Origin of the sequence: Streptomyces sp. NPDC087901 (assembly GCF_044742205.1) — a bacterium.
Classification (GTDB): domain Bacteria; phylum Actinomycetota; class Actinomycetes; order Streptomycetales; family Streptomycetaceae; genus Streptomyces.
Genome location: NZ_JBIUUC010000004.1, coordinates 662,284 through 773,663, shown reverse-complemented (window position 1 = coordinate 773,663; position 111,380 = coordinate 662,284). Strand labels below are relative to the sequence as shown.

Genomic DNA, 111,380 nt, shown 5'->3' with positions numbered 1-111,380 from the left:
ACTCACCCTCAGAACATTTTCTGGGGCTTTCCTCCGGGCGCTTCCCTTCGGTCTTGCGTTTCCGACTCTATCAGACTCTTTCGTGTCCGATTCCCGGTCGAAGCGGGCCTCGCATTTCCGCTTTCCAGTTCTTCGCTTTCGCGCTTTCCCTTTCCGGCGAGTCCGACTCTATCAGATCCTCTCGGGCCTGATTCCCAGTCAGCGGGGCTTGTCCTCCCGGCTGTTGGGCCGTTCCGACGAGTGAGACATTAGCGGAATCCAGGGCCTCGACGCTAATCGGGGTCACGTTCCTTCGAACGCGGATTCCTCATTTCGCAAATGCGCACGCAGAGACAGACGACATGTGTCGCTCACTCGTTGTGGTTACTGCGGAATGGCTGTCCGGGGACCGACCGGGGTCGGCGCTCACGTCGGACAACTCGGAGCACACTACGGATGCGCAGGGGGTGTGTCAACCCCGGTCCCCGCCGAGGTGCGGTGGAAGGCGCGGCGGTAGTCGCGGGGGCTGGTGCCCAGATGGGTGGCGAAGTGCTGGCGCATGGTGATCTCGCTGCCGAAGCCCGTGCGGCGGGCCACCTCGGGCAGGGGCAGATCGGTGCGCTCCAGCAGCTTCTGAGCTGCGGCGATGCGCTGGGCGATCAGCCAGCGCAGCGGAGTGGTGCCGGTACTCGCCTGGAAGTGACGGGCGAAGGAACGCGGCGACATGCCGGCCCGGGCGGCCAGCTCCGCCACCGTATGCGGATCCGCCAGACGGGTCAGGGCGAAGGCGCGTACGGCCGCGAGCGTGTCGGCGTCTCGGTCGGCGTGCGGTGTGGGGTGCTCGATGAACTGGGCCTGTGTGCCGGTACGGAAAGGGGCCGTGACCATCGAGCGCGCGATCGTCGCCGCGGCCTCGGCGCCATGGGTCGTCCGTACGAGATGGAGGCAGAGGTCGATGCCGGCTGCCGTGCCTGCCGATGTCCAGAGGTTGTCGTCGTGGACGAACAGGGCGTCCGGGACAACGGTCACTGCGGGGTGGCGGGTGCGCAGGAGGTCCGTGAGGTTCCAGTGGGTGACTGCCTGACGGCCGTCGAGGAGGCCCGCCTGGGCCAGGGTGAAGGCGCCTCCGCAGAGGGCGGCGATCGGCGTGCCATGGGCGTGGGCGCGGCGCAGCGCGTCCAGGACCGCTTCGGGCGCCGGTGTCACGTGGTCGTCGAGGCCCGGGACGACGATCAGGTCGGCTCGGGCCAGCCAGCTGAGCCTGCGGTCCGGGGTGAGGGAGAGGCCGCCGCGCAGCGGGATGGGTGCGTCGGTGGCCGCGGTGCGGCGCAGGACGAAGGGCGGGACTCCACGGTCCGTACGGTCCACGCCCCAGACCTCCGTGATGACCGAGACGTCGAACGCGCGGACGCCGGGAAAGGAGACGAGGGCGATCCGGGTCGGTGCGGGGGGCGGTGTCTCGGTCGCGGGCATGATGGCAGTAAAGCATCGGTCGATGACTTTTTGACCTCTGGGCGGCCAGGGTGCGGGGCGGCAGGATCGGAGCCATGGATATCGCAGAGAACGCAGCGCTGGTCGTGGTGGACGTGCAGCAGGGGTTCGAGGAAGAGGCCTATTGGGGGCCGCGGAACAATCCCGCGGCGGACGAGAACATTGCCGGGCTGATCGATGCCTGGCAGTCGAGCGGGCGGCCCGTCGCCTTCGTACGGCATGACTCGCCCAAGCCCGATTCGCCGTTGCGGGTGGGATATCCCGGGAACGACTTCAAGCCGTACGTGGAGGAGCGGCGGGGGAAGGGCGGCGGGGAGGAGCTGTTTCTGACGAAGAGCGTGAACTCGGCGTTCTACGGGACACCGGATCTGGGTGCGTGGCTGCGCGCCGCCGGCGTGGAGCAGATCGTGGTGGCCGGGATCCAGACCAATATGTGCGTCGAGACGACCGCGCGAATGGCGGGGAACCTCGGTTACGAGGTGTTCGTACCGCTCGACGCGACCTACACCTTCGACCTGGTCGGGCCCTGGGGCTGGTCACTGGACGCGGAGGAGGTGGCGCGGGCCACCGCCGTGTCACTGCACGGCGGTGGATTCGCGAAGGTCGTGCGCAGTGCGGAGCTGATCGCTGCCGCGAAGTAGGTCAGCCGTTGCCGGAGGCGAGCTCGCGGCTGCGGTCGCGGGCTGCTTCGAGTGCCGCGATGAGGGCGGCGCGTACGCCGTGGTTCTCCAGTTCGCGGATGGCGCTGATGGTGGTGCCCGCGGGGCTGGTGACGGCTTCGCGGAGCTTGACCGGGTGCTCTCCGCTGTCGCGGAGCATCACCGCGGCGCCGATGGCGGCCTGGACGATGAGGTCGTGGGCCTGGGCGCGGGGCAGGCCGAGCAGGATGCCGGCGTCCGTCATCGCCTCTACGAGGAAGTAGAAGTAGGCCGGGCCGGAGCCGGAGAGGGCGGTGGCCGCGTCCTGCTGGGACTCGGGGACGCGCAGGGTCTTGCCGACGCCTCCGAAGATCGCCTCGGTGGTGGCGAGGTGGTCGGTGGTGGCGTGGCTGCCCGCGGAGATGACGGACATGCCCTCGTCGACCAGGACGGGGGTGTTCGGCATGACCCTCACCACCGGGGTGCCCGTGGTGAGGCGCTCCTCGATGAAGGCGGTCGTGATGCCGGCGGCGGCGCTGATGACCAGGCGGTCGGCGGTGATGTGTGCGGAGAGCTCGTCCAGGAGGCGGCCCATGTCCTGGGGTTTGACCGCCAGGATGAGGATGTCGGCGCGCTTGGCCGCCTCGGCGTTGCTGACCGCGTCGACTCCGTAGCGGTCGTGGAGCTCCGCGGCACGCTCGGAGCGGCGGGTGGTGACCAGCAGGTTCGCCGGGCGCCAGCCGGCCCGGATCATGCCGCTGAGCAGGGCCTCGCCGATCTTGCCGGTGCCGAGGACTGCAACTGTCTGGGTCATGCGCTTCACCCTCCGGGCTGTGCTCACTGTTCTCGTGGCGCCATCCTCGCACCGGGCCGTCAGGCGGTGCGGCGGCGGAGGGTGGCGGCACCGAGGGCGAGGACGAGGAGGGCGCAGCCGGCCACGATCGCGATGTCGCGGACGAAGTTGCCGGTGACGGCGGTGTGATGGAGGACCTCGTTCATTCCGTCGACGGCGTACGACATGGGCAGTACGTCCGAGATCGCTTCGAGCGCGGGTGCCATCCGGTCGCGGGCGACGAAGAGTCCGCAGAGCAGGAGCTGCGGGAAGATCACGGCCGGCATGAACTGGACGGCCTGGAACTCCGATGCCGCGAAGGCGGAGACGAACAGGCCGAGCGCCGTGCCGAGGAGTGCGTCGAGCAGGGCGACCAGGAGCAGCAGCCACGGCGATCCGGTGACGTCCAGGCCGAGGGCCCAGACCGAGAGGCCCGTGGCCAGGAGCGACTGGACGATGGCGACGGCCCCGAAGGCGAGGGCGTAGCCGGCGATCAGGTCGCCCTTGCCGAGCGGCATGGCGAGGAGGCGCTCCAGGGTGCCCGACGTGCGTTCGCGCAGGGTGGCGATCGAGGTCACCAGGAACATCGTGATCAGCGGGAAGATGCCGAGGAGCGAGGCGCCGATGGCGTCGAAGGTCTGCGGGGCCCCGTCGAAGACGTATCGCAGCAGCGTGATCATCACGACCGGGATGAGCAGGAGGAGTGCGATCGTGCGCGGGTCGTGCGTCAGCTGGCGCAGGACCCGGGCGGCGGTGGAAAGGGTGCGGGCAGCCGTCAGCGGGGATGCGCCCTTTGCCGCCGGGGGTGTGGGTGCGTGTGTGCTCATCGGGCGTTCTCCTGACGGGTGGCGGCCGCGTCGACCAGGTGGAGGAAGGCTTCTTCGACGGTTTCGGTGCCGGAGCCGGCGCGAAGGGCCTCGGGGGTGTCGTCGGCGAGGATCTCGCCCTCGCGCATCAGAAGCAGCCGGTGGCAGCGCTCGGCCTCGTCCATGACGTGGGAGGAGACGAGCAGGGTGGTGCCGCGGTCGACGGCGAGGCGGTGGAAGAGGTTCCAGAGGTCGCGCCGGAGTACCGGGTCGAGGCCGACGGTGGGTTCGTCGAGGACGAGGAGCTCGGGAGTGCCGAGCAGCGCCACTGCGAGGGAGACCCGGGTGCGCTGGCCGCCCGAGAGGGTGCCGGCGAGATCGTCGGCGTGGCTGGTCAGGTCGACCTCGGTGACGGCGCGGGTGACGGCCTCGCGGCGGGCGTCCCGGTGGCGGCGGCCCGGCCGGAGGATCGCCGCGAAGTAGTCGAGGTTCTGCCGGACGGTGAGGTCGGTGTAGACGGAGGGGGCCTGGGTGACGTACCCGATGCGCGGGCGCAGGGTGGGGTGGCCCGCGGGGCTGCCCAGGACGTCGAGGGTGCCGGTGACCTTGGCCTGGGTGCCGACTACGGCCCGCATCAGGGTGGATTTGCCGCAGCCGGACGGGCCGAGGAGGCCGGTGATCCTGCCGGGTTCGACGGTGAAGTCGAGTCCTTTCAGGACGGTGCGGCTGCCTCGTACGACGGTGAGGCCACGGGCCTCGATGGCGGCGCCCGAAGAATTCATCATGTGATGAATTTTGGGGCGGCAGGGCGCCGCCGTCAAGGGACCGCGCGTCGGCGGGCCCGGGTTCGGTCCGGGTCTGTCAGAGGTTCGGTCCGGGGCCCTCACCGGTACCGTCCGGGGCCGTCAGGCGATGGCCACACTCAGGTCGACGACGTACGCCTCCTCGACCGTGCCGTCCGGGAACAGCGGTGCGAGGTGCTCGCGCTCCTCGTCGAGGAAGCGCCGGGTGGGGGCCTCGCCAAGGACCAGGAACGCGGAGTGGCTGCCGAGGTTGGCCAGGTGCGTGGCCAGGGGGATCCGGCGGGTCCACGGGACGCGGCGGTGTACGAAGTCGAGCCCGGGCGGCAGATCGCCGTGGCGGACGGGCGAGCCGTGGGCACTGGTGTCCTCGGTGCCCGCCTCGGCCCCGAAGAAGCGGCGCAGCCGGGCGTCCTGGGCGGCGACCCACGGGGCGTCGCGGTCGGCGACGTTCCACCAGAGGGCGAGTGCGCCGCCGGGCCGCAGGACGCGCCGGGCCTCGGGGGCGGAGCGGAACGGGTCGGTCCAGTGCCAGGACTGGGCGTAGGTGATCAGGTCGGCCGAGGCCGTGGTGAACGGGAGATGGTTGCCGTCGCCCCGCACCAGCGGGACACCCGGCAGGCTGCGGTGCAGTTCGGCCGCCATGCCCGGCCCCGGCTCCACGGCGACGACGCGGGCGCCGCGGTCGTGGAGGTGGCGGGTGGAGATGCCGGTGCCCGCGCCCACGTCGATCGTGCGGGTGCCGGACAGGGGGCGGCCGGAGAGCTCCTCGACGGCGTCGAACAGGGCAGCCGGGTAGCCGGGGCGGGCGGCCGCGTACTGGGCGGCAGCCCGGTCGAAGGACAGGGCGCGCGAGGGGGCGGCGGGCGAGGGGCTCGGGGTGTGGTCCGGAGTGGCTTCCGGGGAGTCCGTTGCGGTCATGGGGCCATCGTGGCCCTCGGGGCCCGGACCGGGCCCCGAGTCCCGCCTACTTGCGGCGGGCCTTCTTCGCCTTGGCCGTCCTGCGGGCCGCCGGGTTCCCGGTCCGGGCCGAGCGGCGCTTCGCGAACCGGGCCTGGGCCGCCTCGTACTCCGTACGCCGCAGCTTCTCGCCCGGCGCTTCGGAGAACGTACGGAAGAAGTACGCGAGCAGCGAGCCGATGAAGCCGATCGTCTTGAGGCCGCGGAGCGTGTCCTCGCGGCCCGGGTCGGCCGGGCGGCGGCTGAAGCCCTCCCATGTCTTGCGGAAGGCGACGGCGCTGCAGATGGCGAACATCAGGACGACCAGCAGGCCGACGAAGCTGCCTACGTCGGCGATCTCCAGGCCCTGGTAGGCGAACCTCAGCACGAAGCAGGAGGCGACCGCGGCGGCGAGCGAGCCGACGGCCGCCCCGGCGCGGCGGAGCCCGTAGTTGCCGTCGTGGCTGACCCAGGTCGTACCGAAGAAGCGGATGGGCTCGGGCTGCGGGCCGGGGGCGGTCGCGGGGGCTCCGGCGGACGCCGTGCCGGACGCTGTGCCGGACTCGGTGGCGTCGGGGGCCGTGCCGTCGGGGGTGTCGCTGTTCTCGCTCACGAGGTCGATTATCCCAGGGGCGGGGCGGAGCACGGGGCTGCTGCGGTGGTCCCGCCACAGGTACGGAGGTGGCGGGACCGCGGGTCCGGCCCCCGCGGGAGGGGCCGGACCCGGTTGGTTCAGCCCAGCTTGGAGACGTCGCGGACGGCGCCGCGGTCCGCGCTCGTCGCCATGGCCGCGTAGGCGCGCAGCGCCGCCGAGACCTTGCGCTCGCGGTTCTTCGGCGCGTACACGCCGTTCAGCGCCTCACGGCGGGTGGCCAGCTCGGCGTCGGGGACGAGGAGCTCGATCGAGCGGTTCGGGATGTCGATCCGGATCCGGTCGCCGTCCTCGACGAGCGCGATCGTGCCGCCGGACGCCGCCTCGGGCGAGGCGTGGCCGATGGACAGGCCCGACGTGCCGCCGGAGAAGCGGCCGTCGGTGATCAGCGCGCAGGTCTTGCCGAGGCCACGGCCCTTGAGGAAGGACGTGGGGTAGAGCATCTCCTGCATGCCGGGACCGCCGCGCGGGCCCTCGTAACGGATGACGACGACGTCTCCGTGCGTGATCTCCTTGCGGAGGATCTTGTCGACGGCCTCGTCCTGCGACTCGCAGACGACCGCCGGGCCCTCGAAGGTCCAGATCGACTCGTCGACACCGGCCGTCTTCACGACGCAGCCGTCCACGGCGATGTTGCCCTTGAGGACCGCGAGGCCGCCGTCCTTGGAGTACGCGTGCTCCACGTCACGGATGCAGCCGCCCGCCGCGTCCATGTCGAGGGTGTCCCAGCGCTCGGACTGCGAGAAGGCGGTCGCGGAACGGACGCAGCCCGGGGCCGCGTGCCACAGCTCGACGGCCTCGGGGGACGGCGAGCCGCCGCGGACGTCCCAGTTCTTGAGCCACTCGGCGAGCGTGTCGGAGTGCACCGAGTGCACGTCCTCGTTGAGATGGCCGCCTCGGTGGAGCTCACCGAGGAGGGCGGGGATGCCGCCGGCCCGGTGGACGTCCTCCATGTAGTACGTACCGCCGGGGGCCACGTTGGGGGCGACCTTGGAGAGGCACGGGACCCGGCGCGAGACCTCGTTGATGTCGTCGAGGTTGTACGCCAGCTCCGCCTCCTCGGCGGCGGCCAGCAGGTGCAGGATCGTGTTGGTCGAGCCGCCCATGGCGATGTCCAGCGCCATGGCGTTGTCGAACGCGGCGCGGGTGCCGATGGCGCGCGGCAGGACCGTCTCGTCGTCCTGCTCGTAGTAGCGCTTGGTGATCTCGACGACCGTGCGGCCGGCGTCCTCGTACAGCGCCTTGCGGGCGGTGTGCGTGGCGAGGACGGAGCCGTTGCCGGGGAGGGAGAGGCCGAGGACCTCGGTCAGGCAGTTCATCGAGTTGGCGGTGAACATGCCGGAACAGCTGCCGCAGGTGGGGCAGGCGTTCTCCTCGATGCGGAGGATGTCCTCGTCGGAGATGCTCTCGTCGACCGCGTCGCTGATCGCGTTGACCAGGTCGAGCTTGCGGACCGTGCCGTCGACGAGGGTGGCCTTGCCGGCCTCCATCGGACCGCCGGAGACGAAGACGGTGGGGATGTTGAGGCGCATCGCGGCCATCAGCATGCCCGGGGTGATCTTGTCGCAGTTCGAGATGCAGATCAGCGCGTCGGCGCAGTGCGCCTCGACCATGTACTCCACGCTGTCGGCGATGAGGTCGCGGGAGGGCAGGCTGTAGAGCATGCCGCCGTGTCCCATGGCGATGCCGTCGTCCACCGCGATCGTGTTGAACTCACGGGGAACCGCGCCCGCCGCCTTGATCGCGTCGGAGACGATCCGGCCGACCGGGGCGAGGTGGGTGTGGCCGGGGACGAACTCGGTGAACGAGTTGGCGACCGCGATGATCGGCTTGCCGATGTCCTCGCTCGCTACGCCCGAGGCGCGCATAAGGGCGCGCGCGCCCGCCATGTTGCGGCCGTGGGTGACAGTGCGGGACCTCAGCTGCGGCATCGTCTCTCGCTCCTTCGACAGAAAAGACTGGCTTCGAGCGTACGCCTCCGGTGCCAGGATCTGGACGGGGTGTCCGGAATGCGGGATTGGGTGCCCAGGGGGTGGGCGGCGGTCAGGCAGGGGTGCGGGGTGGGGACGGCGCGGGCACCGGGGGTGGGACGGGCTCGGGTTGCGGGGGTGGGACGGGCTCGGGTTGCGAGGGTGGGACGGGCGCGGGTAGCGGGGGTGGGACGGGCTCGGGTAGCGGGGGTGGGACGGGCGCGGGTAGCGAGGAGTTTCGGGGCTCTCGCCCGGGCCCCGCTCCTCAATCGCCGGAGGGGCCTGACGCGGATGGGTCCGGGTCGCCCGGCCGGTCCGGGTCGCCGGCCGAGGCCGGATCCGTCAGGTAGCGCTGCAGGGTCGGGGCCACCATCGCGATGATCTTCTCCGGGTCCGCCGATGCCAGGGGTTCCGCCCGGAGCACGTACCGCAGCATCGCGATGCCCACCATGTGCGAGGCGGCCAGTTCCGCGCGGAAGGTGGGGTCGGGTACGTCCAGCTGTTCCGCGATCCGTCCCAGCAGGCGCCGCAGGACGAAGCCGCGCAGCACGTTCGCCGCCGCCTCGTGGGTCAGGGCCGAGCGCATGACCGCCAGCAGCGGGGTCCTGGACGCCGGGCTCTCCCAGACCGCGATGAAGTAACGGGCCAGCCGCTCGCCCAGGCCGTCCTTGTCACTGCCCAGGATGGCCGGGATCACCAGGGCGGGTTCGAAGGAGAGCTCGATCGCGGCCGCGAAGACCTCGTCCTTCGTGCCGAAGTAGTGGTGGACCAGGGCAGCGTCCACGCCCGCCGCCTTGGCGATGCCGCGGACCGACGTCTTGTCGTAGCCGCGTTCGGCGAATTCGGTGCGGGCGGCCTCCAGGATGCGGGTGCGCGCGTCCGGGCCGGTCGTCGCCGTCGTGCGGGAGGGGCGGCCGCGGCGCCTGGGGCCCGGGGCTTCGGCGCCCGGGGTCATGAGCGCGGCACCTGCGCCGAGGAGGCGAGGTGCAGCCGGGTGAAGGCGAGCGCCTCGGCGAGGTCGGCCTCGCGTTCGGCGGTGGACATCGCCCGGCGGGTGTTGACCTCGATGACGACATGGCCGTCGAAGCCGTTCCGGGCCAGCCGCTCCAGCAGTTCGGCGCAGGGCTGGTCGCCCCGGCCGGGCACCAGGTGCTCGTCCTTGCCGGAACCCTTGCCGTCGGCCAGGTGGACGTGGGCCAGCCGGTCGCCCATCCGGTCGACCATGGCCATGCCGTCCGTACGCGCCGTCGAGGTGTGCGACAGGTCGACCGTGAAGTGGCGGTAGTCGTCGTTGGTGACGTCCCAGTCGGGGGCGTACGCGAGCATCTCGCGGTCCCGGTAGCGCCACGGGTACATGTTCTCGACGGCGAACCGCACATCGGTCTCGTCCGCCATCCGCCAGATCCCGGTGACGAAGTCACGCGCGTAACCCCGCTGCCAGCGGAACGGCGGGTGGACGACGACGGCCGACGCGCCGAGCTTCTCCGCCGCGGCGCGCGCCCGCTGGAGCTTGACCCAGGGGTCGGTGGACCAGACCCGCTGTGTGATCAGCAGGCAGGGGGCGTGAACGGCCAGGATCGGCACCTGGTGGTAGTCCGAGAGCCGCCGCAGGGCCTCGATGTCCTGGCTGACGGGGTCGGTCCAGACCATGACCTCGACGCCGTCGTACCCCAGGCGCGCGGCGATCTCGAAGGCCGTCGCCGTCGACTCCGGATAGACCGAGGCCGTCGACAGGGCGACCTTCGCATCCGGGATGCGCACCACTGGTTCTGCCACGCAGACAGCGTACGGGCAGCGGTGCGCGTCGCCGAGGGAGTCCGGTGGAAAGTGAGAAGGGCCATGACGGTGACACGCCGGGGGCCGCCCCGTCAGTTCAGGGCCACGTCCTCGGTGGACGTCAGGTGGTCCAGGCGGCGCAGGATCACTCCCTCGCGCAGCGCCCAGGGGCAGATCTCCAGGTCCTCGACGCCCAGGAGGTCCATCGCGCCCTCCGCGACCAGCGCGCCGGCCAGCAGCTGGGCGGACCGGCCCTCGGAGACGCCGGGGAGGTTCCCCCGCTCCTCGATCGTCATCGCGGCCAGCTTCGGCACCCACTCCTCCAGGGCCTTTCGGCTGAGGGTGCGCTGCACGTACAGCCCCTCCGTGGAGCGTGCGGCGCCCGCGATCCTGGCGAGCTGCTTGAAGGTCTTGGACGTTGCCACGACATGGTCGGGGCGGCCGAAGCGGGTGAACTCTCCGACACTGCGGGCGATCCGCGCCCGTACGTGGCGGCGCAGCTCCTTCACCTCCGCCGGGCCCGGCGGATCGCCGGCCAGCCAGCCGGCCGTGAGCCGGCCGGCGCCCAGCGGGAGCGACACGGCGGCGTCCGGTTCCTCGTCGATCCCGTACGCGATCTCCAGCGAGCCGCCGCCGATGTCCAGGACGAGCAGCTTGCCCGCCGACCAGCCGAACCAGCGCCGGGCAGCGAGGAAGGTGAGGCGGGCCTCCTCCGTGCCGCTGAGGACGGCGAGGTCGACGCCCGTCTCGTCGCGGACCCTGGCCAGCACCTTGTCGGCGTTGCTCGCCTCGCGCACCGCGGAGGTGGCGAACGCCAGCACGTCCTCGCAGCCCTTGTCCTCGGCGGCCTGGAGCGCGCCGGCGATCGTCGTCACCAGCCGGTCCACGCCGAGCGGGCCGATCGCCCCGTCCTCGTCGAGGAGCTCGGCCAGCCGCAGCTCCGCCTTGTGCGAGTGCGCGGGCAGCGGGCGGGCGCCGGGGTGCGCGTCGACCACCAGCAGATGAACCGTGTTCGACCCCACGTCGAGGACTCCGAGTCTCATATGCAGAACGCTACTGCGGCTTCGGGCGGGGACGGACCGGCGCATGGTCCCCGCCCATGCGCCCCTCGGTCTTACTCTGGGCGCGTGCCAAAGACGAAAAAGGCGAAGCCGGGCAAAGTCACGAAGAAGCAGAAGATGAAGCAGGAGATGCAGCAGCCGCAGACAGAGGGACCTCAGGGGTCCGACGAGACGGGGATCGACTTCGCGCGGGCGTGGGTGGAGTTCCCGGACCCCGCCGACGACGAGCAGGTCTTCCGCTGTGACCTGACCTGGCTGACGTCCAGGTGGACCTGCATCTTCGGCAGTGGCTGCCAGGGCATCCAGGCCGGTCGCGCGGACGACGGGTGCTGCACCCTGGGCGCCCACTTCTCGGACGAGGACGACGAGAAGCGGGTGGCCGGTCACGTGGCCAGGCTCACTCCGGACCTGTGGCAGTTCCACGACGTGGGTACGGAGTCGGGCTGGGTCCAGACCGATGACGACGGGGAGCGGCAGACGCGGCGCTGGGAGGGTTCCTGCATCTTCCAGAACCGTCCCGGCTTTGCCGCGGGGGCCGGCTGTTCCCTGCACATCCTCGCGCTGCGGGAGGGCAAGGAGCCCCTGGAGACCAAGCCGGACGTGTGCTGGCAGCTTCCGGTCCGGCGTACGTACGACTGGATCGACCGGCCCGACGACACGCGTGTGCTCCAGGTGACGATCGGCGAGTACGACCGCCGGGGCTGGGGACCGGGCGGCCACGACCTGCACTGGTGGTGCACGTCGGCGACGTCGGCGCACGGGGCCGGGGAGCCGGTGTACGTGTCGTACCGGCCCGAGCTCACGGAGCTGATGGGCAAGGAGGCGTACGACCGGCTGGTCGGGCTCTGCGAGGAGCGGCTCTCCTCGCTGCTGCCGATGGCACCGCACCCGGCGGACCCGGCCTAGGAGCCCGGGCCCGTCACTCCGCCGCCCCGGCAGGGTGCTCGGGCCCGTTCCTCCCGGGACCGGGCCCGTCAGTCCTCCGTCGGCGGACTGACGGGCCCAGGAGCCCCGGGCCCGTCAGTCCGCCGCGGGCGGGGTGCTCGGGCCGCCCTGCCCCGGGTCGTCGGTCGGGGTCGGGGTCGGGGAGTCCGTCGGGTCCGGGGACGGGCTCGGCGAGCCCGGGTCCGTCGGCGTCGGGGTGGTGTCCGTCGGGTCGGGTGTCGGGGTGGGATCGGGGTCCGGGGAGGACGGCGACGGCTCCTCCGGGACGGGCGGGTGCGAGTGGGACGGGCCGCTCGGCACCGGAGGCCGCGGCGAGGCGGAAGGCGCCCGCCCCCCGTACCCGTGCATCGCCACGACCGCCCCCGACGGGGCGACGGCGATCCGTGCGGTCCAGTACCCGGCGGGTTCGCGCGCGTGGTTCACGAGGACGCGGACCGTGATGCTCTCGCCCGCCGCGAGCGTTCCCGAGGTGCTGCTCAGGCGCAGCCAGGACTGGCCCGTGCCGGCCGACCAGGCGACCGGGCCCGCCTTCGAGGCGGTGAGCGTGATCGTCGTCGTGCCGCCGGACGAGCGGGCCTCGACGGTGAGGCGGCCCGCGCCGTCCCCTCCCCCGTCCCGGTCCGGGTCCGCGCCCACACTGATGACCTCGGCCGAGACGTCCGGTAGGCGGTCGCCGTCCGTGAAACCGGCGCCGGGCTCGGGCCGGGCGTTGCCCGCGTTCTCGTAGTGGCCGTACGGGTCGTCGGACCCGTGGCCGTCGCCCGTCTCGGTCGCGGTGACCGCCGAGCCTTCGCGTCCCTCGCCGGTGAGCGGCGCGCCCCGGTAGGCGGACCACAGGGCGATCACGGGGGCGGCGACGACCGTGGCGACGACCGTCGTCGTCATGACCCTGGACCGCAGCCGGTCCCGGCGCGCGGCGTGGTCCTTCGGGTCCATCGGGAAGCCCGTCCGGTCGAACCGGGGTGTGGCGGACCGATTCTTCTGGTGCTTCTGGGCGTGCAGCATCGCCACGTAGGCGGAGGGGCGCGGCGCCTCGACGACCGCCAGCACGGCCACGGGCGTGACCGCGGCCCCCGGCCAGGGGCCCTGCGCACCGGCCCGCTCGGCCGCGCGGCGGCAGCTCGGGCAGTCGTCCACATGCCGTACGAGCTCGCGGCGCAGGGTGGCGGAGAGCAGCACGCGATGGTCACCGGTGAGCCTGCCCACCGCGGGGCAGTTGCCCTTCTCCACGACGGCGAGGGCGGCCCTCGTCCGCTCCACCTCGCAGGCGGCCGCGGCCAGGAGCTCCCGGGCGGTCGCGGGTTCCAGCCCGAGGACGGCGGCGACCGCGCGCGGGGTGAGCCGGTGGCGCACCGCGAGCTCCAGCGCCTCACGCTGTTCGGGGGTGGTGCCCGCCGCCTCGGGCCAGGCCAGCTGGGCCAGTTCGCGGCGGTGCGCCTCGGCGGCCGCGGGACTCTCCGCGGACATGCCGGGGGAGGCGGACGCAAGGGACGCCGACGTGACGGAGCGGGGCGCGGAGGGTGTGAGCGGTGGTGCGCCCGCAGCCTTCGAGGTGTGCGCGGACGCGGACGTGCGCCGTCCCGCGCGGGCTGCCGGCGCGACGCGATGGTCGTCCTGCGCCCTGGCCGACTGTCTGCGCGCCCGGGACCCGTCAGGTCTGCGATGCGCCTGGCGGCCCTGCTTCTGCTCGCCGAGCCTGCGCAGACACATCCATCTGGCCAGTGCGTACAGCCAGGCTCGGCGTTCCTCCTCGTCCGCGGGACACCGACCGCCCTGCCGCTCCGCCAGCGCCAGCACTCCGCCGAGCGCCTCGGTGGCCGAGTCGTGGTCGCAGAGCACGGAGAGGCAGTACGTGAACAGGCCGTCGAGATGCGGTTCGTAACGGGCCGGCGGCTGCTTCGGCGACGAGTGGGGCGCGCGGTGCTGCGCCCGGTGTGCGCCGGGGGTGTTCGTGGGGGTCTCCAGGCTGCTGCTCGTCACCTTGCGACCGTAGGCAGGGCGGGGCATCCCTCTCGCACCCCTTGAGCACATTTAACCCTTACGGGTGAACGTATCGCTCAATAAGGGACAGGAATCCGCGATTCCGCCCACGGTGGCGGTGCGCGACCCCACCGGCGACCTCCGCCCGCGCACCGCGCCGGGCTCCGCTGTCCGACCTCACCTATACGGTGGCGCCATGGCTGCCCGTACGAAATCCGCGAAGGACCGGCCGTCCTATCACTGCACCGAATGCGGCTGGACGACCGCCAAGTGGCTCGGCCGCTGCTTCGAGTGCCAGGCCTGGGGAACGGTCGTGGAGTTCGGCGGCGCCCCTGCGGTCCGGACCACGGCGGCCGGCCGTGTCTCCACCGCCGCCCTCCCCATCGGCCAGGTCGACAGCCGCCAGGCCACCGCCCGCTCGACGGGCGTCGGCGAGCTGGACCGGGTGCTGGGCGGCGGACTGGTGCCGGGCGCCGTCGTGCTGCTCGCGGGCGAGCCGGGCGTCGGGAAGTCCACGCTGCTGCTGGACGTGGCGGCCAAGGCCGCGAGCGAGGAGCACCGCACGCTCTACGTCACGGCCGAGGAGTCCGCCAGCCAGGTCCGCATGCGCGCCGACCGGATCCGGGCGATCAACGACCATCTGTACCTGGCCGCCGAGACCGACCTGTCCGCGGTCCTGGGCCATCTGGACGCGGTCAAGCCGTCCCTGCTCGTCCTGGACTCCGTACAGACCGTCGCCTCCCCCGAGATCGACGGCGCACCCGGCGGCATGGCGCAGGTCCGCGAGGTCGCGGGAGCGCTCATCCGGGCCTCCAAGGAGCGCGGCATGTCGACCCTGCTGGTCGGCCACGTCACCAAGGACGGGGCGATCGCCGGGCCGCGGCTGCTGGAGCACCTGGTCGACGTGGTGCTCTCCTTCGAGGGCGACCGCCATGCCCGGCTGCGGCTCGTGCGCGGCGTCAAGAACCGCTACGGGGCGACCGACGAGGTCGGCTGCTTCGAGCTCCACGACGAGGGCATCACGGGTCTCGCCGACCCCTCCGGCCTCTTCCTGACGCGCCGGGACGAGCCCGTGCCCGGCACCTGCCTGACCGTGACCCTGGAGGGCAAGCGCCCGCTGGTCGCCGAGGTACAGGCGCTCACCGTCGATTCCCAGATCCCTTCGCCCCGGCGCACCACCTCGGGTCTCGAGACGTCCCGGGTGTCGATGATGCTGGCCGTCCTGGAGCAGCGCGGCCGGATCAGCTCGCTGGGCAAGCGGGACATCTACAGCGCCACGGTCGGCGGTGTGAAGCTCTCGGAGCCGGCCGCGGACCTCGCGATCGCGCTCGCCCTGGCCAGCGCGGCAAGCGACACACCGCTGCCGAAGAACCTGGTGGCGATCGGCGAGGTGGGGCTCGCGGGGGAGGTCAGAAGGGTCACCGGGGTCCAGCGCAGACTGGCCGAGGCACACCGTCTGGGCTTCACCCACGCACTCGTTCCGACCGATCCGGGGAAGGTCCCGGCCGGTATGAAGGTCACGGAAGTCGCCAACATGGGCGACGCCCTGAGAGTGCTGCCGGGCCGCTCTCGTACACAGGCCCCACGGGAGGACGGCGCACGCCGGTAGACTTTGCCCTGGTCTCGCCCGTCCGTACGAACGGCATGAGGGACGTAGGGTCTTTCGTTCGGGCGTGCGCGCCGGACCGCGCGAGCCCGGCAAGGTCCGAACGAGAGGCCCTAAGGGCACCGCAAAACCTGTGACCGGAGGAGTGCAGTGGCAGCCAGCGACCGGGCAGCATCGCCCGGAAAGTCCGGCCAAAGCACCGGGAACGAGGCGCTGATGCGCGCCTCGTTGACCGCCGTCGCGCCCGGAATGGCCCTGCGGGACGGCCTGGAGCGCATTCTCCGTGGCAACACCGGCGGGCTGATCGTGCTCGGCATGGACAAGACCGTCGAGTCGATGTGCACCGGCGGTTTCGTGCTGGACGTCGAGTTCACCGCGACCCGGCTGCGCGAGCTCGCCAAGCTGGACGGGGCACTGATCCTCGACAAGGACATGACCAAGATCCTGCGGGCCGGCGTCCAGCTGGTCCCGGACGCCTCGATCCCCACCGAGGAGACGGGCACCCGTCACCGCACGGCGGACCGGGTCTCCAAGCAGTGCAATTTCCCGGTCGTCTCGGTCTCCCAGTCGATGCACCTCATCGCGCTGTACGTGGACGGGGAGCGCCGGGTCCTGGAGGAGTCCGCCGCGATCCTCTCCCGCGCCAACCAGGCCCTCGCCACGCTGGAGCGGTACAAGCTCCGGCTCGACGAGGTGGCGGGCACGCTCTCCGCCCTGGAGATCGAGGACCTCGTGACCGTCCGGGACGTGACCGCCGTCGCCCAGCGCCTGGAGATGGTCCGCCGGATCGCGACCGAGATCGCCGAGTACGTGGTGGAGCTCGGGACCGACGGCCGGCTCCTCTCGCTCCAGCTCGACGAGTTGATCGCGGGCGTGGAGCCGGAGCGCGAGCTGGTCGTGCGCGACTACGTGCCGGAGCCGACCGCGAAGCGTTCGCGCACGGTGGCCGAAGCGCTCACCGAGCTGGACGCGCTGTCCCACACCGAGCTGCTCGAACTCCCGGTCGTGGCACGGGCGCTGGGATACAGCGGCTCTCCGGAGACGCTCGACTCGGCAGTGTCTCCGCGTGGCTTCCGGCTGCTCGCCAAGGTGCCGCGGCTGCCCGGGGCGATCATCGACCGGCTGGTGGAACACTTCGGCGGTCTGCAGAAGCTGCTCGCCGCGAGCGTGGATGATCTCCAGACGGTCGACGGGGTCGGCGAGGCGCGGGCGCGCAGCGTGCGCGAGGGGCTGTCCCGGCTGGCCGAGTCGTCGATTCTCGAACGGTACGTGTAGGCGGTACGTGCAGGCGGCGGTACGTGCAGCCGCGTCCGGCCGCCAGGCCGGACCGCTGTGCCGGTGCCGCCGGGCCGGGCCTCCACAGGCCCTCGGATCCCCTGGCCCTCCGACCCGGCCGCCCTGTCCGGCGTACCGCCGCGTCAGTCCTTCGCGAGGACGAACGAGGCGCGCTGCACGGGCTCACCCGCGGCCTTGGCCTCGACCAGGTACGTACCGGGGCCCACGGACCCCGCAGGCGGCGTCGCGCACTTCGGGGCGCTCTTGCCGCGATCCCACTCCACGGCGTGCTCGACGGTCGCTCCCGCCGGAACCTTCAGCAGCACGGCGGCCGCGTTGCGCGGGCAGTCCTTGGAGGACCACACCTCTTCGTCGTCACCGCCCGCCTCGGTGACGGTGAGGACTGCGGACTTCGGGCCGAAGTCGGCCTTGCACGCGGTGGACGAGGTGTTCGTGGCGATCAGCCGGAACTTCGGCTTCTCGCCGGGTCCGTAGCGGAGATCGGTCTTCAGGGTCAGCCGCAACGCGGCGGGCACGCAGTCGGGAAGCGCGGAGCCGGCCGGGACCTGCTGTCCCGCGGTTCCGCCGCCCGATCCGCCGCTCGCACCGGAACCGGCTTCCGTCTCCGAGCCGTTGCCGTCGTCGCCCGCCCCGTCACCTGCTCCGCCGGAGCCCGCGTCCGAACTTCCGCCGCCGCTCCCGCCGCTGCCGCCGGTGTCGCCGGTGTCGCCCGACTCGTCGCGTCCGCCCGGCTGTTCACTGATCGCCGGGCCGGAACCGGAGGGTCCTGGCGTGATCGAGTCCACGGGACCGGAGCCGGGGGCCCGCGAGTCGTCGTGATTCCCCTTGCCGCCACCGGAGGTGACGGCCCATACGATCAGCAACGCGAGCAGCGCAATCAGCGTCGCCGCTACCGCCCTCCGTCGCCAGTAGATGGTGGAGGGAAGCGGCCCGATCGGATTACGCAGAGATCCCACGGCGCAAACTGTACGAGAGAACAGCGCCAACTCCCGCCCCACCCGCCGCCACAGGCCACCAAGTTTTGCCGATCATCATCCTGGGGCGGCTTGTTCCCGTCCGGAACCACGCCACGGGCACCTCAAGTGATCATTCGGCTACGGCATGCGAGCTTCGGGGGCGATGGGCGCCGCACCGGGCCGCGGGCCCCGGCAGCGGGCACGGCAGCACCGCGTCGCCCGGAGGCGATCCATGGGGCCAGTTGCCGCAACGGCTCGCGGGACGTGCCGCCACTTGCCGGAACGCGGGTCCGTCAGAGCAGGGAAAGACGGGTGTCCCTATCACTCCAAGGGCTCTTTCAAGGGGCGACACCCCCGTCCCCCTGACCCTCGTCTGCCCTTCCGTGCCAGGATCGGCGGTGCGATGACTGCCACGACTGCGACACAGACGCCCCCCACCTCCCTCCACACTCCCGTCATCGGGTGGTTCGACCAGCACGCCCGCGATCTGCCCTGGCGCCGCCCCGAAGCGGGCGCCTGGGGTGTGATGGTGAGTGAGTTCATGCTGCAGCAGACCCCCGTCAACCGGGTCCTCCCGGTGTACGAGCAGTGGCTGGCCCGCTGGCCGCGCCCCGCCGACCTCGCAGCACAACCGCCCGGCGAGGCGGTCCGCGCGTGGGGCCGGCTCGGCTACCCGCGGCGGGCCCTGCGCCTGCACGGCGCCGCCCAGGCCATAACGGAACGGCACGGCGGCGACGTACCGAGCGCGCACGCCCAGCTGCTCGCGCTGCCCGGGATCGGCGAGTACACGGCGGCCGCCGTTGCCTCGTTCGCCTACCGGCAGCGGCATGCCGTCCTCGACACGAACGTCCGCAGGGTGTTCGCCCGGGCCGCGAGCGGCATCCAGTACCCGCCGAACGCGACCACCGCCGCCGAGCGCAAGCTCGCCCGCGCACTGCTCCCGGAGCAGGACGAGCAGGCGGCGCAGTGGGCGGCCGCGACGATGGAGCTCGGCGCCCTCGTCTGCACCGCGAAGAACGAGGACTGCACGCGCTGCCCGATCGCGGGGCAGTGCGCATGGCGGCTGGCCGGGAAGCCCGCGCACCAGGGGCCCCCGCGCCGCGGCCAGACCTACGCCGGTACGGACCGGCAGGTGCGCGGCCGGCTCCTCGCGGTGCTGCGCGAGTCCGTGACCCCGGTGCCTCAGTCGGCGCTCGACGCGGTGTGGGAGGAGCCGGTGCAGCGGGCCCGTGCACTGGACGGCCTGGTCTCCGACGGTCTGGTCGAACCGCTCGCGGGCGGTCAGTACCGGCTGCCGCTGAGCTGACGGGCCGGGCGGGCCCGTTCCGCCTCCCCGGGCCCTTTGTCCCTCTCCTCCTGCGCTGTTACACAACCGATGGGCAGCCGTGCGTCGGCGTACGGCTGCTCCGCACAGCCCCGTGACAACAGCTCCGTAGCGTCACCGACGTCAGCCCGACGACCAGGCGGCTGACAGTGGTTCTACGGGGTTTCACGGGGACGGAGGCGGTTGTCATGGCGCAAGGTGAGGTGCTCGGTTTCGAGGAGTACGTGCGTACCCGGCAGGACGCGCTGCTGCGCAGCGCGCGCCGGCTGGTCCCCGACCCCGTGGACGCACAGGACCTGCTGCAGACCGCCCTGGCCCGCACCTTCGGCCGCTGGGACGGCATCGCCGACAAGTCCCTGGCCGACGCCTACCTGCGCCGCGTCATGATCAACACCCGCACCGAGTGGTGGCGGGCGCGCAAGCTGGACGAGGTCCCCACCGAGCAGCTGCCCGACGCCAGCGTCGAGGACGGCACCGAGCAGCGCGCCGACCGCGCCCTGCTGATGGATGTCCTGGGCGTGCTGGCTCCCAAGCAGCGCAGCGTGGTCGTGCTGCGACACTGGGAGCAGATGAGCACGGAGGAGACGGCCGCGGCACTCGGCATGTCGGCCGGTACGGTGAAGAGCACCCTGCACCGGGCGCTGGCGCGACTGCGCCAGGAGCTGGAGAGCAGGGAAGCGGCGAGCCGTGCGGAACTGATCCATGAGAACGGGGACCGCGGGGCGGACGTCCGCGTCACGGCGCCCCGGAACCCGGTGCGATCGCGGGCACAGGCAGGGGCGCCCCCCGAGGGGTGTCATGACGAGCGGGGGCGGGAGCGGTGCGCGGCCTGACAGGCAGCGGTGAGGGCGGCGGCGGGAGCGGCGGCGATGTCACCGGGGGACCCACGGGGGACGGGACCGGCAGCGGGCGGGGACGCCGGCTGACCGGCTGGGCGGCGAGCAGCACGGTTCTGGCCGGGCTCGCCGTCTTCGGTCTGTTCGCCGTCAGCTGCTCCACCGGCGGCACGGGCACGCGCGACGAGGGCCCGGCAGGCACCCAGCCGGTCGCCCAGGTCACGCCGAGCACCACGACGCCGTCCACGGCGAAGCCGACGCCCCGGGTCGACGCGGTGTCCTTGCTCAAGGCGGATTCCGAGGTGAGCGAGCGGGTCAGGACCGACCTCAGGCCCTGCACCGGTGACGAGTACCCGGTGGACACCTCGTACGGCAGCCTGACCGACGGACCCTCCGCGGACGTGGTGGTCAACGTGATGACCTGCGGCGACTCGGTCGGCGTGGGCACCTATGTGTACCGGCCTCGGTCGGACGGCACGTACGAGAACGTGTTCACCATCGAGCAGCCCGCCGTCTACGGGACCATCGACCGCGGCGATCTGGTGGTGACGACGCAGGTGTACGAGAAGAAGGACGCGGTCGCCTACCCCTCGGGCGAGGAAGTGATCACGTACCAGTGGGCGAGCAGCCGGTTCAGCGAGCAGGACCGGGTGCACAACGACTTCAACAGAGCCGTCGGAACCGGAGAAGGGGACTTCCCCCAGCCCGCGGAACCGACGAGGAACTGAGAGCAGTCCGATGGCCGAGACCCATGTCCTGTTCGTCGAGGACGACGACGTCATCCGCGAGGCCACCCAGCTGGCGCTGGAGCGGGACGGCTTCGTGGTCACCGCTATGCCCGACGGCCTCCTCGGCCTCGAAGCGTTCCGGGCCGACCGGCCCGACATCGCGCTGCTCGACGTGATGGTGCCCGGCCTGGACGGGGTCAGCCTCTGCAGACGCATCCGGGACGAGTCGACGGTTCCCGTGATCATGCTGTCGGCCCGGGCCGACTCGATCGACGTGGTGCTCGGCCTGGAGGCCGGCGCCGACGACTACGTGACGAAGCCGTTCGACGGTGCGGTCCTGGTCGCCAGGATCCGGGCGGTGCTCCGCCGCTTCGGCCATGCCTCGGGGAACGGGGCGGGCAGCGGTGGCGAGGCCGCGGCGCGGTCCGAGGGCGGTGTGCTGGTCTTCGGCGACGTGGAGATCGACACCGAGGGCATGGAGGTCCGCAAGGGCGGCGAGCAGGTGGGTCTGACCCCCACCGAGATGCGGCTGCTGCTGGAGTTCTCATCCGCGCCCGGCACGGTGCTCTCCCGCGACAAGCTGCTGGAGCGGGTCTGGGACTACGGCTGGGGCGGAGACACCCGGGTCGTGGACGTCCATGTGCAGCGGCTGCGCACGAAGATCGGCCAGGACCGGATCGAGACGGTCCGCGGCTTCGGCTACAAACTCAGGGCATGAGGCGCCCGGCCCTGCGGACGGGTGTCCGCTGGAAGATCAGCATCGCGATCGCGGCAGTCGGCGCCCTGATCGCGATCGCGCTGAGCCTGGTCGTCCACAACGCCGCCAGGGTCTCCATGCTGGAGAACGCCCGCGAGGTCCAGCTGGAACGGCTGACGTACGCCCAGCTGCTCTACGAGGCGACGAAGACGAAGAAGGCCGACCCCCGCTTCGGCGCGAAGCTCAACGATCCGACGATGCCGAAGAGCCTGCGCCAGGAGACCCGGCGCAACCGGCGCGCGACGCATGTCGAGGACAGCGGCGGGGTGCCCGACGTCTGGGCGGCCGTACCGCTGCCCGGCGGCGACGTGCTCTCGCTGCACACCCGTTTCGCCGACCGCTCCACCACGATCCTCGGAGATCTCGACCGGGCCCTGATCATCGGCTCGGTCTCGGTGGTCCTCGGCGGCTCCGCGCTGGGTGTCCTGATCGGCGGCCAGCTCTCACGTCGGCTCCGCAAGGCGGCCGCCGCGGCGGGAAGGGTCGCGCAGGGCCATACCGATGTACGGGTCGGGGATGCCGTCGGCGGAGTCGTGCGGGACGAGACCGACGAGCTGGCCGGCGCGGTGGACGCCCTGACGGACGCGCTGAACGAGCGCATCGAGGCCGAGCGCCGGGTCACCGCGGACATCGCGCACGAACTGCGCACGCCCGTGACAGGGCTGCTGACGGCTGCCGAGCTGCTGCCGCCCGGGCGGCCCACGGAGCTCGTACGGGACCGGGCGCAGGCGATGCGCACGCTGGTCGAGGACGTGCTGGAGGTGGCCCGGCTGGACAGCGCCTCCGAGCGGGCCGAGCTGCAGCAGCTCGCGCTGGGCGAGTTCGTCAGCCGCCGGGTGGCGCTGCTGAACCCGGAGGTGCGGATGCGGGTGGTCCACGAGTCGTGGGTCAGCACCGACCCGCGGCGGCTGGAGCGCATCCTGTTCAATCTGCTGGGCAATGCCGCCAGGCACGGCTCCACGCCCGTGGAGGTCACGGTCGAGGGCCGGGTGGTGCGGGTCCGCGATCACGGTCCGGGGTTCCCGGCGGCGCTGCTGCGGGAGGGGCCGAGCCGGTTCCGTACCGGATCGACGGACCGGGCCGGGCAGGGGCACGGGCTGGGGCTGACGATCGCGGCCGGTCAGGCGCGGGTGCTCGGCGCCCGCCTCACCTTTCGCAACGCGGCCCCCGAGGGCGCGGCCGAGGGCGCCGGCGGGGCGATCGCCGTCCTGTGGCTGCCCGAGCACGCGCCGACGGACACCGGCAGCTTCCCCATGCTCCAGCTGGGCGAACAGCGCGGCCCTGCGCCGGGCGGCAGAAAGGCCGCCGGCAGCGGCGCGGACCCGCGCGGCGGGCATCCCGACCGCTGAGCAGCCGGTCCGGACGGGGATGACGGGACACGAGGAAGGCCGCGGGGTGCACGCACCCCGCGGCCTTCCTCGTGCGAAAGCTACGAAAGCCTCAGACGGCGTCGGCCACCGGGGCCTTCTCCGGTCCGGTCCCCCGCAGCGGCACCTCCTTGACGAACAGCGCGGCCACCACCGCGATCAGTCCGACCGAGGCGCCCACCAGGAAGGCGATGTGCGTACCGGACGCCACCGCGTACTCGTACGCCTCGCGCACCGGCACCGGCAGCTTCGCCAGGCTCGCCGCGTCCAGCTGGGCGCCGTGCATGGTGGCGCCCGCACCACCGCGGGCGGCCATCTCGTCACTCACCCGTCCGGTGAACAGCGCGCCCATGATGGCGACACCGAAGGAGCTGCCGAGCGTACGGAACAGGGTGGTGGAGGACGAGGCGACGCCCATGTCCTTCATCTCGACGCTGTTCTGCGCGACAAGCATCGTGATCTGCATCAGGAAGCCCATGCCCGCACCGAGCACCGCCATGTAGATGCCGGAGGTGAAGCGGGTGGTGCCGGTGTCCATCTGCGAGAGCAGGAAGAGACCGGTCACCATCAGGATCGAGCCGATGATCGGGAAGATCTTGTACCGGCCGCTGCTGGTCGTCACGCGTCCGGCGATGAGTGAGACGATCATCATCGCCAGCAGCATCGGCAGGAGCAGCAGTCCGGAGTTGGTCGCGGACGCGCCCTGGACGGACTGCTGGAACAGCGGCAGGTAGAGCACCGCGCCGAACATCACGAAGCCCGCCATGAAGCCGACCACGGACATCAGCGTGAAGTTGGCGTTGCGGAAGATGTGCAGCGGGATGATCGGCTCGGCGGCCTTGGTCTCGACGAACAGGAAACCGGCCAGCGCGGCGACGCCGATCGCGATGAGCTCCATGATGACGGCGGAGTTCCAGTCGTACTCCGAACCGCCCCAGGTGGTCACCAGCACGATCGCGGTGATGCCGACGGTCAGCAGACCGGCGCCGAGGTAGTCGACCTTCGCCTTGGTGCGCTCCCGCTTGGGCAGGTGCAGCACGATGGTGATCATGGCCAGGGCGACGGCGCCCAGCGGCAGGTTGATGTAGAAGCTCCAGCGCCAGCCGAGGTGGTCGGTGATGGTGCCGCCGACCAGCGGTCCGCCGATCATCGCGATCGCCATCACGCCGGCCATCATGCCCTGGTACTTGCCGCGCTCACGGGGCGGCACGAGGTCACCGATGATGGCCATGACGCCGACCATCAGACCGCCGGCGCCCAGGCCCTGCACGGCGCGGAAGCCGATCAGCTGGCTCATGTCCTGAGCCATGCCGCTGAGGACCGAGCCGATCAGGAAGATCACGATGGACGTGAGGAAGATGCCCTTGCGCCCGTACATGTCGCCGAGCTTGCCCCAGATGGGGGTGGAGGCGGCCGTGGCCAGGGTGTAGGCGGTGACGACCCAGGACAGGTGCTCAAGACCGCCGAGGTCACCGACGATGGTCGGCATCGCGGTGCCGACGATCAGGTTGTCGAGCATGGCCAGCAGCATGGCGATCATCAGGGCGAGCACCACCACTCGCACACTGCGCTGCTGCTGTTCGGGCTTCTCCGCCCGTCCGGTCGGGACGTCCGCCTTCCCGTCCGCCGCCTTCATCAGGTCCGCCATGTTCCCCAACTCCCCAGATCCCCTGCACACCGGGCACTTACTTGCCGCCCGGCTAGTTGACTACACTAGGGGAAGGTAGCCCCGTAACTAGCCGGGCGTCAAGTAAGTTTTTGGGAGAGCACCATGGGCAGCACGCCGCAGCCGCGCCGGGGCAACACCCGCCAGCGCATTCAGGACGTCGCCCTGGATCTCTTCGCCGAGCAGGGTTACGAGAAGACCTCACTGCGCGAGATCTCCGAGAAGCTCGACGTCACCAAGGCTGCGCTCTACTACCACTTCAAAACCAAGGAAGACATCCTCGTCAGCATCTTCGAGGACCTCAACCGGCCCGTCGAGGATCTGATCGCCTGGGGCGAGAAGCAGCCGCGCACCCTGGGGACGAAGAAGGAGCTCCTCGTCCGCTACAGCGAGGCGCTGACCTCCGCCGCCCCGCTCTTCCGCTTCATGCAGGAGAACCAGGCGACCGTACGCGACCTGAGCATCGGCGTGACGATCAAGGACCGGGTGCTGGCACTCGTCGACCTGATCAGGGATCCAGAGGCGCCGATCACCGACCAGGTTCGGTGCTTCAGCGCGCTCTTCACGATGCACGCCGGAATGTTCGCGCTGAAAGACATCGACGGCGACCCCGAGGAGAAGCGCAAGGCCGTCCTCGAAGTCGCCGTCGAACTGGTCACCCGGGCGCATGGCCCGGGTTCCGCCCAGTAGCGGGGTGGCGTCCCGGCCGGATCAGACCGAGACGCCCTCCTTGTGCAGGTAGTTGACCGGGTTGACCGCCGAACCGTAGTTCGGGGTGGTCCGGATCTCGAAGTGCAGGTGCGGGCCGCTGGAGTTTCCGGTGTTGCCGGAAAGGGCGATCTTCTCGCCCTTCTTCACGGACTCGCCGATGTGCACGTCGATCTTCGACAGGTGCGCGTACTGCGAGTACGTGCCGTTGCTGTGCTTGATCACGATGGCGTTGCCGTACGCGGGACCGTCGCCGCCGCCGTTCGGGCCGGCCTTCACGACGATGCCCTTGTGCGCGGCCTCGACCTTGGTGCCGATCGGCACGGCGAAGTCCTGACCGGAGTGCTTGTGCGACCAGCGGCTGCCGTCGTTGCCGAAGCTCGCGCTCAGCTGGTAGCGGTGGACCGGGGTCTCCCAGGCGAGCTTCGCGGCGGCCTTCTTCTTGGCGGCCGCCTTCTTCTTCGCCGCGACTGCCTTCTTCTTGGCCGCCTCGGCCTTCTTCGCCGCGGTGTGCTCGGCCGCCTTGCCCTGCGCGGCCGCCTGCTGGGCGACCGATTCGGCGGTGGTCGCGCCGGCGAGGCTCGCGGTGCCGGTGGTACCCGTCGTGCCGGCCGCGAACGCAGCGCCCGCACCGAGAACCATCGACGTCCCCAGGCCGGCTGCCACCACGGCGCCACGGACACGGGAAGCGGACGGGCGGCGGGACTGGAACGTAACGCGCTTCGACATAAGCGGAAAACCTCCGGAGATGACTGGACCCGGCATTGCGCCGGGCTGGCCATACCTTGGTAACCCGCACCCCCGGGTGCACTCAAACCCCCCATCTACGAAGAAAAGCCGTAGCTGGGGGCCCGGGAATTCGCCGCCACCGACCCCGTTCCGCACCCTTTGACCGCTGCCGAAAGTCTTCGCCGGGGCAGGTTTAACCCCAGCTCCAAACCGTCCATACCGGACACAGCCCCGCCATCCAGGCTTTTGCCCCCAAACGCCCGAAAGGCCTGCTGCACACCGGGTCGAAAGTCCCGACCGTGACCATGGCCGTTTCTCCTAAGGTGCCTAGTAGGCCCCGAAAGGGCTGTGCGCCTTGTCACCGGCGGTGGGACCAAGGGCTGTCCGTTTCGGGACCTTCGGCCCGGCGGTCTAGACGGCGGGCAGCCCCGTCACCTTCTTCGCGTGCAGGGCCACGAGCTGCTTGCCACCTGCCGCCAGGTACCACCGCTGGAGGTCGCCGGAGCCGTCGTTGTACGTCCAGCGCAGCTTCCCGCTGCCGGCGTCGTAGGAGTGGATGCCGCCGTGCTCGTCGAACTCCGTCGCCCCGTAGAGGACGTCGCCCACCTTGGCGAACTGCCAGGGGACCGCGACGTCCAGGCTCCCCTTGTCGTGCCAGTGCCTCTTCCCGGTCGCGGGGTCGGCCGCCCAGAGGCCGTGCGCGCTGTCGGAGACGTAGAGGACGCCGTCCAGGACCGCCGGATCGTTGAACCGGCTGAACTCCTCGGTCGCGAAGGACCAGCGTTCCTTGCCGTCGGCCAGGTCGTGGGCGCGCATCTGCTGCCCGTCGGCGAGGATGGCGAGGCCGTCGTGGACCACGAAGCCGCGGTTGTTGGACCGGCCGATCTTCTTCGTCCAGACCTGACGGCCGGTCGCGGTGTCGCGCACCGTGAGGTTCTCCCGGAAGTCCGTGTAGACGAGACGGTTGCCGGCAACCTGCGCGGTGATGCCGTTCTCCTCCGTCCCCTTGTCACGCTTCTCGCGCCAGACGACCTTGCCCGAGGTGGTGTCGATCGCCGCGATCACGTTCTCCGGGGTCCTGAACTCCTTGTCCAGGATTCCCGCGACGACGTAGACGTGGTTCTCGTCCGCGGCGATCGGTCGGGGCTGGGAGTACTGCTTCCCCATCCGGCTGCGCCAGGTGTCCTTGCCCGTGGCGGGGTCCAGGCCGACGATGTCCCCGTTGTACCGGGCGCTCTGGAGGTAGAGCGTCCCGTCGCCGATGAGCATGTTGGCGCCCGGCGTGGTGACCTCGGCGCGGGACCAGATCTCCTTGCCGGTGGATATGTCGCGGGCCACCAGCGGATCGCCCGAGACGAGCACGACGTTGCCCACGACCGCGATCGCGGAGATCCACGCCAGTCCGTCGTACGTCGTGGCGTCCTGCCAGGCGGGCTGCGGCTTGGAGCCCGGCGCCGGGGTGCCTGGCGCCTTCCCCGGCTCGTCCGTCTCCTTGCCGGCCGGGTCGTCCTTCGGACCACAGGCCGCCGTACCGGCGCCCAGAAGCACCAGCCCGGCTCCGGCCAGCTTCATCATCTGCCTGCGTGACACATCGCTTCTGCGCATGATCTGCCCCGTCCCCCTCGCCGTTCGTCCGCGCCCGGACGAAGCGTCCGGAGCCGGGGCCAGACTAACCAGCGATTTTCCGCCCCTGCGCGCCGCAGACCCGACCGGGACACGCCTGTGACGCCACCGTCACTATGTACGCAATAGCAAAGGGACGGCCCCGGACCAGTCGAAACCGGTCCGGGGCCGCCCCTTCGTACGCTCGGGCGCTAGGCGCCGCTCACGCTTCCTTCGTCATGTTCGGGCCGGCGCCGCCTGCCGCCTGCTCGATCGGGGGGACGTCGGGCAGAGCCGACTTCTCCTCGCCGCGGAAGGTGAACTTCTGCTCCTCACCCTCGCCCTCGGTGCCGACGACCACGATGTGACCGGGGCGCAGCTCACCGAAGAGGATCTTCTCGGAGAGGATGTCCTCGATCTCGCGCTGGATCGTCCGGCGCAGCGGCCGGGCGCCCATCACGGGGTCGTAGCCCTTCTTCGCCAGCAGGGACTTGGCGGCCGGGCTCAGCTCGATGCCCATGTCGCGGTCCCTCAGGCGCTCGTCCACCTTGGCGAGCATGAGGTCGACGATCTGGATGATGTCTTCCTCGGTGAGCTGGTGGAAGACGACCGTGTCGTCGACACGGTTGAGGAACTCGGGCCGGAAGTGCTGCTTGAGCTCTTCGTTGACCTTCGTCTTCATCCGCTCGTAGTTCGTCTTCACGTCGCCCTGGGCGGCGAAGCCCAGGTTGAAGCCCTTGGAGATGTCCCGGGTCCCGAGGTTGGTCGTCATGATGATGACCGTGTTCTTGAAGTCCACGACCCGGCCCTGGGAGTCGGTCAGGCGACCGTCCTCCAGGATCTGGAGCAGGGAGTTGAAGATGTCGGGGTGGGCCTTCTCGACCTCGTCGAAGAGGACGACGGAGAACGGCTTGCGGCGCACCTTCTCGGTGAGCTGGCCGCCCTCCTCGTATCCCACGTAACCGGGGGGAGAGCCGAAGAGCCGCGAGACCGTGTGCTTCTCGCTGAACTCCGACATGTCCAGGGCGATCAGCGCGTCCTCGTCGCCGAAGAGGAACTCGGCGAGCGTCTTGGACAGCTCGGTCTTACCGACACCGGACGGACCGGCGAAGATGAACGAGCCACCGGGGCGCTTCGGGTCCTTCAGACCGGCTCGCGTACGGCGGATCGCCTGCGAGAGGGCCTTGATGGCGTCCTTCTGGCCGATGACGCGCTTGTGGAGCTCGTCCTCCATGCGCAGCAGACGGGAGGACTCCTCCTCCGTCAGCTTGAAGACCGGGATACCGGTGGCGGTGGCGAGGACCTCGGCGATGAGCTCGCCGTCGACCTCGGCCACGACGTCCATGTCGCCGGCCTTCCACTCCTTCTCGCGCTTGGCCTTCGCCGCCAGCAGCTGCTTCTCCTTGTCACGGAGAGACGCCGCCTTCTCGAAGTCCTGGGAGTCGATGGCCGACTCCTTGTCGCGACGCACGCCCGCGATCTTCTCGTCGAACTCGCGGAGGTCCGGCGGCGCGGTCATCCGGCGGATGCGCATCCGTGAACCGGCCTCGTCGATCAGGTCGATCGCCTTGTCCGGCAGGAAGCGGTCCGAGATGTAGCGGTCGGCCAGCGTCGCGGCCTGGACCAGCGCCTCGTCCGTGATGGACACGCGGTGGTGGGCCTCGTAGCGGTCGCGCAGACCCTTGAGGATCTCGATGGTGTGCGGCAGCGACGGCTCCGCGACCTGGATGGGCTGGAAGCGGCGCTCGAGAGCGGCGTCCTTCTCCAGGTGCTTGCGGTACTCGTCGAGCGTGGTGGCACCGATGGTCTGGAGCTCGCCTCGCGCCAGCATGGGCTTGAGGATGCTCGCCGCGTCGATCGCGCCCTCGGCGGCACCCGCACCCACCAGGGTGTGGAGCTCGTCGATGAACAGGATGATGTCGCCGCGCGTGCGGATCTCCTTGAGCACCTTCTTCAGGCGCTCCTCGAAGTCACCGCGGTAGCGGGAACCGGCGACCAGCGCACCGAGGTCGAGGGTGTAGAGGTGCTTGTCCTTGAGGGTCTCGGGCACCTCGCCCTTGACGATGGCCTGCGCCAGGCCTTCGACGACCGCCGTCTTGCCGACGCCGGGCTCGCCGATGAGGACCGGGTTGTTCTTCGTACGGCGGGACAGCACCTGCATGACCCGCTCGATCTCCTTCTCGCGCCCGATGACCGGGTCGAGCTTGGATTCACGAGCGGCCTGGGTGAGGTTCCGGCCGAACTGGTCGAGCACCAGCGACGTGGAGGGCGTGCCCTCCGCGGGGCCGCCCGCTGTGGCCGCCTCCTTGCCGCCCGAGTAACCGGACAGCAGCTGGATGACCTGCTGGCGCACCCGGTTGAGGTCGGCGCCCAGCTTCACGAGGACCTGGGCTGCGACGCCCTCGCCCTCGCGGATCAGGCCGAGCAGGATGTGCTCGGTGCCGATGTAGTTGTGGCCGAGCTGAAGGGCCTCGCGGAGCGACAGCTCCAGGACCTTCTTGGCTCGGGGTGTGAAGGGGATGTGCCCGGACGGGGCCTGCTGGCCCTGACCGATGATCTCCTCCACCTGCTGGCGGACCGCCTCGAGCGAAATCCCGAGGCTCTCCAGGGCCTTAGCGGCGACACCCTCACCCTCGTGGATCAGGCCCAGGAGGATGTGCTCGGTGCCGATGTAGTTGTGGTTGAGCATCCGGGCTTCTTCCTGAGCCAGGACGACAACCCGCCGCGCGCGGTCGGTGAACCTCTCGAACATCGTTAATCGCTCCTCAGAGCGGTCAGGCAGTAAGGGGTCGGTCCCCTCCCTGTCCTTCCGCAGCTTAGTCCCGCAAGCGGGGACCGCTCATTTCAACTGCCGACACCCGTCGATGGCCTCCTGCCCCGAACGCCGACAACTGCTCCAACCCGATCCTGCGAGACGATGTTCCCGCAGGCCAGGCAGATACCCCTATCGCCAGTACGCCGATGGCGAACGTGAGACGTCCGGTGGCTGGTGTGTCGCCCTTCCCACTAGGGATGTCTTACCCGCAATTACAGACAGTCCATGCGGCTCACGCGGGTTCCCTCCGCTACGGGCGAACATCTTCGTACTCCCGAATGCGCCCGTACGCCCCCAACCCGGACACACTATGCGTTCGATCAAGGACTCTGCGTAACTCTTGGCGCGGATCGGGAGTTCTTCCGTCATGACCCTCACCGTCCCGCCTCCCCGCACCGCGCTCCCCGCAGAGCGGGGCGGCCGTGCCGATGGTGTGTCACGGGGCGCGTGCGCCCGGTGGTACGAGCAGAAGCTCGGCTGGGCAACGGCCGGCAGCTCACCGGTGCGACTGCTGACCGGGTTGCGGTTCGACGCGCTCGTGGTCCCTGCCGACGCCGGCCACGCGGCGCTGCGGCGAGTGGGCCGTACCGGTCCGGTGGCACTGTCGGGCCGGCGGATGAGTCTGCTGGTGGCGCCGGGAAGCGCAGACGAGCTGCCCGGACTGCTCGACTGGCTGGAGTGGGGCGGGGTCGCCCTCACGCTGACCGCTGTCGGCTCGGGCGGGCGGATCACCGCACCGCCGCCGCCGGGACGGCCGGGTCTGCCGGGGGCCGCCGTATGGCTGCGGCCCCCCTGTCCAACGCACGAGCAGGAGGGGGAACCGGTTTTCCCGGCCCTCTCCGGCTTCGGGAGCAGGGGTGGGGATGCTCCCGATCTCATCCGGCTCGTGGACGCCGTGGCGACGGAATGCCACCGGGCCCGCTTGACGCGCGCCCGGACGGGGATGCCCCCCGATGAAACGGCTGATCAGCCGTTGGCCTTCTCGTAAGCCTCACGGATCTCCGCGGGAACGCGGCCACGGTCATTCACATTGTGGCCGTTCTCGCGCGCCCACTTACGGATCTCGGCGGTGTCCTTGTTGCCGCCGGGAACGGCACGGCCCTTGCCGCGACCGGACGCCGCACGGCCACCGGTACGCCGGCCGCTCTTCGCGTAGGGCTCAAGAAGACTCCGCAGCTTGTCCGCGTTGCCCGTGGTGAGGTCAATCTCGTACGTCTTGCCATCGAGAGCGAACGTCACGGTCTCGTCCGCCTCGCCGCCGTCGAGGTCGTCAACAAGAAGGACCTGAACCTTCTGTGCCACCGGATTTCCTTTCATCGAAAATGGAGTACGCGGAAAGGAAACCGCTTTTCCCCGGAAAACACAAACCCCCGGGAGAGGTTCAGGAGCGCAAGAAGCCGGGAAACGTGCGCGATTCGGACATAGGGATCGCGCTTCTTCCGACGGTCACAGGTGCAGAAGCATCCGGCTGTTGCCCAAGGTGTTCGGCTTCACTCGTTCGAGACCCAGGAACTCCGCGACTCCCTCGTCATAGGAACGCAGCAGCTCACTGTAGACATCTCCGTCGACCGGGGTCTCTCCGATCTCCACGAAGCCGTGCTTCGCGAAGAAGTCGACTTCGAAGGTGAGACAGAAAACCCGACGCACACCCAGCCAGCGGGCCGTCTGCAACAACTTGTCCAGCACTTGATGCCCGACTCCGGCCCCCTTGATGCTGTGGTCGACCGCGAGAGTACGGACTTCGGCCAGGTCTTCCCACATCACGTGCAGTGCACCGCAGCCGATGACCCGGGCATCCTCGTCGCGTTCGGCGATCCAGAACTCCTGGATGTCCTCGTAAAGCGTCACCGTCGCTTTGTCGAGCAGGATGCCTTCTCGCACGTAGCCGTCGAGGAGACGCCGGACCGAGGCCACATCGCTCGTCCTCGCGCGGCGGACGGTGATGGCGACGTTTATAACCGACGGATCGGTCTGGAAATCGGTATGCGGAAGCTCTGAGGACATACCCCGACGCTATCGCCCGGGGTCCGGCTCCGCGTCATCGGCCGCTTCGACGCGTTCCGCACCACCTTCACCGGCCGCTTCACCGGCTTCTTCACCGGCTTCTTCACCGGTCGGCTGCACGATGTCCTCGGGAAGAGTGGGCAGAACGATCCTCATGGCGTCCCGAAGGGCCTCACGCTGCTCGGCCGACATCATGCCGAAGAACGCGACCAGCGCGGCGGCGGGGTTGTCACTCTGTGACCATGCTTCGTTCATCAGTGCGGCCGAGTACGCGGCCCGGGTGGAGACCGCTGTATATCGATATGCGCGGCCGTCCACTTCCCGGCGTACCCAGCCCTTCTGATGGAGATTGTCCATAACCGTCATGACGGTGGTGTAGGCGATGGACCGCTCCTGCTGAAGGTCCTCAAGGACTTCCCGCACGGTGACCGGTCGGTTCCATTGCCAGACCCGTGTCATCACGGCGTCTTCCAGCTCTCCCAATTGGCGGGGCACAGCGTCACCCTAGTGCCAGATGTCTGGAATAGCCGGTTATTTACACAGCAAAAGGGCGTACGGCTCTCGGGAGCCGTACGCCCTTCGTACGTGTGCGGTGCGCGAGAAGCGCGGGGACCGGAGTTCAGACCCCGTCGGCGCGCGGCGTCCGCTGGGCCGATTCCGCGCGGCTGATCGCCGCGTCCACGGCCGCGTCCTCCTTGGCCTTGTTCGGTCCGCCCTGGCTCTTGACGATCGTCACGACCAGGCCGATGAAGAAGGCGGCCATCACCACGGGGGGCACAAGCGCGGATACGTAGTCCATGGCGTCCAGAGTAGCGAGCCCCCACCGGGCCCGGTGAAAGGCCCTACCCCGCGGCGCGCTGCTGCGGCGGGGGAACCGGGCGGCGGCGGGGCGGGAAGACCTCCGAGGGCTTCGGCGCCGGGCGTTCGGACGGCGCCACCGGACGGGCAGGTGCCGCCGGGGCCTTCGGCTTCTCGGGCTCCGCGGCACGGCCGCCGGGCAGCGCGAGCAGCCGGCTGCGGGGCGCGGGCGCCGACGCGGACACCGCGCGTCCGGCGAGGCGGGCACGCACCGAACGCTCCGCGAGCACCTGACAGCGCTCCAGGAGCGCCGCGGCGACCGGTCCGCCACGCAGGGCGCGCAGGGCGGCGAGATCCTCGGGGCGGGGGTCGTACCCGGCGGCCAGGGCGTCCTGGAGGCGCTCCAGGTATCCGCTGAGGGAGCCGGGGAGGGCGTTTCGGTAGCGGACGAGGTCGGCGAGGAGGAAGGCGCGCAGCCGTCCTGCCTCACCGACCGCCTCGTCGACGGAGCCCGCTAGCCGCAGGCAGTCCTGGACGTCCTCGTCGGGCAGGGGCGCGGGGTGGAGGGCGATGGCGAGGGCACGGCGGAGCACTCGCAGCTCGTCCGCGCTGAACGCCATACCGCCGCGTGATCCGTAGGGCGTGGGCATAGCGCGACAATACGTGCTAAATAGACAAAATCCGTTTAACTGGCCGTCGGCGGCGCGGCGGCTCCGTGAGCCACCGCGCCGGGAACCCGCCGGCCGGGGCCGCGTACTCCTGGGAATGTCCGCAGGCGGGACGAGCCCTCTCGGCCACGGCTCAGAGGCGCGACACGTTCCGCTCGTACACCAGGCGCAGCCCGATGAGCGTGAGCCAGGGCTCGTGCTCGTCGATGACGGAGGACTCGTTCAACACCATCGGCGCAAGGCCGCCGGTCGCGATGACGGTGACGTCGTCGGGGTCGGCCGCCAGTTCCTTCTTCATCCGTCCGACGACACCGTCGACCTGGCCTGCGAAGCCGTAGATGATGCCCGCCTGCATGGCCTCGACGGTGTTCTTCCCGATCACGCTGCGCGGCCGCGCCAGCTCGATCTTGCGCAGCTGGGCACCCTTGACGCCGAGCGCCTCGACCGAGATCTCGATGCCGGGAGCGATGACGCCGCCCGTGTACTCGCCCCGGGCGGAGACCGCGTCGAAGGTGGTGGCCGTGCCGAAGTCGACGACGATCGCCGGGCCGCCGTACAGGTCGACGGCGGCGACCGCATTGATGATGCGGTCCGCGCCGACCTCCTTCGGGTTGTCCATGAGGATCGGCACCCCGGTCTTGATGCCCGGTTCGACGAGGACGGCGGGGACGTCGCCGTAGTAGCGGCGGGTCACCTCGCGCAGCTCGTGCAGGACGGCCGGGACGGTGGAGCAGATCGCGATGCCCTCGATGCCGTCGCCCAGCTCCATGCCCAGCAGCGGATGCATGCCCATCAGGCCCTGGAGCAGCACCGCCAGCTCGTCGGCGGTGCGGCGGGCGTCGGTGGAGATGCGCCAGTGCTCGACGATCTCCTCGCCGTCGAACAGCCCGAGGACCGTGTGGGTGTTTCCGACGTCGATGGTGAGCAGCATCAGACGCCGGCCCCGTCGGTGTCGCGGAAGTCCAGACCGATGTCGAGGATCGGCGAGGAGTGGGTCAGCGCGCCGACGGCCAGGTAGTCCACACCGGCTTCGGCGTAGGCGCGGGCGGAGTCGAGGGACAGCCGGCCCGAGGACTCCAGGACAGCGCGGCCGCCGACGAGCGCGACGGCCTCGGCGGTCTGCGACGGGGTGAAGTTGTCCAGCAGGATCAGATCGGCACCGGCGTCCAGGACCTCGGTGACCTGCCGCAGCGTGTCGACCTCGACCTCGATCGCGAGGTCCGGGAACTCCGCCCTGACCCGCTTGAACGCCTCGGCGACCCCGCCCGCCGCGATCACGTGGTTGTCCTTGACCAGGGCGGCGTCGGACAGCGACATGCGGTGGTTGACCCCGCCGCCGCAGCGCACCGCGTACTTCTCCAGGGCGCGCAGGCCCGGGGTCGTCTTGCGGGTGTCGCGGACCTTGGCCTTCGTGCCCTCCAGCACGTCGGCCCAGGCGCGGGTGGCGGTGGCGATGCCGGAGAGCCTGCACAGCAGGTTGAGCGCGCTGCGCTCGCCGGTGAGCAGGTCGCGGGTGCGCGTGGTGACGGTCAGCAGCTTCTGGCCGGGAACGACACGGTCCCCGTCCTCGACGTGCCGCTCGACCTCGAACTCGTCCGTACAGACGATGGAGAGAACGGCCTCGGCGACGCGCAGGCCGGCCACGACGCCCGCCTCACGGGCGGTGAAGTCGCCGGTGGCCACCGCGTCCTCGGACACGGTGGCGACCGTGGTGACGTCCACTCCGCCGTCGAGGTCCTCCTCGATGGCGACGTGCGCGACGTCCTCGACGGTGACCGGGTCCAGGCCCGCGTCGGCGAGGAGCTGGGCGAGCGCGGGGTCCAGACCGCACTCCAGGGCGTCCAGGTCGTAGCCGTCCTCCCCGCCGCAGCCGCAGCCGTCCCCGCAGCCGCCCGCGGCAGGTGCGGGCGCCCCGATCTGGATCAGCGGTACGTCCACGGGTGTGGGGCGCGGATTCTCTTCGGGCGTGCTCACGGTTACGGCTCCTCGGGAGTGGGGTGGGTGGTGCCTGTTGCTGCGCAGTCTGGTGCCCCGGAGGGGCGTACGGGCCCGAATGCCTCGGTATCCGTCCGACGGAGGACGAGCTGCCGGTCGGGGGTGAGCTTCACGACGAGGTGGCGGCGCCAGTTCTCGTCGTCGCGCTCGGGCCGGTCCTCGCGCCAGTGGCAGCCGCGGGTCTCCTCGCGCTGCCGGGCAGCGGCGACCAGGACCCGGGAGACGAGGAGCAGGTTGGTAACCTCCCAGGCCTCGACCCCGGGCACCGCATCCTTGGGCTCGGCCGCCCCGGCCTTCAGGAACGCGCTGCGGTGCAGGTCCTCCAGCTCCTCGGCGGCCCTGGCGAGGCTGTCGGCGGAACGCACGACACCGGCGCCGCGGGTCATGATGCGCTGGATCGTGCTCCGGGCCTCGGGAGGCAGCAGCGGGGAGGGCGCGGGGTGGCCGGCGACGGTGGCGGTGCCGGACCGGGGCCGGTCGGCGACGATGTCGGCCGCGATGCGCTCGGCGAAGACGAGGCCTTCCAGGAGCGAGTTGGACGCCAGCCGGTTCGCGCCGTGCACTCCGGTGCAGGCGACCTCGCCGCAGGCGTACAGGCCGGGCACGGTCGTACGTCCCCGCAGGTCGGTGCGGATGCCGCCGGAGGCGTGGTGCGCGGCCGGGGCGATCGGGATCGGCTCGGTGACCGGGTCGATGCCATGGGTCCGGCAGGCCGCCAGGATGGTGGGGAAGTGCTGCTCCCACATCTCGGCGCCGAAGTGGCGGGCGTCGAGGTACATGTGCTCGGTGCCGTGCAGCTGCATCTGGCGGGTGATGGCCTTGGCGACGATGTCGCGCGGGGCCAGCTCCGCCAGCTCGTGCTGCCCGAGCATGAAGCGCGTGCCGTGTGCGTCGACGAGATGGGCGCCCTCGCCCCGTACCGCTTCCGAGACGAGCGGCTGCTGGCCCTCGGCACCGGCGCCGAGGAAGAGGACCGTGGGGTGGAACTGGACGAATTCGAGGTCCGAGACCTCCGCGCCCGCCCGCAGCGCGAGTGCCACGCCGTCGCCGGTGGCGACCGGCGGGTTGGTGGTGGCGGAGAAGACCTGGCCCATGCCGCCGGTGGCGAGGATGACCGCGGGGGCGTTGACCGCGCCGACCCCGTCGTGCTGACCCTCGCCCATGACGTGCAGGGTGACGCCCGCGGTACGGCCTTCGGCGTCCGTGAGCAGGTCGAGCACGAGGGCGTTCTCGACGGTGTGCAGGGCCGCTTCGCGGACCGCTTCCACCAGGGCGCGGGAGATCTCCGCGCCCGTCGCGTCGCCGCCCGCGTGGGCGATGCGGCGGCGGTGGTGGCCGCCCTCGCGGCCCAGTGCGATGGTGCCGTCGTCCGCGGTGTCGAATTGGGCGCCGGTGCCGATCAGCCGGCGTACGGCGTCGGGCCCCTCGGTGACGAGGGCGCGGACCGCCGCCTCGTCGCACAGGCCTGCGCCGGCGACCAGGGTGTCGTCCAGATGCTGTTCCGGAGTGTCGCCCTCCCCCAGGGCGGCGGCGACGCCGCCCTGCGCCCAGCGGGTGGAGCCGTCGTCGAGGCGGGCCTTGGTGACGACGACGGTGGCGAGCCCCGCGGCGGCGCAGCGCAGCGCGGTGGTGAGGCCGGCCACGCCGGAGCCGACCACCACGACGTCGGCGTCGATGGACCAGCCAGGGGCGGGGGCGGTCAGCCGTATTCCGGTCACGCGGGGGCTCCGAAGGTCAGCGGGATGTTGTCGATCAGGCGGGTGGTGCCCACCCGGGCGGCGACGGCGAGGATCGCGTCACCGGCGGTGCGGTCGTCGGGGATCTCGGTGAAGTCCGCCGGGTCCACGAGCGCCAGGTAGTCGAGGGCGAGCGGGGGCTGCTCGGCCGCCGCGTCGTCCAGGATCGCGCGGGCGGCGGCTCGCACCGCGGCGGGGCCGCCGTCCGGCCGGGCCCGGGCGACCGCCTGGGCGTCGGCCGCCAGTCTGGACTCGCCCAGCCGGGTGAGTCCGGCGGCCCGGCTCTCCGTCGCCCCGGCGGCCTGCGCGCGGGCGTGCAGCGCCTGCTGGGCGGCGAGCCGGTCACGGGCTGCGAACAGCGCCCTGGAAAGGGCGAGCGCGGTGTGGCGCTCGTGGAGGTCGAGGAAGCGGTTGCGGCTGGAGAGCGCGAGACCGTCGGGCTCCCGGGCCGTCTCCACGCCCACGATCTCCACGGGGAAGTTCAGATCGCGCACCATGCGGCGGATCAGCGCCAGCTGCTGGGCGTCCTTCTGTCCGAAGAACGCGACATCGGGGCGGGTGAGGTGGAGCAGCTTGGCGACGACGGTGAGCATGCCGTCGAAGTGCCCGGGGCGCGAGGCGCCTTCGAGGCGCTCGCCCATCGGGCCCGCGGAGATGCGGACCTGCGGTTCGCCGCCGGGGTAGACCTCGTCGACGGACGGTGCGAAGACCACGTCGGCGCCGGCCGCGCCGGCCACCGCGAGATCGGCGTCCAGGGTGCGCGGATAGCGGTCGAGGTCGGCGCTCTCCCCGAACTGGAGCGGGTTGACGAAGACGGTGACGACGACCTGGCCGGCCGGGCCGACAACCGCACGTGCGGTTTGTATCAGGGAGGCGTGGCCCTCGTGCAGAGCGCCCATCGTCATGACGACGGCACGCTCGGCCCGGGTGGCCGGCGCTTCGGAGGGGGCCGGGTCCCGGTCCGGGGCGTGGGCCGCCAGCTCGGCGGCGGTGCGGAGCAGGGTGGCGGCGGATGCGGATGCGGTCATCAGGACTCCTCCGGTCCGTTACCTGCACTGCCGGATGCGGCCGAGCCGTCGGCCAGGACGTCGAGCAGGTCCTCGGCGAGCTCGGGCTTGAGCATGCCGTGGGCGAGCGCGCGGTCGGCGGTGGCGCGGGCCATCGCGACGTAACCGGCCACCGTCTGCGGGGCGTGGGTGCGCAGCTCGCCGATGTGCGCGGCGACCGTGCCCGCGTCGCCCCGGGCGACCGGGCCGGTCAGGGCGGCGTCACCTGAGCGCAGGGCGTTGTCCAGAGCAGCGCCGAGCAGCGGGCCGAGCATCCGGTCGGGGGCGGCGACCCCTGCCGTGCGCAGCAGCTCCATCGACTGGGCGACGAGGGTGACCAGGTGGTTCGCGCCGAGGGCGAGCGCCGCGTGGTAGAGCGGGCGGGACTCCTCGGCGATCCACTCGGGTTCGCCGCCCATCTCGATGACCAGCGCCTCGGCGGCGAGCCGCAGCTGCTCGGGGGCCGTGACCCCGAAGGAGCAGCCTGCCAGCCGCTGGACGTCCACGGAGGTGCCGGTGAACGTCATCGCCGGGTGCAGGGCCAGGGGCAGGGCGCCGGCCCGCAGAGCGGGATCCAGCACCTTCGTCCCGTACCGCCCCGAGGTGTGGACGATCAGCTGTCCGGGGCGGACCGCACCGGTCTCGGCGAGGCCCTCGACGAGCCCCGGCAGGGCGTCGTCGGGCACGGTCAGCAGGACCAGCTCCGCGCGCGCGAGGACCTCGGCGGGCGGCACCAGGGGGACGTCGGGGAGCAGGGTGGCGGCGCGGCGCACCGAGGCGTCGGAGACGCCCGACACGGCGACGGGGCGGTGCCCGGCGAGGGCCAGGGCTGCGGCGAGGGCGGGGCCGACACGGCCCGCGCCCACGACGCCGACGGTGAGCCGGGCGGGGCGGTCCCTCGCGTCGAGGGGCTCCTTGGGCGTTGTTGCATTCACGCGGCGGTGGCCTTCCGTTCCAGTCCGCGGGGGGTACCGGACGCTTTCTCTGCATGCTACGCCAGCGTTTCGTCCGGGCCCCCGGCTGTCCACAGGCTGTGGGAAACTCCCGGCCGCGGCAGCACCGGCGGGCCGGGGGCCTCCTTATCCTGTGGGCAGGGGCGGCGTTCTGCGTGATGATCGTCCCATGGCAGACGGATACGAGCAGGTGCGCGACGAGGCGACGGACGGGCCGCAGGGCCTCAGCGGACACGGGGACGAGGACGCCGATCAGCAGCGGCTGCGCCGCATCGCCGCGTGGCGGCAGGCCCGGAGGCTTCTGTCCCGGTCGTCGGCGGACCGCTCGCTCGGCGAGCAGCTGGCGTCCCTGACCGCGGGCGCGGCCACGGTCACCGATCCCGGCCTGCCCGCCGACATCTACGGCAACGGCATCGTCGCCGAGCTCGAGCAGCGGATCGCCGGACTGCTGGGGACCGAGGCCGCCGCGTTCTTCCCGACCGGGACGATGGCGCAGCAGGTCGCGCTGCGCTGCTGGGCCGGGCGCACCGGCAACCCCACGGTGGCCCTGCATCCGCTCGCCCACCCCGAGGTGCACGAGCGCGGCGCCCTGTCCGCGGTCAGCGGGCTGCGTACGGTTTACCCGACGACCGAGCCGCGGCTGCCCACGGCGGACGAGGTCCGTGACTTCGCGGAACCGTTCGGCACCCTGATGCTGGAGCTGCCGCTGCGCGACGCCGGCTTCGTCCTGCCCACGTGGGAGGAGCTGGAGGCCGTGGTGGCGGCGGCTCGCGAGCGCGATGCGGTGGTGCACTTCGACGGGGCGCGGCTGTGGGAGTGCACCTCCCGCTTCGGGCGTGAACTGCCGGAGATCGCGGCACTCGCGGACAGCGTGTACGTGTCGTTCTACAAGACCCTCGGCGGAATCTCCGGGGCGGCGCTCGCCGGATCCGCCTCGCTGATCGACGAGGCCCGCACCTGGCGGCACCGGTACGGCGGTCAGCTCTTCCAGCAGTTCCCGGCGGCGCTCGCCGCGCTGATCGGCCTGGACCGGGAGCTGCCGAAGCTTCCTTCGTACGTGGCGCAGGCGAAGGTGGTGGCCGCCGCGCTGGCCGAGGGGTTCGCCGAGGCCGGTGCCGGGTGGTTCCGGGTGCATCCGGAACCACCGCACACCCACCAGTTCCAGGTCTGGCTGCCCTACCCGGCGGATGTCCTGGCGGAGGCGTCCCTGCGCCAGGTGGAAGAGACGGGCGTGGCCCTGTTCCGCATGTGGCACCCGGCTGCCGCGGGGCCTCCCGGGATCTCGTTCACGGAGGTCACGGTGTCGGAGGCGGGTCTGGAGTGGACGGCGGCGGACGTGAAGGCGGCCCTGGGCGAGTTCCTGAAGCGGGTGGCTCAGCAGTCGTGAGGCGCGCCGGGCCGGCCGGCGCCCCGGACGTTCCGGCGCGCGCCCCGATTGACGCCGGCCGTCAATCGGGGTTCGGGCCGTCCCGCTCACCCCGCACCATGGACGGGTGAGCGTAACCATCGACATCGCGGGGCTCGACCCCGGCCGCGTCATCTTCGAGACCTCGCCCCTCGTCGAGCTGGGGGTCGCCCTGCACGCGCTGTCCGAGCCGGGACACCACCCCGGGCTGCACGGCTGGACGACGGCCACCACCACGTCCCTGGAACCGGACCTGGCCGACCGGCTGCACGAGGCCGAGTTCCTGTGGCGGAACACGTTCTCGGACATCTTCATGCCGTTCGCCGGCGTCCTCGGCGGCAACGGGAGGACGGGCGCCGACCTCTCCGAGGACCTGGACATCCTGGACCGGCTGGACGACGAGCGGTTCGTCTCCGCAGCCCTGGAGTTCACCTGCGCGAACCTGTACGGGACCGGCGCGGCCTCCCCCCTCCACGATCCCGGCATGCGGGCCCGGGCCCTGGACATGGCGGCGGCGCGCGGACCGCAGCAGGTGGAGTTCACCCAGCGGCTGCTGGCCGATCCCGCCCCCGTACGCCTCTGGATCCGGCGCCTCTTCGAGGACTGCGACCAGGCGTTCTTCGCGGACACCTGGCAGCGGGTGCGGGTCCAGCTGGTGGCCGACGCACGGCACAAGACGGATCTGCTGCGGCACAAGGGGCTCGCCGAAGCCGTGCGGGCCGTCTCTCCCGCGCTCTCGGTCGACGAGGACGGTGAACGGATCAGCGTCGACAAACTGACCGAGGGCTCGACCGACGCCACCGACCCCGCGGTCGGCGCGGGACTCACCCTCATCCCGACCAGCTTCGGCTGGCCGCATCTGATGGTGCTGCACGCCCCGGGCTGGCGACCGGTGATCCACTATCCCGTGCACCGGCCGGAGCTGCCCTCGCCCGCCTCCGTGGAACAGCTCCAGCTCCGGATGGAGGCCCTGGCCCACCCGATGCGGATGCGGCTGTGCCGCAACATCGCCCGCTCGCCGTACACGACCGGGGAACTCGCCGACACGAACGGGATCACCGCCCCCGAGGTCTCCCGCCATCTCACGGTCCTCAAGAAGGCCGGCCTGGTCACGACGCGGCGCCGCGGCCGGTACGTGCTGCACCAGCTGGACCTGACCGTGGTGGCGCGGCTCGGCAGCGACTTCCTGGAGGGGATCCTGCGCTGAGACCGGGGCGGTGCGGCCGGCGGTTCCGACCGACCGGCAAGGGGGCGGCGGCGCGGGGTCTGCCGGTCTCAGTCGAACCGGATGTGCCGGATACCCGTCCAGGCCCGCCGCACCCGGTGCCGCAGCGCACTGTCCGTGTCCGGCAGCAGGGTGAGGCCCGCCGACGCGGCGATCCGACCGGCGACCTGGGGGACCGTCATCCGGTCGGTACGGATGTGCTCGGCGAACTCCGGGGACGCGAGCCGCTCCAGGCAGTGGTCCAGTTTCGCGACGGCGAAGCTCTCACGCTTGAGCCCGCGCCCCAGCCCGCGTTCGCGCAGACGACCCAGCACCGTTTCGCGTTCGGCGAGCAGGGCGAAGTGGTGCACCGCGTACCCGTCCTCGCGGAGCCGCCCGATGATCTCCGCGAAGTAGCCGGCGTCGACCAGGGTCATCGGGGCGATGACCGTGCCGGGGTGTCCGCGCAGGGCGAGAGCGAGCATGTCGTGCACCCCCTGCCGCCAGGCCGGCAGATCCTGGAAGTCCCCGCGGAGCGCGGGCGGAAGCGTCCGGTGCAGCCCGAAGCCGACATGCTCCGGATCGCAGACCGCGCTGCCGGGCAGCCGACGCTGCAGCTCGTACGCCGTCTGTGTCTTGCCGCCGCCGAACGGGCCGTTGACCCACACCAGCGCGCCCATCGCTCAGCCCGCCCCGCCCCCGGCGCGCACCAGCCCGGTCTCGTACGCGAGGACGACGACCTGCACCCGGTCGCGCAGGCCCAGCTTGGTCAGGATGCGGCCGACATGCGTCTTCACGGTCGCCTCGGAGAGCACCAGCCGCCCCGCGATCTCGCCGTTCGACAGCCCCTGGGCCACCAGGAGCATCACCTCGCGTTCGCGTTCGGTGAGCTTGGCGACGTCCTTGTGCTGCGGCTCGGCCGTGCCGCTGGGCAGCATCGACGAGAAGCGGTCGAGCAGCCGGCGGGTGGTGGACGGGGCGACGACGGCGTCGCCGCTGTGCACGGAACGGATCGCGGCGAGCAGTTCGCCCGGCGGCACGTCCTTGAGCATGAAGCCGCTGGCCCCGGCCTTCAGCCCCGAGAACGCGTACTCGTCGAGGTCGAACGTCGTCAGGATGAGCACCTTGGGCGCATCGGGCTGGGCGCAGATGCGACGCGTCGCCTCGACGCCGTCCAGCCTGGGCATGCGCACGTCCATCAGCACCACGTCGACGGCGGTGGAGCGCAGGTTCTCGATCGCCTCCGCGCCGTCGCCGGCCTCGGCGACGACCTCCATGTCCGGCTGCGCGGCGAGCACCATCCGGAAGCCGGTACGCAGCAGCGCCTGGTCGTCGACGAGCATTACGCGGATCGCCATGGGGTCCCTGTCTCCTGTTCGTTCTGCGGTCGGTTTCGGCCTGACGGAAGCCGCCGGGGCCTTTCGTTCGGATCAGGCTGGGGCTCGCCCGGACGGAGACCCTAGTTCGCGGCCTTGAGCGGCAGCAGCGCGCTGATCCGGAATCCGCCGCCGGGACGCGGTCCGGCGTCCAGCGTGCCGCCGACCATGCCGACCCGTTCGCGCATGCCGATCATGCCGTGGCCCGCGCCGTCGGCGCCGCCGTCCTCGTACAGCTCGTGCGCCGCACCCCGGCCGTCGTCCTCCACCAGCAGGCCCAGCCCGTCGTCGAAGTAGACCAGCCGCACGCTGGCCCCGGCGTTCGGACCACCGTGCTTGCGCGTGTTGGTCAGGGCTTCCTGCACGATGCGGTACGCCGTCAGCTCCACTCCGCTGGGCAGCGAGCGCGGGGTGCCCTCGATCTTGAAGTCGACGGCCAGACCGGCGGCCCTGACGTGCTCGATCAAGTCCTCGATCTGGTCGACGTCGGGCTGCGGAACGTACTCCCCGGTCTCCGGGGTGTCGCCCGTGCGCAGCACGCCGAGCAGCCGCCGCATCTCCGCGAGTGCCTGGCGGCCGGTGCTGGAGATGGTCTCCAGCGCCTGCCGGGCCTGGTCGGGGGCCGCGTCCATCACATAGGCGGCGCCGTCCGCCTGCACCACCATCACGGAGACGTTGTGCGCGACGACGTCGTGGAGCTCGCGGGCGATACGGGCCCGCTCGGCCGCCACCGCGACCTTCGACTGCGCCTCGCGCTCCCGCTCCAGCCGGGCGGCGCGCTCTTCCAGCTGATCGAAGTAGGCCCGCCGGGTCCGCATCGAGTCGCCGAGCACCCAGGCCAGGACGAACGGCACCGTCATCACGACGACGATGAACACCGACTCCACCCAGCTGCGCGGCGCCCCCTCCTGCTCCGGCCAGCGGAGCTGGGAGAGACCCGCCGCGCACAGGCTGCAGGCCAGGGCCAGCCGGGACGCCCAGCGTTCGCCGACCGTTGCCACGGTGAAGGTGATCACCAGCATGGCGAAGTTCGCGACGGTCGGTCTGACCCCGAACACCAGCTGGGCCACGCCCATCGCGATGGCGAGCAGCAGCATCTTCTCGGGCGCGCGCCGGCGCAGCGCGACGACGGTGCAGAGACCGATGACGATCGGCACTATGGCGATGCGCTCTCCGCGGCCACCGCGCCCCATGTCGCCGACCACGATCGTCATGCCGGAGATCCCGAGGAGGAAGACGGCCCAGAAGCAGTCGACGCCCGTCGGGTGTCTGCGGATGAAGTCGTAGAGGCGCTGCACGTAACCCAGCGTAGGGAAAGCCAATGGGTGCGTGGGTCAGCCGAAGGGCCGATCCAGGTCCGGAGACCGTACTCCCCAAGGTGGAGACTTGGGAACGTGATGGATGAGTGGCGTGGGTGGCAGGAGGCGGCCGAGACCGCTTTGTACGGGGACGAGGGGTTTTACCGGAGCCCCGAAGGGCCTGCCGGGCATTTCCGTACCTCCGTGCACGCCTCCCCGCTGTTCGCCGCGGCCGTCGCCCGGCTGCTGGTCAGAACGGCAGCGGAACTGGGGGCGCCGGATGTGGACCTGGTGGATCTGGGAGCGGGGCGCGGAGAACTGTTGACGGGCGTGCTCGCGGCGCTGCCTGCCGAGGGCGGCGACGGCCTCACGGTGCGGGCGTACGCCGTCGAGCTCGCCGCCCGCCCGCCCGGTCTGGACCCCCGGGTGGAGTGGTGCGCCGAGCCGCCGCGGGGCGTGCGCGGGCTGCTGTTCGCCAACGAGTGGCTGGACAACGTGCCGGTTCCGGTCGCCGAGACGGATCCGGACGGCGTCCAGCGGTACGTCCTGGTGCGCACGGCGGACGGCGCGGAGCGGCTGGGCGAACCGGTGAGCGGGCCGGACGCGCGCTGGCTGCACCGCTGGTGGCCGTCGGCGGGGCCGGGCAGCAGGGCCGAGATCGGCCGCCCGCGCGACGAGGCGTGGGCGGGCGCGGTGTCCACACTGACCGCTGGACTCGCGGTGGCGGTGGACTACTGCCACGTACGGGAGGAGCGGCCGCCGTTCGGCACGCTGACCGGCTTCCGGGCGGGGCGGGAGGTGCCCCCGGTGCCGGACGGCAGCTGCGACCTCACCACGCACGTGGCCCTGGACGCGTGCGCGGCGGCGGGCGGCCCGGGAGCGGAGATCCGCACCCAGCGCGAGGCGCTGCGGGAGCTGGGCGTGAGCGGTGAACGCCCGCCGCTGTCGCTGGCGTCGGGCGACCCGGCCGGATACGTGCGCGCCCTGGCGTCCGCGGGCCAGGCGGCTGAGCTCACGGCCCGGGGCGGCCTGGGCGACTTCGGCTGGCTGACACAGCGGGTGGGCCCTTTCAGCCCCTCCGGCGACTGAGGAGCGGGGGTCCGGGGGCAGCGCCCCCGGAATCGGGCCCGCAGGCAATACTGTCCCCCATGACGGAGACGACAGTCGGCATCGGCGGCGCGGCGGAGAGCACCGACATGGTGCTCAACATCGGCCCCCAGCACCCCTCCACGCACGGCGTGCTCCGTCTGCGCATCGTCCTGGACGGCGAACGCATCCAGCACGCCGAACCGGTCATCGGCTACATGCACCGCGGCGCGGAGAAGCTCTTCGAGGCCCGCGACTACCGGCAGATCGTGATGCTCGCCAACCGCCACGACTGGCTGTCGGCGTTCTCCAACGAGCTGGGCGTCGTGATGGCCGTCGAGCGGATGCTCGGCATGGAGGTGCCGGAGCGCGCGGTCTGGACCCGCACCCTGCTCGCCGAGCTGAACCGGGTCCTCAACCACCTGATGTTCCTCGGCTCGTACCCGCTGGAGCTCGGCGGGATCACCCCGGTGTTCTACGCGTTCCGGGAGCGCGAGGAGCTCCAGGCCGTGATGGAGGAGGTCTCCGGCGGCCGGATGCACTACATGTTCAACCGGGTCGGCGGCCTCAAGGAGGACCTCCCGGCGGGCTGGCTCGGCCGCGCCCGGGCCGCCGTCGCCTCGGTCCGCTCCCGGATGGACGTCTACGACAAGCTGGTGCTGGGCAACGAGATCTTCCGGGGCCGTACCCGCGGGGTGGGGGTGCTGTCGGCCGAGGCCGTGCACGCCTACGGGGTGTCCGGGCCGATCGCCCGCGCCTCGGGCGTCGACTTCGACCTGCGGCGCGACGAGCCGTACCTCGCCTACGGGGAGCTCCAGGACACCCTGAAGGTCGTCACCCGTACCGAGGGCGACTGCCTGGCCCGGTTCGAATGCCTGCTGGACCAGACGCACAACGCCCTGGACCTGGCGGACGCCTGCCTGGACCGGATGGCCGGTCTGGCGCCCGGTCCGATCAACCAGCGGCTGCCCAAGGTACTGAAGGCCCCCGAGGGCCACACCTACGCCTGGACCGAGAACCCGCTCGGCATCAACGGCTACTACCTGGTGTCCAAGGGCGAGAAGACCCCGTACCGGCTGAAGCTCCGCTCCGCCTCGTTCAACAACATCCAGGCGCTCACGGAACTGCTGCCGGGCACGCTCGTCGCCGACATGGTGGCGATCCTGGGGTCGTTGTTCTTCGTCGTCGGCGACATCGACAAGTAGCCCCGCCCGCCCCGGGTCCCCGGGGCGGCTGCCGCCCGTTCGGTCCTACGAGATCGCGCTGCGCAGCTCCGCCACGTCCAGCTGCTCGGTCTCGTCGTGCGCGGTCAGGTCGATGACCTTGCCGACGGCCCTGTTCTCGGCCGTGCCCGTACGGTGCGCGGCCAGCGCCTCCTCGCCCACGACATCGGCGAGGTCCTCGTTCTGCACGGACTCGATCGCGGCGTGCGCCTTCTGCGTACCGAAGAAGTCGAAGCTGCCCTGCGGCACCAGGTGACGGCGGGACGCCGCGTACGGCACGACCGCGCTGGCGGCCGGCACCTGGCGCGGTGCGGGCAGGGCCTGGGACGGCCGGGTCGCGGGCAGGGCGGCCTGCGGGCGGCGACGCTGCTCGGCGCCCGGGCGGACGTCGGCCGTCTGCCCGTCGGCTGCCCCGGAGCCGGCGGCCGCCGCGTGCTTCCCCTGCGGCTCCTCCGCCTCCCTGGCCCGCTCCGCGAGATCGCGCTTCCTGGCCTGCTCGGCGGTGCGCCGCGCCTCCTGGAGCGCCCCGTTGCGCGTGAGGTCGTCGAGGGCCTGGGCGGCGCGCAGATACGCGGACGGGGTGGGGGTGCTGCGCGCGGCGGGCAGTTCGCGGGGCGGCGCGGCCGCCTCCAGCGCGAGCTGTCGACGGCTCTCCAGCACACTGGCGCGCTCGGTCTCGGCGTTGGCGTACCGCCGCAGCAGCGCGGCGTGCTCGCCCCGCAGCCCGGCGAGCTCCACACGCTTGCGGCGCAGTTTCGTCTCCAGGCGGGCGCGCAGCTCGCGCGACTCCTCCAGATCGGCTTCCAGCTCCGCCACGCGTTCCTCGGCGCGCCATTCGTCACTGGCGCGGGCGCGCGTCAGCTCCGCGACACGACGGCCCGCCTCCCGGTCCCAGCTGCGCATCAGATACGCGCCGGTGACCGCGGCGGCCGCCGCGGCGGCGACCAGTCCGCGCAGGACCAGCGGCTCGGCGAGCAGCCAGGCTCCCGCGGCACAGACGACCGCGGCTCCGGCGACGGCCGAAGGCGGAAGGATTCTGTGCAGAGGTGGCGAATGGCGATGGCGTCCACGTGGCATGGCCCGAAATTTACCGTGCGTACGGGCCGCTTGGGGGGCCGCCCGGCAATCTGTTCCCGGGCAGTTACCTGACGGCCCCTGAATCACTCACTCCACGCCTGCCGGAGAGAGTTCCCGTACGCCTTCCGGGACGCTCCGGAGCTAGCCCCGCACGGCCCTTTCGGGGACTTGTGAGGCGTTCGCTACTTCTTGATCAGACCTTTCGTCTCCAGGTATTCCCTGGCCACATCGGCGGGCTTGGCGCGCTCGGCGTCGACCTTGCGGTTCAGCTCCGCCAGATCCTGAGTGGTGAGTGCGTCGGTGAGCTTGCCGAGGGCGTCGGCGATGTCCTGGGCGCCGGCGTCCTCGGCATTGAGGACGGGCAGCACGTTGTCCGCGTTCTGGAGCTTCTTGTCGTCGTCCAGGAAAACGAGACCGAAGGTGTCCAGCACCGCGTCCGTGGTGGTCGTGAGGACCAGCTGGTCCTTGCCGTCCTTGACCGCCTGCTTGGACTGCGGGGTGCCGACCCCCTTGGGGTCGATGCCGGTGACGTCGATGCCGTACGTCTTCTTCAGCCCGGGTGCGCAGAACGGCCGCACCTCGCACTCGTCACCCGCCGCGATCTTCACTTTGATCTTGGAAGCACCGAGATCCGAAAGACTCTTGAGCTTGTTCTTGTCCGCGAATTCCTTCGTGACCGCGAAGGCGTTCTGGTCGACGGCCTCGCCGGCCGGCAGCACCTTCAGCCCGCGCGGAGTGGCGAGCTTCTCCAGAGCGGCGACCGTGGCCGCGGCGTCGCCCGAGGCGACGGGCTTGGCCTCGGCCGCCTTCGCCCCGTTCACCTTGGCGTTGAGGAATTCCGCGATCGTCGCCGCATATTCCGGGACGACGTCGATCTCCCCCTTCTCCAGCGAGGGTTCGTAGAGTTCACGGTTCTTCACCGTGGTGACCGACGTGCTGTATCCGGCGTCGGACAGAACTCCGGCGTACAGCTCCGCGAGCACCTTGGACTCGGTGAAGGCGGCGGCGCCGACGACCAGCGAGCCCTTCTTCCCCGACTCCTTGTCCCCGGCGGACCCGGCGGACCCGCCCTTGTCCTTCTCCAGGCTGTCGCCACCGCAGGCGGCGAGCGAGCCCGCGAGCGCGACGATGCCGATGACCGCGCCGGCTATGCGCGAGGTCCTGCTCATGATGTTCTCCGTCCACGGCAACGAGGCCATATGCGATAAGCGGTATCGGTTGGTTGAGCCGGCCGGACCCTCATGCCGTCCGGCGGCGGCGCAGCGGTGACAGCAGCCGGTCGATGCAGACCAGGGCCGTCTCCACCAGCAGGGCGAGCACGGCGACCAGCAGGGCGCCCGCGACCACCTGCGGGGTGTTGTACGTGTTGAAGCCGGCGGTGATGATCCGGCCGAGGCCGCCCTGGCCGACCATCGCGGCGATCGTCGCCGTGGCCACGACCTGCACCGAGGCCGAACGCAGCCCAGTCATGATCATCGGGTAGGCCAGCGGGAGTTCGACACGGAGGAAGAGCTGGCCGCCCGACATGCCCATCCCCCGCGCGGCCTCCGCCACCGAACGGTCCACCTCCGTCATCCCGACGTAGGCGTTGGTCAGCAGCGGCGGCACGGCGAACAGCACCAGGGCGATGATCGTCGGTATGTATCCCGCGTTGCGCAGGGGCGAGACCATGAAGAGGGCCAGCACCGCGAAGACCGGGATCGCGCGCCCCACGTTGGAGATGTTGACGGCCAGCGCACCGCCCTTCCCGATGTGTCCCAGGTACAGGGCGATGGGCAGCGCGATGGCACAGGACAGGGCGAGCGCCACCCCGCTGACGTACAGATGCTCGCCGAGCCGGTGGGCCACCCCGCTCTCCCCCGACCAGTTGGCGCCGGTGGTGAGCCAGGTCCAGGCCTCTCCGAGAACTCCCATGGCTTCAGACCGCCTTCGCCGGGCCGGCCGCGCTCACGGCATCGCGGGTGGCCGGTATTCGGGTCCAGGGGGTCAGCAGCCGCTGCACACCGAGCAGCAGCAGATCCGCGACCACCGCGAGCAGCACGCAGAGCACCGAGGCGGCCAGCACCTGGGCCTTGAAGAAGCTCGGCAGGGCGTCCTCGATGAGATTGCCCAGGCCGCCGCGGCCGACGATGGAGCCGACCGTGGTCAGCGCGATCGTGGACACCGTGGCGATCCGTATGCCGGCCATCAACGCGGGCATCGCGAGAGGGAGTTCGACCTCCCACAGCAGTCGCACCGGGCCGTATCCCATGCCCCGGGCGGCTTCCTTCGCCTCCTGCGGAACCGCTTCCAGGCCCGCCAGGATGTTCCGCACGAGAATGGTCAGCGAATACAGCACGAGCCCGGTGACGACGAGCGCCGCGGAGAGCCCGAACAGGGGCAGCAGGAGCGAGAACATCGCCAGCGACGGCACCGTGTAGAGCACCGTCGTCAGCCCGAGAACCGGTCCGGCGAAGTGCCGGCCACGGCGGGCGAGCAGCGCCAGCGGAAAAGCCACAGCGACCCCGATCGCCACCGAGACCGCGGTGATCCAGATGTGCTGAACCGTCGCATCGGTCAACTCCTGGCTGCGGGAACGGAGATACTCCCCGCAGATCCAGTCGTTCGTCACCAGGCAGTTCTGTCCGGCCATCCGTCCCCCACCTCCCGGTCGCCTCTCGTACTGATGTCCGGCGAGCCTATCCTCGACCACTGACAATCGCCGAGGCCGTTGTATTCCAGCAACACGTCCTTCACAGAACACGCGCCACAATGGGGAACCATGATCCGTTTCGAGCACGTCACCAAGCGGTATGCGGACGGCACCACCGCCGTCGACGATCTTTCCTTCGAGGTCGCCGAAGGTGAACTCGTCACGCTCGTCGGACCGTCGGGCTGCGGCAAGACGACCACCATGAAGATGGTGAACCGGTTGATCGAACCGACCGAGGGCCGGATATTCCTCGACGGGGACGACATATCCGCCATCGACCCGGTCCGGCTTCGCCGCCGCATCGGCTATGTCATCCAGCAGGTCGGCCTGTTTCCGCACCGGACGGTGCTGGAGAACACGGCGACCGTCCCCCATCTCCTCGGCTGGAAACGCGGAAAGGGCCGCGCCCGCGCCGCGGAACTCCTCGACCTGGTCGGACTCGATCCCTCCGTTTATGGCGACCGCTATCCGGAACAGTTGTCCGGCGGCCAGCGGCAACGCGTGGGTGTGGCCAGGGCATTGGCCGCGGACCCGCCGGTGCTGCTGATGGACGAACCTTTCGGCGCGGTCGACCCGGTGGTCAGGGAACGGCTGCAGAACGAATTCCTGCGGCTCCAGGCCCAGGTCCGCAAGACGGTGCTGTTCGTCACCCATGACATCGAGGAGGCCGTCCGGCTCGGCGACCGTATCGCCGTCTACGGACAGGGCTCGATCGAGCAGTTCGACTCACCGGCCACCGTGCTCGGCGCCCCCGCAACCGACTACGTCGCCGACTTCGTCGGCGCGGACCGCGGGCTCAAGCGGCTCTCGGTCACCCCCGTCGAGGAGAGCGACCTCGACCGGCCGCCGGTCGTCCACCTCGACGACCCGCTGGCCAAGGCGACAGAGCGGCTGCGCGCGGACGGGGCGCGGTGGGCCGTGGTGCTGGACGGCGACGGCCGGCTGCACGGCTGGATCCCGGCCGGTGACGCACTCACCGGCGCCGGGGGCACGGTCCGCGAGCACGCCCGGCGGATGGAGGCCTGGCTGCCCGTCGGCGCACCGCTCAAGCAGGCGTTCGCCACCATGCTCCAGCACGACGCCGGCTGGATCGCGGTCATCGACGAGGAGGGCGAGGGCCGCTTCCTGGGGGTGCTCACCCCGGCCCGCCTCCACGAGGCGCTGCGTCGCTCGATCAACGCGGACGACCGGGCCGTTCCGCGCGCCGAGGTGGCCGTGGAGAGCGTGGCGGGCGTCACGAAGACCACGGGGGACTGATCCGGCCCGGCGCGACGCCTCCGGTCAGTTCTCGCTGAGCCGGCTGCTCATCCAGTCCAGGGTCGCGGGGATCTCCCGGCGCCAGGTGTTGAAGTTGTGCCCGCCGCTGTCGAGCACGATCGACGAGACGCGAGCCGGCCGCTTCACCTTGGCCAGGAACTTCCGCGTGTCCGCGTAGTTCGACTCGCCCGTGCGGGAGGTCGTCACCAGGAAGGACGAGTCGGGCTGCGGGCGGTGGTCCAGGGACCACAGGAGGTCGGCACGCTCGCGCTCCCCCTGATCGCCGTGGAAGAGGTCACCGGTCGTCGGGTCCTCGGCCGCCTTGTAGTACGCGGAGAGTCCCGCGCTCGCCGTGAAGCGTCCCGGATGGTGCAGGCCGATCTTCAGGGCGCAGTAGCCACCGGTCGAGTTGCCGATGATGCCCCAGTTGCGGGCATGCCTCCCGACCCGGTAGCCGGCCGAGATCGCGGGCGGCAGGTCGTCCGCGAAGAACGTCTCGGTCTTCGGACCACCCTTTATGTCCACGCACTCGGTGTCCCGCGGCGGCGCCAGGGTCGGTCGCAGCATCACCAGGATCATCGGCTGCGAGCGGCCCGCCCGCACCCGTTCGAGTGACGTCTTGGGATAGGCGAGCCCCTTGAAGAGGTTCTCCGAGGTGCCCGGGTACCCGGTGAGCACCACCACCGCGGGGAACTTCCGCCGGGCGTACGCCTCCTGGAAGTACTCCGGCGGCAGGTACACGTACGCCGAGGTCTCTATCCCCGAGTGCCGCCCCGCGATCACGACCTTGTCGATCCGGCCGGCCAGGGCGGGCCGCGATCCTCCCGGTACGTCGGGCCGCTGCGTCCCCACCCGGACGATGTTCTTCTCCGCCAGGGTCCCCTGGGCATGGTCGGTCACCACGCCCAGCTCCTGCTTCTGGCCGAACAGGTCGGCCCAGGAGCCGTAGAAGAGGAACGAGTTGTTGGCCATCAGGCCGACGGAGGCGAAGACCGCCACCTGGGTGGCCAGCAGCAGCCCCACCCTGCCGAAGACCGCGGAGACGCTGCGCCGGGCGAACCTCGGCCAGAACCAGATCGTGACGGCGAACAGCGCGACGGCAAGCACGATCGCCAGGATCAGAACTGCGTTACCGGTAAGGCCCATGACGGTTGAACTTTCTTGTCAGGAAATTTCCGGGTCACGGATGAACCCGCAGCCCGGAAGCCTCGTCCTAGAGGTCGCACATCGTCCGCAGGGCTCCGGCCGACGGACTCCAAGAATCTCTCGCGGAACCACGGGAAGCGATGTCTGTCACGCTAGATGGGGATAAATCGGGATTGGTTCCGAAAGGCGTACGCAAGTTCGCATACGGACCGCGGCCCGAGACCGTGCCGGCACTCGTCGGCACCGCCTGCGCCGCCGTCGGCCTGATCGACGTCGCCGCGGGCGTGTTCCCGCGCTTCCGGCACAGCCGGATGCACACCCTCGCCGAGGTGCTCCCCGGAGCCCTCGGCCCCTTCGCCGCCGCGCTCTCACTGAGCGCCGGCGTCCTGCTGCTGCTCCTGGCCCACGGCCTGAAGCGCCACAAGCGACGGGCCTGGCGGGCCGCCGTCGTCCTGCTCCCGGCCGGTGCGGTGGCCCAGTTCGTCTACCGGCACTCGGTCCTGGGCACCGTCGTCTCACTGGTGCTGTGCTTTCTGCTGGTACGCCACCGGAGTGAATTCGCCGCGCTCCCCGACCCGCGCAGCCGTTGGAGGGCACTGGCCAACTTCGTCCTGCTCGGCGCGGGTTCGCTCGGCCTCGGCCTGGTCATCGTCAGCGTCCACCCGGGCCGTCTGGTCGGGAACCCCAGCATCGCCGACCGGCTCCAGCACGTGCTGTACGGGCTGTTCGGCTTCGAGGGCCCGGTCGACTACGCCGGCGACACCTCCTGGACCGTGGGCTACTCACTGGGCGCCCTCGGACTGCTGACCGCCGTCACCACGATCTACCTCGCGTTCCGGCCCGAGCACCCGGCCGCCCGGCTCACCGAGGACGACGAGGCCCGGCTGCGCGCCCTGCTGGAGCGGCACGGCGGCCGCGACTCGCTGGGCCACTTCGCGCTCCGCCGCGACAAGGCCGTGGTCTTCTCGCCCAGCGGCAAGGCCGCCGTCTGCTACCGCGTGGTGTCCGGGGTGATGCTGGCCAGCGGCGACCCGATCGGCGATGTGGAGGCCTGGCCCGGCGCCATCGAACGCTTCATGGACGAGGCCAGGGCGCACTCCTGGACCCCCGCCGTGATGGGCTGCAGCGAGACCGGCGGCGAGGTCTGGACCCGCGAGACCGGACTCGACGCCCTGGAACTCGGCGACGAGGCGGTGGTGGACGTCGCGGATTTCTCGCTCGCCGGACGCGCGATGCGCAACGTGCGCCAGATGGTGAAACGCATTGAGCGCGGCGGGTACGAGACGCGGGTCCGGCGCGTGGCGGACATCGGCGAGGCCGAACTGGCCCGCATCCGGCGAGCCGCCGCCGACTGGCGGGGCACGGACAACGAGCGCGGCTTCTCCATGGCGCTCGGCCGGATCGGCGACGGCGCCGACCGGGACTGCTTCGTCGCCACCGCCCACAAGGCCGAGGAGCAGGACGCGGACTCCCCGTACGGCGATCTGAAGGCCGTGCTCCACTTCGTCCCGTGGGGCACCGACGGCATGTCCCTGGACCTGATGCGCCGCGACCGCGCCGCGGACCCGGGGATGAACGAGCTGCTGATCGTCGCCTCCCTGCAGGCCGCGCCCCGGCTCGGCATCACACGCGTCTCGCTGAACTTCGCGATGTTCCGCTCCGCCCTGGCCCGCGGCGAGAAGCTGGGGGCCGGACCGGTGCTGCGGGTCTGGCGCGGGCTGCTGGTCTTCCTGTCGCGCTGGTTCCAGATCGAGTCCCTGTACAAGTTCAACGCCAAGTTCCGGCCCCGCTGGGAGCCGCGGTTCGTGGTCTACCGGAACGCCCGCGACCTGCCCCGGATCTCCCTCGCCGCCATGCAGGCCGAGGGCTTCGTGAACTTCGCGCTCCCCCGCCCCCTGGCCCGCCGCCTGCCCGCGGGCGGGCAGCGTCCCTGTGCGCATGTCCGGGCCCACACGGCAGAGCACGGCGTCCACCCGGTGTGAGCTGTCTCCGTACGGGCCCCGGACAGGCTCTAGGCTGGTCGTATGAGTACGTTGCATGGACGAGGCACGGTGCAGGGCCTGCCGGAGTGGGACCGCTGCGCGGTCATGGGTGTCGTCAACGTGACCCCCGACTCCTTCTCCGACGGGGGCCGCTGGTTCGACACCACGGCGGCCGTGAAGCACGGCCTCGACCTGGTCGGCGAGGGTGCCGACCTGGTCGACGTCGGCGGTGAGTCCACCCGTCCCGGCGCGAGCCGGGTGGACGAGGACGAGGAGCTGCGGCGGGTGGTCCCGGTGGTCCGCGGCCTGGCCTCGGAAGGGGTCACGGTCTCCGTGGACACCATGCGGGCCCGGGTCGCCGAGCAGGCCGTCGCCGCGGGAGCGGTCCTGGTCAACGACGTGAGCGGCGGGCTCGCCGACCCGGACATGGTCCCGGTCGTCGCCGCAGCCGCGGTGCCGTTCGTCGTCATGCACTGGCGTGGCTTCAGCGAGTCCATGAACAGCAGGGCGGTGTACGGGGACGTCGTCGCCGAGGTCGTCGAGGAACTGCGGGTCAGGATGGACGCCGTGGTCGCCGGGGGTGTCGCCCCCGAGCGGATCGTGATCGACCCGGGCCTCGGCTTCGCCAAGGACGCCGCCCACGATCTCTCGCTCATCGCCCGCCTCGACGCGCTGCACGGCCTCGGCCGCCCGCTGCTGGTCGCCGCCTCCCGCAAGCGGTTCCTGGGGCATGTCCTGGCCGGGGAGGGCGCGGCCCCACCCCCCGCCCGCGAGCGTGACGCGGCCACCGCCGCGGTCTCCGCGCTCTCCGCCCGGGCCGGTGCCTGGGCCGTCCGGGTCCACGAGGTACGGGCCACCGCCGACGCCGTCCGGGTCGCCCGTGCGGTCGAGGGAGCCGCGTGAACGAGCCGCAGGACGAACAGACCTCCGCCGCCGACGACATCGAGGCGGTCGAGCGGGCCAACACCGCCTTCTACGAGGCCTTGGAGCGCGGCGACCTGGACGAGCTGACCGGGCTCTGGCTGCCCGGGGAGGACCTCACGATCTCCTGCGTCCACCCCGGCTGGCCGGTGCTCACCGGACGCGGCGAGGTGCTGCGCAGTTACGCCCTGATCATGGCGAACACCGAGTACATCCAGTTCTTCCTGACGGATGTCGGGGTCTCCATGACGGGCGACACCGCCCTGGTGACCTGCACCGAGAACATCCTCAGCGGAGGTCCCGCCGAGGAGGGCAGCTCCCTGGGGCCACTCGTCGGCCAACTGGTCGTCGCGACCAATGTGTTCCGCCGCACTCCGGAGGGCTGGAAGCTCTGGTCCCATCACGGCTCGCCCGTCCTGGCCGAAACCGATGAGGACGAGGACGAGGACTCGCCTTCCTGAACGTTCCGGACGTTCCGAGCGGGTATCAGGACGCTCCGAGCCACGAAAGGCCGCCCGGGGGATTGGAACCGGGGACATCGGGGTATCAGCGGCTACCAGTCCCGTGCCGTCGTGTCCATAGCCCCCGCGGGGGAGGACTGTCGGCGCCCGCAGGTAGATTCGGAAAAGGGTACGCAGCCGCCCGCACGCGGTTCCGTGCCCCTTCGACAACAACATCAGGAGTGATTCGCGTGGATCGTGTCGCGCTGCGCGGCCTCAAGGCCCGTGGGCACCATGGCGTCTTTCCCCGGGAACGGGAAGAGGGACAGACGTTCATCGTCGACCTGGTGCTCGGCCTCGACACCCGCCCCGCGGCAGCCGCGGACGACCTCACCAAGACCGTGCACTACGGCGTGGTCGCCGAAGAGGTCGTCGCTGTGGTCCAGGGCGAGCCGGTCGATCTGATCGAGACGCTCGCGGAGCGCATCGCCCAGCAGTGCCTCAAGCACGAAGGCGTCGAGGAGGTGGAGGTCGTGGTCCACAAGCCGGATGCGCCCATCACCGTCCCCTTCGACGACGTCACCGTCACCATCACCCGGAGCCGAGCATGACTGCATTTTCTACCGAGGGGCAGAGCGACCCGACCGTACAGCCGGTTCCCGCCTCCGTGGTCGAGCAGGTGGACGCCGCGGACATCACCCTCTCCAACCCCAAACGCGCCGTGATCTCCCTGGGCTCCAACCTGGGCAACCGCCTGGAGACCCTCCAGGGGGCCATCGACGCCCTGGAGGACACCCCGGGCCTTCGGGTCAAGGCGGTCTCCCCGGTGTACGAGACAGAGCCGTGGGGCGTCGACCCCGGCTCCCAGCCGTCGTACTTCAACGCGGTCGTCGTCGTGAAGACGACACTCCCCCCGTCCTCCCTCCTGGAGCGCGGCCAGGCCATCGAAGAGGCCTTCGACCGGGTACGCGCGGAGCACTGGGGGCCGCGCACCATCGACGTGGACATCGTCGCGTACGCGGACGTCGTCTCCGACGACCCGGAGCTCACCCTCCCCCACCCCCGGGCCCGTGAGCGCGCCTTCGTCCTCGCTCCGTGGCACGACGTGGATCCCGAGGCCCAGCTGCCCGGTGTCGGCCCGGTCTCCGACCTGCTGGCCGGCGTGGGCCGCGGTGGCGTACTGCCCCGGGCCGACCTGGAACTCCGGCTGCCCGAGTAGTCGTTAGGCTCGAAGAAGACAGCAGGACATCCACAGGCGGCGAAGGGCGGCTCACCCGGTGAAGCAACTACGGCTCGGAGTACTGGCCGGCCTCTTCGCCGCCGCCGGGGTGCTGTCCTGGGGCGGCGCCCGCCTCTGGAGCTCCCTCGGCACCCTGCCGAGCGTGCCCCTGGCCGCGCCCATCGTGCTCGCGGTGATCGCCGTGGTCCTGCTGGCGACTGCGCTCTCCATCCGCTCCCGGCTGCGCGCCCAGCGCGAGCGCCGGCCGGGCGCGAAGGGCGTCGAGCCTCTGATGGCTGCCCGTGCCGTGGTCTTCGGCCAGGCCAGCGCCCTCGTCGCCGCCCTGGTCGCCGGGATGTACGGCGGCACGGGCGTCTTCCTGCTCGGCTCCCTCGACAACCCGCCCCGCCGCGATCAGGCCATCTACGCGGGCCTCGCGGTTCTGGCCGGCATCGCGGTGATCGCGGCGGCCCTGTTCCTGGAGCGCGTCTGCAAGCTCCCGGACGACGAGGACGACAACAAGAAAGCGGCGGCAGCGTAGGAGACCGCCGACGGCAACAGGAACGCGGCGGCGCAGGACACCGCCCCTTCCTGTCCGGGCCGGTGCGTCAGCCCTGTCCGGGCCGGTGCGTCAGCGCGCCATGATCAGGCTCATGGCCTCGGCGCGCGTAGCGGGGTCGCGGAGCTGTCCGCGAACCGCCGAGGTCAGCGTCTTCGCCCCGGGCTTGCGGATCCCGCGCATCGACATGCACATGTGCTCGCACTCCACGACGACGATGACGCCGCGCGGCTCCAGGATCTCCATCAGGGACTCGGCGATCTGCGTCGTGAGCCGCTCCTGGACCTGCGGCCGGCGAGCGTAGACGTCGACGAGACGGGCCAGCTTCGACAGACCGGTGATCTTGCCGCTGGTCGCAGGGATGTACCCGACGTGCGCCACTCCGCGGAACGGCACCAGGTGGTGCTCACACGTACTGAAGACTTCGATGTCCTTGACCAGCACCATCTCGTCGTGGCCCAGGTCGAACGTGGTCGTCAGGACGTCCTCGGGCTCCTGGTACAGGCCCGCGAATATCTCCTTGTACGCCCGCGCCACCCGCCCCGGCGTCTCCCGCAGCCCCTCCCGGTCCGGGTCCTCCCCGACGGCAATGAGCAGCTCGCGTACGGCCGCCTCGGCCCGCTTCTCGTCGAACTCGCCTATCGAACCCTCGCCGTCCAGCGTCACCGGGTCGGTCATCTGTGCCTCGTTCCTCTGAGCTGTCACTGCGTGGACATCCGCGCAGGTGTGGGGCCTGTCCGGCGGATCAAGGTCGTTCCGGACGCCGCGACCCCGGCCATGATCCGCCGGACAGGCCCAAGGGAAAAGCCGCGCCCCCACAGGCTAAAACCTGGGGGGCGCGGCATCCATTCCGGGCCCGGTGAAGCCCCCGTGACAGGGGCCACACCGGGGTCGGTGTCTAGCTCTCGGGACGCTCCTCGGGGATCGCCTCGGTCGCCGGAACCGAGTCCGTGACCGAGCCGTTCGCCGTGGTGGCGCCGTTGGTGAGGGCGAGCTCCTTCGGGGAGAGCACCGGCGGCCGGGTGGACGGCGTGCGCCGGGCGGAGCCGGTCCACGCCGGACGTGCCGGGCGCTTGACGATCGGAGCGAAGATCTCGGCGATCTCCGCCTTGCCGAGGGTCTCCTTCTCAAGGAGCTGGAGAACCAGGGCGTCCAGAACGTCGCGGTTCTCGACGAGGATCTCCCACGCATCGTTGTGCGCGGTCTCGATGAGCTTCTTGACCTCTTCGTCGACCAGCGCGGCGACCTCTTCCGAGTAGTCGCGCTGGTGACCCATCTCACGGCCCACGAACGGCTCGGTGTTGTCGCCACCGAACTTGATCGCGCCGAGGCGCTCCGTCATGCCGTACTGCGTGACCATCGCGCGGGCCGTTGTCGTGGCCTTCTCGATGTCGTTCGCAGCGCCGGTCGTCGGGTCGTGGAAGACCAGCTCCTCGGCCGCGCGCCCGCCCAGCATGTAAGCCAGCTGGTCGAGCATCTCGTTGCGCGTCGTGGAGTACTTGTCCTCCTCCGGGAGCACCATCGTGTAACCGAGGGCGCGGCCGCGGGAGAGGATCGTGATCTTGTGGACCGGGTCCGCCTGAGGTGAAGCCGCCGCGACCAGGGCGTGTCCGCCCTCGTGGTACGCGGTGATCTTCTTCTCCTTCTCGGACATGATCCGGGTCCGCTTCTGCGGACCCGCCACGACGCGGTCGATGGCCTCGTCGAGCATGTTGTTGTCGATCAGCTTCAGATTGCCGCGCGCGGTGAGGAGCGCGGCCTCGTTCAGCACGTTCGACAGGTCGGCACCGGTGAAGCCGGGCGTACGACGGGCGACGGCGCCGAGATCGACGTCCGGCGCGACCGGCTTGCCCTTCTGGTGGACCTTGAGGATCTCCAGACGGCCCAGCATGTCCGGCCGGTCGACCGCGATCTGCCGGTCGAAACGGCCCGGACGCAGCAGCGCCGGGTCGAGGATGTCCGGACGGTTCGTGGCGGCGATCAGGATGACGCCGCCCTTCACGTCGAAGCCGTCCATCTCCACGAGCAGCTGGTTCAGCGTCTGCTCGCGCTCGTCGTGACCGCCGCCCATACCGGCACCACGGTGCCGGCCGACAGCGTCGATCTCGTCGACGAAGACGATCGCCGGGGCGTTCGCCTTGGCCTGCTCGAAGAGGTCACGCACACGGGAGGCGCCGACACCGACGAACATCTCGACGAAGTCGGAACCGGAGATCGAGTAGAACGGGACGCCCGCTTCGCCGGCGACGGCGCGTGCGAGCAGCGTCTTGCCCGTACCGGGAGGCCCGTACAGCAGAACACCCTTGGGGATCTTGGCGCCGACGGCCTGGAACTTCGCCGGCTCCTGGAGGAACTCCTTGATCTCGTGGAGCTCCTCGACCGCCTCGTCCGACCCCGCCACATCGGCGAACGTCGTCTTGGGGGTGTCCTTGGTGATCAGCTTGGCCTTGGACTTGCCGAACTGCATGACCTTGGAGCCGCCACCCTGCATCTGGTTCATCAGAAACAGGAAGACGACCACGATGAGGACGAACGGCAGCAGCGAGAAGAGGATCGAGACGAACGGGGACTGCTTCGACGGCGAGACGGTGTAACCCTTCTCGATGTCACCGCTCTCGAACTTCTTCTGCAGCATGTCGGCGAGCTGGACGCCCTGGTCGCCGATGTAGCTCGCCTGGAACTTACTGCCGGACTTGCTGCCGGACTCGCCGGAGAGTTTCTGGTTGTCCTTCAGCTCGATCTTGATGATGTGATCGTCACCGGTGGTCAGCTCGGCCTGCTCCACCTGGTTCTTACTGATCGCCTGGATTACCTCGCCGGTGTCCACTGTCTTGTAGCCGCCGCCAGAACCGACGACATTCATCACCACGACCACGGCGAGGACGGCCAGCACGATCCACATGACCGGCCCACGGAAGTATCGCTTCACGTCCATCCATACGGAGCGAAGTCGCCCCGTTCCTCCTGCCCGTAGGTAAATGCTGCTGTGAGTTAAGACTGTTCTTCGGACGGTACACCGGCATTGTCACCGACGACCGCCCGGCAAGTCTGTCAAACCCGCCTTCGAAGGCTCAACGGCGGGAGAACGATGAGGGTTCCCGGAGTCGGCGCGGGCTGCGCCGCGCCGCGGTCAGCCTCCGTAGACGTGCGGGGCGAGGGTGCCGACGAAGGGGAGGTTGCGGTACTTCTCCGCGTAGTCCAGCCCGTAGCCGACGACGAACTCGTTCGGGATGTCGAAGCCGACCCACTTGCAGTCGAGCGCGACCTTCGCCGCGTCCGGCTTGCGCAGCAGGGTGCAGATCTCCAGCGATGCGGGCTCGCGCGAGCCCAGGTTCGACATCAGCCAGGACAGGGTCAGACCCGAGTCGATGATGTCCTCGACGATCAGGACGTGCTTGCCCTTGATGTCGGTGTCCAGGTCCTTGAGGATCCGGACGACACCGGAGGACTGGGTGCCCGCGCCGTACGACGAGACGGCCATCCAGTCCATGGTGACCGGGGTGGACAGCGCGCGCGCCAGGTCCGCCATGACCATCACCGCGCCCTTGAGGACTCCGACGAGGAGCAGGTCCCTGCCCGCGTACTCCGCGTCGACCTTCGCGGCCAGTTCGACGAGCTTCGCGTCGATCTCTTCCTTGGTGAGGAGCACCGACTGAAGGTCGGTGCCCATGTCCTTCTCGTTCACCCGCGTCTCTTTCTTTGCCTGCCGGGTCCGGGATGGTGTCCCGGACCTGCGCGGCCGCTCGCCTGCATGTCAGCCGCTTGTGCGTCAGCTCTGCCGAATCACCAGTCTGCCACCCTGGCGCAGGGCTTCGACGCGGCCGGGGAGGTTGATGGCCTGCTGGCCGCGCCAGCCGGTGATGAGACGGTCGACTTCCTCGATGTGCCGGGCGAAGAGGGAACCGGCCGGGGAACCCGCCTCTATGGCCGCCCGGCGCAGGACGCGGCGGCGGACGGCGGACGGCAGCGCGTGCAGTTTGGCGCACTCCAGCCGGCCCGCATCGTCGCGAACGTCACGTCCGGCCTCGGCGGCCCAGGTGTCCAGGGCGTCGGCGTCGTCGCGGGAGAGCTGCGCCGTACGGGCCAGCGCCTCGACGACTCCCTTGCCCAGCGCCTTCTCCAGGGCGGGCAGGCCCTCGTGGCGCAGCCGGGAGCGGGTGTAGGCGGGGTCGATGTTGTGCGGGTCGTCCCAGACGGGCAGGGACTGGGCCAGACAGGCCGTGCGGGCGGTCTGCCGGTCGAGCTGGAGGAAGGGCCGGCGGTAGCGGCCCGCCGGCCCGGACGCGGCGGCCATGCCGGAGAGGGAACGGATGCCGGAGCCGCGGGCGAGGCCCAGCAGCACCGTCTCCGCCTGGTCGTCGCGGGTGTGGCCGAGCAGGACGGCTGCGGCGCCGTGACGTTCGGCGGCGGCGTCCAGGGCCGCGTAGCGGGCGTCGCGGGCGGCGGCCTCGGGTCCGCCGTCGTGGCCGACGCGCACCGCGACGGCCTCGACCGGGTCGAGGTCCATGGCGGTGAGGCGGGCGACGACCTCGATGGCGCGGGTGTCGGAGCCGCTCTGGAGGCCGTGGTCGACGGTGATGCCGCCGGCCCGGACGGCGAGTTTGCGGGCCTCGAAGGCGAGGGCGGAGGCGAGCGCCATGGAATCGGCGCCGCCTGAGCATGCGACCAGCACCAGGGGGGTATCGGTGCGTTCGGGAAGCGCGGGACGCCGCCTGCCCGACCCGGCTTCGGCGAGCTCGGGGTGCGGTGCGTGCCCGGTGCGTTCGGTCTGATCGGCGAATTCGGTGAGTACGTCGTGGAGTACGCGGCGGACCGCCAGGCGTATCGCCGCGACCGCAGGATGGGGACCCATGTCCGGTGCCCTTCGTGAAGGTCTGGAGAGGTGCCTCCGAGTGCCGGGACGGAGAAAAGTGCCGTGACTCAGAGTGCGTCGATGGTGACAGAGCAATGCCGTTCATCGAGCATTGCACGCCTTCCCATGCCCCTACGGTCCCTCGGATGGGTGATTACCGGTGCGTTGCCCTCGGGTCCCCGCCCTGCGCACGGGCCGCGATCATGACTCTGCCTTACGGTGCACCCGCGCGATCCAGTCCTCCGGTTTGGCGATTTCCGCCTTGGTCGGGAGGGTGTTGGGCGAGGTCCAGACCCGGTTGAAGCCGTCCATGCCGACCTCGTCGACCACGGCGCGCACGAACCGCTCGCCGTCCCGGTACTGGCGCAGCTTGGCGTCGAGCCCCAGGAGCTTGCGCAGCGCGAGGTCGAGACGGCTCGCGCCGCGCGCCCTGCGCTGCTGGAACTTCTCCCGGATCTCGCCGACGGAGGACACCACCTCGGGGCCGACACCGTCCATCACGTAGTCGGCATGCCCTTCCAGCAGGGACATCACCGCGGTGAGCCGGCCGAGGATCTCCCGCTGGGCGGGCGTCTGAACGATTTCGACGAGGCTGCGGCCGCCGTCCTCGCCCTCCTCGCCCTCGGGCCGGCCACCGGCCAGCGACTGGGCGGCCTCGCGGAGCCGTTCGAGCACCGTCATCGGGTCGACGTCGGTCTCGTCGAGAAATGACTGGATCTCGCCCTGCAGATGGTCGCGGAGCCAGGGCACCGCGGTGAACTGCGTGCGGTGCGTCTCCTCGTGGAGGGCGACCCAGAGACGGAAGTCGTGCGGGTCGACCTCCAGCTCCCGCTCGACGTGGACGATGTTCGGGGCGACCAGCAGGAGCCTGCCGCCTCCGTCGGCCGAGGCCGGGAGCTCGCGGGTGGCGGGGGCGAACGTCTCGTACTGTCCGAGGACCCGGGAGGCCAGGAACGACAGCAGCATCCCCACCTCCACACCGGTGACCTTGGAGCCGACCGCGCCGAGCACCGCGCCGCCCGTACCGCCGCCGCGCCGCTCCTCCATCTTCTCCAGGAGGGGGCGGAGCAGTTCCCGGAACCCCGCGACGTTCGCCTTGATCCAGCCCGCCCGGTCGACGACCAGGACCGGGGTGTCCTCAGGCTCGGTCCCTTCCGGGATCATCCGGGTGAAGGAACGGACGTGCTCCTCCGCCGCCTTGGCATGCCTGCGCAGCTCCGCGACGACCTCGCGAGCCTCCTCGCGGCTGATCTCGGGACCCGGCCGTACAAGCCGGGTCGCAGTCGCGACCGCGAGATTCCAGTCGACCATCCCGGCACCACCGACGCTCGTCATGCGTCAACCGTACGTGCTCGGCCCTTGGAGCGACCGGCAAATGGGGGGCGGTGTTGAGCCTCTCAGCGTCTGCCGGCGGCCAGAGCGGTCGCGAGCGCGTCGAGAGCCGACTGGGCCTCGGACGGGGCGGTGGTGCCCGACGCGAGGAAGGCGAACGCGAGCAGCCGGCCGTGCGGGTCGACGACCGTGCCGGAGAGGCTGTTGACGCCCGTGAGGGTGCCCGTCTTGGCCCGGATCAGCCCGGTCCCGCCGGATTTCGTGGTGTAACGGCCGCTGAGCGTGCCGCTGAAGCCGGCCACCGGAAGCCCCGTGAGGACGGGGCGCAGCTCCGGGTGGTCCTGGTCGGCCGCGCGCGCCAGGAGCCCGGCGAGCAGGGCGGCGGTGACCTTGTCCTTGCGGTTGAGCCCGCTGCCGTCGGCGACGACCACACCCTTCAACGGCAGACCCAGCTTCTTCAGCTGCGTGGTGACGGCCCGTCGGCCGCCCTTGAAGTCGGCCGGTTCACCGGTGGCGAGCGCGGTCTGCCGGGCGAGTGCCTCGGCGATGTCGTTGTCGCTGTTGGTCAGCGCCCGCTCGACGAGGGCGGACAGCGGGACGGAGAGATGCCGGGCCACGAGCCGGGACTTCGCGGCCGCCCGGCCGGGGGCCGGGCTGTCGGCGGTGGCGATCCCGGCCTCGTCCAGCAGTTCACCGAAGGCGTCCGCGGCGTCGCGGGCCGGGTCACCGCTGCGCGGAGCGGGTCCGCTGGAGGTGTCGTCGAGCCGCCCTTCGTCGACCATCAGGGCGCTCACGGGAGCGATGTTCTCGTTGGGGCCGATCGGGTGGAGTGCGGGCCCGGAGTAACCGGAGGTGTCGTACCGCAGCCGCACCGAGCGGACCCCGCCGTCCTTGAGGGCGCGGGCCGTGCCGGCGGCCAGGGTGCGCAGGGCCGCCCGGTCGAGGGTGGGGTCGCCGCCGCCGACCAGCGTCACGGTGCGCAGGTCGCCGGAGGCCCGGACGGTCGTGGGGATGCGGTGGGCGGGGCCGAGCGCCGTCAGGGCCGCGACCGTGGTGGCGATCTTGACGGTGGACGCGGGCGTCATGGGGGCGTCGGCCCCCAGCCCGTAAAGCCGCTTGCCGGTGGCGGTGTCGATGACGACGGCGCTGCGCCGGGTGCCGAGCGCGGGGTCCTTCAGCAGCGGGCCCAGCACGGCACTCAGTGCGTCCGCTGCTCCGTCCGGGGCAACCGCGGCGTCCGGCGCGGAGTGGTCGGCGCCGGTGCCCAGCGCCGCGAGTACGGCCGGTGCGCTGGGCGCCGGGGCCGGCCCCGAGGGTGCGGCGGGCTCGTGATGTGCGCCACCTGTGCGGTCCTGGGAGGCCGCCCGGTCATGCTCGGCCTTACGCTGACCCGAGTCCCAGGGACCGGCGGCAAGGACGGCGCCGGCTGCGAGCGCCAGGCCCAGGACGGCGGAAACGGCCGTGAACTGCCGGTTGCTCAGTCCGTTACGCATGCCCAGGCGGTCCGTGAGGGCCGTCCTGTCAACGCGGGAGAACGGGTTGATCGACGGTCTTTTCACCGGCTCGGCCACCGTTGAACAGCCCCTTTCGCGAGCACACATCTCCGTGGGGGACACTTAACCATCAGTCGTATGTGTTGATCATGGAGGAGCCACCCGTGGAGTTCGACGTCGTTATCGAGATCCCGAAGGGTTCGCGGAACAAGTACGAGGTGGATCACGAGACCGGTCGGATCCGCCTGGACCGTCGACTCTTCACCTCGACCAGCTACCCGGCGGACTACGGTTTCGTCGAGAACACCCTCGGCGAGGACGGCGACCCGCTGGACGCGCTGGTCATCCTGGAGGAGCCGACGTTCCCCGGCTGCCTCATCAAGTGCCGCGCCATCGGCATGTTCCGTATGACGGACGAGGCCGGCGGCGACGACAAGCTGCTGTGCGTGCCGGCCTCCGACCCCCGGGTGGAGCACCTGCGCGACATCCACCACGTGTCGGAGTTCGACCGCCTGGAGATCCAGCACTTCTTCGAGGTCTACAAGGACCTGGAGCCCGGCAAGTCCGTCGAGGGCGCCGACTGGGTCGGCCGCGTCGAGGCCGAGGCCGAGATCGAGAACTCGTACAAGCGCCTCGAGGCGCAGGGCGGCGCGCACTGAGGTTCCGCTTGCGGTTCTGAACAGCTGCCGGGCGGTACACCTTCACGGGTGTGCCGCCCGTTCGCATGACCGCCCATGGGCGCGGCCATACTGGGCAGGAGCGCAGCCGAGGACGCGCAGCCGATGAAGAGCGAGGTCGAGTGGTGGCGGAACCGGGCGGTCCCGATGACCAGAAGCCCCAGTCCGACGAGGCGCGCAGCGCCTTCTCCCAGCCCGCCGGGGTCGGCAAGTCCGCCCCGCCTTCGGACGACGACCATCCGACGTCCGAGTTCTCCCTGCCGTCCGGTCTCGCACCCGAGCCACAGGGGCCCGCGTCCGGCTCGGGAACGGGTTCCGCTTCCGGCTCGGACACGATCGGCTCCGCCTTCGCCCCGCCGCGCACGTACGACGCCCGGAACTCCCCGCCCGCCTTCACGCCCGCGCACGGCATCCCGATGATCCGGCTGACCAAGGAGGCCCCTTGGCAGGACCGGATGCGCACGATGCTGCGGATGCCGGTCGCCGATCGCCCTGCACCGGAACCGGTGCAGAAGCACGACGACGCCGGCCCTGCGGTGCCGCGCGTGCTCGACCTGACCCTGCGTATCGGGGAGCTGCTGCTCGCCGGCGGTGAGGGCGCCGAGGACGTCGAGGCGGCGATGTTCGCGGTGACCCGCAGCTACGGTCTCGACCGCTGCGAGCCGACCGTCACCTTCACGCTGCTGTCGATCTCGCACCAGCCGTCGTTGGTCGAGGACCCTGTGACGGCGAGCCGTACCGTACGCCGCCGCGGCACCGACTACACCCGACTGGCCGCGGTCTTCCGGCTCATCGACGACATCACCACCGAAGAGGGCGAGATCTCGCTGGAGGAGGCCTACCGGCGCCTTGCGGAGATCCGCCGGAACCGGCACCCCTACCCCGGCTGGGTACTCACGCTGGCCGCCGGCGGGCTGGCGGGCGCGGCATCGGTGCTGGTCGGCGGCGGTCCCGTGGTGTTCCTGATCGCGGCGCTCGGCGCCATGCTCGGTGACCGGCTGGCCTGGCTGTGTGCCGGGAGGGGGCTTCCGGAGTTCTACCAGTTCGTCGTGGCGGCGATGCCGCCGGCCGCGATGGGTGTGGCGCTGACCCTCACCCACTGGTCGGACGTACGGCCGTCGGCGGTGATCACGGGTGGACTGTTCGCGCTGCTGCCGGGACGGGCGCTGGTCGCGGGCGTGCAGGACGGCCTGACCGGCTACTACATCACCGCATCGGCGCGGCTGCTGGAGGTCATGTACTTCTTCATCGCCATCGTCGCCGGGGTGTTGCTGGCTCTCTACGGGGGGCTTCAGCTGGGTGCCGAGCTGGACCCGGAGGCACGGTTCATCACCCATGACCGGCCGGTGGTGCAGATCCTGGCGTCGATGGTGCTGACCCTGGCCTTCGCGATCCTGCTCCAGCAGGAGCGGGCCACGGTGCTGGCGGTGACCCTCAACGGGGGCGTGGCCTGGATCATCTACGGGGCGATGGCCCGGACGGGCGGCCTCTCCGCGGTGGCGGCCACCGCTGCCGCGGCCGGTCTCGTCGGGCTGTTCGGGCAGTTGTTCTCGCGCTACCGCTACACCTCGTCGCTGCCGTTCATCACGGCTGCGATCGGCCCGCTGCTGCCCGGCTCCGCCACGTACTTCGGTCTGCTGGGCGTCGCGCAGAACGAGCTGGACCGGGGGCTCGCCTCACTGTCGACCGCCGTGGCGACGGCGCTGGCCATCGCGATCGGGGTGAACCTGGGAAGCGAGATCTCCCGGCTGTTCATGCGGGTGCCGGGGGCGGTCGGCGGCGCGAACCGCCGCGCGGCCAAGCGGACGCGCGGCTTCTGACGCGGGGACCTGCGGCCCCTCGGGACCGGCCTCAGCGCTTGGCGTGACGGCCGCCGCGGCGGCTCGCGGCCGAGCTGCCACCGGCGGCCGGGCCCTGGTCCTCGCCGTCGCCCGACACCGCTTCCTTCTTCGACTTGCTGCGGGCGCGCAGGAACTCGATGCCGATCGGCACGACCGAGATCAGCACGATCAGGACCAGCATGGCCTCGATGTTCTTGTGCACGAACTCGATCCGGCCGAGCCCCGCACCGAGGAGCGTCACCCCGACGCCCCAGAGGACTCCGCCGATGATGTTGAACGTGATGAACGAGCGGTAGTTCATCCGGCTGACACCGGCGATGATCGGCGTGAACGTCCGCACGATGGGCACGAAGCGGGCCAGGATCAGCGACTTCGGCCCGTACTTCTCGAAGAACTCATGGGCCTTCTCGACGTTCTCCTGCTTGAAGAGGCGGGAGTCCGGGCGGTTGAAGAGCGAGGGGCCGACCTTGCGGCCGAAGAGATAGCCCACCTGGTCGCCGATGATCGCCGCCAGGGCGACCAGGACACAGACCAGCCACAGCGGGGTGTCCAGCTTGTCCGTCGTCACCAGCAGACCCGTGGTGAACAGCAGCGAGTCGCCGGGCAGGAAGAACCCGATCAGCAGCCCGGACTCGGCGAAGACGATGACCAGCACACCGATCAGCCCGAACTGCCCGATGAGATGGTCCGGGTCCAGCCAGCTGGGTCCGAGCGCAAGCGTATTCAAGGGTCCGGACTCCAGGATGTGGTCGATGGCGGCTGCGTGGCCGCCCAAAGCTATCAACGCCCTGAAGCGCTTCCGGGTTCCACTGGCCCCCGTGGAGATGCACATGGGATGAACCAGGGCAAAACTCTTCCCCAGGAGGTGCCATCCCATGGGCATTGACGATTACGGCGGCGGTCAGACGGCACAGTCCGATGTGCTGGTCGTCACCACCAATGACGTACCCGGCCATCAGGTGACCCAGGTCATCGGCGAGGTGTTCGGCCTGACCGTCCGCTCCCGCCACCTGGGCAGCCAGATCGGCGCCGGGCTGAAGTCCATGATCGGCGGCGAGCTGAAGGGGCTGACCAAGACGCTCGTCGAGACCCGCAACCAGGCCATGGAACGGCTGGTCGAGCAGGCGAAGGCGCGCGGCGCCAACGCGGTGCTGATGATGCGGTTCGACGTGAGCGAGGCGGCCGACGTGGGCACGGAGGTCTGCGCGTACGGGACCGCCGCGGTGATCAGCCGGAGCTGAGCAGCGCCACGGGGGCGGGGCGTCCCCTGACCGCCCCGCCCCCGTGAGCGCACACCGGCTACTCCTGGCGCTCCGCGTTGGCGTCGATCGCGTCGCGCAGGTGTTCGGCCAGTCCCGGCCGCATGGACTCGTAGAACGCCTTGAACTGCGGATCGGCGACGTACATCTCGCCGAGCCCCCGGTGGATCTCCGTCGTGCAGTCGTAGAACCAGGTCGTGATGTGGAGCCGGTGCGCCTCGGCGAGGTCCATCGCCCGCTCACCGTCGGCCGGCTCACCCGCCTCCATGAGCGCGTTGTAGCGCTCACCCCAGGAGGCGACCTCTGCCTTCATCCGCTGCCAGTCCTCCTTGGTGTAGCGGGCGGCCCGGCGCTGCGACTCGGCATACGTGTCGCTGCCGCCCCAGCGGCGCTCGGCCTCCGCCGCGTACTGCTCCGGGTCCTTGTCCCCGAAGACCTCGAACTTCTCCTCGGGCGTGAGGTTGATGCCCATCTTCCGTGCCTCCATGGCTGTCTCGACGGCTGTGGCCATCCGCTGCAGTTCGGCGATCCGGTGCGACAACAGCGCGTGCCGGCGGCGCAGGTGCTCCTGCGGGTCCGCGTCCGGGTCGTCGAGCAGTGCCGCGATCTCGTCGAGCGGGAAGCCGAGCTCCCGGTAGAACAGGATCTGCTGCAGCCGGTCGAGGTCGGCGTCCTCGTACCGCCGGTGACCCGCGTGACTGCGCCCACCGGGCGAGAGCAGTCCGATGCCGTCGTAGTGGTGCAGGGTGCGCACCGTGACTCCGGCGTATCCGGCGACCTGTCCCACGGAGTGCTCCATGGCTCCCCACTCCTTCCGTGCGGTGGGTACGTGTCCGAGCCTCGGCCCTGACGTGACGTGAGGTGCAAGCTCGAAACACCTCAAGCGCTGCACCATTTGAGGGGTTATAAACCTTTTGCATCACTATGGTGAGCCGATGGCCACCGAACCTGCTGCCGATTCCGCCGCCGTCCCCGCCGAACCGGCCCCCGCACGCCGGCTGCTGCTGCTCATGGTGCCCGCACTGGCCGTGGGTGTGGTCTCCGCCCTGGTTCTGCTCGGCGTCAGCCTGCTCGCGGAGCCACTTCAGGACGTCCTCTGGGAGACGCTGCCCGACGCGCTCTCGGTCGGCCGGTACTCCTCGCTGTGGATGATCGTGATGCTCACCGCGACAGGCCTGGTGACCGGCCTGGTCATCCGGGCGGTGCCCGGCCGGGCCGGACCCGACCCGGCGACCACCGGGCTGGTCGACCCGCCGCTGGCGCCGGGGGTGGTGCCGGGGCTGCTGGCGGTGACGGTGCTGACCCTGGCGGGCGGCGTCAGCCTCGGTCCGGAGAATCCGATCACCGCCGCCAACATCGCGCTGGTCTACTGGGCCGGCCGCCGGTTCGCCCCGGGCGCCCCCGCCGCGCTGTGGGTCGCGCTCGCCGCGGCGGGCACCATCGGCGCGCTCTTCGGCACCCCGGTCGCCGCCGCCCTGATCCTCTCCGAGACGCTCGCCTCCCGGGCCGAACCGGGGGCCCTCTGGGACCGGCTCTTCGGACCGCTCGCCGCGGGGGCCGCGGGCGCGCTCACCATGACGCTGACCGCCCACCCCAGCTTCGACCTGTCGCTGCCCGACTACACCCACACCGACTGGGGCGACCTGCTCTCCGCGTGCGTGATCGCCTCCGCGGGAGCTGTGCTCGGACTGGCGGCGGTGTACGCCTTCCCGTATACGCACCGCGCCTTCCGCGCCCTGCGGCATCCGGTCCTGGCGCTGACCCTGGGCGGGCTGCTGCTCGGCCTGCTCGGGGCCCTCGGCGGGCACCTCACCCTGTTCAAGGGGCTCGACGAGGTGAAGGAGCTCGCCGCCGATCCGGGCGGTTGGTCGGCGGGTGAGTTCGCGGTCATGGCCGTGGTGAAGACCGCCGCCCTGGTGATCGCGGCGACCTGCGGCTTCCGGGGCGGCCGGATCTTCCCCGCGGTGTTCTCCGGCGTCGCGCTCGGCCTGTGCGCCCACGCCCTGGCCGACGGGGTGCCGGTGGCCCTCGCCGTGACGTGCGGGGTGCTGGGCGTCCTGCTGGCCGTCACCCGGCAGGGCTGGCTGAGCCTGTTCACCGCGGCCGTGCTGGCCGCCGACATGAACCTGCTCCCCCTCCTGTGCGTCGCCACGCTGCCGGCCTGGCTGCTGGTGACCGGGCGACCGCAGATGCAACTGCACGCGGACGGTACGCCGCTGCGGTGAAACCCGTGCGGGCGGCACCGCAGCCGACCGTCCGGCGCGCCGAACACCACCCATGACCGTATCGTCTGATTCGTCTGTTTCAGACGGCCTCGCGCCACCGAGAACCGAGAAGGGCAGGTCAGCGATGCCGCTCCACAAGGGCTCCGCACACCGCAGTGAACCGTCCGACGAACGACGCCGGCTCGCGCTCAACCCGTTCTTCGGTGAGGCCGATCCGACCGCCGGGATGGAGTCCGCACCGCCACGGCACAGGCTGCCGGACGGACCGCTGCCGCCCGCCACCGCCTACGGCCTCGTCCATGACGAGCTGATGCTCGACGGCAACTCGCGGCTCAACCTCGCCACCTTCGTCACCACCTGGATGGAACCCCAGGCGGGTGTGCTGATGGGTGAGTGCCGCGACAAGAACATGATCGACAAGGACGAGTACCCGCGCACCGCCGAGCTGGAACGGCGCTGCGTGGCGATGCTCGCCGACCTCTGGAACGCCCCCGACCCCGCCACGGCCGTCGGCTGTTCGACGACCGGGTCCAGCGAGGCCTGCATGCTGGCCGCCATGGCGCTCAAACGCCGCTGGGCGGCCAAGAACGCCGACCGCTATCCGGCGACCGCGCGGCCCAACCTCGTCATGGGCGTCAACGTGCAGGTCTGCTGGGACAAGTTCTGCGCCTTCTGGGAGGTCGAGCCGCGCCTCGTCCCGATGGAGGGCGACCGCTTCCATCTCGACCCGCAGGCCGCCGCAGATCTCTGCGACGAGAACACCATCGGCGTCGTCGGCATCCTCGGCTCCACCTTCGACGGCAGCTACGAACCCATCGCCGAGCTCTGCGCCGCCCTCGACGCCCTGCAGGAGCGCACCGGCCTCGACATCCCCGTCCACGTCGACGGGGCATCGGGTGCGATGGTGGCGCCGTTCCTGGACAAGGACCTGGTGTGGGACTTCCGTCTCCCCCGGGTCTCCTCGATCAACACCTCCGGGCACAAGTACGGCCTGGTCTACCCGGGCGTCGGCTGGGCGCTGTGGCGCTCGCCCGCCGAACTGCCCGAGGAGCTCGTCTTCCGGGTGAACTACCTGGGCGGCGACATGCCGACCTTCGCGCTGAACTTCTCCCGGCCGGGCGCCCAGGTCGTGGCGCAGTACTACACCTTCCTGCGGCTGGGCCGGGAGGGCTACCGGGCCGTCCAGCAGGCCTCGCGGGACGTGGCGACGGGACTGGCGAAGAAGATCGAGGAACTGGGCGACTTCCGCCTGCTCACCCGCGGCGACGAACTGCCCGTCTTCGCCCTGACCACCAAGCCGGAGGTGACGGCGTACGACGTGTTCGACGTGTCACGCCGGCTGCGCGAACGCGGCTGGCTGGTGCCCGCGTACACCTTCCCGGCCAACCGGGAGGACCTCTCCGTGCTCCGGATCGTGTGCCGCAACGGTTTCTCTTCGGACCTGGCAGAGCTGCTGCTGGAGGACCTGCGACTGCTGCTGCCGGAGCTGCGCAGCCAGTCGCACCCGCTGAGCACCGAGCACGGCCCGGCAACCTCGTTCCACCACTAGAAAGGACTCCTTCCACCTCTGGAAGGAAGGGTCCGACAGAAGGAACGGTCAGCCGGAGGGAACGGTCGGCCGGAGGGAACGGTCAGCCGGAGGGAACGGTCAGCGTTCGTCGGCGGCGGAGCCGGTCGCGTACGGGTTCTTCTCGCCCTCGGCCAGCACGCCGACGAACGGATCGCCCTCGCCCGCGAAGGTGTACGCCCCACCCTCGATGCGCTCGATCAGCCCCTGCGTCCACTCCGCACCCGCGTCCGCGGAGTGCACCCACATGTTCATGATCTCGCCGATGTGACCGATCGACTCGGGCCCCGCCTCGGGCGTGTAGTACTCGGTGACCGAGGTCCGCCACCGGGCGAGGCCCGCCACCCGCTCCTTGAGCAGGGCCACCGCCTCGGCCCGTTCCAGGTCGACGATCCCGCCCAGCCCGGCCGACAGCACGTCCAGCTTCTGGTCGTACGAGGTCAGCGCCGCACGCAGCAGCGTGAAGTACTCCTCGTCGCCCTGCTCGGTGATCTCGTACTCGGTGCGCGGCGGACCGCCGACCGTGCTCGGGGCGACCTCGTGAGCGAGCAGGACGCCCTGCTTCGCCATCTGCTTCAGTGCGTGATAGATCGACCCCGGCTTGGCGTGGGACCACTCGTGCGCGCCCCAGTACTCCAGGTCGTTGCGGATCTGATAGCCGTGCGCCCGGCCGTGCTGCCGCACGGCGCAGAGGACCAACAACCGGATCGCGGACATCCCACCCACCTCTCTACTCAACTTTGACGAGAGTAGTGGTGCGCCGGTCAGAGCGGGAAAGGGCTCCGGCCGTGCTGGATCGATATCCATTTCTGGGTGGTGAACGCCTCTACGGTCGCCTCGCCGTTCAGCCGGCCGGTCCCGGACTTCTTCTCGCCGCCGAAGGCGACCAGCGGATCGTCCTGGACGGTGGCGTCGTTGACGTGGAACATGCCGCTGTCGATCCGCTGGGCGAAGCGCACCCCGCGCTCGGCGTCGGCGGTGTGCACGGCGCCGCTGAGCCCGTAGGGGCTGTCGTCGGCGATCCGTACGGCCTCCTCCTCGCCGTCGAACTCCATCAGCAGGGCCACCGGGCCGAAGATCTCCTGGGAGAGCAGCGGAGAGCCCTCCGGGAGCCCGGTGAGCACGGTGGGCTCGACGAGGTTGCCGCGGGTCCGGCCCCGGACCAGCGCCGTGGCTCCCTCCGCGAGCGCCTGGTCGACCAGGGCGGTCAGCGCGTCGGCCTGGAAGGTGTCGATGACCGGGCCGATCTGCGTCTCCGGGTCACGCGGGTCACCGGCCCGGAGCGCGGCCACCCGGGCGACGAACTTCTCGGTGAACTCGGGGGCGATCGCGCGGTCCACCAGGATCCGGTTGGCGGCCATGCAGACCTGGCCCTGGTAGACGAAGCGGCTGAAGACGGCGGAGTCGACGGCGTAGTCGATGTCCGCGTCATCGAGCACCACCAGGGCGCTGTTGCCGCTGAGTTCGAGAATGGTGCGCTTGAAGAGCGCGCCCGCCGTCGCCGCGACATGGCGGCCCACCCGGTCCGACCCCGCGAAGGAGATCACCTTGGGGACGGGGTGCTCGATGAACGCGTCCCCTATCTCGGCTATGTCGGTGATGACGACGTTGAGCAGCCCGGCCGGCAGCCCGGCCTTCTCGAAGATCCGGGCGATCAGCCCGCCGCCGGTGACCGGGGCGTTCTGGTTGGGCTTGACGACGACCGCGTTGCCGAGCGCCAGGGCCGGCGCGACCGACTTCATCGTCACCAGGAAGGGGAAGTTGAAGGGGCTGATGACGCCGATGACGCCGACCGGCAGCCGGTAGAGGCGGTTCTCCTTGCCGTCCACCGGTGAGGGCAGGATCCGGCCCTCGGGGTGCAGCGCCTGGTGGGCCGCCTCGCGCAGGAAGTCCTGGGCGGCGCTCAGCTCGTACAGCGCCTTCGCCCGGGTGCCGCCCAGTTCGTCGATGACCGCCTCGACGATGTCGTCGGCCATTTCCTCCGTGATCCGCACGGCCCGCTCCAGAACGCCTCGGCGCTCGTACGGACTTGTGGCGGCCCAGTCCCGCTGGGCGCGCTCGGCCGCGCGGTAGGCGCGGTCGACCTCGTCCGCGGTGGCGATGGTGATGGCGGCGAGCTTTTCCCCGTTGTAGGGATTGAAATCGATGATGTCCCACGAGCCGGTGCCGGTGCGCCATTCACCGTCGATGTACTGCGCGGCCAGCTCGTGGAAGAAGGACATGCGATCCCTTACTGCAGGTGCAGACTCCTGTCGGCACGTCATCGTACTGAAATATCAGGAGAGTTGGAGAAGCCCACGGAGCAGATCGCGGCTCTCCTCCGGGCCCGGGCTGTCTTCGTGAAGCCGAACCATCGCCTTTTCGTACTGGGCGACTTCTTCGGCCTTGTCCAGATAGAGCGCACTTGTCAGCTGCTCCAAATAGACAATGTCCGACAGATCGGATTCCGGGAATCGCAGCATCGTAAAGGAGCCGCTCTCGCCCGCGTGCCCGCCAAAGCTGAACGGCATCACCTGGAGAGTGATGTTCGGCTGTTCCGACATTTCGATCAGATGCCGCAATTGGGTGCGCATCACTTCGCGCCCGCCGTAGGGGCGGCGCAGTGCCGCCTCGTCCAGTACGGCGTGAAATCGGGGGGCCCGTTCGGAGACGAGGGCCTTCTGCCTCGCCAGGCGCAGCGCGACCCGGCGGTCGATCTCGGCGGCAGGGGCGCCGCGCATGCCCCGCGAGACGACCGCGTGCGCGTAGTCCTCGGTCTGCAACAGGCCGTGGACGAACTGGACTTCGTAGATCCGGATGAGCGAGGCCGCACCCTCCAGACCGATGTACGTCTGGAACCAGCCGGGCAGCACGTCCCCGTAACTGTGCCACCATCCCGCCACGTTGGCCTCACGGGCCAGTCCGAGCAGGGAGTCGCGCTCCGCCTCGTCCGTGACTCCGTAGAGCGTGAGCAGGTCCTCGACGTCCCTGGCCTTGAAGCTCACCCGTCCCAACTCCATGCGGCTGATCTTCGATTCGGAAGCCCGGATGGAGTAGCCGGCCACCTCACGGGTGATGCCACGGGAGTCCCGCAGTCGCCTGAGTTGTGAACCCAGCAGGATGCGCCGCACCACGGATCCACTCGACTCGCCTGCCGCCACCGGTCCAGCCCTCCCCATCGCTTCCTGGACACGGGGTCCCCCGAACCCCAAGAGCCGGATTCTGCCATCAAAATGCTTCAGCCCGTACACATTCGATTACGGAAATGGGAAGACTTCCCCGAGGTCCCGAAACTCCGTACAGGAAGAAATGACCAAGAACCGGCACGGTATCGGACAGGTCAGGCGCGTGCACGTGCATCTGCCCTTGCATCTGCTCTGCGCATTCGGAACCATGGGCCTCGCGCACCTGCGTGCTCGTTCGTGTTGTGCCGCTGTACCCGTGTACCCGCAGTACCGATACAGCCGCGAATCCCGGGAGTGCCTCGCATGGGGACGAATGGATCGACGATGCTCGAGCCCTTACGACAGGGGCTCCCCCCCATCGATCCCTCCGCCGTCTCGGGGTCTGCCACCTGCCCCTTGCCCGCCCGCTACGAAGCCGTGGGCGGAGCAAGGCAGTTCACCCGGGCGACGCTGAGCGGCTGGGGTCTGAGCGAACGCTTCGACGACGTCGCACTCGTCGTCTCCGAACTGGTCACCAACGCCCTGCGGCACGCACTGCCCTCCGAGACCGCGCGCGAGTCCCAGGACCCGCCCGTGCGGCTGCACCTGATGCGCTGGACCTCACGACTGGTGTGCGCCGTGCGCGACCCCAGCCAGGCGAGCCCCGTCGCGTCCGAGGCCGCGGACTGTGCGGAGTCCGGCCGTGGCCTCTTCCTCGTGGATTCCTTCAGTGACTGCTGGGGCTGGCACCCTTCACCCGTACTGACGACGGAGAGCACCGTCGCCGGACCACCGCGCGGAAAGGTCGTCTGGGCGCTGTTCCGGCTGTCCGAACCCGCGTGACGCATGGGCGAACAAGCGGCACACGGACGAGGGTGCACCGCGCCGCCGAAGACCGACGCCCCGGCAGACGGCACTCAGGCCTCCGCGGTAACGGACGCTCAGATCTCCGCGATGACGCTGCTCAGGCCTCCGCTATGAGGTGGTCGAACTCGCCGTCCTTCACGCCGAGCAGCAGGGCCTCTATCTCCGCGGGCGTATAGACCAGTGCCGGCCCGTCGGGGTGACGCGAATTGCGCATCGCCACGTCGCCGCCGGGCAGCTTCGCGAACTCCACGCAGGATCCCTGGGAGTTGCTGTGCCTGCTCTTCTGCCAAACGACTCCGCGAAGCTCTGTGGCCGCCATGCCGTTGTACACGTGGTCCACAGGACGCTCCCCGAGTTGCAAAGTGCAAGTGTCAACTGTCTCGGATCATAGCTGTGTTCAATTTCTTGTGCATGAGCGGATGCATGGGCAGATGCACGTGCACGCGGGGTGTTCCTTCGGTTACAGCTCTCCACAGGAGAAAGACGAGCGAACGGCCTGTTCGGCTCCCGATTCCGGAAGTTGACCGTTCCACCCCCGTTGCGACCCACTGGTAGCTTGGACGGTCATTCGTCATCCAGGGGGAATTCAGCATGTACAAGCTCGTACGTACCGGCGCCGTCGTCGCCACCGGACTGCTGACCGCGCTCGCCCTCACCGGGTGCAGCAGCGACAGCGACAAGGACGGCGCGGACAAGTCCTCCGGCTCCGCCGCCACCCCGGCGCCCGTCGGCAGCGGCAGCAGCGACCCCGGCTCCGGGGCGGACGGAGCCACCGGCGGCCTCAAGGCGCTGGAGGGCGCCTGGGCCGGGCAGACCGACGGCAAGGCCGTCGTGCTCTCCGTCGCATCCGGGAAGGCCGTGGTCGTCGCCGACTCCCACGTCTGCTCGGGCACCGCCAAGGACATGGGCAACAAGCCGATGCTGGCGCTGACATGCGCCGACGGCGACACCGGCCGGACCATGGGGGCCATCGAGTCCAACGACGGCAAGACAGTCGTCGTCTCGTGGGACGGCGGCACCAAGGACACCCTCGCCAAGACCGACGCCGACTCCCTGGAGGGGCTGCCCGACCTGCCGACCCCCTGACCACTCCGTGACCCCGCGGGCGCGGCGTGATCCAGAAGGAGGCCCCAGGTCACCGGCAGCCGGTCAGTCGTCGTCGGACGCACGGGACCGCGAGCCGCTTTCCAGTCCCTGGGAGAACTCCTCCAGCGCTTCGAGCAGGAGTTCGGCCCCGTTCCGCACAACGGGGTCCGCCCCTCCTTCACGCATCCGCTCATCCTCGTCCCACTTCTCCAGCGCCTCCCGCACCGCCGTCCAGTCCGGCACCCGCCGCTCCCGTACCGCTTTCGCACCCCGCTCGGTGGCCCGGCGCAGCGCCTCGGCGAGCGGGGCGGCCGCCGGTACGGGAGTGGCGCCGCCCTCCGGGAGATGCGCCTCCATCAGCATCGCGACCCGGCCGAGCTGGGCGAGCGCGTGCTGGGTGTCGTCGGCGGCGGTGTGCGAGAGGCCGCGGTGGCGCACCGGTTCGTGCTGGGCGGTGGCCACCGCCTCCTGCCAGGCGACGCGGGCGTTCCGGGTGGCGAGCAGGGCCTGGCGGACGTCGTCGTGGCCGCGGTCGGCCGGATCCGCGTACTGGTCGACGACCGAGGCTGCGTAACGGCCGTCCTCCTTCAGCCAGTCGCCGAGCCGACCGCGCAGCCGCGGGGTCTCCCACGCCGGGTAGACGGCGTACGAGATCATGGCCAGGAGACCGCCGAGAAGGGTCAGCAGGACCCGTTCGAGCACGGTCTGCGACAGGTCGTCGCCGGCCATGCCGAGCAGGAAGACCACGTACGCGGCGACGCAGGCCTGGCCGACGGCGTAGCCGGTGCGCATCAGCAGGTACATCAACAGGGCGCAGGCCACGGCGAGCGCGGCGGACAGCCCCGCGCGCGGGTGGGCCGCCTGGACGATCGCGCTGGCGACGAAGACCCCGACGACGGTTCCGCCGAAACGCGCCACGGACCGTTCGTACGTCCGGGAGAACTCCGGCCGCATCACCATGACGGCCGCCATCGGCACCCAGTAGCCGTGCCCGTACGGCAGCGCCAGGCCCAGCAGATAGCCGACCGCGGCGACGACGGAGATCCGGATCGCGTGCCGCAGGATCGGGGAGCCGTGGTGCAGTTCGCTGCGCATCGACCCGAGCACCACCGGCACCAGCCGGAGCAGGGTGGGCCGTCGGTGGTGCTCGGCGGGAACCCGGCCTCCCCGCCCGGCCTCGATGGCGTCGGCGGCCTCCTCGGCCTCGGCCCGCTGCTCCTTCGTGCCGTCGCCCTCGGCGGCCTCGATGACGTCGGAGAGCAGGGCGGCCAGCCGGTCGGCGGCGCGGAGCGGGGGGCCGGTGAGGAGCGCGCCGGTGTCGGGGGTCTTCAGCGCCGCGACGGCGGGCGCGGGGAGCCGGACCGGGTCGCCGTGGCGGATCGCCCGCGCGGCCGCGTCGAGCAGGGAGCCCGCGGCGGCGAGGAGCTCACGGACGCGGTCGCGCTCCGGGCCCTCGGCCGGGACGCCCATCGCCGGGTCCGCGAGTGAGGCGAGCACCGGCCTGATCCGCTCGGCGACCCCGCGTGAGCCGTGCAGTTCGGCGGGGCGGCGGCGGGCCTGGCGAGCGGTGACGGCCGCGGCTCTGCGGGCCTCCATCAGGGGCACCGGGTCGAAGTGGGCGACCGGATCATGGCGCAGCCTGCGGGCGTAGTCGGCCTCGGCGGCCAGCGCGTCGGCCAGGGCGTCGCGCTGGGCGCCCCATCTGCGGACCGGGAACAGCACGATCAGCACCGCCTGGACCACTCCGCCGAACGTGATCATCAGGGCGTGCAGGGCCGCTTCGGCGACGGACGTCGGCAGGGTGACCGTCACCAGCATGATCGCGACGTTGGACGCGGCGATGATGCCGCCCGTCGGACCCGACGCCCAGGCCAGCCCGGCGACGAAGGTCCAGAGAACCAGCAGGATCAGGAAGAGGAGGAGGTGGGAGCCGGTGACGTAGCCGAGGAACGTCGAGACGCCGAGGCTGAAGCCGGAGACCAGGGCGAGTACCGGGCGGGTGCGCCAGCTGCGCTGGAACGTGGCGATCGCCGCCTGGTACGCGCCGAACGCCGAGCTGGCGGCGACCACGGGCCCGAAGAGGGCGAGGCTCACCCCGATCACCAGGGCGAGACCTGCCGCGCCGCGGATGGCGATCAGCGGTTCGAGACGCGTCCTCTCGATCGTCAGCCCCGAGCGGGCGGTCTCCCTCAGCGCCCGGAGCCAGCTCATGCCCAGAGCCTAACCGGATTTACCGATATGCCCGAGTTGTCGGGTGCGACCCTCCGGCCCGCCGGAGGGATCCACAGGCACGGGGGGTGCGGATACCCCCGCACCCCGGGTCGGAGGCGGCGCCCTCAGCCGGAGATCTCCGGCTTGCGCCCGCCCATCCTGGCCCGGTCCGCCGCGGCCGTCCCGTGGGTCCAGCCGTCCAGGTCAGTGGCCCCTCGGACCCGGGTGGTCGTGGTCTCGGGGAACATCTTCTCGGCGGTGTCCGTGACCGCGACATCCCGGGCGGCCAGCACGGGCAGCAGGCCGGCCCCGGCTCCGGCGGACGGCGCACCGGCGGTGGCACCCTCGGCGTCGGCCTCGGCGGTGGCACGGGCGGTCCCGTCGGCCAGCCGGCGCCCCAGCCGCTGGGCGTAGGCCATCAGGAAGGACTGCCGGAAGGTCTTGGTCCGCTTGCGGCCGCCGGCCCGCTGGCCCGCTTCGGCCCGGGTCATCGCCGCCGTGCCCTGCACCAGCAGTGAGGTGTGAAGCAGCTCCACAGCCTCCAGGTCCGACTCGAAGCCGACCACCGTGGAGAAGCCGAGGTCGCTGTTCCACACGGCCCGGCAGCGGTTCGCCGAGGCGACGGCGTCGAGCAGGATCGCCTTGGCCGTCTCGTACGGGGCGTCCACCCCGATCCGGCAGGCGCCCGGCACGCTGCCGCTGTGCGTGCGGGCCGCCAGCAGGGCCTCGTCGATGCTGTGCCGGGCCATCAGCTCCTGCGCCTTGGTGGTGAGCGCCTCCGCCTCCTCGGGAAATCCGGTCGCCTCGGCCTTGGCCAGCAGCGCGCGGATCCGGGTCAGCATGCGCGGTTCGTCGTGCGCGGGCGGCAGGTGCAGGGTGTCGCGCAACGCGCCGGGCGGGGGCCCGACGGGCTCGATCGCCGGCAGCCGGAGCAGCAGCCGGTAGAGCCCCAGGAGTGCGGAGGCGTACGAGAAACGGTCCGGCCGCCCCGCCGCCGGCGGGGCGGGCAGCTCGTCCAGCTGGGCCTGCCAGCGGGGCGGCAGCACCTCGTGGCGCCGGAGCTCCGAACCGATCAGCCCGGCGGCCAGACCGGCCGCGTGCTCGTCGAGTTCACGGCGGACGGTGCGCACGAGATCGGCGGGCAGCCAGCCACGGTCCCAGGCGCGCCGGACGAACTCCTCGCCGCGGCGCAGCAGCTCGGCGTCGGACGCCGGGTCGGCGGCGAGCAGGGATGCCCCGGTGTCGAGCCCGGCGTCGCCGTCCGAGTACAGGGCTGCCGCGAATGCCTGATCGATCACCGGTTCCATGAGGTCAGGGTAGGCGTGGCGGGCTCGGCGGAATTCATCCACACCCTGTGGACAACTTTCGCCGGGCCGTACCCCCACCGGATCCCGGTGGCCTCCCGGTCACGGCAGCAGGACGACCTTCCCGCGTACGTGCCCCGCCTCGCTCAGTTCCTGCGCCCTGGCCGCCTCGGTGAGCGGCAGCGTCTCGGCGACGGGGATCCGCAGCTCCCCGTCGGCCGCGAGCCGGGCGTGCTCGGCCAGCTGCTCCCTGGATCGCGAGCCGCCGCCGGAGAAGGCGACGCCGTACTTCGCCGCGTCCGGGTCGGCGATGGTGACGATCCGGTCGGTGGTGGAGCCGCGCAGCTCGATGGAGTCCGGCAGCGCGCCGCGCCCCGCCGCGTCGAAGACCGCGTCCACACCTTGTGGAGCGATGTCGCGCACCCGGCCGACCAGCCCGTCCCCGTACTCCACCGGGGTCGCCCCGAGCACCCGCAGATAGTCGTGGTTGCCCGGGGACGCCGTGCCGATCACGGTCGCGCCGCGGGCCACGGCCAGCTGGACCGCGGCCGATCCGACGGCTCCGGCCGCCCCGTGCAGCAACAGGGTCTCCCCCGCCTCCAGGGCGAGTTCGTCCAGGACGCGCCGGGCGGTGCTCGACGCGATGGTCAGCGCGGCCGCGTCCGGCCAGCTCAGCTCGGCGGGCTTGGGCGCGACGAGAGCGGCGTCGGCCAGGGCGTACTCGGCGTAGGAACCGCTGGCGCTCCAGCCCAGCACCTCGTCGCCCACCGCGACATCGGTGACACCCTCGCCCGTCACGTCGACCACCCCGGCGAACTCGACGCCCGGGACGGCGGGGAGCGACGTCGGGAACACGTCCTCCATCCAACCTCGCCGGATCTTGTAGTCCATCGGGTTGACCGCGGCCGCCCTGACCTTCACCCGGACCTGCCCGGGACCGGGATGCGGGTCCTCGACCCGGGCCGGATGCAGCACCTCGGGCCCGCCGAACTCCTCGAAAACGATCGCTTCCATCGTGTCGTCAGCCTCCTCGTCGGAACGGATCCGGACCAGGATCCGGACCAGGCATCAGGCCCGGATCCATCCTTCCAGCCGACCCGCCCCCGCGCGCTCCGCCTCGCTGTCAGTGCCGGGTGCCAGACTCGAATCCATGACCGAACGCTGGGCTGTGGCCGCCACGGAGAGCGGTGGCGCGCGCCTCGCCCCGCTGGACCGGACCGGCCGGCCCACCGCCGCGGCCGTGACCGAACCGGACCTGGCCGAGGCGGTCCGCTCCCGGCCCGGCGTCACCCGCTGGGTGTGGCGTTCGACGGCCGAGATCTACCCCCGGCTGCTCGCCGCCGGGGTGCCGGTCGCGCGGTGCTACGACATCGAGGTCGCCGAAACCCTCCTGCTGGGGCACGAGGGCCGGCTGGGCGAACCCCGCTCCGCCGCGGCCGCCCACGCCCGCCTGCTGCGCGGCCCGGTGCCGCCCGACCCGCCGCCGCGCTCCGCCGTGCCGGGCTCCCAGTCCTCCCTCTTCGAGCCCCGGTCCGGGACGGACCTGCCGTTCGACGCCCTGCTCCAGGTGTACGCGGACCAGCTCGCCCGCCACGGCGCCACGGACCGGCCGGGCCGGATGAGCCTGCTGACAGCCGCCGAGTCCGCCGGCATGCTGGTCGCCGCCGAGATGAACCGCTCGGGTCTGCCCTGGCGGGCCGACGTCCACCGCGAGGTACTGCACGAGCTTCTGGGCGAGCGCTACGCGGGCGGCGGCGAGCCCCGGAAGCTGGCCGAGCTGGCGGACGAGGTGTCCGCCGCGTTCGGCCGCCGGGTCCGCCCGGACCTCCCCGCCGATGTGGTGAAGGCCTTCGCGCAGGCCGGCATCAAGGTGCGGTCGACCCGCCGCTGGGAGCTGGAGGAGCTGGACCATCCGGCGGTGCGGCCGCTCATCCAGTACAAGAAGCTGTACCGGATCTGGACGGCCCACGGCTGGAGCTGGCTCCAGGACTGGGTCCGCGACGGCCGCTTCCGCCCCGAGTACCAGCCGGGCGGCACGGTCAGCGGCCGCTGGACGACCAACGGCGGTGGGGCGCTGCAGATCCCCAAGGTGATCCGGCAGGCGGTGGTCGCCGACGAGGGCTGGCGGCTGGTCGTCGCGGACGCCGACCAGATGGAGCCGCGGGTGCTGGCCGCGATCTCCCGCGACCGGGGCCTGATGGAGGTGGCCGGGCACGACGGCGACCTGTACACCGCACTGTCCGACCGCGCCTTCCACGGCGACCGCGACCACGCCAAGATCGCCCTGCTCGGCGCGGTCTACGGCCAGACGTCGGGGGACGGCCTGAAGAATCTGGCGGCCCTGCGCCGGAGGTTCCCGCACGCGGTCGCCTATGTGGACGACGCCGCGAAGGCCGGCGAGGAGGGCCGTCTCGTACGGACCTGGCTGGGCCGGACCAGCCCGCCCGCCGCGGGCAGCGGGGACGACGGGGAGGCCGGCATCCCGCAGGAGGACGACGGCCCGCCGACGGACGGCTCCGAACCGGCGGACGGCGGATTCACCCCGGGTTACGCCTCCTCCAACGCCCGTGCGCGGGGCCGCTTCACCCGTAACTTCGTGGTGCAGGGCAGTGCGGCCGACTGGGCGCTGCTGCTCCTCGCCGCGCTGCGGCAGTCGATCGCGGCCGCCGGGCTCCGGGCCGAACTGGTCTTCTTCCAGCACGACGAGGTGATCGTGCACTGTCCCGAGGAGGAGGCCGAGACCGTGGTGGAGGCGATCCGGGCAGCCGGTGAACTGGCCGGCCGGACCGCTTTCGGTGACACGCCGGTGCGCTTCCCGTTCACCACCGCGGTGGTGGAGCGGTATTCGGACGCGAAGTGACCGGGGCCGGGCCCGGACAGCCGCCCTGCCGCGGCGGGAAGGCTGCCCGGGCCGGTCGCGGCGCACACCCCGGGAAAGAGCACCCGGGGCATGCGCACGTGGCGGTGGTACCCCGCCTGTCCGCCCGTCTACCCGCGCTCCCACAGCGCGGGGACGTTCGGCGGCTCCCAGCCGGTCAGGGCGGTGTGAGCCTGCAGACAGCGGTAGGTGACCCCGCCGTATGTGACGCGGTCACCCGCGTTGTAGAGCGCTCCGACCGCCCAGCTGCCACCCGGCCCGGTCGGCGGGTCGGTCGGGTCCGTCGGCGGGTCGGTCGGATCCGTCGGGTCCTGGGCGACGTCGAGGACGAAGTCGAAGGTCCCCTCCTTCCCGGATCCCACGGACCGGACGTTCATCAGGAGCGCCGGGTCGTAGAGGGCGTCGGTGTTGTTGCGGGGTTCGCCCGGGAAGTACAGCTGCGTGGTGAGAACGCCCGAGCCGGGGGCCTGCGCCTTCACATGGATGTGCCGGGTGCGGCCGGGATACAGCCCCGCCACGACCGTCGTGAGCGTGAAGGCGCCGGACCCATCGGTGAACTGGTGCCCGCGGAAGGCGTAACCGCTCATGTCGTACGCGCCGTTGGTGTCGGCCTGCCAGAAGTCGAGCAGCACTCCGGGGATCGGCCGGCACCCCCGGCCGAAGACGTAACCGCTGACCGTGAGCGGGACACCGGGGGTGCCGGCGGTCACCAGGCTGGTGCGGAGCGGGGAGTCGGGCTTGAAGTACGGGCCCTCCAGCTGGTCGTGCGTGGGGCCGTCGCCGTCGTCGCAGTCCGGCGTCGGGGCGAGCGGCACTCCGGTGGAACCGGCGTCGCGCGCCAGCGCGACCCCGCCCCCGGCGAGCAGCGGGACGGCCGTGGCGACCAGGGCCGCCTTGAGGAGGGTCTTGCGGCTGATGCGCCGGTCACCGGCGGAGCCGCCGGCCGGGACGGGTGTCAGGTCGGAAGTCATGGCTGGTTCCTCGGGGTGGTGGGGGAGGGCACGTGCGGTGCGGGGGCCCGAGGTCGGCGCTCGGGCCCCCCGTTCCTCTGTCTCCGGAGGGGTTCGGCCGGGCTGACGGCGTTACAGGGCCTGCCAGAGCGCGGGAACGTTCGGGGGCGTCCAGCCGGGCTGCGCCCGGTGTCCCTGGAGGCAGCGGTAGCTGCCGGAGCCGTACGTCACGACGTCACCGGCGGCGTATGCCGTCCCGGCCGCCCAGCTGCCGCCCGGATCGGTCGGCGGATCCGTCGGGTCGGTCGGCGGGTCGGTCGGGGTGCCGCTGGTGACCAGGGTGAGCCCGTACGTCTGGAGCGCCGGGTTCACCGGCTGGAAGTACGTCGTACCGCCCTGGGAGCAGTTGCCCGTGCCGCCGGATGTGACGCCCTGGGCCTGGCTGCCGGAGACGAACGAGCCTCCGGAGTCGCCCGGTTCGGCGCACACGTTGGTACGGGTCACCCCGGAGACGGTGCCCTCCTGGTAGGTGACGCTGCTGTTGCGCTGCTGGACCGTGCCGCAGTGCCAGCCGGTCGTCGAGCCGGAGCGGCAGACCGACGAACCCTCCAGCGCCTCGGTGGACCCGGTGACCGTCACGTCGCCGTTGCCGTAGCCGTTCACCAGCGGGCGCGGGGTCCAGCCGGTGTTCGCGGCGACCCAGGAGTAGTCCCGGCCGGGAAAGGTGGAGCCCTGGAAGGAGCCCTGGGCCTGCTGGTTGTACCCACTGGTGCTGACGCCCGGGGTCCCGCAGTGCCCGGCGCTGACGAAGCCGCCCTGGGTGCCGCGCTTGACGGGGAAGCCGATGGAGCAGCGTCCCGAGCCGTTCATGTAGTACGCGTCGCCGCCCCGCAGATCGGTGAACGTCCGTGGCGTCCCCACGGCCTGAGTGATCGTCACCAGCTCGCGGCCGACACCTGCCGCGGCGAGGAAGCTGTCGGCGGCGGCGCCCCGGACGGCCTGGACGACGACGCGATTGGTGGCGACGTCGACGTACCAGGCGGGCACGCCCTTCGGCGCCTTGCGCAGCGCCACCCGGTCGAGGGAGGCCTTGGCGGAGGCGAGTTCGGCCAGGCTGTGGTCGACGACGACAGGCCTGGCACCCGCCTCGGCGATCCGGCCGGTGTCCGCGGCATCGGTCGTGGCGACGGTCAGCTCCGCCGCCTCGCCGCTCACCCGGGCCCCGGCGAATCCGGTGCCGAGTGAGCGCCGCAGTCCGGCGGCCACGCCGGCCGCACGGAATTCGTTGCCGATCCGTTCCGTCGCCTGGTCGGCGGTGAGTCCCAGATCGCGCTGCATGGCCTTCAGCAGGCCGGGCGAGAGCCGGTCCGCCCCGGCGGCGGGGGCCAGGGGGGAGGGGTCGGCGGACGCGGTGCCGGTCAGTCCGGCCAGCGCGAGCACACCGACGGCCACGGTGGCGGTACACGCAGCCATTGCACGTCTGCGGAGCATGGATCTCTCCACGGAACTCTCCTTGACTTCGGGGGAATTGCCGACAACGTAGCCGCGCACACGTCAGCTGCAGGAGATCCCGTCCGCCCCATCGCATCGCGTTATGGGGCTGTCCTGACCGGCGGCGATGCGAGAGAACACACGCGACCGATCTCCCCGTGGGCGCCCGTCACGAGTAGGTTCCACCCATGCGAATAGGCCAACTGCTGGGCAGCGGACGCGACGCCGACGTATACGAACTGGACGAGGGGTGGGTCCTGCGCCGTTACCGCGACGGGATGGACGCCACCCCTGAACTACCCGTCATGTCCTACCTCTCGGCCTCGGGCTACCCGGTCCCCCGGCTCGGACCGCAGCCCCCGTCGGCGGGCCCCGGCGATCTGGTCCTGCAGCGGCTGACCGGCCCCACGATGCTGGCGTCCCTGCTCAGCGGCGACATCGACGCCGCCGAGGGCTCCGCCGTACTCGCCCGTCTGCTCGCCGAACTGCACACCGTCCCGGCCCGGCTCTCGTCGGATCCGGAGGACCGGATCCTCCACCTCGACCTGCATCCTGACAACGTGATGCTGACGGCCGACGGCCCGGTGGTGATCGACTGGAGCAACACCGAGGAGGGCCCGCCTGCCCTGGACCGGGCCATGTCCGCACTGATCCTGGCCCAGGTGGCGGTCGATCCGGACAGCCCGGCGGCGGACGGTGGACGCGAGCTGCTGACCGCCCTGATGCCGCGTCTCGCGGCGGACGGCGGCGTCCCGGCCCGTCATCTCGCCGACGCGGCGGCCCGCCGGGACACCAACCCGACGATGAGCCCGGCCGAACGGGACCTCATCGGCCGGGCGGTGGCCCTGGTCACCGCACTCACCCGCTGAGGCCCCTTCCGGCCGGGCATCCGGACTACTCCCGCGCACCCGCCAGTTCGACCGGCCGGACGCGCAGCGCGAGCGATGCGGGCACCACCGCGAAGACCACGGCCAGGAGCGCGCTCACCGCGACGACCGGGCCGATGGTCCCCCACGGGACGACGACCCCCGAGTGGACGTCGAGCAGTCCGAGTGCGGTCCGTACGCCGAACAGGTTCAGCGCGGCCACCGCCCCGCCGAGCACCGCACCCACCGTCACCACGATCAGCGCCTCCGTCCCGACCAGCCGCAGCACCTGCGCCTTCGTCGCGCCGGCAAGCCGCAGCACCGCCAGGTCGCGCACCCGGTCGGAGGTCGCCATCACCTGAGTCCCGGCCAGCGCGATGCCCGTGTACACGAGGGCGATGAGAAGGATCATCAGCAGTCCGAGACGGGTGTTCTCACCGGACTGCCGGTGGTTCTCCGCGAGCCACCCGGCCCTCGTCACCACCTCGGTACCCGTCGCCCGGCCGGCCGCCTCCAGCTGCGCCGCGACGGCCGCACGCCCGGTGTTCCCGACGACCTTGACGTCGACCCGGTCGACTGCGACGCCCCCGGCGTTGCGCGGGGTCACGTACACCCCGTTGTTCCCGGTGCCGGTGCGCAGCACGGCCGCCACCCGCAGGGTGACCTTGCGGCCGTCGGCCAGCCAGACGCCGACGCGCTCGCCGATCGTCGTGGTCATCCACTCCTCGTTGACGACGATGGAGCCGTCGTCGAGACCGGCGAGGCTGCCCGCCACCACGGGAGGCGCCGACACCGCCGCCGCATCGGCCGGGTCCACGGCCCGCGCCTCGGAGCCGACGAGCGCCGTGCCTTCCTCCAGCACGGTCACGGCGGTGGACCGCGAGGCGCTGACGACGACGCCCGGGATCTGCCGGGCCCGCTCGACGAACTGCCGGGGGAGCGCGCCGCCCTCACCGCCCGCCGTGGCCACGAAGTCCGAGGTCACCTGGGTGCGCGCCTCGGTCGCCCTGGCCTCGCCGATCGTCGCCGTCGTGCCCATCAGCGAGGCGGCCAGCGCCACGGTGACGATCACGGGGGCGGCGACGGCGGCCGTTCTGCGCAGTCCGGCGGAGGCGTTCTCCCTCGCCAGTACGCCTGTGGCGCCGGGCAGTTGGGCGGGCAGCCAGGCGAGGAAACGGGTGACGGGCCGCACAAGGACGGGCGCGAACAGGGCGAACCCCACGATGAGCAGCATCGGCTGGGTGACGTACGTCTTGCGCTTCAGGACACTCCCGGGGTCCTGTACGAGGGCGACGCCCAGCAGCACCAGACCGGTCAGCAGGACGGCGGCGCCCAGCAGCACCCGGCTCAGGGGCATCGAGCCGCTGTCGACGGCGGATTCACGCAGCGCCTCGGCCGGGCCCACCTTCCCGGCCCGTCGCGAGGCGGCGACCGCGCCGCCGAGCGCCACGGCGAGCCCGGTCCAGAAGGCGGTGTGCAGCGGCCAGTTCTGGTCGCCGAGCGCGAACCAGCGGGGCGCGATCCCCTCACCGACCATCCAGGAGACGAGCCGGGGCGCACCGAGGACGCCCAGCCGACAGCCCGCCGCCGACGCAAGTACGCCGATGACGACTGCTTCGGCGTACACCATCCGCCGCACCTGTCCGGGTGTCGCACCGGCCGTGCGCAGCAGACCGAACTCGCGGCGGCGCTGGGCGACCGCGAAGGAGAACGTCGAAGCCACCACGAAGACGGAGACGAACGCGGTGATGCCGGCGGCCGTACCCAGCAGCGCGTTCACGGAGACCAGCGCCTCGGCGTCCCGGTCCGGGTCAGGGTCGGCCCGGCGGCGGTCGTCGCCGGTGAGCACCGCCATCCGGTCCTCCCGGTCCACCACCGCACGCACCGCAGCCGGATCCGCGTGCACCACCACGGCGTCGACGGCCGGGGAGATCGCGGCGGCCTCGGCCTCGGTGAAGAACACGGCGGTCTCGAAGCCCGCGGGACGCACCGTGCCGACGACGGTCCGGACCGTGGTCCCCGCAGCTGTGGCGACCGTGATCCGGTCTCCCGTACGCACATCGGAGCCGGCACCCGCGGTGACGACGACCTCTCCGGCGGCGGCCGGGGCCCGTCCGGCGGCCAGTCGGTAGGGGGTGGCGGCCGCGACCGGCCACGGGTGGCCGACCGTTCCCTCGCCGTCCCCGTCGAGGCGGGCGTCGCCGACCGAGACGGGGAACGTGCGGTCCTCGACCGTACGGCCGAGCTCCGCGAGAGCGGTGGCGAGCTCCGCCGGTACCGACCGGGGCGAGGCCAGCTCCTGCGTACGGACACCGATCGGGGTCCGGACCCGCAGCCGGTCCTCACCCCGGACCACGACGGGGGCGGCGGCGAACCGCTCGGGTCCGTGACGCGGTGCGTCGAACGTGGCCGCGAGGGCCATCCCGGTGGTGGCGACGATCCCCACACCGAGGGCCAGCGCGAGGAAGGAGCCGACGAAGGTGACCCAGCGGGTCCGCATGCCGCGCAGCGCCAGGCTCAGCACGGGACCGCCGCCATCCGGGTCATGCGCGCGGCCACCTGCTCGGCGGACGGGGACGACAGCTCGTCCCGCACCCGGCCGTCGGCCAGGAACAGCACCCGGTCCGCGTAGGAGGCGGCGACCGGGTCGTGCGTCACCATGATCACGGTCTGGCCGTCGTCGACCATGGTGCGCAGCAGCGTCAGCACCTGGCGGCCGGTCGTGGAGTCCAGCGCGCCGGTGGGTTCGTCGCCGAACAGCACATCGGGCCGGGTGACCAGGGCACGGGCCAGAGCCACGCGCTGCTGCTGACCGCCGGACAGCTCACTGGGCCGGTGCCCGGCCCGTTCGCGCAGCCCCACCCGCTCCAGTACGCCGAGGACCTCGGCCCGCTTCGGCCGGCGACCGGCGAGCCGCAGCGGAAGTGCGACGTTCTGCTCGGCGCTGAGCGAGGGAAGCAGGTTGAACGCCTGGAAGACGAAGCCGATGCGGGTGCGGCGCAGCAGCGTCAGCTTCCGCTCGCTGAGCCCGGTCAGCTCGGTGTCGCCGAGGAACACCTGCCCGCCGGTGGGCCGGTCGAGACCGGCGGTGCACTGGAGCAGGGTGGACTTGCCGGATCCTGACGGGCCCATGACGGCGGTGAACGTGCCCCGGGGGATGTCGAGGCTGACCCCGTCCAGCGCGGTGACCGCGCCGGTGTTCCTGCCGTAGGAGCGGGTGACCGAGCGGAGTCGGACAGCTGCGTGATTCATGGACACCACTCAACCGGCGCCGCTCTCCCCGCACATCGCAGCGAGAGGGTGTCTCCGAGGTGGAGCTAGCTCCACCTCCGGAGTCGACCTCACCGGGTGGTCCGCCTCTCCGGACCCGGCCTACGGTTCCCTCATGCCCTCCCCCGCTGCCCCCTACGGTGATCCCCCGCCCTCCCCCGGCCTCCGGCAGGCGCTGAGGCAGCGCGGTTACGTACGCACCGCCTGGCCGTGGCGCGCCACGCTCTACCTGCTGACGAGCGTGCCCCTGGGCCTGGCGACACTGACCGCGCTCCTCCTCCTGGCCGTCGCGGGCAGCGCGCTCACCGTGATCCTGATCGGTATCCCGCTGCTTCTCACCCTCGTGCTCGCAGGCATTCCGCTGGCCGCACTGGAGCGGCGCAGGCTGCGGCTGCTCGACCCCCGGCCGGTCGCCGCGGCGCACCGGGAACCCGACGGCACCGGTCTCTCGTCCTGGCTGCGCACCCGTCTCCAGGAGCGGGCCACCTGGCGGGAGCTGGGCTACGCGCTGTTGTTCGCTCTGGTGCTGTGGCCGCTGGAGGCGCTGGTCGTGGGGACGGCCCTCCTCGTCTGCGGCGGGCTGATCGCCGCTCCCCCGATGCTGGCGGCGAGCGGCGGCGAGGAGGCCCGCGTGCTCAAGATCTGGCTGATCGACAGCTATCCGCCCGCCTTCGCGGCGCTGCTCGCCGGACTGGTCCTGATCCCCCTGTTCGCCTATCCGCTGGGGGCGTTCGCAGCCGGCCGGGCCATGCTGACCCGGCAACTGCTCTCCGCGCCGGAGGCCGGACTCGACTCCCGGCTGCGCGAACTGGGCCGCTCCCGGGTGCGGCTGGTGGACGCCTTCGAGGCGGAGCGCCGGCGGATCGAACGCGATCTGCACGACGGTGCGCAGCAGCGGCTCGTCGCCCTGTCCATGACGCTCGGCCTGGCCCGGCTGGAGAGTCCGGCCGAACCGCTGGCCGCGCTGCTCGCCAAGGCCCACAAGGAGGCCGGGGTCGCGCTGGTGGAGATCAGGGAGCTCATCCAGGGCATCCACCCCCAGGTCCTCACCGACCGAGGACTGCAGGCGGCGGTGGAGGATGTCGCGGACCGTTCGGTGGTTCCGGTGGAGGTGGACTTCGACCTTCCGGGCCGGCTCTCCCAAACGGTCGAGACAGCCGTCTACTTCGCGGTCTGCGAGGCGCTGGCCAATGTGGCCAAGCACAGCGGGGCCGGTCGCGCCCGGGTGACCGGCCGGACGGAGAAGGGCGGGCTGGTGGTGGAGGTGTCGGACGACGGAGTGGGCGGCGCCGGCACCGGCCGCGGTACGGGACTCCAGGGCGTGGCCGACCGTATCTCGGTGCTCGACGGCCACCTGCTAGTGTCCAGTCCGCCCGGCGGGCCCACGGTGTTTCGGCTGCAGGTCCCCATGTCACCTGCGGATACAAGGACTTGAGCGTGCGCATCGTACTGGCCGAGGACAGTGTGCTCCTGCGGGAGGGACTGGTCGGTCTGCTGGAGCGGTTCGGTCATCAGGTGGTGGCGGGCGCGGGTACGGCGGACGAGCTGATCGCGGCCGTGACCGAGCACGGCCCGGACATCGTGGTGACCGATGTGCGCATGCCGCCCGGCTTCTCCGACGAGGGCCTGCGCGCCGCGATCGAGCTGCGCACCCGGCAGCCCGAGCTGCCCATCCTCGTACTCAGCCAGTACGTCCAGCGCACCTACGCCGAGGATCTGCTCGACTCCGCGGACGGTACGGGTGTCGGCTATCTGCTGAAGGAACGCATCGGGAACGTCGAGGAGTTCATCGACGCCCTGCACCGCGTCGCCGCCGGGAACACGGTCGTGGACCCCGAGGTGGTGCGCCAGCTCATCCGACGCCGCCGCGACCCCCTCTCCCGGCTGACCGCGCGCGAGCAGGAGGTGCTGGCGCTGATGGCGGAGGGCAAGTCCAACGCGTCGATCGCCGCGGCGATGACGGTCAGCGAGGGCACGGTCAGCAAGCACTTCGGCAGCATCCTCGCCAAGCTCGACCTGTCACTGGACGACACCACGAACCGCCGGGTGCTGGCGGTGCTGGCGTACCTGCGGGGCTGAGGCAGCTCCGCAGGTACGGCACCGACGGCACGCCGGTGACCGCGGATGCGTCGTCCCCGCCGTGGTCCTCCGTGGTCCTCCGTGGTCCACGGCGGGGTGCGCACGCCACTCCGGGCGCATGCATCCGCACTGAACCACCGGGCCTCCGCGGCGGATCAGCCTGATCCGCCGCCAGGAACGCATGCGGCGGGGCTCTTCCCCGGCCTCGGCGATCGTGTCGGCACGGTCCTGGTAGGTCTGCCCACGGAGAGAGGCTGGTGTCCCGCGCGAGCGGCACCCAGGCCCCTTCCCCTGGCTTGTCGACGCCCACGATGAACGAGAACCGGCCGAGGGGCTGGGCCTCGGGAGCCCGTCTATCGAGCCTTCCGGACGTGGGAGGTTCCGGCGTCGACGACGGCGCCGTCCGCGCCGGTCGGCACGATGTCCGGAACCGGTGTGCCGTGCTGATCGACCAGGGTGGAGTGGGCCTCGCCAGGAGCGAAGGTGTTCCGCTCCCCCCATTGCCGGAGCGTGAGGATGGCGGGGAAGAGGTCGCGGCCGGCATCGGTGAGGACGTATTCCTGGCGGCGGCCCGAGGGCGCGGTGCGCTGGGCGAGGAGCCCGTGCGCGACGAGCTTGCGGAGCCGGTCGCTGAGGATGTTGCGGGCGATGTCGGTGCGCCGCTGGAACTCGGTGAACGAGCGCGCCCCGTCCATCGCGTCGCGGATGACAAGCAGGCTCCACTTGTCCCCGACGAGGTCGAGGGTGCGGGCGACGGGGCAGTCGGGGTCGGTCCACTCGGGGTTCGGGGAGCGCGTGGTGGTACGGGGCAAAGCACCCTCCCAATGAGTTGCGGATTGAAACCATCATGCCGTAGCGTCAAATTGGTTGCAATTTGCTACTGATCGGAATGGGTGCAATGACTGTATGGCGGCGTCTTCTGCTCGCGATGGTGTGTGGTGTGGCTGTGGCGAGCATCTATGCCGCACAGCCGGTCCTGGAACCGATGGGCCGCGATCTCGGAGTACCGCCAGGACTCACCGGCTGGATCGTCGCGACCGGCCAGTTCGGCTATCTGGCGGGGCTGGTGCTCCTGGTGCCCCTCGGCGATGTGGTCGACCGGCGCCGGCTCATCGCCGCACACCTGGCGATCACGGCGGCGAGCATGGTTCTCACGGCCTCGGCATCGGCCTCCTGGGTGGCGTTCGCCGGCCTCGCGGCGGCCGGGATGTTCGCGGTCGTGGTGCAGACCACGGTCGCGTACGCCGCGTCCGTCTCGGTGCCCGCCGAACGCGGAAGGAACATCGGCGTGGTGACCTCGGGCGTCGTGGTCGGCATCCTGGGCGCGCGGGCCGTCACGGGGGCCCTCGCCGAGGTGTGGGGCTGGCGGAGCATCTACGTCGTGCTCGCCGTACTGTCGCTGGCGCTCGCGGCTCTCGTCCTTCGCGTACTGCCGCCCGAGGAACGCCGTAGCCCGCTCGCGGGATACGCCCCGCCCACGGGATACGTACAGGCCGTCTCCTCTCTCGGCGGACTGTTCAGGCAGCGCCTGTTCCTGACCCGCGGGCTCATCGCCTTCTTCCTGTTCGCGTCGTTCGGCACTCTGTGGAGCGGGCTGTCCCTGCCACTGGCGGACGCGCCCTGGCACCTGAGCGAGGGCCAGGTAGGACTCTTCGGCTTCGTCGGCCTGGCCGGCGCACTCGGCGCGGCGCGCGCCGGCCGGTGGGCGGACGCGGGGCGGGCCGTACCGGTCACCGGTCTCGCACTCGCCCTGCTCGTCCTCTCGTGGGCGGCCATCGCTCAACTGCCCTGGTCCCTGTGGGTCCCCATCGTCGGAATCGTGCTGCTCGACTTCGCCGTTCAGGCGGTGCACGTGAGCAACCAGCACCTGCTCACGACGGCGCATCCGGACCGCATCAGCAGCATCATCGGCAGCTACATGGTCTTCTACTCACTCGGCTCGGCCCTCGGCGCGGCCGCGACCACTGCCGTCTTCGCCGCCCACGGCTGGGCGGGCTCCAGCCTCCTCGGTGCCGGGTTCGCCGCCTGCGCGCTGGTCGTCTGGTCGGCAGACCGGCGACTGCCTCGCGACGGCTGCCCGCCCTCCTCCGACGGTGCGGGCACCCCCGAGACCCGGACCACACACGCCCCCGATCAACCCGGGCCGGTGACGCACACCCGCTGAGCCCCGGCCACCGCCCGCGACCTCTCGAACCGCCTCGGCTCGCCGAGGCACGGGCGCGGGCGGGACATGAAAAAGCCCCAGGTCACGGCGAGTGAGTCCTGGGGCTGATCCGAGCCGCCTTCGGGATTCGAACCCGAGACCTACGCATTACGAGTGCGTTGCTCTGGCCAACTGAGCTAAGGCGGCACGCCCTGTCGCACCATGGTGCGATCAGCAGCGTCGCCAAGTCTACACAGTTTCGATGGGTGCTCCGTACCGGCCCGTTCCTCCGCCTCAGCCGCAGGTCAGGAGCACTTCTTGCCGTCGTCCGGCGCGGTGCCCTCCAGGAGGTACGTGTTGATCGCCGTGTCGATGCAGTCGCTGCCGCGGCCGTACGCCGTGTGCCCGTCGCCCTCGTAGGTGAGGAGGGTGCCCGACGAGAGCTGACCGGCAAGGGACCGGGCCCACTTGTACGGGGTCGCCGGGTCCCGGGTGGTACCGACGACCACGATCGGGGCGGCGCCCTCGGCCTTGACGGGGTGCGGGGTGCCGGTGGCGGGCACCGGCCAGTACGCGCAGTTCAAGGAGGCCCAGGCGAAGCCCTTGCCGAAGACGGGGGAGGCCTTCTCGAAGGCGGGCAGGGCCTCGGTGACCGCCTGGGACGTGGTGAAGGCGGGCGGGAGATCAAGGCAGTTCACGGCCGCGTTGGCGTACATGAGGTTCGCGTACGTACCGTTCGGCTCGCGCTCGTAGTAGCTGTCCGCCAGGGAGAGCAGCCCCGAGCCGTCACCCGCCTTCGCACCGGTGAGTGCCTCGCGGAGCTGGGGCCAGGCCGTCTCGTCGTACATTGCGGCGATGACGCCCGTGGTGGCGAGGGACTCGCCGAGCTTGCGGGACTCGCCCGTGGGGACCGGCTTCGCGTCGAGGTCGCTGAACAGCTTCTTCAGGTTCGTCGCCGCATCGGCGGCGGACACCGTGCCGAGCGGGCAGTCCGCCTTCTTCACGCAGTCCGCCGCGAAGGACTGGAACGCGGTCTCGAACCCCGCCGTCTGGTCCCGGTTCATCTCGGCCGACGGGAGCGAGGGGTCCATCGCACCGTCGAGCACGAGTCGGCCCGCCCGCGCGGGGAAGAGCTCGGCGTACGTCGCACCCAGGAAGGTTCCGTACGAGGCACCGACGTAGTGCAGTTGCTCGTCTCCGAGCAGCGCACGCAGGATGTCCATGTCGCGGGCCGTCTCCACGGTGGAGACGTGCGGCAGGATCTCGCCCGAGCGCTGCTCGCAGCCCGTGGCGAACTTCTTGAAGGCGCTGCTCAGCTTCGTGACCTCGACTGCGTCGTCAGGCGTCTGGTCGACCTGCGTGTAGGCGTCCATCTGCGAGCCGGTGAGGCATTCGACGGGCTCGCTGCGCGCCACGCCGCGCGGGTCGATGGCGACCATGTCGTAGCGGGCGCGCACCTGGGCGGGGTACCCGATCGCGGCGTAACCCTGGAGATAGCCGATGGCCGATCCGCCGGGACCTCCCGGGTTGACCAGGAGGGAGCCGATCCGCTTTCCGGGCCCCGTGGCCTTCTTGCGGGAGACCGCGAGCTTGATCTCGCCGCGGTCCGGCTTCGCATAGTCGAGCGGCGCCTTCATCGTGGTGCACTGGAATCCGGTGACACCGCAGTCCCGCCAGCTCAGGTGCTGTGCGTAGTACGGCTTCAGCGCCGCCGGCACGGCGGAGGGCGAGGCCGAGGCCGCCTTCGCGGGCGACGAGGCGCCGGTCGTCGAACTCTCGCCGGTGCAGCCGGAGACGAGGAGGCCGGCAGTGCCGAGCGCAAGGGCGAGGGTGCGGAGCGGGCGCCTGGTGTGCATGTCCGGAGCGTAGCCGTCGGGCGACGGCTCGCCCGTTTCCCTGCTCTTTCGGGTGATTCGGAGACCGGTTCCGGGTGATTCGGTGATCGGCCGGGCTGGGCGACGTCACGTCGTACAGCCTGAGGCGAGCGGGCTTGAGCCGCCTGCCACGTCGTACAGCCGAGTGAGACGGGCGGGCCGGAAGCCGCCGGACACATCGCAGAACCGTGGCGGCGGGCCGGCCGGAAGCCGCCTGCCACGTCGTGCGGCCGTGACCGGCTGCGTCAGCCCGCCCGCAGCGCCATCGTCATTGCCTCCACAGCGAGCAGCGGGGCCACGTTGCGGTCCAGGGCCCGGCGGCAGGCGGTCACGGCCTCGATCCGGCGCAGGGTGCGCTCGGGAGTGGACGATCGGGCGATGCGGTCGAGGGACTCCTGGGCGTCCGCATTGGCGATGGCGATCCGTGAACCCAGCTGCAGGGCGAGCACATCGCGGTAGAACCCGGTCAGTTCGGTGAGCGCCAGATCGAGACTGTCGCGCTGGGTCCGGGTCTTACGGCGCTTCTGCCGGTCCTCCAGCTCCTTCATCACCCCTGCCGTGCCCCGCGGCATCCGTCCTCCGGCGGAGGCGCCGAGCGCGGCCTTCATGTCTTCCGTCTCCTTGACGTCGACGTCCTCGGACGCCTGCTTCGCATCGTCGGTGGCGGTGTCGATCAGCTCCTGCGCGGCCTTGAGACAGCCGCCGATGTCGTCGACGCGCAGCGGAAGCTTCAGGACGGCCGCCCTGCGGGCACGGGCCCGCTCGTCCGTGGCGAGGCGGCGGGCCCTGCCGATGTGCCCCTGGGTGGCGCGGGCGGCGGCCACGGCACGCTCCGGATCGATGCCGTCGCGCCGGATCAGGACATCGGCGACGGCGTCGACCGAAGGGGTGCGCAGGGTGAGGTGGCGGCAGCGGGACCGGATCGTGGGCAGCACGTCCTCCAGCGAGGGCGCGCAGAGCAGCCAGACCGTGCGCGGGGCGGGCTCCTCGACCGCCTTCAGCAGCACATTGCCCGCGCCCTCGGTGAGACGGTCGGCGTCCTCCATGACGATGACCTGCCAGCGTCCGACGGCCGGTGAGAGCTGGGCGCGGCGGACCAGCTCCCGGGTCTCCTTCACACCGATGGAGAGCAGATCGGTGCGGATCACGTCGACATCGGCATGCGTACCGATGAGGCTCGTGTGACAGCCGTCGCAGAAGCCGCAGCCCGGCGCACCGCCCAGGGCACGGTCCGGGCTGGTGCACTGAAGGGCGGCGGCGAAGGCCCGGGCCGCGGTGGACCGGCCGGAACCCGGGGGGCCGGTGAACAGCCAGGCATGGGTCATCCTCGAGCCGGGTGGCACCGGCTCCCCCTTGGAATTGGCGGTGACCAGCACGTCGGCGTCCCGGGCGGCGGCACCGAGCTGCTCCTGCACGCGGTCCTGGCCGACCAGGTCGTCCCATACGGACATGGGTCACCGCCCTTCCGGTGGTGTGCGGCCGCGCCGCCGTTCCGTAGAACGGCGGCGCGGCCCTGTATGGCTCTCGTCACGGCTGTCGCCGTGGCCTTCGTCGATCCGGCTTCCCATTGTGGGGGACGGGTCTGACAATCCCGGCAGACGGACGAACGGGCCTCCGGCGGCCGACCCGGTGGCCGCGCCGGAACGCCGATGGTCCCGCACCTGTTCGCGCAGGACCATCGGCGTACCCGGTCAGCGGCGCGGGCGGCGTCCCCTGCCCTTGGGCGCGGGCCCCTCGTCGTCGTGGTCGCCGAGCAGCTCGTCCGCCAGCGTGGGCAGATCGTCCAGCGGGGTCTCCTCCGCCCAGTCGGGGCGGGGGCGCCGCGACCGGGGGGACGGCTCCTGCTGATCCCGGTCCGCGTGCTGGTCCGCGTGCGGGTCGGTGATCTGCGGCAGCTCGCGGGTGCGCTCGTTCTCGCCCTCCGGTACGGAGGGCGCCTGGCGCTCGTCCCGGAAGATGCCGCGCGGCACCCGGTCCGCGGGGTCTGCGTCGCGTCCGGCGTTCCGCCCGGTGTCCCGTGCCGTGTCCCGTCCTGTGTCCCGGACCGGCGGGAGCACCGCCGTCTCGTCCGCCGCACCCGGGTATCCGGACGTGTCGGACACCTTCGGGATCATCGCCGTCTCGGCCTCGTCGGAAGGCCAGGGCGCGGACTGCGACGTGCTGCGGGGCCGCCCGGAGCCGGGCTTCGGGTCCACCGGGGAAGGCACCGGCTGCGTGATCTCGTTCGGGTTGACGATCGGGGTCGGCACCGTCAGCTCGTTGTCCGCAACGAACGGGGCGGACGGAGCGGATGACCCGGACGACCCGGCGGCACGCGCAGCCCTCGCTGCCGCAGCCGCCTCGGCCTCGGCTTCCGCCTGGGCGGCGGCCGCCTGGGCACGGGCACTCTCCGCGGCCGCGGAGGCCTCGGCCTCGGCCTGGCGGCGCGCCGCCTCGGCGCGGAGCAGTGCCTCCTCCGCCTTGCGCTGCTTCTCCAGGCGCCGGGCCTCGGCCTCCTGGCGCAGCCGGGCTTCTTCCTCGGCCTGGCGGCGCAGCCGCGCCTGCTCAACCTCGCGGGCCGCGTCCTCGGCCTCGACCCGGGCGCGCTCCTCCTCGGCGACCCGGCGGGCCTCCTCGGCACGCTGCCGGGCCTCTTCCGCCTGGCGTTCGGCCTCGCGACGGCGCGCTTCCTCTTCCTCGCGGCGCTTGCGCTCCTCCTCCTCGGCACGGAGCTTGGCGAGCTGCTCCTGCCGCTCGCGCTCCAGGCGCTCCTCCTCCGCCTTGCGCGCGGCCTCCTCCTCGGCGAGGCGCCTGGCCTCCTCCTCGGCGGCCTTGCGCGCCTCTTCCCGGGCCTTGATCTCGGCCTCGGAGAGCGGAAGGAGCTGGTCGAGCCGGTGACGTACGACCGTGGTGATCGCCTCCGGTTCCTGGCCGGCGTCCACCACCAGGTAGCGCGTCGGGTCGGCGGCGGCCAGCGTCAGGAAGCCGGACCGCACCCGGGCGTGGAACTCGGGCGGCTCGGACTCCAGCCGGTCGGGCGCCTCGGTGAACCGTTCCCTCGCGGTCTGCGGGTCGACGTCCAGGAGCACCGTCAGATGCGGGACGAGCCCGCTCGTCGCCCAGCGCGAGATCCGGGCGATCTCGGTCGGCGCGAGATCGCGGCCCGCACCCTGGTAGGCGACGGACGAGTCGATGTAGCGGTCGGAGATGACGATCGCGCCCCGCTCCAGCGCCGGACGCACGACCGAGTCGACGTGCTCGGCGCGGTCGGCGGCGTACAACAGCGCCTCGGCGCGGTTGGAGAGACCGGCCGACGACACGTCGAGCAGGATCGAGCGCAGCCGCTTGCCGACGGGGGTCGCGCCCGGCTCACGGGTGACGACGACCTCGTGGCCCTTGGCACGGATCCACTCGGCGAGCGCCTCGACCTGGGTGGACTTGCCCGCTCCGTCACCGCCCTCCAGGGCGAGGAAGAAACCGGTCGCGGCGGGGGCGACCGCCGGGTCGCCGCCGCGCAGCGCCTCGCGCAGATCTCGGCGCAGCGGCACTCCGGAGCGGTCGTCCGTCTTCGCGAGGACGATCGCCGCTACCGGCAGCAGCAGTGCGCCGATCAGCATCAGGGTGAAGGCGGCACCGCCGTGCGCGAAGACGAAGTCGCCCGCGGTCAGCCGGTGGGTGCCGATGGCTGCGGCCACCAGTGGGCCGCCGACCGCGCCGAGCGCGATCAGGACCCGGACGACGGCCTGGAGGTGCTCGGTGGTGCGGGCCCGGCGGAACTCCTCGGTCTCCTGGTCGACGAGCACATGGCCGGTGTTCGCTGCGACACCCGCCGCGTATCCGGCGAGCACGGCGACGAGGACGACGGTCGCCGTGTCCGGCACCAGGCCCATCGCCAGCAGGGCGACTCCGGTGACGGCGGTGGCCAGGGAGAGCAGCCGCCGGCGCGACAGGGCCGGCAGTACCTTCTGCGCGGTGCGGATGCCGAGGCCCGTGCTGCCGGTCAGGGCGAGGATCAGCAGGGCGAAGGTGACGGGGCCACCGCCGAGGTCGGCTGCGTGCAGTACGGCGACGGCAGCCGCGGCCGCGATCGCTCCGGCGACCGCGGCGCAGGTCGCGACGATCAGCGGGACGGCGCCGGTGCGGCCCTTGTCCGGTCCGCTTCCGGCCGACGGCCGGCGCAGCCCCTCCAGGGGCGAGCGCGGACGGGGCGTCGGCGAACCGGGCAGCTCCAGGAAGTACAGGGTGGAGATGGAGGCGGAGAACAGCCCGGCCGCGACGTACGAGCCGAGGGCCGCCTGGTGGAAGGAGAACCACTCCAGGCCCGAGCCCAGCAGGTTGCCGATGAGCGTGGCGACCAGCAGAACGGCCGCAGCGGCGGGAACGGCCGCGAAGTCCGTACGCAGGGAGAGCCTGCGCAGGGTGTCGAGGTGGTCCGGCAGCGGGCGCACCGCGGCGCCCTCGATCGGCGGGGCGGGCAGCAGCGCGGGCGCCGCCCCGTCCTTCGCGATCGTCCACAGGCGTTCACCCGCACCGGTGACGAAGACGGTGATCAGGATCATCATGAGCGCCTTGTCGGGCATCCAGTCGATCCACAGCGGCGCGACGACCAGCAGCGCGAGCCGCAGCCCGTCGGCGCCGATCATCAGCCACCGCCGGTCGAGCGGCCCTCCTGGGGCCGTCAGGGTCGTCAACGGACCCAGAAGTACGGCTCCGAAGAGCAGGGTGGAAATAATCCGGGCCCCGAAGACGGCGGCGACGGCGAAGGCCGCCCCGCGGTATCCGGATCCGAATGAGCCCTCAAGGACCGCCGCTTGCAGCGACAGCAACACCAGCACGAGAAGGGCGAGTGCATCGCCGGTACTGCCGACGAGCTGGGCGCTCCACAACCGCTTCAGCGGGGGAATACGCAACAGGGCTCGTACGGCGCGCTCGCGTGAGTCTGCGGCAAGTGTGTCGGAGGTGGGGCTCACGACCGTTGGCTGCTCGGCTCGCGTCATCCGCCCAGCCTATCGGGAGCGGGCCGGTACCCGGGGCCCGCGTCCGAACATACGACCGCAGGCCCACCGATCCGCCCCGCCGCCCGGAACAGTTCCCACCCCTCAGAACCTCTCCCACCAGCCCCTCCGAGCCTCTCCCCTCAGCTCCTCGGGGCACCGCCCAGCCCCTCGGGACCTCTCACCGCAAGCCCCTCCGCACATCTCCCCCACCCCTCCGGGGTACTTCCCAGCCCCTCTGGCGTTGAGGAGCGGGGTCCGGGACGGAGCCCCGGTCACGGGACGGGGCGGGTAGGGGGCAAGGCCCGCCGCAGGCACCCCACCCGCACCCGGCCGGCCCGCCCCGCCCGGAACGCAGCAACGCCGGGCGGCCTGGACACACGTCCAGCCCGCCCGGCGTTCAGGAACCCGCCCCGGGCCCCGAAAGGTCAGTCCTCCGCAGACTCCACAGACGCCGCGGACGCCGTCTTCTTCGCCGCAGTCTTCTTCGCTGCGCCCGTCGTCTTCTTCGCCGCGGTCTTCTTCGCCGCAGTCGTCGTCTTCTTCGCGGCCGTCGCCGTCTTCTTCGCCGCGGTCGCCTTCTTCGCCGGCGCCTTCTTTGCCGGAGCCTTCTTCGCCGTCTTCTTCTTGGCGGGCCCCTTGGCACGCTTCTCGGCGAGCAGCTCGTAGCCGCGCTCCGGCGTGATCGCCTCGACGCTGTCGTCGGTCCGCAGCGTCGCGTTCGTCTCGCCGTCGGTGACGTACGCACCGAAGCGCCCGTCCTTGACGACGACCGGAGCACCGCTCACCGGGTCCGTGCCCAGTTCCTTCAGCGGCGGCTTGGCGGCGGCCCGCCCGCGCTGCTTCGGCTGAGCGTAGATCGCCAGCGCCTCTTCGAGCGTGATGTCGAAGAGCTGGTCCTCGGAGGTGAGGGACCGCGAGTCCGTGCCCTTCTTCAGGTACGGGCCGTAGCGGCCGTTCTGCGCGGTGATCTCGACGCCTTCGGCGTCCTCGCCGACCACACGCGGCAGCGACATCAGCTTCAGCGCGTCGGCCAGCGTCACCGTGTCCAGCGACATCGACTTGAACAACGAAGCCGTCCGCGGCTTCACCGCGTTCTTGCCGGTCTTCGGCGTCCCCTCGGGCAGCACCTCGGTGACGTACGGGCCGTAGCGACCCTCCTTGGCGATGATCTGGTTGCCGCTCACCGGATCCGCACCGAGCTCGAAGTCGCCGCTCGGCTTGGCCAGCAGCTCCTCCGCGTACTCCACGGTCAGCTCGTCGGGCGCCAGCTCCTCGGGGACGTCCGCGCGCTGGTGGCCCTCGGAGCCCTTCTCGCCGCGCTCGATGTACGGGCCGTACTTGCCGACCCGCAGCTTGATGTCGTTGCCGACGGGGAACGAGGAGATCTCCCGGGCATCGATCGCACCGAGGTCGGTGACGAGCTCCTTGAGCCCGCCGAGGTGGTCGCCGTCGCCGTTGCCGGCGTCGGAGGCCTTTCCGGCACCGGCCGTGTCGTCCCCGGCCTGCGCGCCGAAGTAGAAACGCTTCAGCCACGGCACGGACTGGGCCTCGCCCCGCGCGATGCGGTCGAGGTCGTCCTCCATGCGGGCCGTGAAGTCGTAGTCGACGAGCCGGCCGAAGTGCTTCTCCAGCAGGTTGACCACGGCGAAGGACAGGAACGACGGGACGAGCGCCGTGCCCTTCTTGAAGACGTAGCCGCGGTCGAGAATCGTCCCGATGATCGAGGCGTACGTCGACGGGCGGCCGATCTCGCGCTCTTCGAGCTCCTTGACCAGCGAGGCCTCGGTGTAGCGGGCCGGCGGCTTGGTCGCGTGACCGTCGACGGTCACCTCGTCGGCGGACAGCGCGTCGCCCTCGGCGACCTGCGGCAGCCGGCGCTCACGGTCGTCGAGCTCGGCGTTCGGGTCGTCGGCGCCTTCGACGTACGCCTTCATGAAGCCGTGGAAGGTGATCGTCTTGCCGGACGCGGAGAACTCGGCGTCCCGGCCGTCGCTCGCCCGGCCGCCGATCTTGACAGTGACGGAGTTACCGACCGCGTCCTTCATCTGGGAGGCGACGGTCCGCTTCCAGATCAGCTCGTAGAGCCGGAACTGGTCGCCGGTGAGGCCGGTCTCGGCCGGGGTGCGGAAGCGGTCCCCGGAGGGGCGGATCGCCTCGTGCGCCTCCTGCGCGTTCTTGACCTTGCCCGCGTACGTGCGGGGCTTCTCCGGCAGGTAATTCGCCCCGTACAGCTGCGTGACCTGGGCCCGGGCCGCAGTGATCGCGGTCTCCGAGAGGGTCGTGGAGTCGGTACGCATGTAGGTGATGAAGCCGTTCTCGTACAGCTTCTGTGCAACCTGCATGGTGGCCTTGGCCCCGAAGCCCAGCTTCCGGCTCGCCTCCTGCTGGAGGGTCGTCGTACGGAAGGGGGCGTACGGGGAACGGCGGTACGGCTTCGACTCGACGGATCGCACGGCGAACGTGGAGTCGGCGAGCGCGGCGGCCAGGGCGCGGGCGTTCGTCTCGTCCAGGTGCAGCGTCTGACCGGAGGCGGACTTCAGCTGCCCGTCCGGACCGAAGTCGCGGCCCTGGGCGATGCGGCGCCCGTCGACCGCGCTGAGGCGGGCGGTGAGCGTCGAGGGGTCGGAGGCGTCACCGGTGCGGCCGGTGGCGAAAGTGCCGGTCAGGTCCCAGTACTCGGCGGAACGGAAGGCGATGCGCTCGCGCTCCCGCTCGACGACGAGGCGGGTGGCGACGGACTGCACGCGGCCCGCCGACAGCCGCGGCATGACCTTCTTCCACAGGACCGGCGAGACCTCGTAGCCGTAGAGACGGTCGAGGATACGGCGGGTCTCCTGGGCGTCGACCATGCGCTGGTTGAGCTCGCGCGGGTTGGCGACGGCGGCCCGGATCGCGTCCTTGGTGATCTCGTGGAAGACCATCCGGTGGACGGGGACCTTGGGCTTGAGCACTTCCTGCAGGTGCCACGCGATGGCTTCGCCCTCGCGGTCCTCATCGGTGGCGAGGAAGAGTTCGTCGGACTCGGCCAGAAGCTGCTTGAGCTTCCTGACCTGCGCCTTCTTGTCGGCATTGACGACATAGATCGGCTGGAAGTCGTTCTCGACGTCGACGCCGAGACGGCGTACCTCGCCGGTGTACTCGTCCGGCACCTCGGCGGCGCCGTTCGGGAGGTCGCGGATGTGCCCGACGCTCGCTTCGACGACGTAGCCGGGGCCGAGATAGCCCTTGATCGTCTTCGCCTTGGCAGGCGACTCGACGATGACGAGTCGGCGGCCGCCCTGTGCGGTCTCGCTGGTCGGGGACAACTTCGCTCTTCTCTCCGGTCGACGCTCGGTGGGCATCAGGGCAGCGCAAGGGCGCTGCCGACAGTGCTGTCGCTGCGGAGTGTGACGGTACAACCCGCCCCCGTGTCAAACGGCAAAAGCCCGCAACGGCCACTCGAACGGTAACCCGACTTCCGCCATTCCTGCCGCCCGGCCCGTTCGGTCGGCCATGCGCACGGCCACTGCCTGCGGGTTTCGACGGCGCTGCGGCCGCTCTGCGGGTGCCGGGGGCGGGGGCGGGCAGCCCGGGCGTGTTCCCGGGCCGACGCGGGCGGCCGGAGCCGGAGCGGGTTCAGATACGAGTGAGGCACCACACTCCGAGGACGAGGAAAAGTACGCCGAACACAGTGGCGAGTGCGGTGGAGACGACGGGGCTCACCCCGTGCGCCACAGGCGCACGGTGCAGCACGCGCGCCCCCGTCCACAGCAGCAATGCCGCGCCGAACAGTGCGAACACCGTTCCGGCGAAGACTGCGGGTCCGCTCTCCATACCCGTACGCCTCTCTGTCCCCTAGCGCGGCCCGGCATCGTCGGCCCGCGCGGTGCCGCCCGGTTTCCGGGGAGACTCCCACCACGGAACGTCGCCGACACGAACGCCGGGTGAACAGCCGAACCCGGGTGGAAAGGCCGGCGCGCGGGCCCCGGCAACCATGGCCGAATTCACATCACGCCGAGGACCGAGCGCCGCCTGTTGCCGCGCTCGAACACCGTCAGCAGTACGACGGCGACCACCGCGTATCCCGCCCGTCACGAGCTCCGCGGCGATGCCCCGTCCGTCGAGACCTCCTCCCGCGGACAACTCACGTGCGGCTTCGGCCGCGTGAGCCATCGGCAGGACGTCCCCGACGGCCCGTATCCACTCCGACAGGTCCTCCAGCGGCACGTTCGCGCCGGTCAGAAGCAGAAGTCAGGAACTGACCACATTCGAGATTTCGAGATGTGAGGAAGACATCACGGAACCGCAGACCGAGCGCCCGGGCGCCAGGCCGAAGGTGAAGCACTCCGCCGCAACTGCAGCCGCAGCCGCCTGCAGGACGACTGCCGGCCCGGGCAACGCCCCAACCGGAATCCGAAGCCTGAGCAGCAGACAGGCCACAGGTAGCGTGAAGACCCTGATGACAAGGGCGTTCAGTACATACGGCAGAGCGCGGCCGAAGCAGAACGGAGCCCTGTTCCGGGGCTCAGCAGCACAGCGCCGGGCGACGCCACGTCCAGCTCGATGCCGATCATCCGGCCATCCGCCCGGCCGGGGACAGAGGGTCCAGGAAGCCCTCCTCGACCAGCAGCCGGATGGCCTGCGGGGTGCGGTCGCGCAGCAGCACCGGGTCCTCGTTCATCAACTGGGCGATCGCGTCCAGGATCCGGCCGGCGGGCAGCGATCCGTCGCACACGCCCGCGAAGCCGGCACCGACCGCGTCGACCTTCGTAGCGCGTCGCATGCCGCGGTTCTGACGCAGCACCACGTGCTCTGGGTCCTCGGCCCCCGGCAGCCCCACCTGCTCCTGCACCACCTCGGCTGCGAGGGTGAAGTGCGCGGCCAGCAGCGCCGCGTCGTCCTGCTCCCGCAGGTAGTCCTGGCGGGCGAAGTGCGCCTCGACGGCCGGTCCCAGCGGCTGCTCCACCGGGTGCGGCCACTCCTCGATCACGATCGAGGGCGCCCCGGCGGCGGCCGCGGCAGACTTCCGCAGCGTGATCCAGCCGAAGCCGACCCCCTTCGCCCCGTGGGCCTCGAACTCGTCCAGCCAGGCGTCGTACCGCGCGGCGTACTCCGCGGGGTCCGTGCGGTGGTCGCCGCTGTCGCGCAGCCAGAGCTCGGCGTACTGCGTGACGTCCTGCACCTCGCGCTGGACGATCCAGGCGTCGCAGCCCTGCGGTACCCAGGACCGCAGTCTGTCCTGCCACTCCTCGTCCTCGGTGTGCTGCCAGTTGGCCAGGAAGTGGGCGTAGCCACCCTCGTTGAGCCGGTCGCCGGTCTGCTGCACCAGAGTCCGGCACAGGTCGTCGCCCGCCATGCCACCGTCGCGGTAGGTGAGACGGGCGCCGGGCGAGATGACGAAGGGCGGGTTGGAGACGATGAGGTCGAACGTCTCCGTGCCGACGGGCTCGTACAGGGACCCCTCGCGCAGATCGGCCGGGCCGGCGCCGGACAGGGCGAGGGTGAGCCGGGTGAAGTCGAGGGCGCGTGGGTTGAGATCGGTGGCGGTGACCCGGGTGGCGTGCTGCGAGGCGTGCAGCGCCTGGATGCCGGAGCCCGTACCGACGTCCAGGGCGGAGCCGACGGGCCTGCGGACGGTGATCCCGGCGAGGGTGGTGGAGGCCCCGCCGATCCCGAGGACGACGCCCTCCTCGTGCGAACCGATCCCGCCCGCGCCGCCGACCGCGCAGCCCAGATCGGAGACGATGAACCAGTCCTCGTCCTCCGGCCCGCTGTACGGCCGCACGTCGACCGTCGCCCGCACCTCGCCGTCCGCCTCGGTGAGCCAGCCGTCCGCCACGCACTCCTTCAACGGAAGCACGGCGGCTGCCCGCCCGGCGGGGACGGGGCACTGGAGCAGGAAGAGGCGCACGAGCGTGTCGAGCGGCGCGTCACCCCGGGTGGCCCGCAGCGCCGGGATCGTTTCGCTGCGGGCGAGTGCGGCATAGGCGGGTGCGCCGAGCCGGTCGAGGAGCCCGTCGGCGGTGAAGGCGGCGGCGAGCAGGGCTTCGCGGAGCCGGGTCGCGTGGTCTGCTGCGGGAAGGCTGGTCTTACTCACATGACCCATTGTGACGGCTCCCACTGACAACGGCAGCGGCCCGGCAGCCCACCAGGGGTGCCGGGCCGTTCGTACGGCCACCGGGTGGCGGGCGTACAACTGCTCGTAAAGGGTCCCGCGGCCTCGGCCGGAGCTGCCCGGTGACGACTTCTTGCCGCGCTAGGCGGAAGCGGACTCCTCCTTGGACGGCGTCGCCTTCTTCGAGGAGCCGGCCGAGGGCGACGCCGAGGCCTTCGGCTTCTGGCAGCCCGGCTGCTTGGCCATCGCGGTACCGACCTCGCCGGACTGGAGCTTCTTCAGCGCCTGGTCACCATTGGTGCTGATCTTGTTCAGCTCGTCCGCGATGCCCTTGAGGCCGTCGGCGAACTTCGCCTGGTCCTTCGTGTCCAGGTCATCGACCTTCTTCTGCAGATTGGCGTAGGCCACGGAGGAGGCGTTGAGCTCCTTCACGGCCTCCTTCTGCGTGGTCTCGCCGTCGTCGACCGGCGGCGGACCCGCCGACTCGACGGCCGTGCCCAGCGCCTTGTACGCCTGCGAGATCTGCTGGAAGGCGGCCGAGTCGGTCTTCTGGACGTCGGCGGGCTTGCTGTTGTCGGCAGTCTGCTGCTGGATGGAGGCGTTGGCGTTCGCGATCTTCTGCAACTGGGGCTGGACCTGGTCACAGACCTTCTTGGCCCAGTCGTTCACCTTGTTGTCGCTGTCGTCGCTGCAGCCCGACAGCGTAAGTACCAGTACCGCACCGCCGGACAGCGCGGCCGCAAGCTTCTTGTTCACCGGATTGGTCCCTTCCAAGGCTCTCGGCCCCGGAACTTACACGCCGGACGCCCTCCATCCGGGTGCCGGGCGTCCGGTCGATGGCCTTTTGCAGCCATTTGCACCAAGGGAAATGAGGGAGATACAACTCACCCGCACGGCCCCCGAGCACAAGAACACCTGAACGATCCACCACTCGTACGGAAACGCGGTCGGGCGGACGTGGCATCAGGATGCCCCGCCCGCCCGTGCCCTGATCAGGCGTCGCCCAGTGACGGCGTACGCGGTCCGGATTCCTGCCTACTGAGCGGCCGCCGGGTCGGCCGGCCTGGCACTGCCCTCCCCGCCGCCGTCCTCGCCGCCGGAGTCGCCCTCGTCCCCTACCGCGATCCCCCGCCGCTTGGAGACGTAGACCGCGCCGACGATGACCGCGACGGCCAGCACCGCCACCACCGCTCGCACCCCTGCGCTCGCGTCCTCGCCGTAGCTGAACTGCACCACCGCGGGTGCGATGAGCAGCGCGACCAGGTTCATCACCTTGAGCAGGGGGTTGATCGCCGGCCCGGCCGTGTCCTTGAACGGATCGCCGACCGTGTCACCGATGACGGTCGCGGCATGGGCGTCGCTTCCCTTGCCACCGTAGTGACCGTCCTCGACGAGCTTCTTGGCGTTGTCCCACGCACCTCCGGAGTTGGCGAGGAAGACAGCCATCAGCGTTCCGGTGCCGATAGCGCCCGCCAGGTACGAGCCGAGTGCGCCGACACCGAAGGTGAAGCCGACCGCGATCGGCGCCAGCACTGCCAGCAGACCGGGCGTGGCCAGCTCGCGCAGCGCGTCCTTGGTGCAGATGTCGACGACGCGCCCGTACTCCGGCTTCTCCGTGTAGTCCATGATCCCGGGGTGCTCGCGGAACTGCCGCCGCACCTCGTAGACGACGGCACCCGCGGACCGCGACACCGCGTTGATGGCCAGTCCGGAGAATAGGAAGACCACCGCGGCACCGAGGATCAGTCCGACCAGGTTGTTGGGCTGGGAGATGTCCAGACTCAGCCCCATCTCCCCGGCCGAGGCGCCCACGTCGTCGACCGCGGTGGCGATCGCGTCACGGTAGGAGCCGAAGAGCGCCGCTGCCGCCAGGACGGCCGTGGCAATGGCGATGCCCTTGGTGATGGCCTTGGTGGTGTTGCCCACGGCGTCCAGGTCGGTGAGGACCTGTGCGCCGGCGCCGGTGACATCGCCGGACATCTCGGCGATGCCCTGCGCGTTGTCGGAGACCGGGCCGAAGGTGTCCATGGCGACGATGACGCCGACCGTGGTGAGGAGCCCCGTACCGGCCAGCGCCACCGCGAAGAGCGCCAGCATGATCGACGTACCACCGAGCAGGAACGCCCCGTAGACGCCGAGCCCGATCAGCAGCGCGGTGTAGACGGCGGATTCCAGGCCGATGGAGATACCGGCGAGTACGACGGTGGCCGCTCCGGTCAGAGAGGACTTGCCGATGTCCCTGACGGGTCGTCGGGTGGTCTCGGTGAAGTAGCCGGTCAGCTGCTGGATCAGGGCTGCCAGCACGATGCCGATGGCGACGGCGACCAGCGCGAAGACTCGTGGGTCTCCACCGTGCGAGGTGATGGCCGCGTCGGTGACCCCGTCCAGTTCCGCGTACGAGGACGGCAGGTAGACGAAGACCGCGACGGCCACCAGGACGAGCGAGATGACGGCGGAGATGAAGAATCCGCGGTTGATGGCGCTCATCCCGCTGCGGTCGGTGCGTCGCGGGGCGACCGCGAAGATCCCGATCATCGCGGTGACCACACCGATCGCCG

The 111,380-nt window shown here is 71.2% G+C and carries 96 protein-coding genes and 1 tRNA gene (1 of these 97 running past the window's edge); 34 read left to right on the top strand and 63 right to left on the bottom strand.

What is annotated here, in order from left to right; genetic code table 11:
- Positions 1-429: 429 nt before the first annotated feature.
- Complete coding sequence (locus ACIOEW_RS17165; RefSeq protein WP_401964441.1) at positions 430-1,452, bottom strand: GlxA family transcriptional regulator; 1,023 nt, start codon at positions 1,450-1,452, stop codon at positions 430-432.
- 74 nt (positions 1,453-1,526) lie between these two features.
- On the opposite strand from ACIOEW_RS17165, the gene ACIOEW_RS17160 reads away from it, so the two are divergent.
- Positions 1,527-2,111: a cysteine hydrolase family protein gene (locus ACIOEW_RS17160; protein ID WP_401964440.1), complete on the top strand. Its 585-nt coding sequence runs from the start codon at positions 1,527-1,529 to the stop codon at positions 2,109-2,111.
- A gap of 1 nt (position 2,112) precedes the next feature.
- Here ACIOEW_RS17160 and proC read toward each other — a convergent pair whose 3' ends face one another.
- From proC to ACIOEW_RS17115, 9 genes are all read right to left on the bottom strand, one after another.
- Positions 2,113-2,922: a pyrroline-5-carboxylate reductase gene (proC, locus tag ACIOEW_RS17155; protein ID WP_351003011.1), complete on the bottom strand. Its 810-nt coding sequence runs from the start codon at positions 2,920-2,922 to the stop codon at positions 2,113-2,115.
- A 59-nt stretch (positions 2,923-2,981) separates the two neighbouring features.
- On the bottom strand, positions 2,982-3,767 hold the full coding sequence (locus ACIOEW_RS17150) for an ABC transporter permease (RefSeq protein WP_362552968.1): 786 nt from the start codon (positions 3,765-3,767) through the stop codon (positions 2,982-2,984).
- Complete coding sequence (locus ACIOEW_RS17145) at positions 3,764-4,531, bottom strand: ABC transporter ATP-binding protein (RefSeq protein WP_401964439.1); 768 nt, start codon at positions 4,529-4,531, stop codon at positions 3,764-3,766. Before ACIOEW_RS17145 ends, ACIOEW_RS17150 begins: the two co-directional genes overlap by 4 nt.
- 120 nt (positions 4,532-4,651) lie before the next feature.
- Positions 4,652-5,467 carry a class I SAM-dependent methyltransferase gene (locus tag ACIOEW_RS17140; RefSeq protein WP_401964438.1) on the bottom strand — a complete coding sequence of 272 codons (816 nt, stop codon included), beginning with the start codon at positions 5,465-5,467 and terminating at the stop codon, positions 4,652-4,654.
- A gap of 46 nt (positions 5,468-5,513) precedes the next feature.
- Positions 5,514-6,098 carry a hypothetical protein gene (locus tag ACIOEW_RS17135; protein ID WP_362552977.1) on the bottom strand — a complete coding sequence of 195 codons (585 nt, stop codon included), beginning with the start codon at positions 6,096-6,098 and terminating at the stop codon, positions 5,514-5,516.
- Between the two features lie 119 nt (positions 6,099-6,217).
- The gene (gene ilvD / locus ACIOEW_RS17130) at positions 6,218-8,068 is read right to left on the bottom strand and encodes a dihydroxy-acid dehydratase (protein ID WP_362552980.1); all 1,851 of its coding nucleotides are present in this window, start codon (positions 8,066-8,068) and stop codon (positions 6,218-6,220) included.
- 304 nt (positions 8,069-8,372) lie between these two features.
- Positions 8,373-9,062: a TetR family transcriptional regulator gene (locus ACIOEW_RS17125; RefSeq protein ID WP_362552983.1), complete on the bottom strand. Its 690-nt coding sequence runs from the start codon at positions 9,060-9,062 to the stop codon at positions 8,373-8,375.
- The gene (locus ACIOEW_RS17120; protein WP_362552986.1) at positions 9,059-9,883 is read right to left on the bottom strand and encodes a sugar phosphate isomerase/epimerase; all 825 of its coding nucleotides are present in this window, start codon (positions 9,881-9,883) and stop codon (positions 9,059-9,061) included. The genes ACIOEW_RS17125 and ACIOEW_RS17120 overlap by 4 nt, the downstream gene beginning before the upstream one ends.
- A 92-nt stretch (positions 9,884-9,975) precedes the next feature.
- Positions 9,976-10,926: a Ppx/GppA phosphatase family protein gene (locus tag ACIOEW_RS17115; protein WP_362552989.1), complete on the bottom strand. Its 951-nt coding sequence runs from the start codon at positions 10,924-10,926 to the stop codon at positions 9,976-9,978.
- An 84-nt stretch (positions 10,927-11,010) separates the two neighbouring features.
- Between ACIOEW_RS17115 and ACIOEW_RS17110 the strand changes: the two genes are divergently transcribed.
- Positions 11,011-11,850 (top strand): hypothetical protein, encoded by an 840-nt coding sequence (locus ACIOEW_RS17110; protein WP_362552992.1) that lies wholly within the window; start codon positions 11,011-11,013, stop codon positions 11,848-11,850.
- Between the two features lie 114 nt (positions 11,851-11,964).
- On the opposite strand, the gene ACIOEW_RS17105 is transcribed toward ACIOEW_RS17110, so the two are convergent.
- Positions 11,965-13,869: a hypothetical protein gene (locus tag ACIOEW_RS17105; RefSeq protein WP_401964437.1), complete on the bottom strand. Its 1,905-nt coding sequence runs from the start codon at positions 13,867-13,869 to the stop codon at positions 11,965-11,967.
- Positions 13,870-14,065: 196 nt separating this feature from the next.
- Between ACIOEW_RS17105 and radA the strand changes: the two genes are divergently transcribed.
- A complete protein-coding gene (radA, locus tag ACIOEW_RS17100; RefSeq protein ID WP_362552998.1) occupies positions 14,066-15,478 on the top strand; it encodes a DNA repair protein RadA in 1,413 nt (470 codons plus the stop codon).
- 147 nt (positions 15,479-15,625) lie between these two features.
- Positions 15,626-16,750 (top strand): DNA integrity scanning diadenylate cyclase DisA, encoded by a 1,125-nt coding sequence (gene disA / locus ACIOEW_RS17095; RefSeq protein ID WP_362553001.1) that lies wholly within the window; start codon positions 15,626-15,628, stop codon positions 16,748-16,750.
- A 143-nt stretch (positions 16,751-16,893) separates the two neighbouring features.
- On the opposite strand, the gene ACIOEW_RS17090 is transcribed toward disA, so the two are convergent.
- Positions 16,894-17,685, bottom strand: a complete 792-nt coding sequence (locus tag ACIOEW_RS17090) for a hypothetical protein (RefSeq protein ID WP_401964471.1) — start codon at positions 17,683-17,685, stop codon at positions 16,894-16,896.
- A 445-nt stretch (positions 17,686-18,130) separates the two neighbouring features.
- Between ACIOEW_RS17090 and ACIOEW_RS17085 the strand changes: the two genes are divergently transcribed.
- The 5 genes from ACIOEW_RS17085 (at position 18,131) to cseC (ending at position 22,721) form a co-directional block, all read left to right on the top strand.
- A complete protein-coding gene (locus ACIOEW_RS17085; protein WP_362553004.1) occupies positions 18,131-19,033 on the top strand; it encodes an A/G-specific adenine glycosylase in 903 nt (300 codons plus the stop codon).
- Between the two features lie 206 nt (positions 19,034-19,239).
- Positions 19,240-19,884 carry a SigE family RNA polymerase sigma factor gene (locus ACIOEW_RS17080; protein WP_362553006.1) on the top strand — a complete coding sequence of 215 codons (645 nt, stop codon included), beginning with the start codon at positions 19,240-19,242 and terminating at the stop codon, positions 19,882-19,884.
- The gene (locus ACIOEW_RS17075; protein WP_401964436.1) at positions 19,872-20,615 is read left to right on the top strand and encodes a hypothetical protein; all 744 of its coding nucleotides are present in this window, start codon (positions 19,872-19,874) and stop codon (positions 20,613-20,615) included. Before ACIOEW_RS17080 ends, ACIOEW_RS17075 begins: the two co-directional genes overlap by 13 nt.
- A 10-nt stretch (positions 20,616-20,625) precedes the next feature.
- Complete coding sequence (gene cseB / locus ACIOEW_RS17070) at positions 20,626-21,333, top strand: two-component system response regulator CseB (protein ID WP_362553009.1); 708 nt, start codon at positions 20,626-20,628, stop codon at positions 21,331-21,333.
- Positions 21,330-22,721: a two-component system sensor histidine kinase CseC gene (gene cseC / locus ACIOEW_RS17065; protein ID WP_401964435.1), complete on the top strand. Its 1,392-nt coding sequence runs from the start codon at positions 21,330-21,332 to the stop codon at positions 22,719-22,721. Before cseB ends, cseC begins: the two co-directional genes overlap by 4 nt.
- A 91-nt stretch (positions 22,722-22,812) precedes the next feature.
- Here the strand turns inward: cseC and ACIOEW_RS17060 are convergent, their stop codons facing one another.
- Positions 22,813-24,387, bottom strand: a complete 1,575-nt coding sequence (locus ACIOEW_RS17060) for an MDR family MFS transporter (protein WP_362553015.1) — start codon at positions 24,385-24,387, stop codon at positions 22,813-22,815.
- A 123-nt stretch (positions 24,388-24,510) separates the two neighbouring features.
- Here ACIOEW_RS17060 and ACIOEW_RS17055 point away from each other — a divergent pair, with 123 nt between their 5' ends.
- Positions 24,511-25,095 carry a TetR/AcrR family transcriptional regulator gene (locus tag ACIOEW_RS17055; RefSeq protein WP_401964434.1) on the top strand — a complete coding sequence of 195 codons (585 nt, stop codon included), beginning with the start codon at positions 24,511-24,513 and terminating at the stop codon, positions 25,093-25,095.
- 21 nt (positions 25,096-25,116) lie between these two features.
- On the opposite strand, the gene ACIOEW_RS17050 is transcribed toward ACIOEW_RS17055, so the two are convergent.
- The 3 genes from ACIOEW_RS17050 to ACIOEW_RS17040 all read right to left on the bottom strand — a co-directional run bounded on the left by ACIOEW_RS17050 (position 25,117) and on the right by ACIOEW_RS17040 (position 30,196).
- Positions 25,117-25,842, bottom strand: coding sequence for a M23 family metallopeptidase (locus ACIOEW_RS17050; protein ID WP_362553019.1), 726 nt, complete (start codon positions 25,840-25,842; stop codon positions 25,117-25,119).
- A 411-nt stretch (positions 25,843-26,253) separates the two neighbouring features.
- Positions 26,254-27,447 carry a PQQ-binding-like beta-propeller repeat protein gene (locus ACIOEW_RS17045; protein ID WP_401964433.1) on the bottom strand — a complete coding sequence of 398 codons (1,194 nt, stop codon included), beginning with the start codon at positions 27,445-27,447 and terminating at the stop codon, positions 26,254-26,256.
- 220 nt (positions 27,448-27,667) lie between these two features.
- A complete protein-coding gene (locus tag ACIOEW_RS17040; protein WP_350997971.1) occupies positions 27,668-30,196 on the bottom strand; it encodes an ATP-dependent Clp protease ATP-binding subunit in 2,529 nt (842 codons plus the stop codon).
- A 430-nt stretch (positions 30,197-30,626) separates the two neighbouring features.
- On the opposite strand from ACIOEW_RS17040, the gene ACIOEW_RS17035 reads away from it, so the two are divergent.
- The gene (locus ACIOEW_RS17035) at positions 30,627-31,247 is read left to right on the top strand and encodes an SCO3374 family protein (protein WP_401964432.1); all 621 of its coding nucleotides are present in this window, start codon (positions 30,627-30,629) and stop codon (positions 31,245-31,247) included.
- Here ACIOEW_RS17035 and ACIOEW_RS17030 read toward each other — a convergent pair.
- The 10 genes from ACIOEW_RS17030 to ACIOEW_RS16985 form a co-directional block, all read right to left on the bottom strand.
- On the bottom strand, positions 31,226-31,561 hold the full coding sequence (locus ACIOEW_RS17030; protein ID WP_350997977.1) for an Lsr2 family protein: 336 nt from the start codon (positions 31,559-31,561) through the stop codon (positions 31,226-31,228). The two genes, ACIOEW_RS17035 and ACIOEW_RS17030, sit on opposite strands and share 22 nt — an antisense overlap.
- A gap of 144 nt (positions 31,562-31,705) precedes the next feature.
- Positions 31,706-32,263: an amino-acid N-acetyltransferase gene (locus ACIOEW_RS17025; protein ID WP_350997980.1), complete on the bottom strand. Its 558-nt coding sequence runs from the start codon at positions 32,261-32,263 to the stop codon at positions 31,706-31,708.
- Positions 32,264-32,272: 9 nt separating this feature from the next.
- Entirely contained in the window at positions 32,273-32,758 is a 486-nt protein-coding gene (locus ACIOEW_RS17020; protein WP_401964431.1) for a BlaI/MecI/CopY family transcriptional regulator, read from the bottom strand.
- A 124-nt stretch (positions 32,759-32,882) separates the two neighbouring features.
- Positions 32,883-33,062, bottom strand: a complete 180-nt coding sequence (locus tag ACIOEW_RS17015) for a hypothetical protein (protein WP_362553031.1) — start codon at positions 33,060-33,062, stop codon at positions 32,883-32,885.
- A gap of 43 nt (positions 33,063-33,105) precedes the next feature.
- Complete coding sequence (locus tag ACIOEW_RS17010) at positions 33,106-33,681, bottom strand: hypothetical protein (RefSeq protein WP_362553194.1); 576 nt, start codon at positions 33,679-33,681, stop codon at positions 33,106-33,108.
- A 181-nt stretch (positions 33,682-33,862) separates the two neighbouring features.
- Positions 33,863-34,660 carry a type III pantothenate kinase gene (locus tag ACIOEW_RS17005; protein ID WP_266780028.1) on the bottom strand — a complete coding sequence of 266 codons (798 nt, stop codon included), beginning with the start codon at positions 34,658-34,660 and terminating at the stop codon, positions 33,863-33,865.
- Positions 34,660-35,703: a carboxylating nicotinate-nucleotide diphosphorylase gene (gene nadC, locus ACIOEW_RS17000; protein WP_362553034.1), complete on the bottom strand. Its 1,044-nt coding sequence runs from the start codon at positions 35,701-35,703 to the stop codon at positions 34,660-34,662. The genes ACIOEW_RS17005 and nadC overlap by 1 nt, the downstream gene beginning before the upstream one ends.
- Before the next feature lie 2 nt (positions 35,704-35,705).
- Positions 35,706-37,442, bottom strand: coding sequence for an L-aspartate oxidase (locus tag ACIOEW_RS16995; RefSeq protein ID WP_401964430.1), 1,737 nt, complete (start codon positions 37,440-37,442; stop codon positions 35,706-35,708).
- Positions 37,439-38,488 carry a pantoate--beta-alanine ligase gene (gene panC / locus ACIOEW_RS16990; protein WP_401964429.1) on the bottom strand — a complete coding sequence of 350 codons (1,050 nt, stop codon included), beginning with the start codon at positions 38,486-38,488 and terminating at the stop codon, positions 37,439-37,441. The genes ACIOEW_RS16995 and panC overlap by 4 nt, the downstream gene beginning before the upstream one ends.
- Complete coding sequence (locus ACIOEW_RS16985; protein WP_401964428.1) at positions 38,488-39,441, bottom strand: Rossmann-like and DUF2520 domain-containing protein; 954 nt, start codon at positions 39,439-39,441, stop codon at positions 38,488-38,490. The genes panC and ACIOEW_RS16985 overlap by 1 nt, the downstream gene beginning before the upstream one ends.
- Positions 39,442-39,628: 187 nt before the next feature.
- Here ACIOEW_RS16985 and ACIOEW_RS16980 point away from each other — a divergent pair, with 187 nt between their 5' ends.
- A complete protein-coding gene (locus ACIOEW_RS16980) occupies positions 39,629-40,846 on the top strand; it encodes a threonine aldolase family protein (RefSeq protein ID WP_401964427.1) in 1,218 nt (405 codons plus the stop codon).
- Positions 40,847-40,952: 106 nt separating this feature from the next.
- Positions 40,953-42,071: a DUF5937 family protein gene (locus tag ACIOEW_RS16975; RefSeq protein ID WP_362553049.1), complete on the top strand. Its 1,119-nt coding sequence runs from the start codon at positions 40,953-40,955 to the stop codon at positions 42,069-42,071.
- A gap of 68 nt (positions 42,072-42,139) precedes the next feature.
- Here ACIOEW_RS16975 and ACIOEW_RS16970 read toward each other — a convergent pair whose 3' ends face one another.
- The 3 genes from ACIOEW_RS16970 to ACIOEW_RS16960 all read right to left on the bottom strand — a co-directional run bounded on the left by ACIOEW_RS16970 (position 42,140) and on the right by ACIOEW_RS16960 (position 44,742).
- Positions 42,140-42,748 (bottom strand): AAA family ATPase, encoded by a 609-nt coding sequence (locus tag ACIOEW_RS16970; protein WP_401964426.1) that lies wholly within the window; start codon positions 42,746-42,748, stop codon positions 42,140-42,142.
- 3 nt (positions 42,749-42,751) lie between these two features.
- Positions 42,752-43,426 (bottom strand): response regulator transcription factor, encoded by a 675-nt coding sequence (locus ACIOEW_RS16965; RefSeq protein WP_362553055.1) that lies wholly within the window; start codon positions 43,424-43,426, stop codon positions 42,752-42,754.
- 101 nt (positions 43,427-43,527) lie between these two features.
- A complete protein-coding gene (locus ACIOEW_RS16960) occupies positions 43,528-44,742 on the bottom strand; it encodes a sensor histidine kinase (protein ID WP_362553058.1) in 1,215 nt (404 codons plus the stop codon).
- Positions 44,743-44,838: 96 nt separating this feature from the next.
- On the opposite strand from ACIOEW_RS16960, the gene ACIOEW_RS16955 reads away from it, so the two are divergent.
- Positions 44,839-45,831 (top strand): SAM-dependent methyltransferase, encoded by a 993-nt coding sequence (locus ACIOEW_RS16955; protein ID WP_401964425.1) that lies wholly within the window; start codon positions 44,839-44,841, stop codon positions 45,829-45,831.
- 59 nt (positions 45,832-45,890) lie between these two features.
- Positions 45,891-47,033, top strand: coding sequence for an NADH-quinone oxidoreductase subunit D (locus ACIOEW_RS16950; protein ID WP_401964424.1), 1,143 nt, complete (start codon positions 45,891-45,893; stop codon positions 47,031-47,033).
- A 45-nt stretch (positions 47,034-47,078) separates the two neighbouring features.
- On the opposite strand, the gene ACIOEW_RS16945 is transcribed toward ACIOEW_RS16950, so the two are convergent.
- The 4 genes from ACIOEW_RS16945 to ACIOEW_RS16930 form a co-directional block, all read right to left on the bottom strand.
- Entirely contained in the window at positions 47,079-48,128 is a 1,050-nt protein-coding gene (locus tag ACIOEW_RS16945; RefSeq protein WP_362553067.1) for a hypothetical protein, read from the bottom strand.
- 182 nt (positions 48,129-48,310) lie between these two features.
- On the bottom strand, positions 48,311-49,297 hold the full coding sequence (locus ACIOEW_RS16940) for an ABC transporter substrate-binding protein (protein ID WP_362553070.1): 987 nt from the start codon (positions 49,295-49,297) through the stop codon (positions 48,311-48,313).
- 70 nt (positions 49,298-49,367) lie between these two features.
- The gene (locus tag ACIOEW_RS16935) at positions 49,368-50,042 is read right to left on the bottom strand and encodes an ABC transporter permease (protein WP_362553072.1); all 675 of its coding nucleotides are present in this window, start codon (positions 50,040-50,042) and stop codon (positions 49,368-49,370) included.
- 4 nt (positions 50,043-50,046) lie between these two features.
- Complete coding sequence (locus tag ACIOEW_RS16930) at positions 50,047-50,760, bottom strand: ABC transporter permease (protein WP_362553075.1); 714 nt, start codon at positions 50,758-50,760, stop codon at positions 50,047-50,049.
- Positions 50,761-50,889: 129 nt separating this feature from the next.
- On the opposite strand from ACIOEW_RS16930, the gene ACIOEW_RS16925 reads away from it, so the two are divergent.
- The gene (locus ACIOEW_RS16925; protein WP_362553078.1) at positions 50,890-52,077 is read left to right on the top strand and encodes a betaine/proline/choline family ABC transporter ATP-binding protein; all 1,188 of its coding nucleotides are present in this window, start codon (positions 50,890-50,892) and stop codon (positions 52,075-52,077) included.
- A 24-nt stretch (positions 52,078-52,101) separates the two neighbouring features.
- Here ACIOEW_RS16925 and ACIOEW_RS16920 read toward each other — a convergent pair whose 3' ends face one another.
- Positions 52,102-53,223 (bottom strand): alpha/beta hydrolase, encoded by a 1,122-nt coding sequence (locus ACIOEW_RS16920; protein ID WP_401964423.1) that lies wholly within the window; start codon positions 53,221-53,223, stop codon positions 52,102-52,104.
- A gap of 140 nt (positions 53,224-53,363) precedes the next feature.
- Between ACIOEW_RS16920 and ACIOEW_RS16915 the strand changes: the two genes are divergently transcribed.
- The 6 genes from ACIOEW_RS16915 (at position 53,364) to ACIOEW_RS16890 (ending at position 58,326) form a co-directional block, all read left to right on the top strand.
- Positions 53,364-55,205, top strand: a complete 1,842-nt coding sequence (locus ACIOEW_RS16915) for a phosphatidylglycerol lysyltransferase domain-containing protein (RefSeq protein WP_401964422.1) — start codon at positions 53,364-53,366, stop codon at positions 55,203-55,205.
- Between the two features lie 105 nt (positions 55,206-55,310).
- A complete protein-coding gene (gene folP / locus ACIOEW_RS16910; protein WP_401964470.1) occupies positions 55,311-56,108 on the top strand; it encodes a dihydropteroate synthase in 798 nt (265 codons plus the stop codon).
- Positions 56,105-56,587 carry a nuclear transport factor 2 family protein gene (locus tag ACIOEW_RS16905; RefSeq protein ID WP_401964421.1) on the top strand — a complete coding sequence of 161 codons (483 nt, stop codon included), beginning with the start codon at positions 56,105-56,107 and terminating at the stop codon, positions 56,585-56,587. Before folP ends, ACIOEW_RS16905 begins: the two co-directional genes overlap by 4 nt.
- A gap of 230 nt (positions 56,588-56,817) precedes the next feature.
- Positions 56,818-57,177, top strand: a complete 360-nt coding sequence (gene folB / locus ACIOEW_RS16900; protein WP_326736961.1) for a dihydroneopterin aldolase — start codon at positions 56,818-56,820, stop codon at positions 57,175-57,177.
- Positions 57,174-57,785 (top strand): 2-amino-4-hydroxy-6-hydroxymethyldihydropteridine diphosphokinase, encoded by a 612-nt coding sequence (folK, locus tag ACIOEW_RS16895; protein WP_362553090.1) that lies wholly within the window; start codon positions 57,174-57,176, stop codon positions 57,783-57,785. The genes folB and folK overlap by 4 nt, the downstream gene beginning before the upstream one ends.
- Before the next feature lie 58 nt (positions 57,786-57,843).
- Positions 57,844-58,326: a DUF3180 domain-containing protein gene (locus tag ACIOEW_RS16890; RefSeq protein WP_362553093.1), complete on the top strand. Its 483-nt coding sequence runs from the start codon at positions 57,844-57,846 to the stop codon at positions 58,324-58,326.
- A gap of 90 nt (positions 58,327-58,416) precedes the next feature.
- Here the strand turns inward: ACIOEW_RS16890 and folE are convergent, their stop codons facing one another.
- The 6 genes from folE to dacB form a co-directional block, all read right to left on the bottom strand.
- Positions 58,417-59,022, bottom strand: coding sequence for a GTP cyclohydrolase I FolE (folE, locus tag ACIOEW_RS16885; protein ID WP_362553096.1), 606 nt, complete (start codon positions 59,020-59,022; stop codon positions 58,417-58,419).
- A 220-nt stretch (positions 59,023-59,242) separates the two neighbouring features.
- Positions 59,243-61,279: an ATP-dependent zinc metalloprotease FtsH gene (gene ftsH / locus ACIOEW_RS16880; RefSeq protein WP_362553099.1), complete on the bottom strand. Its 2,037-nt coding sequence runs from the start codon at positions 61,277-61,279 to the stop codon at positions 59,243-59,245.
- Between the two features lie 195 nt (positions 61,280-61,474).
- Positions 61,475-62,014 (bottom strand): hypoxanthine phosphoribosyltransferase, encoded by a 540-nt coding sequence (gene hpt / locus ACIOEW_RS16875; protein ID WP_362553200.1) that lies wholly within the window; start codon positions 62,012-62,014, stop codon positions 61,475-61,477.
- 99 nt (positions 62,015-62,113) lie between these two features.
- Positions 62,114-63,196: a tRNA lysidine(34) synthetase TilS gene (gene tilS, locus ACIOEW_RS16870; RefSeq protein ID WP_362553102.1), complete on the bottom strand. Its 1,083-nt coding sequence runs from the start codon at positions 63,194-63,196 to the stop codon at positions 62,114-62,116.
- Positions 63,197-63,397: 201 nt separating this feature from the next.
- Positions 63,398-64,531 carry a zinc-dependent metalloprotease gene (locus ACIOEW_RS16865; protein ID WP_350998053.1) on the bottom strand — a complete coding sequence of 378 codons (1,134 nt, stop codon included), beginning with the start codon at positions 64,529-64,531 and terminating at the stop codon, positions 63,398-63,400.
- Between the two features lie 62 nt (positions 64,532-64,593).
- Complete coding sequence (gene dacB / locus ACIOEW_RS16860) at positions 64,594-66,099, bottom strand: D-alanyl-D-alanine carboxypeptidase/D-alanyl-D-alanine-endopeptidase (RefSeq protein WP_401964420.1); 1,506 nt, start codon at positions 66,097-66,099, stop codon at positions 64,594-64,596.
- An 86-nt stretch (positions 66,100-66,185) separates the two neighbouring features.
- Between dacB and ACIOEW_RS16855 the strand changes: the two genes are divergently transcribed.
- Together ACIOEW_RS16855 and ACIOEW_RS16850 are read left to right on the top strand one after the other, a co-directional pair.
- Positions 66,186-66,680, top strand: coding sequence for an inorganic diphosphatase (locus ACIOEW_RS16855; RefSeq protein ID WP_123525235.1), 495 nt, complete (start codon positions 66,186-66,188; stop codon positions 66,678-66,680).
- Positions 66,681-66,820: 140 nt separating this feature from the next.
- Positions 66,821-68,518, top strand: coding sequence for a threonine/serine exporter family protein (locus ACIOEW_RS16850; protein ID WP_362553108.1), 1,698 nt, complete (start codon positions 66,821-66,823; stop codon positions 68,516-68,518).
- Between the two features lie 31 nt (positions 68,519-68,549).
- Here ACIOEW_RS16850 and ACIOEW_RS16845 read toward each other — a convergent pair whose 3' ends face one another.
- Positions 68,550-69,266, bottom strand: a complete 717-nt coding sequence (locus tag ACIOEW_RS16845) for a VTT domain-containing protein (RefSeq protein ID WP_362553111.1) — start codon at positions 69,264-69,266, stop codon at positions 68,550-68,552.
- Positions 69,267-69,414: 148 nt separating this feature from the next.
- On the opposite strand from ACIOEW_RS16845, the gene ACIOEW_RS16840 reads away from it, so the two are divergent.
- Entirely contained in the window at positions 69,415-69,780 is a 366-nt protein-coding gene (locus tag ACIOEW_RS16840; RefSeq protein ID WP_362553113.1) for a YbjQ family protein, read from the top strand.
- A gap of 58 nt (positions 69,781-69,838) precedes the next feature.
- On the opposite strand, the gene ACIOEW_RS16835 is transcribed toward ACIOEW_RS16840, so the two are convergent.
- A complete protein-coding gene (locus ACIOEW_RS16835; RefSeq protein WP_401964419.1) occupies positions 69,839-70,597 on the bottom strand; it encodes a MerR family transcriptional regulator in 759 nt (252 codons plus the stop codon).
- A gap of 136 nt (positions 70,598-70,733) precedes the next feature.
- On the opposite strand from ACIOEW_RS16835, the gene ACIOEW_RS16830 reads away from it, so the two are divergent.
- Positions 70,734-72,023, top strand: coding sequence for an ion channel protein (locus ACIOEW_RS16830; RefSeq protein ID WP_401964418.1), 1,290 nt, complete (start codon positions 70,734-70,736; stop codon positions 72,021-72,023).
- A 124-nt stretch (positions 72,024-72,147) separates the two neighbouring features.
- Positions 72,148-73,572 (top strand): glutamate decarboxylase, encoded by a 1,425-nt coding sequence (locus tag ACIOEW_RS16825; protein ID WP_401964417.1) that lies wholly within the window; start codon positions 72,148-72,150, stop codon positions 73,570-73,572.
- Positions 73,573-73,671: 99 nt separating this feature from the next.
- On the opposite strand, the gene ACIOEW_RS16820 is transcribed toward ACIOEW_RS16825, so the two are convergent.
- From ACIOEW_RS16820 to ACIOEW_RS16810, 3 genes are read right to left on the bottom strand one after another with little or no spacing between them, the layout of a single operon-like run.
- Entirely contained in the window at positions 73,672-74,307 is a 636-nt protein-coding gene (locus ACIOEW_RS16820; protein ID WP_401964416.1) for a PadR family transcriptional regulator, read from the bottom strand.
- Positions 74,308-74,354: 47 nt separating this feature from the next.
- A complete protein-coding gene (locus ACIOEW_RS16815) occupies positions 74,355-75,812 on the bottom strand; it encodes an aldehyde dehydrogenase family protein (protein WP_401964415.1) in 1,458 nt (485 codons plus the stop codon).
- A gap of 54 nt (positions 75,813-75,866) precedes the next feature.
- Complete coding sequence (locus tag ACIOEW_RS16810; RefSeq protein WP_362553131.1) at positions 75,867-76,748, bottom strand: helix-turn-helix transcriptional regulator; 882 nt, start codon at positions 76,746-76,748, stop codon at positions 75,867-75,869.
- Positions 76,749-77,078: 330 nt separating this feature from the next.
- Between ACIOEW_RS16810 and ACIOEW_RS16805 the strand changes: the two genes are divergently transcribed.
- A complete protein-coding gene (locus ACIOEW_RS16805; RefSeq protein WP_401964469.1) occupies positions 77,079-77,576 on the top strand; it encodes an ATP-binding protein in 498 nt (165 codons plus the stop codon).
- A gap of 121 nt (positions 77,577-77,697) precedes the next feature.
- Here the strand turns inward: ACIOEW_RS16805 and ACIOEW_RS16800 are convergent, their stop codons facing one another.
- Positions 77,698-77,940: a DUF397 domain-containing protein gene (locus ACIOEW_RS16800; RefSeq protein ID WP_362553137.1), complete on the bottom strand. Its 243-nt coding sequence runs from the start codon at positions 77,938-77,940 to the stop codon at positions 77,698-77,700.
- Positions 77,941-78,191: 251 nt separating this feature from the next.
- Between ACIOEW_RS16800 and ACIOEW_RS16795 the strand changes: the two genes are divergently transcribed.
- Positions 78,192-78,686, top strand: a complete 495-nt coding sequence (locus ACIOEW_RS16795) for a hypothetical protein (RefSeq protein ID WP_401964414.1) — start codon at positions 78,192-78,194, stop codon at positions 78,684-78,686.
- Between the two features lie 63 nt (positions 78,687-78,749).
- Here ACIOEW_RS16795 and ACIOEW_RS16790 read toward each other — a convergent pair whose 3' ends face one another.
- From ACIOEW_RS16790 to ACIOEW_RS16780, 3 genes are all read right to left on the bottom strand, one after another.
- Positions 78,750-80,897 (bottom strand): FUSC family protein, encoded by a 2,148-nt coding sequence (locus tag ACIOEW_RS16790; RefSeq protein WP_401964413.1) that lies wholly within the window; start codon positions 80,895-80,897, stop codon positions 78,750-78,752.
- Positions 80,898-81,022: 125 nt separating this feature from the next.
- Complete coding sequence (locus tag ACIOEW_RS16785) at positions 81,023-82,204, bottom strand: DUF2786 domain-containing protein (protein WP_401964412.1); 1,182 nt, start codon at positions 82,202-82,204, stop codon at positions 81,023-81,025.
- A 99-nt stretch (positions 82,205-82,303) separates the two neighbouring features.
- The gene (locus tag ACIOEW_RS16780; protein ID WP_362553149.1) at positions 82,304-83,215 is read right to left on the bottom strand and encodes an NADP-dependent oxidoreductase; all 912 of its coding nucleotides are present in this window, start codon (positions 83,213-83,215) and stop codon (positions 82,304-82,306) included.
- Between the two features lie 136 nt (positions 83,216-83,351).
- Between ACIOEW_RS16780 and ACIOEW_RS16775 the strand changes: the two genes are divergently transcribed.
- The gene (locus tag ACIOEW_RS16775; protein ID WP_362553152.1) at positions 83,352-85,061 is read left to right on the top strand and encodes a bifunctional 3'-5' exonuclease/DNA polymerase; all 1,710 of its coding nucleotides are present in this window, start codon (positions 83,352-83,354) and stop codon (positions 85,059-85,061) included.
- Positions 85,062-85,189: 128 nt separating this feature from the next.
- On the opposite strand, the gene ACIOEW_RS16770 is transcribed toward ACIOEW_RS16775, so the two are convergent.
- A complete protein-coding gene (locus tag ACIOEW_RS16770) occupies positions 85,190-86,050 on the bottom strand; it encodes a carbohydrate-binding protein (protein WP_401964411.1) in 861 nt (286 codons plus the stop codon).
- Positions 86,051-86,161: 111 nt separating this feature from the next.
- Positions 86,162-87,520 (bottom strand): alpha-lytic protease prodomain-containing protein, encoded by a 1,359-nt coding sequence (locus tag ACIOEW_RS16765; RefSeq protein WP_401964410.1) that lies wholly within the window; start codon positions 87,518-87,520, stop codon positions 86,162-86,164.
- 188 nt (positions 87,521-87,708) lie between these two features.
- Between ACIOEW_RS16765 and ACIOEW_RS16760 the strand changes: the two genes are divergently transcribed.
- A complete protein-coding gene (locus ACIOEW_RS16760) occupies positions 87,709-88,389 on the top strand; it encodes a phosphotransferase (RefSeq protein WP_362553161.1) in 681 nt (226 codons plus the stop codon).
- Between the two features lie 25 nt (positions 88,390-88,414).
- Here the strand turns inward: ACIOEW_RS16760 and ACIOEW_RS16755 are convergent, their stop codons facing one another.
- Both ACIOEW_RS16755 and ACIOEW_RS16750 read right to left on the bottom strand, forming a co-directional pair.
- Positions 88,415-90,910 (bottom strand): FtsX-like permease family protein, encoded by a 2,496-nt coding sequence (locus tag ACIOEW_RS16755; RefSeq protein ID WP_401964409.1) that lies wholly within the window; start codon positions 90,908-90,910, stop codon positions 88,415-88,417.
- A complete protein-coding gene (locus tag ACIOEW_RS16750) occupies positions 90,904-91,638 on the bottom strand; it encodes an ABC transporter ATP-binding protein (protein ID WP_362553167.1) in 735 nt (244 codons plus the stop codon). Before ACIOEW_RS16750 ends, ACIOEW_RS16755 begins: the two co-directional genes overlap by 7 nt.
- A 133-nt stretch (positions 91,639-91,771) precedes the next feature.
- On the opposite strand from ACIOEW_RS16750, the gene ACIOEW_RS16745 reads away from it, so the two are divergent.
- Positions 91,772-93,091, top strand: a complete 1,320-nt coding sequence (locus ACIOEW_RS16745; RefSeq protein ID WP_401964408.1) for a sensor histidine kinase — start codon at positions 91,772-91,774, stop codon at positions 93,089-93,091.
- A 2-nt stretch (positions 93,092-93,093) separates the two neighbouring features.
- Positions 93,094-93,735, top strand: a complete 642-nt coding sequence (locus ACIOEW_RS16740) for a response regulator transcription factor (RefSeq protein WP_362553173.1) — start codon at positions 93,094-93,096, stop codon at positions 93,733-93,735.
- A gap of 353 nt (positions 93,736-94,088) precedes the next feature.
- On the opposite strand, the gene ACIOEW_RS16735 is transcribed toward ACIOEW_RS16740, so the two are convergent.
- Positions 94,089-94,547 carry a helix-turn-helix domain-containing protein gene (locus tag ACIOEW_RS16735; RefSeq protein ID WP_362553176.1) on the bottom strand — a complete coding sequence of 153 codons (459 nt, stop codon included), beginning with the start codon at positions 94,545-94,547 and terminating at the stop codon, positions 94,089-94,091.
- Positions 94,548-94,633: 86 nt separating this feature from the next.
- Between ACIOEW_RS16735 and ACIOEW_RS16730 the strand changes: the two genes are divergently transcribed.
- Positions 94,634-95,899, top strand: coding sequence for an MFS transporter (locus ACIOEW_RS16730; RefSeq protein WP_401964407.1), 1,266 nt, complete (start codon positions 94,634-94,636; stop codon positions 95,897-95,899).
- Between the two features lie 112 nt (positions 95,900-96,011).
- Here ACIOEW_RS16730 and ACIOEW_RS16725 read toward each other — a convergent pair.
- The 9 genes from ACIOEW_RS16725 to ACIOEW_RS16685 form a co-directional block, all read right to left on the bottom strand.
- Positions 96,012-96,085: transfer RNA gene (locus ACIOEW_RS16725), tRNA-Thr, on the bottom strand.
- Positions 96,086-96,183: 98 nt separating this feature from the next.
- Positions 96,184-97,734, bottom strand: coding sequence for an alpha/beta hydrolase (locus tag ACIOEW_RS16720; protein WP_401964406.1), 1,551 nt, complete (start codon positions 97,732-97,734; stop codon positions 96,184-96,186).
- 263 nt (positions 97,735-97,997) lie between these two features.
- Positions 97,998-99,203 (bottom strand): DNA polymerase III subunit delta', encoded by a 1,206-nt coding sequence (locus ACIOEW_RS16715; RefSeq protein WP_401964405.1) that lies wholly within the window; start codon positions 99,201-99,203, stop codon positions 97,998-98,000.
- 240 nt (positions 99,204-99,443) lie between these two features.
- Positions 99,444-102,728, bottom strand: a complete 3,285-nt coding sequence (gene tmk / locus ACIOEW_RS16710; RefSeq protein ID WP_401964404.1) for a dTMP kinase — start codon at positions 102,726-102,728, stop codon at positions 99,444-99,446.
- A gap of 425 nt (positions 102,729-103,153) precedes the next feature.
- Positions 103,154-106,033, bottom strand: a complete 2,880-nt coding sequence (gene topA / locus ACIOEW_RS16705) for a type I DNA topoisomerase (RefSeq protein WP_401964403.1) — start codon at positions 106,031-106,033, stop codon at positions 103,154-103,156.
- A 310-nt stretch (positions 106,034-106,343) separates the two neighbouring features.
- Entirely contained in the window at positions 106,344-106,541 is a 198-nt protein-coding gene (locus ACIOEW_RS16700; RefSeq protein ID WP_362554178.1) for a hypothetical protein, read from the bottom strand.
- Positions 106,542-107,277: 736 nt separating this feature from the next.
- On the bottom strand, positions 107,278-108,813 hold the full coding sequence (locus ACIOEW_RS16695) for a methyltransferase (protein WP_401964402.1): 1,536 nt from the start codon (positions 108,811-108,813) through the stop codon (positions 107,278-107,280).
- A 150-nt stretch (positions 108,814-108,963) separates the two neighbouring features.
- Positions 108,964-109,578, bottom strand: coding sequence for a small secreted protein (locus ACIOEW_RS16690; RefSeq protein WP_401964401.1), 615 nt, complete (start codon positions 109,576-109,578; stop codon positions 108,964-108,966).
- Between the two features lie 279 nt (positions 109,579-109,857).
- Positions 109,858-111,380: the 3' portion of a sodium-translocating pyrophosphatase gene (locus ACIOEW_RS16685; protein ID WP_401964400.1), read on the bottom strand. Its footprint extends 919 nt past the window's final position; 1,523 of the gene's 2,442 nt are visible here — the last part of the coding sequence; its start codon lies off the right edge, out of view; the stop codon is at positions 109,858-109,860.

Coding starts and splice junctions, on each gene's coding strand:
- ACIOEW_RS16915 (WP_401964422.1), top strand. CDS start 53,364: ATGTCTGTCACGCTAGATGGGGATAAATCGGGATTGGTTCCGAAAGGC.
- ACIOEW_RS16925 (WP_362553078.1), top strand. CDS start 50,890: ATGATCCGTTTCGAGCACGTCACCAAGCGGTATGCGGACGGCACCACC.
- ACIOEW_RS16785 (WP_401964412.1), bottom strand. CDS start 82,204: ATGGAACCGGTGATCGATCAGGCATTCGCGGCAGCCCTGTACTCGGAC.
- ACIOEW_RS16835 (WP_401964419.1), bottom strand. CDS start 70,597: ATGGAGCACTCCGTGGGACAGGTCGCCGGATACGCCGGAGTCACGGTG.
- ACIOEW_RS16930 (WP_362553075.1), bottom strand. CDS start 50,760: ATGGCCGGACAGAACTGCCTGGTGACGAACGACTGGATCTGCGGGGAG.
- ACIOEW_RS17015 (WP_362553031.1), bottom strand. CDS start 33,062: ATGGACTACGTATCCGCGCTTGTGCCCCCCGTGGTGATGGCCGCCTTC.
- folP (WP_401964470.1), top strand. CDS start 55,311: ATGGGTGTCGTCAACGTGACCCCCGACTCCTTCTCCGACGGGGGCCGC.
- ACIOEW_RS16935 (WP_362553072.1), bottom strand. CDS start 50,042: ATGGGAGTTCTCGGAGAGGCCTGGACCTGGCTCACCACCGGCGCCAAC.
- ACIOEW_RS16750 (WP_362553167.1), bottom strand. CDS start 91,638: ATGAATCACGCAGCTGTCCGACTCCGCTCGGTCACCCGCTCCTACGGC.
- ACIOEW_RS17145 (WP_401964439.1), bottom strand. CDS start 4,531: ATGATGAATTCTTCGGGCGCCGCCATCGAGGCCCGTGGCCTCACCGTC.
- ACIOEW_RS17150 (WP_362552968.1), bottom strand. CDS start 3,767: ATGAGCACACACGCACCCACACCCCCGGCGGCAAAGGGCGCATCCCCG.
- cseC (WP_401964435.1), top strand. CDS start 21,330: ATGAGGCGCCCGGCCCTGCGGACGGGTGTCCGCTGGAAGATCAGCATC.
- ACIOEW_RS17140 (WP_401964438.1), bottom strand. CDS start 5,467: ATGACCGCAACGGACTCCCCGGAAGCCACTCCGGACCACACCCCGAGC.
- ACIOEW_RS16745 (WP_401964408.1), top strand. CDS start 91,772: ATGCCCTCCCCCGCTGCCCCCTACGGTGATCCCCCGCCCTCCCCCGGC.
- ACIOEW_RS16945 (WP_362553067.1), bottom strand. CDS start 48,128: ATGCCACGTGGACGCCATCGCCATTCGCCACCTCTGCACAGAATCCTT.
- ACIOEW_RS16770 (WP_401964411.1), bottom strand. CDS start 86,050: ATGACTTCCGACCTGACACCCGTCCCGGCCGGCGGCTCCGCCGGTGAC.
- ACIOEW_RS17115 (WP_362552989.1), bottom strand. CDS start 10,926: ATGAGACTCGGAGTCCTCGACGTGGGGTCGAACACGGTTCATCTGCTG.
- ACIOEW_RS16715 (WP_401964405.1), bottom strand. CDS start 99,203: ATGTCCGTATGGGACGACCTGGTCGGCCAGGACCGCGTGCAGGAGCAG.
- ACIOEW_RS16720 (WP_401964406.1), bottom strand. CDS start 97,734: ATGCACACCAGGCGCCCGCTCCGCACCCTCGCCCTTGCGCTCGGCACT.
- ACIOEW_RS17160 (WP_401964440.1), top strand. CDS start 1,527: ATGGATATCGCAGAGAACGCAGCGCTGGTCGTGGTGGACGTGCAGCAG.
- ilvD (WP_362552980.1), bottom strand. CDS start 8,068: ATGCCGCAGCTGAGGTCCCGCACTGTCACCCACGGCCGCAACATGGCG.
- ACIOEW_RS16865 (WP_350998053.1), bottom strand. CDS start 64,531: ATGACGAGCGTCGGTGGTGCCGGGATGGTCGACTGGAATCTCGCGGTC.
- proC (WP_351003011.1), bottom strand. CDS start 2,922: ATGACCCAGACAGTTGCAGTCCTCGGCACCGGCAAGATCGGCGAGGCC.
- ACIOEW_RS17025 (WP_350997980.1), bottom strand. CDS start 32,263: ATGTCCTCAGAGCTTCCGCATACCGATTTCCAGACCGATCCGTCGGTT.
- cseB (WP_362553009.1), top strand. CDS start 20,626: ATGGCCGAGACCCATGTCCTGTTCGTCGAGGACGACGACGTCATCCGC.
- ftsH (WP_362553099.1), bottom strand. CDS start 61,279: ATGGACGTGAAGCGATACTTCCGTGGGCCGGTCATGTGGATCGTGCTG.
- ACIOEW_RS16840 (WP_362553113.1), top strand. CDS start 69,415: ATGGGCATTGACGATTACGGCGGCGGTCAGACGGCACAGTCCGATGTG.
- ACIOEW_RS16810 (WP_362553131.1), bottom strand. CDS start 76,748: ATGGGGAGGGCTGGACCGGTGGCGGCAGGCGAGTCGAGTGGATCCGTG.
- ACIOEW_RS17010 (WP_362553194.1), bottom strand. CDS start 33,681: ATGGCGTTCAGCGCGGACGAGCTGCGAGTGCTCCGCCGTGCCCTCGCC.
- ACIOEW_RS17055 (WP_401964434.1), top strand. CDS start 24,511: ATGGGCAGCACGCCGCAGCCGCGCCGGGGCAACACCCGCCAGCGCATT.
- ACIOEW_RS16700 (WP_362554178.1), bottom strand. CDS start 106,541: ATGGAGAGCGGACCCGCAGTCTTCGCCGGAACGGTGTTCGCACTGTTC.
- ACIOEW_RS17045 (WP_401964433.1), bottom strand. CDS start 27,447: ATGCGCAGAAGCGATGTGTCACGCAGGCAGATGATGAAGCTGGCCGGA.
- ACIOEW_RS17080 (WP_362553006.1), top strand. CDS start 19,240: ATGGCGCAAGGTGAGGTGCTCGGTTTCGAGGAGTACGTGCGTACCCGG.
- tmk (WP_401964404.1), bottom strand. CDS start 102,728: ATGACGCGAGCCGAGCAGCCAACGGTCGTGAGCCCCACCTCCGACACA.
- ACIOEW_RS16775 (WP_362553152.1), top strand. CDS start 83,352: ATGACCGAACGCTGGGCTGTGGCCGCCACGGAGAGCGGTGGCGCGCGC.
- ACIOEW_RS16765 (WP_401964410.1), bottom strand. CDS start 87,520: ATGCTCCGCAGACGTGCAATGGCTGCGTGTACCGCCACCGTGGCCGTC.
- ACIOEW_RS16980 (WP_401964427.1), top strand. CDS start 39,629: ATGGCAGACGGATACGAGCAGGTGCGCGACGAGGCGACGGACGGGCCG.
- ACIOEW_RS17040 (WP_350997971.1), bottom strand. CDS start 30,196: ATGTTCGAGAGGTTCACCGACCGCGCGCGGCGGGTTGTCGTCCTGGCT.
- ACIOEW_RS16940 (WP_362553070.1), bottom strand. CDS start 49,297: ATGAGCAGGACCTCGCGCATAGCCGGCGCGGTCATCGGCATCGTCGCG.
- ACIOEW_RS16965 (WP_362553055.1), bottom strand. CDS start 43,426: ATGGCGATCCGCGTAATGCTCGTCGACGACCAGGCGCTGCTGCGTACC.
- tilS (WP_362553102.1), bottom strand. CDS start 63,196: ATGGGTCCCCATCCTGCGGTCGCGGCGATACGCCTGGCGGTCCGCCGC.
- ACIOEW_RS16760 (WP_362553161.1), top strand. CDS start 87,709: ATGCGAATAGGCCAACTGCTGGGCAGCGGACGCGACGCCGACGTATAC.
- radA (WP_362552998.1), top strand. CDS start 14,066: ATGGCTGCCCGTACGAAATCCGCGAAGGACCGGCCGTCCTATCACTGC.
- ACIOEW_RS16920 (WP_401964423.1), bottom strand. CDS start 53,223: ATGGGCCTTACCGGTAACGCAGTTCTGATCCTGGCGATCGTGCTTGCC.
- ACIOEW_RS16695 (WP_401964402.1), bottom strand. CDS start 108,813: ATGGGTCATGTGAGTAAGACCAGCCTTCCCGCAGCAGACCACGCGACC.
- ACIOEW_RS17035 (WP_401964432.1), top strand. CDS start 30,627: ATGACCCTCACCGTCCCGCCTCCCCGCACCGCGCTCCCCGCAGAGCGG.
- ACIOEW_RS17005 (WP_266780028.1), bottom strand. CDS start 34,660: ATGCTGCTCACCATCGACGTCGGAAACACCCACACGGTCCTCGGGCTG.
- panC (WP_401964429.1), bottom strand. CDS start 38,488: ATGACCGCATCCGCATCCGCCGCCACCCTGCTCCGCACCGCCGCCGAG.
- ACIOEW_RS17125 (WP_362552983.1), bottom strand. CDS start 9,062: ATGACCCCGGGCGCCGAAGCCCCGGGCCCCAGGCGCCGCGGCCGCCCC.
- ACIOEW_RS17060 (WP_362553015.1), bottom strand. CDS start 24,387: ATGGCGGACCTGATGAAGGCGGCGGACGGGAAGGCGGACGTCCCGACC.
- hpt (WP_362553200.1), bottom strand. CDS start 62,014: ATGGGCACCGACCTTCAGTCGGTGCTCCTCACCAAGGAAGAGATCGAC.
- folE (WP_362553096.1), bottom strand. CDS start 59,022: ATGACCGACCCGGTGACGCTGGACGGCGAGGGTTCGATAGGCGAGTTC.
- ACIOEW_RS16820 (WP_401964416.1), bottom strand. CDS start 74,307: ATGTCCGCGATCCGGTTGTTGGTCCTCTGCGCCGTGCGGCAGCACGGC.
- ACIOEW_RS16970 (WP_401964426.1), bottom strand. CDS start 42,748: ATGGGCGCGCTGGTGTGGGTCAACGGCCCGTTCGGCGGCGGCAAGACA.
- ACIOEW_RS16825 (WP_401964417.1), top strand. CDS start 72,148: ATGCCGCTCCACAAGGGCTCCGCACACCGCAGTGAACCGTCCGACGAA.
- ACIOEW_RS16950 (WP_401964424.1), top strand. CDS start 45,891: ATGACGGAGACGACAGTCGGCATCGGCGGCGCGGCGGAGAGCACCGAC.
- ACIOEW_RS16805 (WP_401964469.1), top strand. CDS start 77,079: ATGCTCGAGCCCTTACGACAGGGGCTCCCCCCCATCGATCCCTCCGCC.
- folK (WP_362553090.1), top strand. CDS start 57,174: ATGACTGCATTTTCTACCGAGGGGCAGAGCGACCCGACCGTACAGCCG.
- ACIOEW_RS16790 (WP_401964413.1), bottom strand. CDS start 80,897: ATGAGCTGGCTCCGGGCGCTGAGGGAGACCGCCCGCTCGGGGCTGACG.
- ACIOEW_RS17050 (WP_362553019.1), bottom strand. CDS start 25,842: ATGTCGAAGCGCGTTACGTTCCAGTCCCGCCGCCCGTCCGCTTCCCGT.
- ACIOEW_RS17165 (WP_401964441.1), bottom strand. CDS start 1,452: ATGCCCGCGACCGAGACACCGCCCCCCGCACCGACCCGGATCGCCCTC.
- ACIOEW_RS16730 (WP_401964407.1), top strand. CDS start 94,634: ATGACTGTATGGCGGCGTCTTCTGCTCGCGATGGTGTGTGGTGTGGCT.
- ACIOEW_RS16830 (WP_401964418.1), top strand. CDS start 70,734: ATGGCCACCGAACCTGCTGCCGATTCCGCCGCCGTCCCCGCCGAACCG.
- ACIOEW_RS17085 (WP_362553004.1), top strand. CDS start 18,131: ATGACTGCCACGACTGCGACACAGACGCCCCCCACCTCCCTCCACACT.
- ACIOEW_RS16780 (WP_362553149.1), bottom strand. CDS start 83,215: ATGGAAGCGATCGTTTTCGAGGAGTTCGGCGGGCCCGAGGTGCTGCAT.
- ACIOEW_RS16815 (WP_401964415.1), bottom strand. CDS start 75,812: ATGTCCTTCTTCCACGAGCTGGCCGCGCAGTACATCGACGGTGAATGG.
- ACIOEW_RS16795 (WP_401964414.1), top strand. CDS start 78,192: ATGTACAAGCTCGTACGTACCGGCGCCGTCGTCGCCACCGGACTGCTG.